This is a genomic window from Erwinia sp. PsM31 (assembly GCF_030433775.1).
GTDB lineage: Bacteria > Pseudomonadota > Gammaproteobacteria > Enterobacterales > Enterobacteriaceae > Erwinia > Erwinia aeris.
In genome coordinates this window covers 114,150-227,999 of record NZ_JARUWZ010000001.1, presented here as the reverse complement: position 1 = coordinate 227,999, position 113,850 = coordinate 114,150, and the positions used below count along the sequence as shown (strand labels likewise).

The following is a 113,850-nucleotide window of genomic DNA, read 5'->3' as shown; positions in this document are numbered from 1 at the left end:
CGGGTGCGATAAACAAAAAGCGATTGCCTTCGAACTTCGCCAGCGCCTGCGTCAGTGAATGCACGGTACGGCCATATTTCAGGTCGCCGACCATGGCGACATTCAGATTGCTCAGGCGGCCCTGAGTTTCCTGAATAGTAAAGAGATCCAGCAGCGTTTGCGTTGGATGCTGGTTAGCGCCGTCGCCCGCGTTGAGGATCGGTACGCCGCCGGAAAACTCCGTGCCCAGACGCGCCGCGCCTTCCTGCGGATGCCGCATGACAATGGCATCCACGTAGGTGCTGATAACGGAAAGCGTATCCGCCAGCGTTTCGCCTTTTTTACCCAGCGAGGTATTGCTGCCGTCGGCAAACCCCACCACGGACGCACCCAGACGATGCATGGCGCTTTCAAACGACAGGCGCGTGCGGGTAGAGGCCTCGAAAAAGCAGCTGGCGATAACCTTATGCTTCAGCAGCTCCGGCTGCGGCTTCGCCTTCAGGCTGGCGGCGGTACGCAGCACCAGCTCCAGCTCTTCACGACTGAGATCGTTAATTGAAATGATATGTTTATGATACAGCGGGTTAGCCATGTTCATTCTCCTCTACGCGTGCCGATAAGCGGAAAAACGGGCAAAAAAAAGCCCCTCAATGAGGGGCTTTTTCTACAGATCGGGAAGGAGGAAAAACGGCACTGCCGGCCTGCATTCAGGCGCGTCATTTTTACTCTGTCAGCAGTGGTCAGTTTCATGCATCCTCCAGACAAACGGGGGGCATTATACGCATTCGGTCAGCGGCGGCAAGCAAAAGTAATCGATTGCCTGGCGCTGATTCAGGGTAGCCGGGCCAGCGTGGCCACCATCACCGCCTTGATGGTATGCAGCCGGTTTTCCGCCTGGTCGAACACCACGCTGTGCCTGGATTCAAACACCTCATTGGTGACTTCCATGCCGCCGTGCAGATCGTATTGCTCAGCCATCTGTCGGCCCAGCGTGGTTTGATCGTCGTGAAAAGCGGGCAGGCAATGCAGGAATTTCACCGCAGGATTGCCGGTAAGCGCCAGCATCGCGCTGTTGACCTGGTAATCCCGCAGCAGGGCGATACGCTCTTCCCACACCGCTTTTGGTTCGCCCATCGACACCCAGACGTCAGTATAGATAAAATCCGCACCGTTCACGCCTTCGGCAATATCTTCCGTCAGCGTGATTTTTCCGCCGCTTGCCTGCGCCGCCTGGCGGCACTCGCTTACCAGCGCCTCGTCCGGCCAGCAGCCTTTCGGCGCGACCAGGCGCAGATCCAGGCCCGTCAGCGCGGCGGCCTCCATCATGCTATTACCCATATTATTACGTGCGTCGCCCACGTAGGCGAAAACCATCTCGCTGAAGGGTTTTTCCGGCAGATGTTCTTCCATAGTCAGCAAATCCGCCAGCAGCTGCGTCGGGTGGAACTCGTCGGTCAGGCCGTTCCACACCGGCACGCCCGCATGTTCCGCCAGCGATTCCACCAGCGACTGCCCGTGACCGCGATACTGAATGCCGTCATACATGCGTCCCAGCACGCGCGCGGTATCCTTCATTGATTCTTTATGGCCGATCTGGCTGCCGCTTGGGCCAAGATAAGTGACGTTGGCGCCCTGATCGTAAGCGGCAACTTCGAAAGAGCATCGGGTACGGGTCGAGTCTTTTTCGAAGATGAGCGCGATGTTTTTGCCTTTCAGGTGCTGCACTTCCTCGCCATTTTTCTTATCGGTTTTAAGCCGTGCGGCCAGCGCGAGTAAAGCGGTAATTTCAGCCTGCGTAAAATCAAGCAGCCTGAGAAAGTGGCGTTGATATAACTGACTCATAAAGCGCTCCAGAGGATATTTAATGAATTTAAATTCAACTTAACTGTATCAATATGCATTTTCAACCCTGGCGTGAAGAAACTTTTGTATAAAGGTAGTGGCGCAGAGGACAGTGTGGGAAAATACTTAACAGATATGCCACACACAGAGGAACGGATCATGGCAAATGAAGCATTGCTGGAAGAGCAGCGTGAAGAGACGCGGCTGATTATTGAAGAGCTGTTGGATGATGGCAGCGACCCGGATGCGCTCTACACCATCGAACACCACCTCTCCTGCGACAGCTTCGACGCGCTGGAAAAGGCGGCGGTTGATGCGTTTAAGCTGGGCTACGAAGTTACCGAGCCGGAAGAACTGGAGCTGGAGGACGGCACGAAAGTGATGTGCTGCGATATTCTGAGCGAAGGCGCGTTGAATGCCGAACTGATCGACGCCCAGGTCGAACAGCTGATCGATCTGGCCGCGAAGTACAACGTGGACTACGACGGCTGGGGCACCTACTTTGAGGATCCGGACGCCGAGGACGAAGACGAAGGCGACGACGACGACCTTATCGACGAAGAAGACAACGGCACGCGTCACTGATGCCCGTGGGCGGACGCCGTTCCGCCCGTTTGCGCCGGTCTGCTCCCCGCAGAGCGGCGCAATGTTTTTAACCTGATTTTTACGGATTGTTTGCCCGCATGATCACCGAAGACCTCCTTGCTCCCGTTCACGCTTTTCTGCACTGCCGCACGCCGCAAAAGTGGATCGACGAAGCCCGCAAGCCGGAAAACCTGCCGCTGCTGCTCACCGACCATCTTGTTTGCGAGCTGAAGGCCGCCCAGACCGCCATGTGGCTGATCCGCAAATACGTGGCGGATAAAGAGAGCGGCGACGCGCTGCTGGCCTGGCTGAAACCGTGGGAGCAGTTTGTGCACAGCGAAAACGCGGATTTAGCCTTTCTGGAACAGCATAAAGGGCTGTCGAAAACGATTATCAGCCGTACGGATGTGCCTTACGGTGATACGCTGGTAGACAAAATGGTGCTGCTGATTAAAGAAGAGCTGCATCATTTTTATCAGGTACTGGAAATTATGCAGGCGCGCGCCATTCCCTACGTCAAAATTACCGCCAGCCGCTATGCCAAAGGGTTACTGCGAGAGGTGACCACGCACGAGCCGCAGACGCTGGTGGACAAGCTGATTTGCGGCGCCTATATCGAAGCGCGCTCCTGCGAACGCTTTGCCAGCCTGGCGCCTTATCTGGATAAGGAGCTGGCCGCGTTCTATCTTTCGCTGCTGCGTTCGGAAGCGCGCCATTATCAGGACTATCTGGCGCTGGCAGCCGAGATATCAGCCACGGATATTACTTCCCGCGTGCGTAAAATAGGCGAAACGGAAGCAAAGCTAATTAGCGAACCGGATAGCGAGCTGCGTTTTCACAGCGGGCTGCCTGCCTGGTGATAATATTGACAGCTTTATTCTGGCGTTATTATTTCAGGAAGCCGTTTATTAGCGTTGCCACCTTTAATAAATAATATTAATGGCGCTAATGGTTTAAAGGGAATAATAACGCCTACGAGTAACCTGTTTTTTCGCAATCTCCCCTCTTTTTTATTTTGCGGAGCGCTTCACATAACCTGATTTTTATTATGGCTGAAAAGATTTTCAGGCGTATATTCCTGCCATTATCAGGATTGTTACCAACCGGCAAAACCTGATCCCACTTGCGATATTATTACCGCAACGGGATCGGGTTTTTTTGTTTCTTTTAGATGGAGTCATTTATTTAACGGCTGACAAGGAAGGCTATAATGAAAAACAGGAACGTTTTTTTACTGGCGCTGCTCGCCGCCGTGGCCGCCCATGCTGAAGAAAGCGGCGGCGATTTCCAGCGATTTTTAAAGGAGACGCAGCTCGATCTTACGTTGCGCAGCCACTGGAAATACCTGAAAGAGAATGAGGCGCAGCCCAAAGCGGTGCACAACGCCTGGGGGGCCGCAACCACGCTGGATTTCCGCTCCGGCTGGCTGGGTGATACCCTGGGCTTCGACGCCAGCTACACCAGAGCCGCTAAGCTGGCGGCCAGCGACTACTTCGCCACGCGCGGCATCCTTTACAATCACGGCGCAGGCTTCGATAAAAGCAACGCCGGCGGCTTCAGCCGCTTCGGGCAGCGCTACCTTAAGCTAAAGCTGGGTGACGACGCGTTCGGGCTGAAAGCAAAAGGCGGCTGGCACCAGTTGAAAAACGTGGGCGTGCTGACCAACACTTACCGCCTGTCGCGCAACAGCTATCAGGGCTACAGCGGCTCGCTGCGCTGGCAGAACCTGCAGTTGGATATGGCCTGGGTAACGCGCTCCATCATGTATGATTCACCCGATAGCGTGCATTTTCTTACCCTTGATGGCAAAGAGATCGACAGTATCCTGACCGGCGGCCTGAGCTGGGAAAAACAAAATGCTGTGTTCTCCTGGGCATGGGGCGAGTCGAAGGATTATCTGCGCCGTCACCTGGTGGAAATTACGTATCCGCTGACGCCGAAATGGGCGCTGGCGTCACAGATTTACGGCAGCCAGGCGTTGGAAAAATATAAAGCGATGCCGCAAAGTAAAAAACAGTTTAACGACAGCGCCTGGCACTATGCCGGAGAAGTACGCTGGCAGGATGACAGCTGGATACAGAAAGTCGGTGTTGCCTGGACACGGGCAGAAAAGCGCAACGGGGTGGGCTATTACGATCGCTATATAGGGAAAAATACCCGTGGCCGGTTTAATGCCTTAACCTCCGCCGGAAAAGATTATCTGCGCGACGGCGAACTGGCGCTGACCTCTTTTACCGAATATCAGTTTACTGAAAGTTTAGCCAGCGGTATTCAGGTTAACTACGGCCAGTTTTCTTATAAAAATAATAAAATCCGCACCGGGGAAATTACCTGGCTGAACCGCTGGCAGCCACGTGAGGGTCAGCTAAAAGATTTAACGCTGGCCGCACAGTTAGGCTATGGCTGGTCATATAAAAATATTAACGCCACGCCGATCCTTAATTCTGCGGGCGAGTATCAGCGCTCGCCGAGCCTTTCTGCTGAAGTCGGTGTGACCTGGAAGTTCGGTCTTTTATAATCAGGGGGAAATATGAAAGGAATAACACAGGCGATGCTCTTTGCTTTTTTACTGTTAAGCAGCTGGGCCAGCTTTGCTGCTGACGTTGAGCTCTATGTGGTGCGCCACGGCAAAACCTTGTTTAACACCGTGCATCGCGCGCAGGGCTGGAGCGATACGCCCTTAACGGCGGAAGGCGTGGAGGTAGCCAAAAAAGCGGGGCGCGGGCTGAAGCCGGTAGACTTTATTGCCGCATGGAGCAGCGATTCGGGCCGGGCCAGGGAAACCGCAAAGCTGATTCTGGCAGAGCGTGATAAGTCGTTACCTCTTCAGGAGCGTGAGGCGTTAAGAGAAGTCTTTTTTGGCTCTTTTGAAGGCGACACCAATGAAAATATGCTGACGGTGGCGGGGAAAAAGAGCGGTTACGCCTCGTCAGCCCAGCTGATGGCGGCTTTCAACAGCAAGAAAGTCGACATTGTGGAGATCGTGCAGATGATCCATGCGGCCGATCCTTCCGGTCAGGCAGAAAGCTATCAGCAGGTGGCGCAGCGGGTTAACAAGGTAATTAAGGAAATTGCCCGACAGGCGCAGCAGCAGGGCGGCGGCAACGTGCTGATCGTCACGCACGGCATGACCATCATGACGCTGCTGCACGAGCTGGGCGATAAAGCGAAGACGCACTCGCTCAGCAATGCCAGCGTCACACGTATCCGCTATACCGATGCCGGGAAGTTTATTATTGAAGCGATCGACGACCTAAGCTACGTGAAAAAAGGCTCGCAGCTGGCCGTGACGCAGTAGCCTGCGTCCGCTGTGCTACAGCGAACGAATAGCCTACATCTGGTGTGATACAGCGATGCAGCGAACGAATAGCCTACATCTGGTGTGATACAGCGATACAGCGAACGAATAGCTTACATCCACTATGCTACAGCGAACGCAGCATAGTAACTTCGCAGTCCACGTGGCCGGTGTTGCCCATCGGCCCGTCAATATGCTGAAAGCCCAGGTGCTCATAAAGGCGCACGGCGCGGGTCAGCGACGCGGTAGTCTCCAGGTAGCAGCGCTTAAAGCCCAGCTCACGCGCATGTTCCATGGCCCGCAGCGCCAACGCTTTCGCCACGCCCAGACCGCGCAGCTCGGGCATAAAATACATTTTTTGCAGCTCGCAAACGTCCGCTTCGCTACCCTGGAGGGGAGCCACGCCGCCGCCGCCCATAATTTTTCCGTCCAGCTCAATCACCCAGTAGGCGCTGTTGGGCTGGCGATAGAGTTCGCAAAGCTGGTCAAGATTGGGATCGGCGACCGTAAAGCCTTTGTCGGCGGTCAGGCCAAATTCCGCCGAAACCTGACGGATAACGTGAGCGATATGCGGATTATCAGCGGGTTGAATAAGCCGAACCCGGATATCGGCTGAAGAGGTGCTGGTCATAACCTGGGGCCGTTTTTTAGATAGTTTGGCAGTGTAATACCATCCGTTGGCCGAGGATGCAATCTTCCGCTTCCATGCAAAAGGGAAACCTGGCCGGGAAAATAAGAGTGGGAAAGCAGGCGGTGATGGCGGCAGCACAGGCCAAAGCCGCCTTTACGGCTTTGTGGCGCGCCGCGCGGGCATCATGCGCGCCAGCGTATTATCTTTCAGAAAATAGTGATGGAAGAGGGCGGCCAGCGCGTGCAGGCCAATTAGCCAGTAGCCAAGCGGCGCCAGCGTCTCGTGCCAGTGGATAAGCGTTCGCGCCAGCGCCGGATCGGGATTTGCAGATACCGGCATAGTCGCGCCAAACAGCCACCACTGCCGTCCGGAGAGATAGCGCGAAGAGAGGCCCAGCAGCGGCAGCACGATAAACAAGGCGTACAGCGTGGCGTGCACCAGGTGTGAAAGCCCTTTTTGCCAGCTCGCTATCGGCGGCGCAATAGCCGGGCTGCGATGGCGAAAGCGCAGAAAGATACGTGCCAGCATCACCAGCAGTACGCCAAACCCTGCGCTGAAGTGCGTAATAATCATGGCGAACCCTTGCCAGGAACCGCGCTGGGCAAAGCCCCGCAGTTCAATGGTGGCGTAGGCAACGGTGAGCAGGAGCACGGTCAGCCAGTGGAGCGCGATCTGCGGCCTGGCGTAGTTGTCAGACATGGTTTTATCCGTAAAAAATAACAGACCGTTAATGTATCACCGCTTTCTTAAAGATTTGTTTGGCTGCGTTTTTTAACGCATAAAAAAACGCTCCGCAAACAGGTTACGGAGCGTTCAGTATTAACGGCGCGGTTAACGCCGTCCGGCTGGCATGGTTACAGCGCGGCGATAACGGCCTGCTGCTCGATCAGCTTGAGCTTAGCCTGCTCGAACTCGGCCATGCGCTCGCGCTCTTTCGCCACCACGGCTTCCGGCGCGCGCGAGACAAAGCCTTCGTTGGAAAGCTTGCCTTCGATCTTGCCGATTTCCACTTCCAGCTTGCTGACTTCTTTCGCCAGACGCTCCAGCTCGGCGGTTTTATCCACCAGGCCAGCCATTGGGATCAGCAGCTCCGCGCCGTCGATGATCTTGGTGACCGATACCGGGCCTTTCTCGCCGGCGGCCAGGCAGGTCAGGCTGTCCAGACGCGCCAGCGATTTCAGGAAGTTATGGTTGTCGGTCACGCGACGTACCACGTCAGCGCTTGCGCCGCGCAGCAGCACATCCAGCGGTTTGGACGGCGACAGGTTCATCTCGGCGCGAATATTACGCACCGCGACAATCGCCTGCTTCAGCCATTCGGTATCGCTCAGCGCCGCCTCATCCACCTTCGCCTCTTCAAATTCCGGCATCGGTTGCAGCATGATAGTGTCGTCGCTGATGTTCTTCAGCACTTTCACCTGCTGCCAGATGGTTTCGGTAATAAACGGAATAATCGGGTGCGCCAGGCGCAGCAGCGCTTCCAGAACCACCACCAGCGTATTGCGGGTGCCGCGCAGCTGGGCTTCAGAACCGCCGTTCATCACCGGCTTGGTCAGCTCCAGATACCAGTCGCAGAACTGGTTCCAGGTGAACTCATACAGGATGTTGGCGGCGATATCGAAGCGGTAGCTGTCCAGCGCGCTACGGTAAGCCTTCACCGTCTGGTTGAATTCGGCAAGGATCCAGCGATCCGCCAGCGACAGCTCCAGCTCGCCGCCGTTAAAGCCGCAGTCCTGCTCCTGAGTGTTCATCAGCACAAAACGGCTGGCGTTCCACAGCTTGTTACAGAAGTTGCGGTAGCCTTCCAGGCGCTTCATATCCCAGTTGATATCACGACCGGTAGAGGCCAGCGCCGCCAGCGTAAAGCGCAACGCGTCGGTGCCGTGCGGTTCGATACCGTTCGGGAACTGCTTCTCGGTGCGTTTGCGGATTTTCTCCGCCAGCTGCGGCTGCATCATATTGCCGGTGCGTTTCTCCAGCAGATCTTCCAGCGAAATGCCGTCAACCATATCCAGCGGATCGATGACGTTGCCTTTCGACTTGGACATCTTCTGGCCTTCTTCGTCGCGGATCAGACCCGTCATATAAACGGTCTTGAACGGCACCTGCGGCTTGCCGTCTTCATCTTTGATAAAGTGCATGGTCAGCATGATCATGCGGGCAATCCAGAAGAAGATGATGTCGAAGCCGCTGACCAGCACACTGGTCGGATGGAAGGTGCTCAGATCCGGCGTTTTTTCCGGCCAGCCCAGCGTGGAGAACGTCCACAGCCCGGATGAGAACCAGGTATCCAGCACGTCTTCGTCCTGGTTCAGCGCTACATCCGCGCCCAGGTTGTTTTCCACGCGCACTTCTTCTTCGGTGCGGCCGACGTAGACGTTGCCTTCGGCATCGTACCAGGCCGGAATACGGTGTCCCCACCACAGCTGACGGGAAATACACCAGTCCTGAATATCACGCATCCAGGAGAAGTACATGTTCTCGTACTGCTTAGGCACAAACTGAATATCGCCCTGCTCAACGGCTTCCACCGCGACTTTCGCCAGTGGCGCGGTACGCACGTACCACTGGTCGGTCAGCATTGGCTCGATCACCACGCCGCCGCGATCGCCGTAAGGCACGGTCAGGTCGTGCGGTTTGATTTCTTCGAGCAGGCCAAGCGCATCTACGGCGGCAACAATGGCTTTACGCGCGGCAAAACGCTCCAGCTTCTGGAACTCTGCCGGAATGTCGCTGCTGTAAACGTCAGACTCTTCGCCGTTGGTGTCATAAACCTGAGCGGCTTCACGGATGTCGCCATCAAAGGTCAGGATGTTGATCATCGGCAGCTGGTGACGACGGCCCACTTCATAGTCGTTGAAATCGTGCGCTGGCGTGATTTTCACGCAGCCGGTGCCTTTTTCCATGTCGGCGTGCTCGTCGCCCACGATCGGAATGCGGCGGTTGACCAGCGGCAGCACGACAAATTTACCAATCAGATCTTTATAGCGTGGATCTTCCGGGTTAACGGCTACGCCGGTATCGCCCAGCACCGTTTCAGGACGGGTCGTGGCCACCACCAGGTAATCTTTGCCGTCAGCGGTTTTCGCGCCGTCCGCCAGCGGATAGCGGATATGCCACATAGAGCCTTTGGACTCGCGGTTTTCCACTTCCAGATCGGAGATAGCGGTGCGCAGTTTCGGATCCCAGTTCACCAGGCGTTTGCCACGGTAAATCAGGTTCTCTTTGTAGAGGCGCACAAACACTTCTTTGACCGCGTTGGAAAGGCCGTCGTCCATGGTGAAGCGCTCGCGCTCCCAGTCCACGGAGTTGCCCAGACGGCGCATCTGACGGGTAATGGTGCCGCCGGATTCCGCCTTCCACTGCCAGATTTTTTCGATAAAGGCGTCGCGACCGTAGTCTTTACGCGTTTTCCCTTCTTCAGCGGCGATTTTGCGCTCCACTACCATCTGCGTGGCGATGCCCGCGTGGTCCGTGCCCGCCTGCCACAGGGTGTTTTTTCCCTGCATACGCTGGTAGCGGATCATGGTATCCATGATGGTTTGCTGAAACGCATGACCCATATGCAAGCTACCGGTGACGTTCGGCGGCGGGATCATGATGCAGAAGCTTTCCTGGCTGGTGTCGCCGTTTGGCTTAAAGTAGCCCTGCTGTTCCCAGTGCTCGTAGAGCGGCTGTTCGATATCTTGCGGGTTATATGTCTTTTCCATTTCTGCTATGTCGTTGGGGGCACGGGCGGCGTGGCCGTATTCAAGTGGAATCCGACGCTGCGATAGGCTTTATAGCGATCGCGCGCCAGCTGTTTCAATTCTTCTTCGTAAGGCACGAAGTCTATCACTTCCTGGAAAGCGGTGGCAAAATCTGCGAACTGCGGCAGCAGGCTGATCAGCAGATCTCTTGGCGCGTTGCCGCGGCGCTGCGGCCAGGCCAGCTCGACCGGCGCGCCGTATTTCGGCCCTTCGCCCGCCAGATTGTGCGGCACAAAGGCGCTGGCCGGACGGCGCCACAGCGCTTCATCCAGGCGGATCGCCTGCGCTTCATCTTCGCAGGCGACCAGCACGCGCTTTCCCTCGCGCCAGCGCGTTTCCGCCAGCTCGCAGACCAGCGCTTCCAGCGCGCTGAGCCCGTCAACCGGCGTGTCGCTTTCCAGCAAATAGAAGGTGGCGTTTTTCATGATTTAGTCGTCGCCGTTCAGACCGGCGCGGTTCAGCAGGAACTGCGACAGCAGGGCGACCGGACGACCGGTAGCGCCTTTGGCCTTGCCGGAGCGCCACGCCGTACCGGCGATATCCAGATGTGCCCAGTTATATTTGCGCGTAAAGCGAGCCAGGAAGCAGGCTGCGGTGATTGCGCCGCCGGGACGGCCGCCGATGTTTGCCATATCCGCAAAGTTAGAATCCAGCTGCTCCTGATATTCGTCGGCCATCGGCAGACGCCAGGCGCGGTCGCCCGCCTGTTCAGAAGCGCCGATCAGCTCGTGCGCCAGCGGGTTATGGTTCGACAGCAGGCCGCTGACGTGATGGCCCAGCGCAATCACGCAGGCGCCGGTCAGCGTCGCCACGTCGATAACCACGTCCGGATCGAAACGTTCGACGTAGGTCAGCGCGTCGCACAGCACCAGACGGCCTTCCGCATCGGTATTCAGCACTTCAACGGTCTGGCCGGACATAGTGGTCAGCACGTCGCCGGGACGATAGGCGCGGCCGCCAGGCATGTTTTCACAGCCCGCCAGCACGCCAACCACGTTCAGCGGTAGTTTCAGCTCGGCCACCATGCGCATCACGCCGTAAACGGAGGCCGCGCCGCACATATCATATTTCATCTCGTCCATGGCTTCGCCAGGCTTAATCGAGATACCGCCGGAGTCAAAGGTCACGCCTTTGCCGACCAGCACGATAGGACGGCTGTCCGCGTCCGGGTTACCTTTGTATTCGATCACCGACATCAGCGATTCGTTCTGCGAACCGGCGCCGACGGCGAGATAGGCATTCATGCCCAGCTCTTTCATTTGCTGTTCGCCAATCACGCGCGTGGTGACGTTGCTCCAGCCGTCCGCCAGCTGGCGCGCCTGAGAGGCAAGATAGGCGGCGTTGCAGATGTTCGGCGGCATATTGCCGAGATCCTTGGCGGCTTTGACGCCGGCGGCCACGGCCAGGCCGTGCTGGATGGCGCGCTCGCCGCTGGTCAGCTCGCGACGGGTCGGCACATTAAACACCATTTTACGCAGCGGGCGACGCGGTTCGACTTTGTTGCTTTTCAGCTGATCGAAGCTGTAAAGCGTCTCTTTCGAGGTTTCCACCGCCTGGCGGACTTTCCAGTAAGTGTTGCGGCCTTTCACGTGCAGTTCAGTCAGGAAGCAGACCGCTTCCATCGAGCCGGTATCGTTCAGGGTGTTAATTGTCTTCTGGATCACCTGCTTGTACTGACGTTCGTCCAGCTCGCGCTCTTTGCCGCAGCCGATCAGTAAAATGCGCTCGGAGAGAATATTCGGCACATGATGCAGCAGCAGCGTCTGGCCGACTTTTCCTTCCAGCTCGCCGCGACGCAGCAGGGCGCTGATATAGCCGTCGCTGATTTTATCCAGCTGTTCAGCAATGGGTGACAGCCTGCGCGGCTCAAACACGCCTACCACAATGCAGGCACTGCGCTGCTTTTCCGGGCTACCGCTTTTTACACTGAACTCCATGCACTCTCCTGAATCTTAAAGACAACGGCGCTTGCTGCGGCTAGAATATAGCGCTTGTTAACCGCATAATGCCGGGGCAACGCGCCGTGTAGCGTTACGGGCGTCAGATTTTGTTCGGGTGATGCCCCTTAGGAATAATCGGGTAAACGTTTTTTTTTGCATCACCGGAACGCGATTATTGTCATACTAGTTTAGCTACGACCGAGGCCATTGATGAGAAAAAATGGCGTATAAGCGATGAAACTATCGATTTTCCTGCAAAAAGACAAGTTTTCACAGGCGTATTCAGCGTGATTATCATTAGATATCTGGTAAGAGAGACGCTCAAAAGCCAGCTGGCTATCCTCTTTATTCTGCTACTGATCTTCTTTTGTCAGAAGTTAGTCAGGATCCTGGGAGCCGCGGCGGATGGCGAAATTCCCACAAATTTAGTTCTGACACTGTTAGGCCTTGGCGTTTCAGAGATGGCGCAGCTCATTTTGCCGTTAAGCCTCTTTTTAGCCATTTTGATGACGCTTGGCCGTCTGTACACCGAGAGTGAAATCACCGTGATGCACGCCTGCGGCCTGAGCAAGGCCGTATTGGTGAAGGCGGCGATGGTGCTGATGCTGTTTACCGCAGTGGTCGCCGCGGCGAACGTCGCCTGGCTTGGCCCGTGGTCGGCGCGCTATCAGAATGAGGTGACGAAGAACGCTAAGGCTAACCCTGGCGCGGCGGCGCTGGCTGCCGGGCAGTTCCAGCAGTCGGGCGACGGTCAGTCGGTGCTGTTTATCGAAAACGTGAAGGGCAACAATTTCGGTAACGTCTTCCTGGCGCAGCTGCGGCCTAAAGGCAACGCGCGTCCTTCGGTCGTGATGGCGGATAAAGGCCATATGACGCAGCGCGCCGACGGCTCGCAGATAGTGACGCTGGATAAAGGCACGCGCTTTGAAGGCACGGCGCTGCTGCGTGATTTCCGCATTACCGATTTCCAGAACTATCAGGCCATCGTCGGGCATCAGGAAGTGCTGCTGGATCCCAACGACGCCGAGCAGATGAACTTCAGCGCGCTGCGCCATTCCGACAGGCCGGAGTTCCGCAGCGAGCTGCACTGGCGCTTTACGCTGGTGTTCTCGGTGTTGGTGATGGCGCTGATGGTGGTGCCGCTCAGCGTGGTGAACCCGCGCCAGGGCCGCGTGCTTTCTATGCTCCCCGCGATGCTGCTGTATCTGGTGTTCTTCCTGCTGCAAAGCTCGCTGCGCTCCAGCGGCTCGAAAGGACGTCTCGATCCGGCTATCTGGATGTGGGTGGTGAACCTCTCCTATCTGGCGCTGGCGATCCTTCTTAACCTGTGGGATACGGTGCCGATGCGCCGTCTGCGCGCCCGCTTCACCCGGGGAGGATCGGTCTGATGTTTGGCGTTCTCGACAGATATATCGGTAAAACGATTTTCAACACCATTATGGCGACGCTGTTTATGCTGGTGTCGCTCTCCGGCATCATTAAGTTTGTCGATCAGCTGCGCAAAACCGGGCAGGGCGACTACACCGTGGTCGGCGCCGGGCTTTACACTATCCTCAGCGTGCCAAAAGATATTGAGATCTTCTTCCCTATGGCCGCGCTGCTGGGTGCGCTGCTGGGCCTGGGTGCGCTGGCGCAGCGCAGCGAGCTGGTGGTGATGCAGGCTTCCGGCTTTACCCGGATGCAGATTGCCGCTTCGGTGATGAAAACGGCGATCCCGCTGGTGCTGCTGACCATGGCTATCGGCGAGTTCGTGGCGCCGCAGGGCGAGCAGATGGCGCGTAACTATCGTGCGCAGCAGCTGCTGGGCGGTTCACTGCTCTCCACGCAGAACGGGCTGTGGGCGAAGGATGGCGATAACTTTATCTTTATCGAACGCCTGAAGGACAACAGCGAGCTGGGCGGCGTCAGTATCTACAACTTTAACAAGGAGCGCCGTTTACAGACGGTGCGCTATGCGGCTTCTGCCAAATACAACACGGACAAAAAGCAGTGGGATCTGTCGGAGGTGGACGAGTCTAATCTCACCAATCCGCAGCAGGTTACGGGCAGCCAGACGCTGACCGGCGAATGGAAAACCTCGCTGACGCCGGACAAGCTGGGCGTGGTGGCGCTGGATCCGGACGCGTTGTCGATTAGCGGGCTGTATAACTACACCAAATACCTTAAGCAGAGCGGACAGGTTGCGGGCCGCTATCAGCTGAATATGTGGAGCAAGATCTTCCAGCCGCTGTCGGTGGCGGTGATGATGCTGATGGCGCTGTCGTTTATTTTTGGGCCGCTGCGCAGCGTCTCGATGGGGATGCGCGTGGTCACGGGCATCAGCTTCGGCTTCCTGTTTTACGTGCTGGATCAGATCTTCGGGCCGCTCAGCCTGGTATATAACATTCCGCCAGTGCTTGGCGCGCTGCTGCCAAGCGCCGCCTTTATGGCTATCAGCGTCTATATGCTGCTGAAGCGCCGTTAACGCTCCCGGCCGCAGGTGCTCCGCCTGCGGCCACGGTTCAGCCCCGCTTTTATCCGCTTTTCTGCCTGCCAGCCGTCGTAGCTATCCAATGGACTTTTCTTTGCACCAGCCGTCGTAGCCTTTTAGCCTCTTTTATCTGCACGACAGATATCCTGGCTCTTCCGCCGCCTTATCCTTTCTGGCAGCCGTCGTAGCTTTCCTGGCGGTTTTTCTTCACAGCAGCCGTCGTGGCTCTTCGGCCGCTTTATCCTTTCTGTCAGCTGTCGCATCTTTCCTGGCGATTTTTTTCACACCAGCCGTCGTGGCTGTTCAGCCGCTTTTTCAGTGCGTCAGCCGTTGTGGCTTTGTGGCTGTTCTTTCCTTTCAACGGGCGCCGCCGCTGCTCGCTTTCGCTGGCCTTAACGCTTTCCCGGCTGCTTTCTGCCTGCCGTTTTGCGCTTTCCGCTGGCAGCGTGCTGCGCCTTTCGTCAGTTTTGTCATCTCTGCGCGGCCCGTGGTCCATAAACATTGCCCGGACAGCGGCGTGCAGCAGCCTTCAGTGCCGGCACCGCAAAAGAGAGGCGTACGTATTATTTACCAGTATTTTTATGCTGTTAGAAAGAAGTGGCAACCACTTATATAAGTAGCGTGCGCGCAAGGCAATATAAAGCAGAAAAAGTTCAATCAATATTTAAAAATAGTTAATGTATATATAATTAAATCGCTTACAAAATCTGTTACATTTTGCCGCTTAATTGGGGAGGCAGTCTCGAAACAGTCTACTACTATTAATGGCGTGTGCAACAAAACGTGGCGCCGGATAAAAAGATTTTTTAGTCTGTGGGGCTTTAAATCTCAGGAGTTAATTTTATGGGAAATAAAAACGCGCCGCTTACTGGAAAAGTCAAAGAGGCCGTCTCGATGCCGCTTGCTGAAGAGCAGGCTACCATCTCTAAGCAGCGCAAGGTTCACAGGCGGATTAGTCTGACGCGCTCTACGCAACAGGTAGAGAAATTACTGGAAACCGAGCTAACGCATGAGCATGTTGAAATCGAGCACGTTCCTATGAATTATCAGGTTGCCGATGATTATTCTGCTGAGATCCGTCAGGAAGGGGATGTTTTTATTATTCCCGTGATTGAAGAGCAGGTAGAAATAATCACTAAGCGGGTGCTTAAGGAAGAAATTCATATTCATAAGCATACCAGTAAAGAAGAGTTTCAGCAGAAAGTCACTCTGCGTAACCAGGAAGTAAAAATTACGAAGCAGAAACTTTAAACCTATTAACGAGGATCTATTTATGTCACATGAAAAAATCGTCACCGCATTTAATGAAGTTTCACAGGCGGAAGCGGCAAAACAGAAATTGATCGTCGAAGGTATTGCAGAGAAAAACATCGATATCATCTCCGGGGAAAGATTACGCGTAGAAGATAAAGAAATCCGTCATCCAAGCTTCTGGCAGCGCCTGTTTGGCGATGACGTTGATGATGATTACGCAAGCGAATACAGCAAGGCTATCCGTTCAGGCGGTGTGCTGCTGACGGTTCGCGCTCCGAAAGATGAAGCTGACCACATTGAACAGGAGTTGAGCGCCTTTGCCGCCGACTACTCTTCACTGAGCCATACGGATCGCGACCCGGTTAACCGTAACTATGCGGGTGAAACCAACGATCGCGGCCTGCTTACCGGTGACCAGACGGGTGCGCTGAATACCACCACCGCGCCGCTGTCCAATACCGGCACCACCGGCACGCTGGCAGACGATACGCTGCTTAACGAACGCGATTCGCTGCGTAATGAACAGGATTCACTGCTTAACCGTGACCGTACCGACCTTGCCGTTTCTGAAACCGACCGCGATTCGCTGAAGCTGGCGGAAGAGCAGGTGGATATCGGCAAACGCCAGATTAATGATGGTTCCGTACGCCTGCGTCGTTTCACCGTAGAAGATGAAGTCTCGGAAGATGTTTCGCTGTACGACCAGCATGCAGAAGTCTTCCGTCACGCGGTGGATGAGCCAGCCTATCTGAACGACGTGGACTGGTCAGAAAAAACCATCGAAGTTGAGGAATCTCATGAGATCCCAACCGTTGCGAAAACCGCGCGTATTAAAGAAGAAGTGGGCCTGCGCGGCGAAGAAACCGCTCGCGTCGAAACCGTGAAAGACAGCGTGCGTCGTCAGGAAGTGGAGGTTGAGCATACCAATGAAAATCGTACGCACAACACCAACGCCCTTAAAAACGACGTAACCCGCACCGAGACCAACCTGCGGGAAAACGAGCTGACCGACGACAAGCTGGCACCGAATAAACTGACCGATGCCGACAAGAAGTACTAATCGCTAAACTGACAACGTTTTAGTGAAAGGCATGTAAGCCCGCGTTGAAAGACGCGGGCTTTGTCGTTATAGCAGCGCCGGAAGCTGCGACAGCAGCCACAGCAGCAGGCCAATTACGCCGCCCACCACCGTGCCGTTGATACGGATGCGCTGCAGATCCTTGCCGATATTTAACTCCACCTGGTGCGACATATCCTTCGCATCCCAGCTTTTCACCGTATCGCTGATATGACGGCTTAAAAAGTCCGAGAACTCTGGTGCAACGCTTATCGCCGCCTCTTCCATATGCTGATTCAGCGACGCCCGCAGCTGCGCATCCTGGGTTAAGGTTTCGCCCAGCCACTGTGCGGAAGCGCTGACTTTGCCGTGCAGCACGGAGTCTTCTTTATCCAGATCCTGCTTCAGCCAGCTGCGTAAATCGCCCCATAGCTGCGCGATATAGCTGTTCAGCGTCTCGTCCTGCTTCAGATAAGTTTTGATCTCTTCCGCTTTCAGCTGCATCTCTGGATCGCTGCGCAACCGCTCGATCAGACGCTGTACCGCACGATTGAAGCCCTGACGCAGCTCGTGCGCGCCGTCCTGCTCTATATCGTTAAGGATCGATTTCACCGCGTTGGCCGCCAGCTCGGCGCTTTTTTCACCTACCCATTCTGTCGGCAGCATCTTCTCTTTAATAGGATGCTCGCGCTTCAGCCAGCGCATCACCTGCTGCGCAATAAACTCGTGCGTGCCTGGCTTGTTGATCAGATGCAGCAGCTGGCTGATGGCGTCGTCCAGCAGTGCCTGATGACGATTGTTTTTGGTCAGGCTCTCCAGCACCAGCGCCGCCGACTGCGTCAGATCGACCTTATCAATAGCCTTGTGGATAGCGCGCCGCATAAACGCCTGGATACGCGAGTCGTCAGCCAGATCGAGAAAGCCGCGCACGACTTTCAGCAAATAGCCGCTGATGCGGGCGGCGTTAGCCGGTTCGCTCAGCCAGCGGGCGATGATCTGCGCCGGATCGTGACGGCGGATTAACGTCAACAGCGAATCGGTGTTCAGGAACTTATCCTGCACGAACAGCGCCAGGTTATCGGCAATGCGATCCTTGTTGCGCGGCACAATCGCGGTATGGCGGCCAACCAGCGGGATCGGCACGCGCCTGAACAGCGCACTGACCGCGAACCAGTCCGCCAGCGCGCCGACCATCGCCGCTTCCGACACGGCTTTTAAAGCGCCGATCCACAGGTTCGTCGGTCGCCAGAGGGGATAAAGCACGGTGGCGATAAACAGCAGCGCCGCGAAGCATAACAGCAGCAGCGGCAGACGTTTGGCTTGCGCCAGTTCGGTTTCTTTATTCATAAAAGCTTGCCTGCTCCCGGGCGGATTTAGCAAAAATTAAACGAGGCGGTTCTGGTCGGGCCTCAGTATAGCTCTTCAATGGGATCGGTTTTCCAGGTGTAGTTGCTTAACTGCCAGCTGTTAAAATCGACGAGGAAATGCGCCTGTTCGCCGTTGACGATATCGGTGACGATGCCTTCGTGTACGCTGCCGGTTTTCTCCCGCCAGCTGGCAATCAGCGCCGGCTGGCCCGCTTTTTCCTCCACGCGCAGCCAGACGCGATCCAGAATCTCATCACCCTGCGCTTTGCGGCCGTCGGCGAGGGTCAGTTGGGTGGTGGCCGCTGGCGTCATCATCAGCGTGGTTACCCACAGGCCGCGATCGGTTGTCTGGAAAAAATCACTGACTTTTTGCAGGCGGCCGGCGGTCAGCGGCTGCGCTTTGACGATGGCGTCCACCAGCGCAGCGTTGCCGAACAGATTTTCCGGCTGCTTAACGGCACTGCTGGTTTTATCCAGAGAGAAGTGGAGATAGGGTTTGCCGTTGCTAAAATCGGAAAGGGCCAGCTGCAAACCCTTATCCATTTGCGTGGAGATAAATCGCGCCAGCGCGGGAACATCCGGCGCGGCAGCTTTCAGCCCGTGTTCGATGCGGGCGAAAATGAGCTCCTGATAATAGCCGTTCCAGACAAAATTTTTGTACTGCTGTGCCTGCTGCTGCCGACGCAGCTCGGCGATCAGCTTATCGATCTCAGGGCCGTCGGCACCGATATCAATGAGGTAGCTGGCCAGCTCAACACGGTTACGAGGTGACTTAAAGGTGTTCAGGTTCGCTTCGGCAAACTGGCGCGCGCGTTGCTCGTCAAACTGCCGCACGTTGGTGAAAGCATCGGTCAGAATACTTTCGTCATAGCGGTCACTGCGATCGTCCAGCATTTGCAGCGTCAACGGATAAAGCGAGCGTTCCGCTTTCATCGCCTCCAGCACGGCCACTTTTTTATCATTGTTGAATGCATTGTTACCGAGGATATCGGCAATCTTTTTGCCCGTGTCATCCGCCATTACCCGACCAAATATGCCCCGGCTGGCGATAATCAGATGCAACGCGTCTCTGAACTGATAGTCGTCGGAGGCGGGATTGAGGATGATGGCCATCAGGCGCTGTGTTTCAGCCGCGTTAAGATGGGGCTGGCTGCCGCCGCCACGGGCATTGTCTCTGGCAAAGCGCAGCGTCAGCGAGTCGAGCAGGGCGCTGGTGCGCAGCTCATCCATAACCCGATAACCGCCGCTGTTTTCATCGTCAAAGCGCAGCCAGCCGTTCACCTTATCGGTAACGATAGCCGTCATTTTGCTGCTTACGCCGGAGATACCGACAAAGCCCGCCAGCGTCAGCACGGTAGCGAAAACGGCGAACATGCCCAAAATCCATTTGCGGGTGTTATCCAGCACCGACAGGGTTTTGTTGATGGCACTTTCGGTGATTTTTGCTTCAGCGTTATCAATTTTGTCGCTGACCTGTTGCAGCAGGCGAAGGTTTTCTTCGCGCAGCTTTTCCAGCTCGGCCTTGTGCTGCTGCGTATCCCGCTCTATCAGCAGCTTCGTTAGATCATGCATCGTTTTCTCACTACAGAAAAAGTTAACTGTTGGCGGTTAACGATAATGCAGGCTGGTGCCCGGAGATGCAAACCGTCGCGCTGTGGAGAAAAGTACATAGCGAAGGTGGCAGCCGCAGCAAACTTCTGTAATTTATTAATTTTGCGGCGAGGAAAAAAGATGGATGCGAACATTATTGCAGTAGCCACGATTGGCGGCGCGCTGGCGCTGGGTGCCATGAGCCCTGGCCCGAGTTTTATTATGGTGGCACGTACGGCGGTGGCGTCTTCGCGACGTGCAGGCATGGGCGCGGCGCTGGGAATGGGCACCGGCTCGATAGTGATTTCATTAATTGCGCTAATGGGCCTGCATACGCTGCTGGCGGCGGTGCCGTGGCTGTGGCTGGTGCTGAAAACTGGCGGTGGGCTTTATCTGCTGTGGATGGCGTTCAAGATGTTCCGCCACGCGCGTGAGCCGCTGCATATGGAAAACAGCGGCAACATGGGGAAAAGCTTTCGCCGTGCCTTTTTAACTGCTTTTATTACGCAAATCAGTAACCCTAAAACGGCGGTGGTGTTTGCCGGGATTTTTGCCGCGCTGCTGCCGAGCCACATTACGCCAGCGATGTACGTGGCGCTGCCGGTGGTGTCGATGCTGGTGGATGGCCTGTGGTATGCCTTTGTGGCCTGGGCGCTGTCCTCCAGCGGGCCGCGTAATACCTATTTGCGCTATAAGGCGACGTTCGACCGTATCGGCGGCAGCGTGATGGCCGCGCTGGGCATTAAGCTGATAGTGAAATAGGCAAGGCGGGGACTTCGAAGGCCGGAGGCGTGTATGGAAGAAGTGGTTTGCTGTGAGCCGCGTTTTTGTGTGAGGAGTTTGTGTGGGGAGCGTGTTTAGAAACGGAGGCAGGGCGAATTTTTGTGGCGCGGAGAGTGCGTCAGGGAAAGGGGCAGATTTCTGTGGTGCACGGAGCGCTCTGTAAGAAAAGGGCCTGCTTTCTGTGGAGCCTGGAGCGCTCTGTAAGAAAAGGGCCTGCTTTCTGCGGTGTATGGAGCGCTCTGTAAGAAAAGGACCTGCTTTCTGTGGAGCCTGGAGCGCTCTGTAAGAAAAGGGCCTGCTTTCTGTGGTGCCTGGAGCGCTCTGTAAGAAAAGGGCCTGCTTTCTGCGAAATCGGGGCATGTGTTGGGAACCCGATCGGATCGTAAAGACGCAAAAAGCGTCGTCCCTGACAGCTCGGCCTGCGCCGTCCATGGCGCAGGACGCTTTACTAACCCGCTCGGGTTCCCGCCACTTCAAGGTTTGGCGTGGCCTGTAGGATTGATCGGGGGACGGCTGTGGCTTTGGTGTGGTTTATAAGTTTGGTCAGTGGGCTGTTGTGGCTTTGACGTGGTTTATAAGCCTGGTCTTTGGGCTATTGTGACTTTGACGCGGCCTGAAAGTCTGGCTGGTGAACGGTTGTGGGTTTGATGTGGTTTATAAGTGAGGCCGCTTTGGCTTTTGGCATTGTCTGCAAGCGGGAACGTTCGGCATTGTCTGCAAGGGTAGCTAGTGTTCTGCTGTAGCTTCGGTCTGGTTTACGAGCGTAACCAGGGGACGGCTGTGATTGTGGCGTGGTGAATGAGTCGCTGTAGCTTTTGGGCTGAAGTAAGGAGCAGCTTCTGTTTTGAGCACGACAGGACGCTTTCGCTAATCGGTTGATCTGTCTGTGCAGAGAGTGGAGGCGTCTGCGCCGTCCTTGGCGCAGGAGACTTGGTGATAATGGCCTAGGAGATAAACTGCTTGCTTTGTTTCAACACCAGATCGCAGGCTTTGGTTTTCACCTTCTTGCCCAATTCGGTGTTGCCCAGGCTTTTCAGGTTCACCTGCTGATCGCTGCCGGTATTCAGCAGGCCCATCAGACCTTGTTTATAGTCGGTGGTTTCCTGTGCTTTCGCCGTGTCGGTCAGGCCCAGCTTGCTCAGCAGCTGATCCTTTACGGAACTCACATTGTTATTTACTACGTTGTTCTGCACGCAGTACTGCAACACGCCTGCGGCATTGGTCATGCTGTTAGCGCTGAGCTGCTGATTGCCGCCGTTCAGCAGGCCAGCCAGCGCACCCAGCGACATGCCGTTATTCTGCGTGGTAGTTGATGCAGAGTTAGCATTGTTCTGGCTCAGCGTATTGGCAGCATTGCTGAGCTGATCCTGCCAGCTTGCGGCTGAAGCCACGCCAGCGAACAGGGAAGATGAAACCGTTAATGCCAACGCTATCTTGGTTGTTGCTTTCATTTTTATACCTTCTTTAAATTGTCCGGCACGACCTGTTCCCGGCGCGCGCCGATCTCCACAGTGGGACTGCGGGATTAGCCCGGAGTTCCGTATCGATCGACAGCCCGGCTCGGCAAACCCGGCTTTAAGAGTAGTCCTGGAACTGCTTATTCAGTAAGGCGTTTCATCTTTATGTTGAAACTGCGGTTTGCCATCTTCTGTCATGACTAACTGTAGGTCGTCATCAGGATAGCTGACGCTGTCGCCAGCGGTACGATTGCCAACTTCAAAATAATGTGCCTCCTCGCTGCCCGGATTCATCAGCTGATGCACATTGCCCGTTCCCACTTTCACACCCGCACACATGCCGGGTGCCAGTTTCGTTTCGCCAGCGATCGGCACCGGGTGCCCGGAAAGGATATAGATAAACTCATCCTGCTTTGTATGCGAATGCCGCAGCGCCGACAGCCGCCAGGCAAAATGCGCGTAAGGTTAACGCCAAAGTTGCTAAGGCCAATCGCCAGGGCGATGCTTGATGTGTTGGTCGGCAAGTGCTGCAAAAGAGTGAAGGGCTGGTTACGAGAGTGGCTTCTGCGGCGGTGACGGCTGTGGAGTAGGCTAAGAAAGGAGGAGTCGGGAAGTTGGAATATTTGGGAGCGGCGGTCATAAGGTTTCTTTGTGGCTGATGATAAAGGTCAGGGTAGACGTTAAGAACGACAAGCCGCTTTCAGAAAGGTGAGGATGTCAGATAAATAGTAGTCGAGTAGCTGGCCGCGTTAGTGAAATGATAGACGTCTCCCTTAACGGAGAGATGGATGGCGCTGCTGTTTATCTGCATTTTGACGTTTTCGTCAGAGGTAGACAAAAATGACTTATATTTATCGCCCGCTCCCTCTAAGAAATCGCTTTCCGCTACCTCAGAAGGAACGAGATAATATTGATAAACGTTCTTTGTAGTAGCGCCTGCGCTGCCTTCCGTTACGTACAGTGTAGTAGAGGAGTTGATCTGTTGTCGCTGTATAACCGACTCTTCGAAAGGCGAAAAATTCGCTACCTTCAGAATGCCGTATGCGACGATCGCCAGTAGTAATACCGCTATAACATACCGCTTCTTAAAATCCCGTGCGCTTCGCATAGTCTATCCCTGCTCTTATCCATGTTTGATCCTGGGGCTTCGCCGTATAGGGCGGGGCGGGTAGTCCCGTTTCCTTGTATGAACGTGCGGTTAAAATCATAAGGAGAGTGTATTTATTGTGCCGTGGTGAGTAAATGAGCAGTTGTGGCAAAATACGTGATATAGCCTGAACGTTGCTTGAACGGCAAGGAAAGGGTAGCGCGACGTTTTTTTAAGCAGTTGCGCATTTGCCTGCTGATAGGGGTTGCGGAAACAGGGGGTAAAGGTATAATCCACAACGTTTTCCGCATACCCTTCAGTGCCGAAGTGGCGAAATCGGTAGACGCAGTTGATTCAAAATCAACCGCCGCAAGGCGTGCCGGTTCGATTCCGGCCTTCGGCACCAGTATCCTGTCCATCCTCGTCCGAGAAAGTCCAAAAAACCCTTTAAAATCAATGTTTGGCCTGATTTTATCATCCGGCATCGTCCGAGCACATCCATTGCAATCCAGACCCCGCTGGGGGCATAATTGGGGGCATCCCCACTTCGATAAGAAATGTGCCCCCAAAATGAAGCTGAATGCCCGCCAGGTCGACACTGCAAAGCCTAAAGAAAAAACTTATAAAATGGCTGACGGTGGCGGTCTGTACCTTGAGGTCACGACCAAAGGATCAAAGTACTGGCGTATGAAGTACCGACGGCCAGCTGACAAAAAAGAAGACCGGCTTGCTTTTGGCGTTTGGCCGACAGTCACGCTTGCTGAGGCACGAGCTAAGCGTGACGAAGCTAAAAAGATGTTAGGGCAGGGGATTGACCCCAAAGCTGAACAGAAAGAAGCCCAGGCTGAAAACGCCGGGGCTTATACTTTTGAAACGATCGCCCGCGAATGGCATGCCAGTAACAAGCGATGGAGTGATGATCACCGCTCACGCATTCTTCGCTACCTTGAGCTATATATTTTTCCTCATATTGGTTTGGCCGATGTACGTAAGCTGAAAACCAGCCAGCTGTTAGCACCCATTAAGGCCGTAGATGCCAGTGGCAGGCATGACGTCGCTCAGCGTCTTCAGCAGCGTGTTACGGCGATAATGCGCTATGCAGTGCAGAACGATTACATTGAATCTAACCCCGCTATTGATATGGCCGGGGCACTTTCTACCGTCAAGGCTCGCCATTACCCCGCATTACCCTTCAGCCGTTTTCCTGAATTTCTTGAGCGCCTGGCCGCATACCGTGGGCGTATCATGACCCGTATTGCTGTAGAGCTTTCATTACTAACTTTCGTCCGTTCCAGTGAGTTGCGTTTTGCCCGTTGGGATGAGTTCGATTTCAAAAGGGCTTTATGGAAAGTTCCTGCTCAGCGTAAAGAGATAGAAGGAGTTCGTTACTCCCATCGTGGCATGAAGATGAAAGAGGAGCATCTTGTACCGCTAAGCCGTCAGGTTTTAGCCCTGCTGGAAAAGTTGAAGCAGTTAAGCGGTAATAACGAGAGGCTCTTTCCCGGCGATCACGATCCTAAAAAAGTTATGAGCGAAAACACGGTTAACAATGCTCTGCGCGCTATGGGGTATGACACAAAAACCGAAGTTTGCGGGCATGGCTTCAGGACAATGGCACGGGGTGCGCTGGGTGAGTCGGGATTATGGAGTGATGATGCGATAGAGCGGCAGTTGAGCCACTCCGAGCGTAACAATGTGCGTGCTGCTTACATTCACACTTCTGAGCACCTGGATGAACGTAGATTGATGGTGCAATGGTGGGCGGATTTTCTTTATGCAAACAGTAGTGAGTACGTCTCTCCTTACGATTATGCAAAACATAAGTGAGGCATTGCGATGCGCAATTTAGCCACTCCAAAACAAAAGCGCGTTTGGCACTAAGCTATATTGCTTTTCCCCTCAGCGCGCAATGCTACCCCCGCCTCGCCTGCCCGCTTTATGCATCGTTTTTTATGCGGTTGCATGAACCGGCCGAAGCCGCGGCGGGCTTGGGCTGACGAGGTATTTGGTGCGCTGCATTCTGCATGCAAATCCATGCACCTTATGCATGCATCGCTCTTTACAAACCGGGCTGGCCAGAAAAAGGGCGTTGAAAGGACAAAAAGCGGAGACAAAAAAGCCGCTGATCTCAGCGGCCGTTGTGGTCAGTGGAGGGTGCTAAAGGCTGAGCCGTAACGTCCGAGCGTCTGCCGTTCTTTCACCGGCTCCGGCGTGATGACGGGAACCGGTTCGGGCTGCGGCGGCGCGGTAATGACCCTCGTGATGCTCTCGCTGGTTTTGAACGTGCAGGAGCAGTCAAGGTTAGTGCACTGGTGATAGCGCTCCTTCACCTGCTCCGACATATAGCGGCTCGATTTGGCGTGCGCCGGGCTTTTGCAGTACGGGCAGTGCATCATTTCTTTTTACCTTCCCTTATCCACGGACGGTGTACGTGGATGGCATCCCACGCCCTGCTGCGCTTAATCGGATTGGCATACAGCACCATATCCACGCCGGTGAGCGCCGGACGCCACAGGCCGATATTCTCCAGCACCGGCGCTTCGGTCAGCACCTTCTCCGGCAGCGCGGCCGCCGCGCGGGTCAGCGCGTTACCAATCAGCTCCGCCACAACCTGCATATCGCTGCGCTCGTCGTCATCGCGTGGATTGACCTTCTCACGCTGGAGCCGCAGGCGGATGGCCCATAACAGCGAAGGGCTGACGTTGCGCAGCGCCGACTGCCAGGTCGCGTCGGCAAACTCGTTGAACGCCAGCTGGTGCGCACAGACGTATTCTTTACCCGTTACACAGGCGTTAAGCATGAAGACCTGCTTGTCCAGCTCCAGCTCGGCAATCAGCCCGGTAAACTCTTCCGCCAGCTCCCGGCTGGCAATGCGCTGGCTGTGCTCCGCCTTCAGCTCGTCGGTCAGGTTGCCGCGCAGGTTGCGAAAGCGGGTGCGCCAGTTCGTTTCGGCTTCCTTTCCCGCCTCAATGGCCGCCTCACGCTCCTTCTCGCAGCGGGTAATGTCGGCGCAGGTGTTGTTGTACTGTTTCATCTTCTCAAGATGCGCGGTGCGGGCCTGTTCAAAGTTTTTCAGGGCGGTGCTCTTTTCCAGGGTGCTCATAGCTTTTCTCTCTCTGTAAAGGATGTCGCTATTCTGCTGTTCACCACCGGACAAATCATTTCATTGCTGCCTGCCTGTCGCTGAGCAAACACGGCCAAATCTTCACCGCAAATCTGCTCTGAGCTTTTAGTTTTATATAAAACTGTTCACTACTCTTCACCTTAAGAAAAAAGATAATAAATACAGTAAGTAAAGGGGTGAACACTTGAGAATGAACTGTTCACCGGGTGTTCACCACTGTTCACCCACTTTTAAATGAGCCTTTTTCTGGCAAGCCTTCTTTAATGTTATTTCCGGTTAATTATTCAGTATTAATAGGTACAGTTTTTCGATATTAACATTTTGTTACTCTGCTCACCTATATTCACCTATATTCCCCTATATTCAACACAAGCTCATTTTTTATACTGTTTTACTCACCGTTCCGCGGACAGGGGCTTGTTTACACGGGCAAAAATATTCTCACAATAGGGGGTTACCAGCACAACACGACCGGAACCGGCCAGCGCCGCCCGGATACAAAATGAGGTAACACCATGCTCTCCACCGCTTCACCATCCGCCCCGGCCGCGCCGTCCGTAAACGACCTGCCGTACCCCCGCGACCGCTTTATGCGTCTGCCGGAGGTTATCAGCACCTGCGGCCTGTCCCGCTCCACTATTTACGACTTAATCTGCCGCGAGCAGTTTCCCTCGCAGATTTCATTAGGGGGCAAGAACGTCGCCTGGCTGGCGTCGGAGATTGACGACTGGATGCAGGCCCGCATCGCGCAGCGTGCCGGAGGTGCGGCATGATTAAGCTCAACTTCGGCACCCGCAGCTACCCGCTCAGTCAGGAAGAGGCCGTGTACGTGGCCGAAAGCCTGCTTTCCGCCGTTGCTGGCAAAAAATCCACGCTGCCCGCGTTTAACAGCGGCCGCCACGGCCATATTTCCGTGCTCGCCGAAAAGCCGAAGCCTGCAAAGGGGAGCAAGGGGGAGAAAAGCGAGAACTTCCGATCAAATCCGCCGCAATCCGATCACGTCCTGACCGATTGCTGAGGAAAAAGGCCCGATGTTTAAAAAAAGGCTTTTTTCTGGCGAGCCGCCGGTGTACTGTTTTCCCGCTGCCGCAAAATCGGCAGCCGGGCGTAGGAACCCGAGCTTAACCTTGGCGACACAGCACGCGCCACGCGTGTTTTTTTACGTCGTTGCCTCAGTGCGCCATTTTTTAGCGCAGCGGTTCTTATGCCGTTGCGCCTGTAAAACAATGGTGGCTCAGGCGGGGCAGCCTTCGGGCTGGCCGGTTTCCAAGGTTGCCGGTATTCCTACCCCCGTCTGGGCTACCACCCCCGAGTGTAGGAACTCTGGTGGTAGCTTTCTTAAGCTAACCCTGGAGAAAGCCATCATGGCCGCAACCCTCATTTCTGCACGCATGCAGTTCACCTTTCTTTTTGCCGCCGTGCGCCGCGCCGATACCGCCGCCCGTCCCTGCATGCTGCGCACCACTGCCGAAACTGAATCCGCTGCCCGCCGCCTGCTGGCCCGCGATTACGTGCTGTCCTTTGCGGGTCGCCTGCCGCTCTGCGAGGTGGCCGCATGAATACCCTTTCTGCCCGACTCAACAACCACGACAGCTATCCGATTCCCCACGCCGATTTCCTGCGCCTTCAGCATGCCCACAGCGTCGGCGTGACCGTGCTCGACATGCTGAACGTGATTGAATGCTCCGGTAACCGCCACAGCGGCCCGGACGGCGACGCGCTGGCGTCCGTGGTGGCGCTGCTGACCGACCAGCTGGGCAAGGTGGTCAGCACCTGTGAATCCGTCATGCTCAACGATATGGAGGTCTCCCGTGACAACTAACAACTCTAATAATCAGTCCTGCCTGCCCGTTGAGGTGCGCACCGCCGTTTACCGCCGCGCCGTTGCCCAGGGCTATCTTTCTGCCTGCGAGCATTACGGCCTCGACGTCTCCGCCTCGCTGGACGAGGTGCAGATGACCATCGCGCTGGAGCTGGAAGGCTATTACGTGCGGAAGTACGGCCCGGAAAACGGCATGGACATGGCCTGCACCATGCTCAGCGAAATGGTGCAGCCCGACGTGCTGGTCGCCGCGCCGCGGCTGACGCGCATGGGTGAAACCATGATGGACGAACTGCTGTGCGGCCGCCTGGCCGCCTCAAAAGCCACGCTGCATTAAGGAGGCCGCATGAAACATATCGTCACCGACACCGTGCGCGCCGCCGCCGGTCACTGGCCTCAGCTCTTACCCGCGCTGGGCATCAGCATCAACGCCGCCGGTCAGCATTCGCCGTGCCCGGTCTGCGGCGGCAAAGACCGCTTCCGCTTTGACAATCAGGCCGGGCGCGGCACGTGGGTGTGCAACCAGTGCGGCGCGGGCGATGGGCTGGCGCTGGTTGAAAAGGCGCTGGACGTGAACACTAAGGAGGCCGCCTGTCGGGTGGCCGGGCTGATTGGCGCGCTGCCCGTCACGCTTTCGGCAGTTACGTCAGAAAAAAACGATGAAGAGAGGGCGCAGGCGCGCCTCAGGGCGGCAAAGGAAGCCGCCCGGCTTGTTGCCGGAGCGACAGTACAGGCAGGTAACGCCTACCTGAGCGGCAAGGGGCTGGCTGACGTCACCGCCCTGACGCTGACCACCTCAAAGCGTATCAGCGACACCACGTATCAGCCCGGCGACCTGCTTGTCCCGCTGACGGACTTTACCGGGAACACGGTCAACGCCCAGCTGATTAACGCCGACGGCGTGAAGCGCACGCTGGCGGGCGGTCAGGTGAAGGAGGCATTCCACCGCCTGGGCGAACCCGGCGACACGCTCTGGCTGACCGAGGGCTATGCCACCGGCCTGACCGTGCACCGGCTTACCGGCCAGGCGGTTTTTGTGGCCTTAAGTGCCAACAACCTGCCCGCGCTGGCGGAGCGCCTGCACGCGGAATACCCGGAGGCGCTGATACTGATTGCCGCCGATAACGACGAGAACGGCACCGGCCAGCTGCGCGCCGAGGCGGCGGCAAAGCGCTGCAACGGCAAACCCACACTGCCGCCCGTGACCGGCGACTGGAACGACGTCTTCCAGGCAGAAGGCGAAATAGCTGCTCAGGCAATGCTGACCGCCTTTACCCAGCCGAAAGCGCTCAGCCCGTTTGAGTCGGTCAGCGAGGCCGACCTGAAGGCCATGAGCGCCAGCCAGAAGGCGGAGCTGCTGGCCGCGCATTACCTCAACACGCTGGCCGTGCCGGTTGTCGGCGAAGACCTGTGCCGCTACGAGGGCGGCGCGTGGCAGGTGCTGCCATACCGGGTGCTGAGCCGCGAGATTGCCGCGCTGTTTCAGAAGGTGCGCGCGCCGTTCTCGGCAACCGGTATCGGCGGCATCGTGGACACCCTGAAGCTGATGGTGCCGCAGATGGGCGCACCGGCCCGCCGGCTTATAGGCTTTCGCAACGGCGTGTTTGACACCGCGACCGGCACCTTTGGCCCGCACAAAAAAGAGCACTGGCTCCGCACCGTTAACAGCGTCAACTACACAACGCCGAAGAAAGGCGAGAATCTGGCGGACGATGCGCCGCACTTCTGGCAGTGGCTGTCGCGGGCGGCCGGGCGTAATGAGGCAAAGCAGGAGCGCATCCTCGCGGCGTTATTTATGGTGCTGGCAAACCGCTACGACTGGCAGCTGTTTCTCGAAGTGACCGGCCCCGGCGGCAGCGGTAAAAGCGTGATGGCGTCCATTGCCCGCCTGCTGGCAGGAGAGGACAACACCACGGCCGCCACCATCGACACGCTGGAGTCATCACGGGAACGCGCCAGCGTGGTTGGCTACTCGCTGATTATTCTGCCCGACCAGGAGAAGTGGAGCGGCGACGGTGCGGGCATTAAGGCGATTACCGGCGGCGACGCCGTGGCGATTGACCCGAAGTACCGCGACGCCTACTCCACGCATATCCCGGCGGTAATACTGGCCGTGAACAACAACCCCATGCGCTTCAGCGACCGCAGCGGCGGCGTGTCGCGCCGCCGGGTTATCCTGCCGCTCCCGGACGTGATACCGGCAAACGAGCGCGACCCGCAGCTGCTGGAGAAGATTGCCGGTGAGCTGGCGGTTATCGTGCGCCACCTGATGCAGCGCTTCAGCCACCCGGACGACGCCCGCGAATTACTCCAGGCGCAGCAGTCGTCGGAAGAAGCGCTGGAAATCAAGCGCAGCGCCGACCCGCTGGTCGACTTCTGTGGCTATCTGACGCCGCTGAGCACGCCAACCGGGCTGTTTATCGGCAACGCCAATATCCGACCGATGAATCCACGTCGCTACCTGTATCACGCCTATCTGTCGTTTATGGAGGCCAGAGGCCATCAGCATCCCATGAGTCTGACCGCGTTCGGCCAGGCGGTGCCGCAGACGCTGAAGGAGTATGAGATAGAGCTGCTGAAGCGCAAGACGAAGAACGGCATCCAGACCAGCCTGGAGCTGAGCGAGGACTGCGAGGCTGACTGGCTACCGCGCTGTGATGCATAAGCTAGACGACTGGCACAAACCGGTTCCGGCCGGTTTGTGCCAATAGCGGAAATTGATGACCAAGTTTAAGTACCTCATCGGGTTGAATGAAAATGGAAATTATCTGGCTGCCGGTGACCGTGATCATTTCATAGAAATCCCGCTGCATTCAGGGGGGAGGAAAACTCTACTTATGCCTGCATTTTTTTTCGGGAGGATTACCCCCTGCACCAGAAAATTAACAAATATAGCTAATTCAATCGGTGGCAGGATAATGCCCTCCCTCTGTATTTCCTAACAATTAATAAACTTACAATCGGTTTTTATGTTCAGCAAGTCTAAAAAATCTTCCTCTGATATTTTTCGTTTCAATCCAATTTTAAAAGTAGAATTGCTACCATAAAATAAGTCGTAGTGATGCAAGGGATGTATGTCTTTTTTACCATGTTTTTCATAGTTAACCCTATCATAGTCATACCTTAAATATCCATCTTCCATCATGAGTAACTCTCTCAAAAAACTCCAATAATTCTCATTACAACTATCCTCTTGATATAATGATATTTTCTCAACAAACTCCAAGCTACAATCACTATAAAAACTCGGCTCATTTATTAATGATATAACCTCAGATGTAATTCGATTATCAACTTCCATCTCGTTTCTAAAATTGAATGAGTAGCCTTCATTTTTCTTAATGTAAAATGGGAACATTATTGAAAAATATTTATCAGATTTCACAAAAAATATTCTACTCATTTTATCAATTCTAACAATAATCTTACCCTTAGCGTTGCTTTCTTTAATTGTCGGATTGATAAGCATATATTTAATACTATTCATCAATAGTTCTATTATCTGGATTTTATTTTTAATCGGCTTAAAAAATCTATCCATGTAAGATTCATCTATATCAAATGTGTACTCAATCATCTGCAGTAGTACTTTTTGTTATCGTTAATAAATTCAACAATCCCATCCTCATCAAAATCGTCTTTATAGCTTTCAGGTAAAGACTGGATGAATTTCTTCCAATATTTCTTTTCAATCCCTTCTTTTGTTAAAATATCATTAATAAAATCATAGAAGGAGACGTTAGATTGACTTTTAACCTTAACAATACGCTTCTGTATTCTTTCTTTTTCTTCCCTGCTTGGCTCTTTAGTTTTAATTACATCTTGTGTATTAATTATATCTAAACCATCAAGTTGGCATTGGATTTTTTCATACTTTTCAATCAACAAGTAAGACTGAAGAAATGAACGGGTTAACATTGTGTAAAGACTATTCCTATATGTATAATTATCTTTAATTTCTTTTGTTACACAAATAACAAAAGGGAATTCCAATCCTTTGACATTATTAACGTTTGAAATAAATAATTGATTTGGTATTTTTTTCTTAGTCTCTACTGCCTTATTAACATCCCATTTAAGCTCAGTTCTAATTTTAAACTCTAAACGATCTATATAATCATAGATGTAATTATCTTTATCTAACATGATTATAGCAATATCATTTGATTCTACTGTCGGATTATCATTTTTAATACGCTTTAAAATATCAATAATTTGTGACTCATTTATATGTTTCATGATATTCATATTCGATATTTTTGTCTCTTCCAAATCCTCAAACCTCCGAATAGAATCACGAGAGAGTGTCACTTCTTTGTTTGCTTTATTGATAGTATAACCACTACTTTCCCACTCACTATCTTCTAACCAATTGAGTTTGTTTTTTTCAAAAAGCCCCATTCCAATAGCATGTGCAAACATTAAAATCCGAGGTGCCGTTCGGTAACATTTGTTAAGTACATAGTCGACATTTTCAACTTCTTTCTTGATGTTATTTTCAAAAATATCCTGGAAAATATCACCAGCTACGTATACCTTGTGTCTAGTAATCTTTTCACACAACTCAAAAAATACTTCAGGGAAGTCTTGTTTTTCATCAATTAAAATATAATCAAATGCATATTCTAAATCTTCAATTTTATTAATTTCAATTAATGCCTTAGAAAATATCTCATGGTAACTAGTGTTTTTGCTCCACCTTGAAAAAGAAATGCCATAAAAATCACAGATATAACTATATAACCCAGAGTCTTTATCTTGCTTAGAACCCCATGCCCTATCAACCCACAACTCATTATTCCATTTGATTTGTTTTTCGACTTTCATAAAGTCAAAAAACGTTGGAATCCTATCTTTCAGTGTATGAGATAATGCTTTATTATGACACGTAAAGAAAATTTTAATCTTATCTTCCGATGCATATATTTCTTTTAGTTTATGCATTAAAAGCTCGGTTTTACCAGTGCCAGACAAACCTTGGATTGATATTCTTTTATTTGGTAGTTGCTTGTATATAAATCGAGTTTGCTCACCATCAAATAAAATTATATTATGTTTCACTTTTTCAAGAAGCGTTGTTGGAGTTTCAACTCCGACCTTGTCTATATTATTTATACTACCCGTAATTAATGATATCAAAAGCTCACACTTTCTATAGTCAGCCTCATTAAGTTGATTCTCTTTCAAAATTTCTGAGCAATCAAAGTCGTTATCTAGCGTAACCCGGCTCGTGAAACCTTCTTTTAATTTTCGAGCTCTTCCTATATGTTTTTGATATCTATATTTATCAGATATAGAGTTAACATCCTCCATAAAATCTTCGTAATATTCATCAAACTCATCTTCATCATTTTTTAAATCAATGAATATTATTTTGTGCTTTGGTGAAAGTATTACTATAGTGTTTTCTGAATAAGAGTAGCTATATTTGTTTTCACCTAATGGAGCTGTTATTAAGTATAACTGTTCAGTTGGGTTTTGTTCAGCATACTCCTCGATATTTTGAATAACATTTGTATTCAACTCACTCTTTTCTATATGATTATAAAATAAACTATTTGGCATGCTGCTAGTCACCTGATAATGTTAATAGTAACCACCGTAAGTGGTGGATAAACCTACAAGTTATTATCTAACATTTTTAGGGAACTTCCAACCAAGTGTATGCAATTAGTGAGCTCGTTACAGCTTGGCGTTTTGACCTGCTCCCTGCTGATTCGCACAGAATGCTGTTAGCAGTGTCCGCTCTTCGCTCATAGCAGTCTTTCACTTTAGACGATGAGCGATAAGTGAATTAGTAACGTCCAGCCATAATCTTCAGGATGACTTCGATTTGCCAAGCCGTGAAACTAGTTAATGGCTTCAGTGCGATAGAAACCTATCTGAAAAATCTAAGCCGACCAGACCGGATTTTTACGCCTGAAAGTGAATAGTGTTCACCCTCGGGTGAAGAGTAATGAATAGTACAAATTTAAGTGATCACCACTTAAATATATGATAATAATCAATAAAAATGAAAGGTGAACAGGGTGAACACTTTTACTTAAAATCTTTTTTTTCTGGGTTAATGCTAAAAATTTACGGTCAGCAGCACCGGTAAGGGTCACATCACGGAACCAAACCGAGAGAAAAATTTCATCAAAAATTGATGAATGATTTTTGCACGATTTCATAACTATCTGTTTTTAAGATGATAGCCACAAATTATTGTGGGGGCATAAATGGGGGCACTCCTAGGTTTTTCTTATTAAAAAATAAACAAAAACAATACTTTGTATGATTGTTTGAGTCCGGCCTTCGCACCAGTATCCTGTCCGTCCTCGTCCGGGGAAGTCCAAAAAAGCTTTAAAATCAACGATAAGAGTTTTTCTTCTGTCCATATACGTCCGAGGTCATCCATTGACATCCAGCAAGTTTGGGGGTCAGAATGGGGGTCACTTCGCTTCGATAAACTTTTGCCCCCCAAATTATGCCTTTAACTGATGTCGCGGCCCGTACCGCAAAGCCTCGTGAGAAAGAGTACAAACTCACGGATGGCCATGGGCTACACCTTCTTATCAAACCAAGCGGATCCAAACGCTGGTATCTTAAATATCGCTATGCAGGCAAAGAGAGCAGAACTGCGTTCAACGCATATCGCCGTTTAATTTTGCCAGAATACACGGCATAGGGCAGGTGCAGCCATGAGATGTGCCGGGCTCTGGCATATGTGCCAGCGCATTATCCTGTCACCACGCTGGCGTTTACAAACAGAGGAAAGCGCTATGAGCCTGTTAGAAGCGTTTTATTACACGTTCGCGTCGGGTGCCTCCGCACTGGATAAAAGGCTGGCCGAAAGCGAGAAAAAGCGGAGCAGCTTAAAAATACGGTAACCGGCGTTGATGTGCAGACGGAGAAGTTAAGAACTAAAAATTACGGGCAGGATTACTGCATGATTTACATTTCCGCCAGTCTCCGCATATTATTCCCTGTGAAGGTCTCCACGGACGATTACACAAGGAATGTATCAAAATGACCGCACTACAGTTTCCCTGTACTATTTTTCAAACGCAAAATCGAATGGACGACTACAGCGCTAAAGATATGCGCTGCGGCGATTTATCAGAATCACAGTTAAAAACGCATTTTCATTTGCTGGATGTCTCCACCAGAGCCAATCCTTATACCATGACCAGAATCACGCCATTTAATCAGCCGCAGTCCATGTTTTACGGCTCCCGTGGGGAAGGGGAAAAGATAACACGACAGCAATGTACCAATATCTTGTTTGATGAATTCCGCGATTTATCGCGCCTGTTCTCGATTTATGGCCCATACCAACACCTGATCGAAAAGATGATCACCCATATGCAGTACGGTAATGGCAAACCGTTCACTAGTATGCACCTGGACAGTGCTTTGAAAGCGGAAATTCTCAATGACAGGACTGAGAACAGTACGTTGTCAAAAATAAAAAACGCTTTAATCGAGAACATTGATTGGACAAGCCATGCCTATCCCACAGATAACAAAGGGAAACTAAGAGGGGCGATACTTGACGGTAAATTGCCTAAATTCGACCGATTCCAGGATAACATTAATGGGATGGGTATTACAGTTCACGATACATGGGCAACCCACATCATCCTAAAATCACTGCATATTAGTAATGATAGCTATCGGGCAGTGGTGCATTACAAGGTACAGGATCATTTCGGCTTAGATGTTGAGGATATTGCCAAACTAAAATTTAACGTCTTTCGTTTTTTCCGTATCTGGTTTGTGTTGCAACGATGCAACACGTTTGCTTTTAAACCCTTTATGACTAATATGGAAGCCACCGTAGAAATTACAGGAAATCGTAATGACAGCAAAAATTAAAAAAATGCGTTACGCGCTGTTATTAATTGCGCTGGTTTTTTTTGGTTATTGTCTTTGGTTGTCAATACGTCCGGTTAATATTATCGCAGCTCATCATAGAGAGTATGGATTCAGTTCTGTTTTAGTAAGAAACTTCCCTTTTACCGATAAGGGTAAAATCGATTGGTGGCTAAAAAATAAGGATATGTTGAAAGAAAAATATGATATTCCCAAGCCTGATAAAGATGGTTCTTTTACTGTTACTTTCTGGCTATTTGGTGAGGGGTATAAAGAAGGTGATGGTTATGACAGGCTATGCTTTAATGATATGCCGCCACCGCTAAACTGTATTGATAAAGATGCTGCTTTCTCTGTCAGTAATAGCAAGAATTTGGGTGCGATCTTTACAACATATGATGGGAAGTATCAGCTACAAAAAAACGGCAATATAGTTAAGTTTACAGATGAGTTCGAGTTTAAATAAAACACCTGAACATCATGTAGTAAAATGACCAAGATGCTATCTCTAATTTGATTCGATTGTAGTTGATAAAATCAATGGAACAGGCATCTGCGTTCATGATGTATATGCAACCAGGATAGATATAATCAGTGTCAATGTAGATAAGCACGGATGGAAAGCACGGGTGAAATTTACAGGCCAGGATCATTTTGGCCTGGATACTAATGATATACTTAAGAAAAAGTTTAACCAGTTTCAATTTTTTAGGATTTGGTTTGTTCTGCAACGGTATGATAAGTTTGGATTTCGGCCTTTTTTAACCAATATGGATGCCGTAATTGATATAGAGGGAAATCGCTGATGCGGATGTTTATCATTGCAGCACTCACAATAGTATCAGGCCTTTTTTACTGTCTGTTTATCAGAGGAGAGGCTGTTTGTGTTATGGATGCACATTATGATGGAAGCACTGCTCAGGTCATTGTTAACAAGCTGCCTTTCACTGACTCAGAAAAGATTGAATGGTGGCTGCGCAATGAAGTTAAGGTTAGAGATAAATATCATATTCCTTCCGGTAATGCGGGGCCATTCCTGATAACCGTATATGCATTCGGAGAGGGCTACAAAGAAGAGGGAAAAGAAGATCGGCTGTGTTTTCGTGATGTAAAATCTCCCCAAAACTGCATCGACAAAAAAGTGCTTATGATGATTTGGCGGACTCGTGAAGGTGGCGTCAAATATGAGTTTTAATCGAACCGGAAGGGCAGGAATATCCCACTACTACCTGTAGTACGGATGCAGGGAACCGCTGCTGCTATGGCAGCCTAAACCTCAAAAGCAGGTGCTGGCCTACACAGTTCCGAGTAGCCAGCACACTAGCTAGTGTGATTTTCCCGGATATACGAACGCCCCTAAGGTCTGCGACATACCTGAATCATTACGCCAGCTTGTGGGGTGTATATCATCAGCGTAACGACCTCTCTTAATGGATTGGCTTACCCGAAATCACCTCAATAAATTCCTGCACCTGGCGTTGTTTCCTCGCAGAAAACTTACACACCTTACGCAGTGACTGCATCAGTTCCGGTTCCTGCGGTTCTGGCTCGCGGGCCGTCACTACCAGGCAGCCCGGCATTACCCTTACATCAACCGGTGTGCCGGTTGCGAACCCTGCCGCATCCAGCCATTTGCCCTTAAAGGCGAGTAACGGGATACGCTCGTAATCCGGAAAGGTGCTCGCATAACTCACCGTATAGTGGCGCAGCGTGGTTTCCGTCACTTCTTTTGCAGCCGCAACTGCATTACAATCCTGTTCAGCCATAATAACTAGTCCTGTTAGTTGTTGTGGTCAGCAGGCTGAATGTGTTCCCGCACATTCAGCCTGCGCTAAATAACCCTGTTATTATATCTCTTTACTGATTGCTTTCCTGAAAAATTAGCAGTGAAAAGTTAAAAGTGGAACGAGCTTCTAATAATTAATGTAATTTGTAGAGCATTTTCATTACCGCTTATGGATTGTTATATTTTTTAAGCTGTTTACAGAGAGAGGTTATATTTCGCATACTTTCCGGCATCGGCAAGCACATCGCTGGTAAAATATTCAGCCAGGTGCTGGACTGAAAAGCAGAATAATCAGAATCAGCTTACTAATTTAATTTTTTCTGATAATTGCATTGAGCCATACCTCATCGCCACGTCCGATACGGAAATCACCGGTCTGCCATATTTTTTTCGTTTCAAGAACGAAATCACTTCCCTTTTTGTTCTTAGAACCTGCCTGTCTTTTTATATCCGCCTTATTATTAGCCAAACTTACACTAATAGCTTCATTAACCTCATCTACCAATTTCTGTAACCCAGCCGCATCCAGATCGGTAAATCTGCGCCCATCCTTTTCCCGTTCGCCGCGGCCATATTTAAAAGAGAGATACCATACGCCGCCAGGCTTCAGCGCTATCGCCAGCTTCGTCATGACTTCAGGTAGTTCCGCTTCGGAAACATGCAGCAGCGACGCGCAGCACCAGATACCATCATATTTTTCAACCGCAGCAACATCCTGAAAACGCATCCGAGCAACAGGTTTGCCGGAGAGCTGACGAGCCAGCGCAACCAGCTCCGCCGATGCATCAAAGGCTTCGACCGTAAAACCCATTTCGCTAAAGGCTTTGGCATCACGGCCTGAACCGCAGCCGGCATCAAGGATGCGCGCACCTGACCGCAGGCAGGTAATAAAAGGTTGGTAAAGCGCAGACATATCCACACTTACCGTATCGGTAAAAAACCGTTGGGCGTTCTGCCGGTAATAGTGTTCGTTTATCAAAAGAGACTGCCTCCCTGTGATGCTGGTTGCCACTCATGGAGCAGAGCGAATTTTGCCGTACTCCAGTTTTTTTGCAGAAAGCTGTGCCGCAGCTGCGGCGTATTGCCGGTCTGGCGAATTAAAGTCTCTCGCAAAGGTAAATGGCTGTTAATAAAGTATTCGTTACGATCGTGCAGGCGCTGCAACAGCGTTATCGCAGGGATACGCGCAAACTTACCCTGAGCGCCACGATTACAGGTCTGGCAGGCCAGCACCAGATTCCAGACGCCGTTGAGGTTGCCGATTTGTTCGCTGAGCATCAGCGGCAGAAAGTGATCGACATCAGCCAGGTTCTCCTCGCCACCGGCCACGCCAATCGGCCGGAAGCAATAAAAGCACAGGCCTTTCTGGTAGCCATTCAGGCTGCTGCGGCAGCTGGTAATGGTGACGCGGCGACCGCTCTGGCGGCTGAAAAGCATCTTGTCATTATCGTCGTAATCCACTGCAATCAGGTTGCGTGAAACGTTCATCGCCCAGGCTTCTTCAACCAGCCGCCATCTTGCATCCGTTTCCTCTACCAGGCTGGCAAAGTGTTCGTTTTCCGTCAGCTGATAAAAATTATCCGTAAGCCGAATGCCTTTATGGCTTCGGCGTTCATCCAGGAAAAAGCGTTTGTCGATCTCGGCGTAATTCACATTATGAAAAGCATCAATTACGTTAGCGAAGCCGCGCTTGACGGTAATGGCAATCAACAGTTCTTCGTTGATCTCGCCTGCGTTAAACTGCCTGCACGCCTCCAAAAATTCGCTACTTTTGCTGGTGATCTGCTTTGGCGCATGGCGCAGGTGGGCGCATAAATGCCGCACAAAGGGCACGGCGAGTGCTTCCAGCGTAATCAGATCGTTGTCCTGCTGCTTCAGGTCGTACAACGCATGGGCGAGCGCGAATTTATAGGAGGCGACGTTTTTGCCAAAAAGAATAACGCCGCGCCAGTAGTTTTCAAGGCGGGGATCGGCCTGGTAAAAGCGCATACAGGATCCTGTTTTGCGAGACAGCTCGAAAAATTCACGTAACAGGATCACATAACAAAAGCCGATGAATGTAAACCGTAAAGTCCGATGGCCGGCTCGATCTTTCTTAAGGCGAAATGCTTATCGTCAGCAGAGGTCACGATAACAAAATATTTACGCCGGATAATGGCCGCCAGGTGTTGGGCGACGCTGAAGAGATAACCAGCGTAAGAGGAAGGTAGGGACAGCGCAGGATAAAGCGTTACTCGCTTATCTGTTTGGCCGTTAGCGATTTCATTTATGCGAGTTGCTTATAGTAAGAAGTAATGCCAAACATTATAAAATTCACGCTGGTGTCAATTCTTCGCAGCCATTATCATTAACCAGCTATCACACGGATCCGTGAACTATGGAAATTCAGAACGGTTTAGAGGATTATTGGCGTATGGAGAATAAAACGGCTATACGAGAAAAAATACTGAGTAATAATTTTACCCGTAAGGATTACTTTGTCTTTAAGAACAATGTGCAGCTTATAAAACAGATTTATCATCCGGACTTAACGACGGGTATAGATCTGCCGGAAGCCATTACGCAGATGGCGGAAGACAGCACCAAACTCAGAAATATCGCTGTCATATATGTTGTGCTGTTTCTTATCCTGTTATTCAGGGATGATAAAGTTCCGGTCTTAATCAATATCACGGTTGTGACCATAGTGTTGTTAATTGTGCTATGGACAAATGCTTGTCAGCGTCATTTACCCGTCAGTACCGAACTGCGTCTGATGAAGCTGGCTATTCGTATGCGAAAAATCCTCAAGGCACGTGCCCGTGAGGAAAAAGCCAGGATCAAAGCGGAAAAAAAACGACAGCGTGCAGGATAACCGCCGCCGTGTTTTATCGCCTCCGCGCCGTTAAGCCCTGGCGCACTCTTACGCCTTACCCGATGCAGTACTCTAACTACGAAAGCCAACAGGCGTTTTACCCTTTAACCTCCTCCCAGTTCAGCCCAAACCGCGCCAGATACTTACGCAGGCGATCGGCGTCGTTGGGCTGTTTCTTCCCCTGGCGGGAGACGGCAAACAGGCGTCGTCCCGCTTCGGAAAGCGAATCCGTCGCGCGGCAGACGCTCAGCACCGTCTGTAGCTGGCACTCGTCAAAGAGATCGTACTGCGCCCCGGAGCGCTCAGGCAGGGCAGCTTGCGATGCCGTAGTACGCCAGCTGGCGCGCAGCCGGGCGATCTCTTCTTCCGCCAGCTCCAGCGAAATTCTTCCCTGTTCCGCCAGCGTTGCCATCCGCGTGACGGCAGCACCCAGCTCGCGGAAATTGCCTCGCCAGCTGGCTTCTGTCGAGCAGGCGAAGCGCAGAAAATGGCTTCTCGCTTCTTTATCAAAGCGCACCTGGGTCTGCTGTTCCCGGGCGTAACGTTCCAGCTCAAAATCCAGGTTGGGTTCGATATCCTCGCGGCGTTCGGCCAGGCCCGGCAGCTGAAACGTCCACATATTGATGCGGGCAAACAGATCTTCGCGAAAGCGGCCTTCGGCAACCCACTGCGGCATATCCCGGTGCGTGCCGGCAATCAGCTGAAAATCGCTGCTGACCTCTTTATCAGAGCCGTACGGGAAGAAGCGTTTCTCCTCGATGGCGCGCAGCAGCATCGCTTGCTCATCCAGCCCCAGCTCGGCTATCTCGTCCAGAAACAGCATGCCGCCGTCGGCTTCCCGCAGCAGCCCGCCGCGCGCCTGCTGTGCGCCGGTAAAAGCGCCCTTAACGTGGCCGAATAGCGTGGACATCGCGTTGTCGCCGCGCAGCGTGGCGCAGTTAACCGCCACGAATTTACCGGCCAGCCGATGGCGAGCATGGCGCAGCTGATAGATGCGCTCCGCAAGAAAAGATTTACCCGCGCCGGTGGGGCCGGTCAGCAGCATCGGGGCGTCCGAGCGCAGCGCCACGCGCTCAATCTGCTCGATCAGGCTGTTAAAGGTGGGATTGCGCGTCTCGATGCCGGATTTTAAAAACGAGGTAGAGTGCTGCTGCTCGCGCTGAAAACGGCTGGTCAGCGTGGCGTATCGGTTCAGATCGAGATCGATAATGGAATAGTGGCCGAGCGCGGTTGGCGTCTCCGATCCCTTGCTGGCTGGCGAGGTCTGCAAAATGCGCGCGGGCAGATAGCGGGCTTCGGTCAGCAAAAACCAGCAGATTTGCGCCACGTGCGTGCCGGTAGTGATATGCACCAGATACTCTTCGGCGTCGGTATTAAAAGGATAGCGGCTGACAAAATCCAGCAAACTGCCGTAGACCTCTTCAAAGTCCCAGGGATCTTCCAGCTTCACGCTGTGCAGCACCACCTGGGTGGCGGGCGAGGCCTGAAGGATATCTTCCGCCACCTGCTGCGCCATACTGATATCACGCGGCTGATGCAGCAGCTCCAGCCTGTCGATCTGTAAGCCTTCCTGCTGGCAGAGCGCGACGGTTGGCCGCCATTTGCTCCAGCGATTTGCCCGCTTGCCGCGTTTATCCAGCACCGTGCCCAGCACGCCGATGACTACGTTAGCTTTCATGCTTATCTCACAGGATAAATAACTTATCCGCTAAGATAAATTGCTCTCTCGCTAATGGCAATGCGCAGGTGCGAGGTGATAATAAATTATATTAATAATCAAAAAGATAAATTTTATTATGCAGCGTGGCGGTCTTCTGGCACGGCATTCGCAATAGTCAGGTCACAGCAATGAGGAAAACGATTATGAAAAACAGCTATCAGACTCTGCAGCAGGCGAAAGGCGTGCCGATAAAAATGTGGACCAACGGGGTGCCGGTTGAGCCAGAAGCGCGCGAGCAGCTACTGAACACGGCGAAAATGCCGTTTATCTTTCGCCATCTGGCGGTGATGCCGGACGTGCATCTGGGCAAAGGCTCTACCATCGGCAGCGTGATCCCGACCAAAGGCGCAATTATCCCGGCAGCGGTCGGCGTCGATATCGGCTGCGGCATGATTGCGGTGCGCACCTCGCTGATGGCCCGCGATCTGCCGGACAATCTGTCGGGCGTGCGCAGCGCCATCGAACAGGCGGTGCCGCACGGCCGCACCAATAACCGTTCCGGTCGCGATAAGGGCGCCTGGCAGACGCCGCCGCAGGAGGTGGATCGCCACTGGGCCAAACTGGCGCCGCGCTTCAAGACGCTGACGCAAAAACATCCGGCGCTGTTCAAAACCAACAACTATCAGCATCTGGGAACGTTGGGAACGGGCAACCACTTTATTGAAGTCTGCCTGGACGAAAGCCAACAGGTCTGGGTCATGCTGCACAGCGGGTCGCGTGGCGTAGGGAACGCTATCGGTAACCTGTTTATCGCGCTGGCGCAAAAGGATATGCAGCGGCATATCGCCAATTTGCCGGATCGCAACCTCGCTTATTTTGAAGAGGGCAGCAGGCATTTTAACGACTACGTGGAAGCGGTGAGCTGGGCGCAGGATTACGCTCGTCACAATCGCGAAGCCATGATGGAGCGGGTACTGGCGGCGATGTCGCGCGTTATCAGCAAGCCTTTTACCACGCATCTGGAAGCGGTGAACTGCCACCACAACTACGTGGAGCGGGAAACGCACTTTGGCGAGTCGGTGCTGGTGACGCGCAAAGGCGCGGTCTCGGCGCAAAAAGGGCAGATGGGCATTATTCCCGGTTCGATGGGCGCGAAGAGCTTTATCGTGCGCGGCCTGGGTAACGAAGAGAGCTTCTGCTCCTGTAGCCACGGCGCGGGGCGCACCATGAGCCGCACGGCGGCGAAAGCCCGCTTTACCGTGGAAGATCAGCGACGCGCGACGGCGCACGTGGAGTGCCGAAAAGATAAAGAGGTCATCGACGAAATCCCGATGGCTTATAAAGATATTGATGCCGTCATGGCCGCCCAGTCTTCGCTGGTGGAAGTGGTGCATACGCTGTCGCAGGTTGTTTGCGTAAAAGGATAAAAAAATGAGAACAGGATTGCATGGTGTGGATAGCGCAATGCGCGAGCGCGTACGGGGCGTGCTGCGCCAGATAGAAGAAGAGCACTCGGTAAAAGTGCTGTATGCCTGCGAGTCGGGCAGCCGCGGCTGGGGTTTTGCCTCGCCGGACAGCGATTACGATGTGCGTTTTCTCTATGTACATCAACCTGAGTGGTATCTGCGTGTCGAGCCGCCGCGCGACGTTATCGAGCTGCCGATCGACGATACGCTGGACGTCTGCGGCTGGGAGTGGCGAAAAGCGTTGGGCCTGTTGAAGCGAGCCAATCCAACGCTGATCGAATGGCTGGATTCGCCGGTGATCTATCAGCAGGAAGCGGCCATCGTCGCCGATTTACGGGAAAGGATACCGGACTGGTTTTCGCCGTTACGGGCGCGCTGGCACTATCTCTCCATGGCAAGAAAGAACTTTCGTGGTTATCTGCAGGGCGACAGCGTGCGGCTGAAAAAGTACTTCTACGTATTGCGTCCGCTGCTGGCGGTGCAGTGGATAGAGGCCGGAAAAGGCGTGCCGCCGATGCGTTTTGAAGAGCTGCTGGCAGGAACGGTGACGGATCCCTTGCTGCTGGCTGAAATCGAACAGCTGCTGGCGCGCAAGCAGCGTGCAGGCGAAGCGGAATATGGCGAGCGTCTGGAGCGCATCCATGCGTTTATCCGCCAGCAGCTGGACGAGAACCGCGTCAGCGAAGAGCTGCCGGATAGCGAGCGGCGCGACTGCCGCGATCTGGATGCATTGCTGATGAAAACCGTGCTGAGTGTATAGCTTATTACTGGTCTGGCATTGTGCATAAGTAGCTCAGGGTGACAGCATTATTCAACAGAACTTTCAGACACAGCGTCTGTTCGATCCCAGGATTGGGGGGCCGGCGGCGGTTTAACAGCGTATCTATGCTTTATTTTAATGTTCCAGGTGAGGGGAATTAGTCGCGGACAGTGATTGCTATTAAAAGCCCGGGATATGCCGGGTTATAATTTTGTCTGGCCTGGATTAAGCCGCTGTGTGCGTATCGACTGTTGCAATACGCGAAATTGGATTATGGAGCGACAGCTTGGATCATCTTTATAAATTGGCTTTTACCGCACTGACTATGTTTGCCGCCCCGGTTATCGCCCAGGAAAGCGGCGTATCCTTTTATCATAAGGCGTGGTCGGTGGCCTGTGATAACACCTTAACCTGCCGTATCGGCGGCCATAGCGTACAGGAGAATGTGGGCGGCGTGCTGCTGACGCGGGCACCTGGCGAGCATACGGCTACCGCTGGCGAAATTATCCTGCCGGAAGACAGGGAAAACGAGGCGCCGGTAAAAAAACTGACGCTGTGGCTGAACGGCCAGCCTGCGGGCGAAGCGACGCAGAAGGCTAACCGCTGGTGGTTGTCAGAAGCGCAAGCGCTGGCGCTGATCGATGCCGTTAAAGGCAGCGGCACGGTCGGGTTCAAAAGCGATCGCGAAAGCTTTCAGCTTTCCGGCGAGGGCGCCTATGCGGCGCTGCTGAAAGTGGATGACGTGCAGGGCCGTATCGGTACGCCAGGCGCCTGGGTTAAAAAAGGCGACAGGCCCGAAAGCGGTGTCGCTAAGGCCGTGGCTATGCCGGTGATCCAGGCGGTAAAAGTCAGCCCCGCTCAATCCTCTGTATTAACCAAAAAAGAGGCTGAAGCGCTCAGGCCGCAGCTGCTTGCCGTCTTAACCAGCGAGCAGCAGTGCGATTATCTGACCTCGGTTGGGGAAAAGGACGTCAACGGCAATATTATCAGCGGCGATATTACCGCCACGCCGCTGGATGATACGCACACGCTGCTTTCCACCCAGTGCTGGGGCGCGGCCTATAACCAGGGATACGGTTACTGGGTCACCGACAGCCAGCTAAAAGCGAAGCCTGTTGCCGTGACCACTGACGCGCAAACCTGGCACGATGGCGTGATTACCAATGTCTTTATGGGAAGCAGTGCCGGCAGCTGCGCGTCTAAGGAAGAATGGATCTGGGATGGCGCAGCGTTTCGTCAAAGCCTGGCAACCATCAACGATGGCTGCTGGTTTCCCCGCACCCTGGGCAACAGAGAGATACCTGGGCTGGTATCAGAAATAAAACGTGAGGGAATAAAGTGAATCGTAAACTGATGTTTTTTGCGCTGGCGACGCTCTCCCTGTCGGCACTGGCCAGTCATAGCGGCGTAACCTTTGAACACAAAGCCTGGGAAGTAGCCTGCGACAACACGCTGACCTGCCGCGTTGCGGGCTATGCCAAAGAAGACGATCCGTCCGGTTCCGTCTTGCTTACCCGTACCGCCGGCCCCGGAACGGTGCCGACGGGCGAAGTGACGCTGGCCGACAGCGCAGAAGACAGCGCGCCGGTACAAAAGCTGACGCTGTGGATCGACGGGAAATCCGCGGGCGATCTCGTGGCGGCTGACGACAACTGGCGGCTGTCGGCTGGCCAGACGGCAGCGTTACTCAACGCCGTCAAAGGCAGCGGTAAAGTGGAATTTAAAGGCGGCGCGACGCCTTTTCTGCTTTCCGGCGAGGGCGCTTATGCCGCGCTGCTGAAAGCTGACGACGTGCAGGGCCGCATCGGCACGCCTGGCGCGCTCACCAAAAAGGGCGATAAGCCGGAAAGTGGCGTAGCTCAGGCGGTGCCCGTGCCGGTTATTCACGCAGCAAAAACCCGCAGCGGCGAACCTCGTTCGCTGACCGCGCCAGAAATCGCCGCGCTGAAAACCCGACTGCTTGCAACGGTCAATCAAAATGACGATGACATGTGCGACAGCCTGGTTTCACCGGCAGAAAATGCTATTCCGGAAAACGACGGGCTGACCCTTACGCCACTGGATGACGGCCACGCTTTGCTTTCGGCGCTCTGCTGGCGCGCGGCTTATAACGAAGGGTATGGCTACTGGGTTATCGATAACCAACTAAAAGGTAAGCCGGTGCTGGTGACCATTTCCGGCTCGGATTATGAAAAAGGCGTGATTACCGATGTGCAGAAAGGCCGGGGTATCGCAGACTGCATGAGCCTGAAAAGCTGGGTGTGGGATGGCCAGGCTTTCCGCAAAAGCCGCGACGCCATGACCGGCATGTGTCGTTATATCCATGCGGGCGGCACCTGGGATCTGCCCACGCTGGTAACGGACGTGAAGCCTTTTTCGGGTTAGATCCTTTGTTAAACCACTTAAGATCGAACGTATCTGCTTATTATCCCTTTTAGTGACATCCATATCATTACGCATATAATGTATATAACGAATATATCTTAGTGTAATGAGGTGGAGCATGAGAACTAAAGCGAATGCTTTACAGCGAACCAGGCAGGATTTTGAAGTCAAAACGCTGAGTGGAGAGCAGCTGCACAGGCTGCAACCCCATGCAGGATCGGACTATCTGGTTATCAATTTAGGACAGGCTGAGAAACGCACCCCTGCTTTTAACGAGACGGTGCGTATAGCCATAAGCGCTGCGATGACGGCCGTGCTGGCGTCTCTTAAACAGCAGGCATCCGTGCCTGAAGCCGTAGTTACTACCCCTTCTATAACAGCTCGCCCGGATGCAGCCCGCACGGAGCGTAACGCACAGCGTCGTGAAGCGTTGAATGCTCGCATTTTTGCCGATGCTATATGGCTGCTGGCTCGGGAACTGTCAGAAAAGGCGAACTTCAAAAGTTCCAACCCCAGCGCAGGGCCTAATCGCTGGAAGCTTGCCGGGAAAATCTTTGCTATTCAGCATAATGGCAAAGACTACTTTCCCGAATATGCGCTGGACGAGGGCTACCGACCTTTACCTGTCGTAAAGGAGGTGATGGCTTTATTTGGCGGCAGCAAAACGCCCTGGGGTCTGGCGATCTGGTTTGGGTCAGAAAACAGCTGGCTGGGCGGGAGAAAGCCCAGGGACGTGCTGGCTACCCAGCCTGAACAGGTTCTGTTGGCCGCGCAGGCAGAAAAAGAGGGCGGCATTCATGGCTGACAGGGAAGCTATCACACGGAAGCTAAAACCACCAAAAAGCGATCTGGCGGTAAACCTCACGGTATGGGAAGCCGGTAAACGTATTTACAGAATACATTCCGCCGCTTTTCGCGCCGCTCAATTCAACCCTGGTAAGGGCAGCGCACGTTTCAGTCCGATGATTAACGGCGTGGCAACGCTGTATGGTGGTGTGAGTACAGCTGTTGCCGTAATGGAAACGCTCTTCCATGATTTACCGCCGGATTCATCCGGGGCACCCTATGATTTAGCCAGGTTATATGGAAAAGTGCATTCGGTTATAGAGCCCCGCGTTGATTTAAACCTTGTCGATCTTAACCCGAAAACGCTGCGCAAAATGGGCGTAAACCGGGCAAGCCTGCTGGATTCAACCGCCGATCAATATATCTATACCCGAGAATATTCTTTAGCTATTTATCAGGCATGCCCGCAAGCGCACGGTCTGCAATGGTCTTCCAGGCAGCATGGAGACACGGCGCTGATGCTGTTTAACGATCGCGTCAAAGCCGAGCAGTTGTACACAGAGGTTGAGTCGGAACGGATACTGGATTCGGACTCTGTTATGACGGTGATAGAGCTGGAAGCCGACCAGCTCGGTATCGTGCTTCTTGAGAGCGGCGGTTAAAAATAGCGCTGCTGTTTCAACGGGTTTTAATAAATGATAAATATTTCCTCTGCCATCCCCCAATCTGCTGCTTCCGCTTCTCCGCAAAAATTTCCCGTATCCGGACAAACTAATCCAGAGCCGCTCAGCCGCCGTCGTTGCTAATCTGTCGCCCTTAAATGGCGGACGTTTTGTTAAGGATAAGGGCGTGGCGAAGATTTTCTCTGTCCCGAATATTTACCATGGTGAAAATGCGCTGGCAGCGCTGAGTCAGCTTGGGCTGAAAAAAGTCGCCATCGTCACCGACGAATTTATGCTCTCATCCGGCAAAGTAAATCAGCTGATCGCCTTGATGCCCCAGGCTTCGATCATCATCTATAGCGAGGTCAAAGCCGATCCCACTACCACGCTGCTACAGGCAGGCGCGGAAAAATGTAAAGTCTTCAGGCCGGATACGATTATCGCGCTTGGCGGCGGTTCCGCGTTGGATGCGGCCAAAGGCATTAAGGCCACCCTTGAAGAGTACGATCCTCTTTATCACATCAGGCTGATTGCCGTTCCCACGACCAGCGGCTCCGGGTCAGAGGCGACAACCTACGCCGTTTTTTCCGACCCATACAGCGGCAGCAAATATCCGTTGGTCGCTGACGCGCTGCTGCCGGATATCACCCTTCTCGACGCCCGGCTGGTGGCCAGCGTCCCCGCGAGCGTCACGGCGGATACCGGTATGGACGTGCTGACCCACGCGATTGAAGCGCTGGTTTCCACAGAAGCAAACGACTTCAGCGATGCGCTGGCGGAAAAAGCCATTGCGCTGACCGCCCGCTATTTACCCCAGGCTTACCGTGAACCGCACGACCTCAGCGCGCGGACGCATATGCATCACGCTTCCTGCATGGCGGGCATGGCGTTCAACTCGGCGGGGCTGGGGCTGGTTCACGGCATGGCCCATGCCGTCGGCGGCAGGCTGCATCTTGCGCATGGCAGGATCAACGCCATGCTGCTGCCATTAGTGATTGAATTTAATAGCGAAATGCAAGGGGCGCAGGCTCGCTACCAGCAGTGCGCGCGGTTGATGGCTGCCGACAGCCTGGCGCAGGCCGTTCGCACGCTTAACCAGCAGTTCGCCATTCCGGCAACGCTAAAAGAGATGGGCGCAGATCTCGCTCGGTTTGCCACCTTGCGCGGCGAACTGATCCAGGCGGCGCTGGCCGATGGCTGTACCGCAACCAATCCTCGCCGTGCCAGCGAGCAGGATATCGATCGCCTGCTGTCGCGCCTGGCGGGCGAGTAAACAGCAAGGAAGAGAGGATGAAGACGGATACGCAACGGCAGGCCAGAAGTATCACGCAGCAGATTTTACAGGAGCTGGCGGCAGGACGAAAAAGCCAGCCGCTGACTATTGCCGTCGGCGTCTCCAACCGGCACGTGCACCTGAGCCGTAAAGAGATGGACATGCTGTTCGGCTACGGTTCGTCGCTGACCCGGATGAAAGCGTTAAAGCAGCCCGGTCAGTTCGCCGCACAGGAAACCGTCACGCTGCGCGGGCCGAAAGGCGAGCTACAGCGCGTGCGGGTGCTGGGGCCGCTGCGTAACGTCACGCAGGTTGAGATTTCAGTGGCGGACGGCTTTGTCCTTGGCATCGGCGCGCCGGTAAGAATGTCCGGCGAGCTGCAGGGATCCCCTGGCATCACGCTGGTAGGGCCGCATGGCGAAGTGGCGATACCGGAGGGCGTTATCGTCGCATGGCGGCATCTCCATATTTCGCCTGAGGAAGCGGCGCGGCACGGCCTGACGGACGGCGCGGAAATAGCGGTGGAAACCCAGGGGCCGCGTGCGGGCGTATTGCGCCATGTGAAGGTGCGTGTCAGTGCAGAAGCGCTGGCGGAGATCCACCTGGATCAGGAAGAGGCCAACGCGCTTGGGCTGCGTAATGGCGATCGGGTGCAGATCAAAAGCAACGGGCCGAAGGTGGCGTGATCGTGCAGCCGGATCTTTCCAACCGGCTCGATAGCATTATCGATCGTCTGTTGGTGCGGCAAAGGCAGGGCATGGTCAGAGTGGTGATTACGGGAATGGATCCGCGCGTCCTGCCGGAAACGCTGGCTGCGCTGGAGGCGCTGAGTCAGGCCGGATACGGCCTGCGGGTCACGCTTTCCCACAGCGCCAGCCTGTCTGCCGTTTACGGGGCATTTCAATGCTGGCGGGAAAGGTTCGCGCCTGAACTGCTTTACGACACGCGAATGCCGCAGGCGGAAGAAGAGTACAGCGAGCTGTTTCTCCCGGCGATCTCAGGCAACAGCCTGGCAAAAATCGCGTTATGCCTTAGCGACAACGTTGCCAGCGCCTGGGCTTTTCATGCGCTGTGCCACGGCCGGAAAATCATCGTCACGCTGGGCGACGAGTTTACCCACGCGGCGTTGCCGGAGGCGATGCGGGAGCAGCTGCATCGCTATATCGCCACGCTGAAAAGCTGGGGGATCGTTTTTCCCGGTGTAACAACACAGAGCAAGGGTAAGCAACTTATTTCACTGGCGGATATCCGTCAGCAGCCCGCAGGCACGGCGCTGCGGCCAGGCCGAAACGCGCTGATCACGCCAGCCGCTCAGGACGAGATACGGCGGCGGCACATCATTTTATACAAGGACTGATTATGTATCTGGCTAAAGTCACGGGCGCGCTGGTATCGACCAGCAAGCATCCCTCGCTGAACGGCGCCAAGCTGCTGATCGTGGCCCGCCTGAACGAGCATCATCAGCCCACGGGCAGCGCCCAGGTCGCGGTTGACTGTGTGGGGGCCGGAAATGGGGAAACGGTTATCGTCAGCTCGGGAAGCTCGGCACGCATGGGTAATGGCGAGCATTCGGTGATCGATGCGGCAGTGGTTGGCATTGTCGATGCGCTGGATCTCAATGGATAGCAAAAGGAAGCGCACTTATGTCGGTAAGGGAGAGTCTGGACAGCCTGATCCAGCAGGCCATTAATTCGCATCCGTCGCGGCATCACTCGCTGAGCCTCTCTGCGGCAGCGGCGCTGGCGGCGATTGCCTGTGAGGTCGCGCAGGAATATGAAGTGCCAATCGTATTCAGCCTGGTAGATACGGCCGGACAGCAGCGCTGGTTTTTCAGCATGGATGATGCGCTGCTGGTCAGCCACCGCCTGGCGACGGAAAAGGCCTGGACCGCCGTGGCGCTGAGGATGGCGACGCACGAGCTGGCGCAGCAGGTACGGCCGGGCGCGAGCCTGGAGGGCTTACCACAGCAGGGGATCTGCTGTCTTGGCGGCGGTTTACCCTGCTGGTCGCAGACGCGGCTGCTGGGCGGAATAGGCATCAGCGGCGGCAGCGTCGCACAGGATATCGCCATCGCCCGCGAGTCGCTTGCCCGCTTCAGTCAGGCGCACTTTTTACTCACGCCTTCCCGACCCTAAAACGGATTTCAGAGGTCATTATGTCTACAACAACGGTTTTGGTTATCAACTGCGGATCTTCTTCGCTGAAATTTTCTGTGCTGCCGCTGGAGAGCGAAACGCCGCTGCTTTCCGGGCTGGCGGAAAGGCTGGGGTTGGATAACGCCGCTATCACCTTTAAGGATGAGGCGGGAAAAACTACCAGGCTTCTGGCGCAGCCAACGCACCATTGCGCGCTGCAAACGCTGTTTGCCGTGCTGGCAGAGAAAGCGCTGCTCTCCTCGCTGTGCGCCATCGGGCATCGCGTCGCGCACGGCGGCAGCGAGTTTCAACGCTCGGTTCTGCTGACGCCAGCGGTTATCGACCAGATCCGCCAGCTGGCGCCGCTGGCGCCTCTGCACAATCCCGCCAACCTTATCGGCATCGATACCGCGCTGGCTTTGCTGCCCGCGCTGCCGCAGGTGGCGGTGTTTGACACGGCTTTTCACCAGACGCTGCCGCCGGAAGCCTTTACCTATGCCATTCCGCTGGAATACCGCGAACGCTACAAAATCCGACGCTACGGTTTTCACGGCACGTCGCACCGCTTTGTCGCCGCCGAAGCGGTCAGGCTGCTGGATCTCGATCCGCAGGATCACGGCCTGGTGATTGCCCATCTGGGCAACGGATCTTCGCTCTGCGCGGTACGCAACGGGCAAAGCGTGGATACCACAATGGGCATGACGCCGCTGGAAGGGCTGGTGATGGGCACGCGCTGCGGCGACGTCGATTTTGGCGCGATGGCTTACCTGGCGACATGCAGCGGGCAGCCCATCGAGGCGCTGGGCGAGATGGCTAATAACCGTTCAGGCCTGCTGGGGCTTTCCGGGCTGTCCAGCGACTGTCGCACCTTGCAGGAAGCACGCGCCAAAGGCGATGCGCGGGCGACGCTGGCGATTGACGTCATGGTGCACCGGCTGGCGCGGCATCTGGGCGGCCAGTTTGCCGCGCTGCACCGGCTGGACGCGCTGATCTTTACCGGCGGCATTGGCGAAAACTCGGCGCTGGTGCGCGAGCTGACTCTGGCCAGGCTGGAGATCTTCGGCTTCCGCCTGGATCGTAACAGGAATCAGGCGATAGCGGGCGGCGCCGCGGGCACGATTTCCGCCGACGATTCGCCGACCGTGATGGTCATTCCCACCAATGAAGAAAAAATGATTGCGCAGGATGCGGCCAGGCTTGCCGCCGCGCCCGAACGATAACGCGCAAAATAATCTTACTGGCGGACAAAATATTTTTTCGCGTCCGCCTTAACATCGCAATCGGGCGTGGCCCCAGAGGCGCGTCTTTTTATCAGTCAAACAAACGAGGTCATTATGCAGCAGGAAGCGCTGGGCATGGTTGAAACAAAGGGGCTGGTTTCCGCCATTGAAGCGGCAGATACCATGGTGAAATCGGCCAATGTGACGCTGGTCGGCTACGAGAAAATCGGTTCCGGGCTGGTCACGGTGATGGTACGCGGCGACGTGGGCGCGGTAAAAGCGGCGACCGATGCCGGTTCCGTGGCGGCGGCCAAGGTCGGCGAGCTGGTCTCGGTTCACGTGATCCCACGCCCGCATGTTGAAGTAGAAAAAATATTAAAAACGGCCACGGAGTAACGGCCTGAGGACAAGCCATGCAGGACAATCTTGTCGAACAGATTATTTCCAGGGCTATCGGCCAGCCAGAGAAGCGTAGCGGCTGCGGCCTGACCGAGTTTGTCGGTACCGCGCTCGGCCATACCATTGGCCTGGTGATCGCCAATGTCGATAGCCAGCTTCATGAGGTGATGGCTATCGACGGCCGGTTCCGCTCGCTGGGCATTATCGGCGCCAGAACCGGCGCGGGCCCGCATATTTTCGCTGCGGATGAAGCCGTTAAGGCCACCAACAGCGAGATCGTCGCCATTGAGCTGGCGCGCGATACGGAAGGCGGCGGCGGACACGGCTGCCTGATCCTGTTCGGCGCGGCAGACGTCTCGGATGTGCGTCGGGCGGTGGAGGTCACGCTGGGTGAAATCGAACGGACGATGGGCGACGTTTACGGCTCGCCAGCCGGTCATCTGGAATTTCAGTACACCGCCCGCGCCAGCCACGCGCTGAATAAAGCCTTCGGCGCGCCGGTTGGCAAAGCGTTCGGCATGACCTGCGCTTCGCCAGCGGCGATAGGCATCGTTATCGCCGACGTGGCGGCCAAGGCGGCGGTTATTGAACCTGTCGGCTACGCCAGCCCGGCCAAAGGCACCAGCTTCAGCAACGAGGCGATCTTTACTTTCGCTGGCGATTCCGGCGCGGTGCGCCAGGCGGTCACGGCCGCGCGCGAAGTGGGATTACAGCTGTTGGCCACGCTCGATCCGGCGCCCATCCACTCAACTACCACACCCTATATCTGATCGCGCGGTAAGGAAGGGAAGCATGAATGACAGCGAGATCGCTCAGGCGGTGGAAAACGTCCTGAGCAAATTTACCCGCACCACGCCCGTTGCCGATGCCGAAAATCCGGCGCTGGCGGCCATGGTCGCCCGGGCGCTGGCGCAGAGCAGCGCAAACCCGGAAGACGTGAAAAGATCCGCCGTCACGGAGACGGAGGAAGCAGGCGTTTTCGCCACGATGGACGAGGCGATCGGCGCGGCCGTGCTGGCCCAGGTGCAGTATCGCCATTGCTCTATGCAGGATCGCACGACCTTTATCAACGGCATCCGCGAGGCGTTTTTACAGGAGGAGGTGCTGCAAACGCTCTCCCGCATGGCGGTTGAAGAAACCGGCATGGGCAACGTGGCGGATAAGGTGATTAAAAACCGCCTTGCCGCGCTGAAAACGCCCGGCCCGGAAGACCTGCCGACCTGCGCGCAAAGCGGCGATGGCGGCCTGACGCTGACGGAATATTCGGCCTATGGCGTTATCGGCGCTATCACGCCGACTACCAATCCGACCGAGACGCTAATCAATAACAGCATCAGTATGCTGGCCGCCGGCAATGCGGTGGTCTTCAGTCCGCATCCTCGCTCCCGCAAAGTGTCGCTGTATACGGTGGCGCTTATCAATAACAAACTCGCCGCGCTGGGCGCGCCGGATAATCTGGTAGTAACGGTTGCGCAGCCCTCTGTAGAAAATACCAACGCGCTGATTAAGGATCCGCGCATCGCTATGCTGGTGGCGACCGGCGGCCCGGCCATTGTGAAAACGGTGATGTCCTCCGGTAAAAAAGCCGTTGGCGCAGGCGCGGGCAATCCGCCTGCCGTCGTGGATGAAACGGCCGATATCGAACAGGCCGCCCGCGATATCATCAACGGCTGTAGCTTTGACAACAACCTGCCGTGCACGGCGGAAAAAGAGGTGATTGTAGTCAGCCAGGCGGCGGATTATCTGATCCACTGCATGAAGAAAAGCGGCGCTTACCTGCTGAGCGACAAAAAGCTTATTCAGCAGCTGCAAACGCTGGTGCTGAACGACAAAGGCAGCGGCCCGAATACGGCGTTTGTCGGCAAAGACGCGCGCTATATCCTGCAACAGCTGGGCATTGATGCGCCGGCGGAAACCAGAGTCATCCTGATTGAAACCGAAGCGACGCATCCTTTTGTCGTGCATGAATTAATGATGCCGGTGCTGCCGCTGGTGCGCGTGGATAACGTTGACGAAGCCATCGAGCTGGCCGTTTGCGTGGAGCAGGGCAACCGTCATACGGCGGTGATGCACTCTACCAACGTAGAGAAGCTGACCCGCATGGCGCGGCAGATCCAAACCACCATCTTTGTGAAAAACGGGCCGTCTTACGCCGGGCTGGGCGTCGGCGGCGAAGGCCACACCACCTTTACTATCGCCGGGCCAACGGGTGAAGGGCTGACCTCGGCGCGCACCTTCGCCAGAAGGCGCCGCTGCGTCATGGTCGAGGCGCTGAATATCCGCTGATGAAAACGCGCATTATCAACGCCCCCACGCCGGAAACGCTGGCGATGCTCAGGCGCCGGATGCCGTCGGAATTCAGAACGCGGCTGGATCTGCTGCGTGTGGACGCCGTCGCGCTGTTAATGCTGCCGGTGCCCGATCTCTATTTCTGTGCCGACCTGGCCAGTAAAGGCGCCGACGTCATGGTTTCGGAGATTTTCGGCAGCTGCCCGCAGCATATCACTTCGCTGGCGATCTTCGGCGAGGTGGCGGCGGTGGCGGAGGCGATGCGGCTGATTGAACAGCACCTCGGCGCTTAAGCCCCAGGGCCATAAACAAAACGCTTTTTCGGGAGTTATCACTATGTTGGAAAAAGGCTTTTCCAGTCCGACCGATCGTATCCTCAGGCTTAAAAACACGCTCCTGCAGGTGAAGCCGTACGTGGAATCGGAGCGCGCCACGCTGGCGACGCTGGCTTATCAGCAGTATGAGCATCTGCCCGCCATCATGCGGCGCGCCAGAGTTATTGAAAAAATCTTTCACGAGCTGCCGATCACCATCCGCGCGGATGAGCTGATTGTCGGCGCAGTCACCATCCATCCGCGCTCTACCGAAATCTGCCCGGAATTTTCCTTTGAATGGGTGGAAAAAGAGTTCGAAACGATGGAGCACCGTCTGGCCGATCCCTTTATTATCGAAAAGGAAACTGCGCAGGCGCTGAGCGAAGCCTTTAAATACTGGCCGGGCAAAACCACCAGCTCGCTGGCCGCGTCCTATATGTCTGACGCCACCAAAGAGAGCATGGCGGGCGGCGTCTTTACCGTCGGCAACTACTTTTATGGCGGCGTGGGGCACGTCAGCGTGGATTACGGCAAGGTGTTGAAGATCGGTTTTCGCGGCATTATCGCAGAGGTAAACGAGGCGCTGGCGAAGCTGGATCGCAGCCGCCCCGACTACCTGAAAAAAGAGCAGTTTTATCAGGCGGTGATTATCAGCTATCAGGCCGCTATCGCTTTTGCCCATCGCTATGCGCAGGAAGCGGCGCGGCTGGCGCAGGCGGAAAACAATCCACAGCGCAAACGCGAGCTGGAGCAGATTGCGCAAAATTGCCGACAGGTGCCGGAGCAGGGCGCGACCACTTTCTGGCAGGCCTGTCAGACCTTCTGGTTTATTCAGAGCATGTTGCAGATTGAATCCAGCGGCCACTCGATTTCGCCAGGCCGCTTCGATCAGTATATGTATCCTTATCTGGCGGCGGACAGCAGCATTACGCCGGAGTTTGCTCAGGAGCTGGTGGACTGCTGCTGGATCAAGCTTAACGACATCAATAAAACCCGCGACGAAGTCTCCGCGCAGGCTTTCGCCGGTTATGCTGTGTTCCAGAATCTTTGCGTCGGCGGCCAGACGGAAGAGGGGCGCGACGCGACAAATCCGCTGAGCTATATGTGCATGGAGGCCACCGCGCACGTTCGCCTGCCGCAGCCTTCTTTCTCCATTCGCGTCTGGCAGGGTACGCCCGACGAGTTTTTATTCCGCGCCTGCGAGGTGGTGCGTCTGGGGCTGGGCGTTCCGGCCATTTATAACGACGAGGTGATTATCCCGGCGCTGCAAAATCGCGGCGTTTCGCTGCAGGATGCCAGAGATTACTGCATTATCGGCTGCGTGGAGCCGCAGGCGCCGCACCGTACCGAAGGCTGGCACGACGCGGCCTTCTTTAACGTGGCTAAGGTGCTGGAAATCACGCTGAACAACGGACGGGCAGGCGGCAAGCAGCTGGGGCCGATAACCGGCGAGATGACCAGCTGGCGCGGCATGGACGACTTTTACCAGGCTTTTCAGCAGCAGATGACGCATTTCGTCCATCAGCTGGTAGAGGCCTGCAACAGCGTCGACCTTGCGCACGGCGAACGCTGCCCGCTGCCGTTTCTCTCTGCGCTGGTGGATGACTGTATCGGGCGGGGCAAATCCTTGCAGGAAGGCGGCGCTATCTATAACTTTACCGGCCCGCAGGCGTTTGGCGTGGCCGATACCGGCGACTCCGTTTACGCCATCCAGAAGCAGGTGTTTGAAGAGGGCAAGCTGACGCTTGCTGAACTGAAAAGCGCGCTGGAAAGCAATTTTGGTCACGCAGCCGACAGCTCGCCTCAGGCATCGCTGAGCGAAAACGACCTCTGCGCCATGGTACAGCAAATTATCGATCGGGACGGATCGCTGGACGCGGCGGCGATCAAAGAAGAAGTTTATCGTCGGCTCTCCTCCACGGCGGCCCCGCAAGGCAGCCAGCGTTTTGCTGAGATCCGCCGCATTCTGGAAAATACGCCCTGCTTCGGCAATGATATTGACGAGGTAGACCTGGTGGCCCGGCGCTGCGCGCTGATCTACTGTCGCGAAGTGGAAAAATACCGCAATCCGCGCGGTGGCCAGTTTCAGGCCGGCATCTATCCCGTCTCGGCCAACGTGCTGTTTGGCAAGGACGTGGGCGCGCTGCCCGACGGTCGCCTGGCAAAAGCGCCGCTGGCAGACGGCGTGTCGCCACGGCAGGGCAAAGACGGCTCAGGGCCGACCGCCGCCGCCAGCTCGGTAGCCAAGCTGGATCACTTTATCGCCTCTAACGGCACCCTCTACAATCAGAAGTTTTTGCCTTCCGCGCTGGCGGGGGAGAAAGGGCTGCGCAACTTCGGCAGCCTGGTACGCAACTATTTTGATAAAAAAGGGATGCACGTGCAGTTCAACGTGGTGGATCGCGACACGCTGCTGCGTGCGCAAAAAGATCCGCAGCAGCATCAGGATCTGGTGGTGCGCGTGGCGGGCTACAGCGCGCAGTTTGTGGTGCTGGCCAAAGAGGTTCAGGACGACATTATCAGCCGTACCGAACAGCACTTTTGATGCGGCCGGCGTGGTTGCCAGCCAGCAGGACACAGGATGAAAGTCGACTACGAAACGGAAGGCGTGCTGTTTAATATTCAGCGCTATTCGCTGCATGACGGGCCGGGCATTCGCACTATCCCGTTTTTTAAAGGCTGCCCGCTGGCCTGTAAATGGTGCTGCAACCCAGAGTCGCAGCGCCCCGGGCCAGAGCTGCTTTTTAAAAACCGTGACTGCATCCGCTGCGGGAAGTGCCTGAGCGTGTGTCCCACGCAGGCGCTGTCGCCGGACAATCCTTTCTTTGTGGATCGCACGCGCTGCACGCAGTGCGGCGACTGTACGCAGGTTTGTCCGACCGGCGCGCTGGAGATGAAAGGAAAGCGCATGACGGTCGGCCAGGTAATGCGCGAGCTACAGAAAGAGGAAAATTTGTTCCGACGATCCGGCGGCGGCATCACGCTCTCGGGCGGCGAGCCGCTGGCGCAGCCTGAGTTCGCTCGCGAATTGCTGAAAGCCTGTAAGGCGAAGGGCTGGCATACCGCAATAGAAACCACCGGTTTAACCAGTAAAGAGGTGATTGATGAGGTATTTCCGTGGGTCGATCTGGCGCTGACGGATATCAAAGCTATTCATCCGACGGTGCACCGGGAAAATACCGGCGTGGATAACCGACGTATTCTGGAAAATCTGCTGCGCATCTCTTTTATTACCAAAACGGTGGTGCGTGTGCCGGTGATCCCCGGCGTTAACGACAGCCCCGAAGAGGTTCGGCGCATCGCGGAATTCGCCCGACTGATGATGAACGTCACCGAGATCCATTTGCTGCCCTACCATAATTTTGGCGAAAACAAATATGCTCTGCTGGGCCGTGACTATCCGCTGCGGGAAAGCGCCGTTAAGGTCGACATCGGGCCGCTGAAAGCGGTAGTGGAAGGGCTGGGATTTACCTGCCATACCGGCGGCTAGCGATGGTGATTGGGCGATCGCAACAAACGGACAGCGTTGGCCGACGGCCAGGGCGCGTGGTCGCCGGTGATCAAAGCAGAGGGGCAATCGGGGTAAAGGAGATGACACGGTTGGCCGGAGGTAAAACACAGGGTCAATTTGGGTAAAGGAAAGCTGGTGATAAAGAGACGGGATCGACTGCGGTAAAGGAAAGGTATACGGTTTGGCTGGTGATAAAGACACGGGAGCGACCGCGGTAAAGGAAAGGTATACGGTTTGGCTGGTGGTAAAGATATGAGATCGGCTGCGGTAAAGGAAAGACGCACGGTTGGCTGGTGATAAGGAAAAGTGCGGCGCCACCACCGCCTATTTTTTGCGTTGACCGGAACGACGTGCCGACTTATTACCTTTAGTTACAGCATCCTGAACAGGGGATATCGCATCGGAAGACGGCTCGTTGGCGTTGATATCCGCTCCGTTATTGACCGGATCTGTCTCTGCTTCGGACCCGGGTTGTACTGGTGCATCACCAGGCGAAACCGGCTGCGTTAAGGTGACGTCAGGCACAACAGCTTTCGTCGTTACGTCGTCAGGTAAAACCGGCATTGATGTATCGTCAGGCATAACAGCTTTCGCCGTTACGTCGTCAGGTAAAACCGACTGTATTGATATATCATCAGGCACAACAGCTTTCGCCGTTACGTCGTCATGCAAAGCAGTCTTCGCGCCTGTGTCGGCAGGCAAAGCAGGCCGCGTTGGGGCTACCGATTTACAGGTAATTTGCGTCATCGCCTCAATGCCCTCTGCCGCTCTGGCTATGACCCGATGGGCGTAAAGCTTGCCCATGCGGCTGGCTGCCACCGCGCCTGCTTCGACGGCAGCATTCACCGCCGACACCTCTCCCATTAATTTCACCAGTATCAGGCCGTTTCCTTTGGTCTGCTCGCAGCCTGCCAGCGTCACGTTGGCCGATTTCAGGGCCGCATCGGCGGCTTCCACCGCGGCGGCCAGCCCCACGGTTTCAATCAGCCCAAGGCTTTTTCCGGGCATAGCATTCTCCTTAATGTTATCCCACTATTTTACCGACCTCCCTGACGGAGCCAGGGAAACTATTTTGCCCGTTACAGAGATTTTCTTGTCTGATCTTTATTGTTTCCGGTCGCCGTCATCTGACGACAGTAGTCTGACGGCGCCATGCCCGTTTCCTTTTTAAAAATGCGGCAGAAATAGTTGGCATCCTGCCAGCCAAGCTCCAGTGCAACGGTATGAATATTCAGATCGCTGAACTGTAACAGGGCACAGGCAAACTGCATTTTGCGATGGGTAACGTAAGCGGAAAAACCTGTGCCCGTCTCTTTTTTAAATTTTCGGCTCAGGTAGCAGGCGCTGATAAAAGATTTGGCGGCAATACCATCCAGCGTAACGTTTTCCGTTATGCCTCGTTCAATATGAAATTTTGCCCGGGCGACAAAGGACTGCGTGCTTGTTTTCAGGGCTGCATCAAATATTTCCCGGCTTGCCTGCAACAGCAGCAGAACCAGACGCCGGTAGCGCGCCTTGCTCACACCGTCCTGCCCGACCTGTAGCGCCAGCATGCCGATCTTTTCCCGCATCGGCGGCCTTAATGACGCCTGCCGACATATCAGTTCCAGCAGCAGAACCAGCTCGCGGCTTGCCTGGTTGTCCCCAAAAAAGGCGCGTCTGTGTACGTCCAACAGCAGGTCATGCCATTGCGGATAGTCACACCGGGCAATAAGCGTCTGAAGCCGCCGCTTCAGCGCTTCGCCATGGGCGGTTCCGTGCGCATCAGCGTTCAGGCTACCGTTAACCTTATCAATGATGGCCTGCTTTTTTATCGGTTTCAGCAGATAATCTTCAATCTGCAAAGGCAGCATACTGCGGAGAAGATCAAAGTCGTCGCTGGCGCTGGTGACGATAACACGGGTAGCGCTGCTTTTGGTGCGCAGATACTGAATAACCTGCCTGCCGTCGGGGCGGGGAATGGTCAGGTCGACAAAAATCAGGTCGATATGCGGCAGTTCATCAATCAGCTGCATGGCTTTTCTACCGGTCGGAGCGTCATAAATCAGCACGCCTTGCTGACTGGCCGCTACAATGCGGCGCAGGCTTTCCGCTTCCATCGGTTCATCTTCAACTATCACCACGGTGGACATAACCGGCTCCTGTTTTACGACTGAGGCTGAAGAGGAAAACGAAGTTTGATGGTGGTGCCCATCATGGGACGGTGGGCGCTAAAGATCTCCAGCCCGTAAGCGTCGCCAAACAGCAGCTGCAGGCGCTGCATAATATTCCTTATGCCTATTCCCTGCTTATTGTCCTGCGGCCCGCTTAAAATTTGCGTTATCGTCTGTTGTGCGATGCCATCGCCGTTATCGCTGACCTCAATAATAAGATCGCGACCATCGTCGGTTGCGCGAATATGGAGTACGGCAGGTATTTCCCGCGGTTCAACAACGTAATTAAAGAAATTTTCCGCCAGCGGTTGCAGCGTTAAAAAAGGGCAGGCGACGCCATAATATTTTTCCGGAATAGCGCAAAGATAAGTGAAACGGTCCGGCATTCTGACTTTCTGCACTGCCATATAGCTGTTGACGTAGTGGATCTCTTGTTCAAGCGTGATAACGGCATGATTATTTTTGCGTAGCAGATAGCGCATCATATCGGAGAAATCATGCACCATGGCTTCCGTCCGCGGCGCTTCTTCCAGAAAGGCCAGTCGGCCAATGGTATTCAGCACGTTAAATAAAAAATGCGGATTAAGCTGGTAGCTCAGCGCTTTAAATTCCGCCTCGTGCAGCAGTTTTTCCGTTTCCACTCGCCTGCGCAATTCACGGGTCAGCTGCCGTTCTTTTTTATGCAGTTCGCGCTGTATGGTGGTGGCCCAGGCCTGTTCCACCAGGCAGGAAGCCATATGCAGCAGGGTTTCAGCCAGTAGCTCAAAGCGGCGATAGGGGGTAATCGGTATTGCCTGATGAAAGCGCTTCAGAGAGGGGGTGATTTTTCGACGCGGGCGATTGGGCAGAATGCAGGGGATCGTTTTTGCCTTTTCCGCTTCAACTCTGGCCTGACCCGCAATAAAAGCGCCCAGATAATGCTCGTTAATAACCACAGGTACGGCAAACTCAACCATGCCGCAGCAGCAGCGGTAGATGACCGGTTTCCGCGCCTGCATGGCCGCCCGACCGCCGGCATTGTCGCAGGCGTGGCAGCGTTCCGCCTGGTCCGGGTTTTGGCGGTAGCGGGCGCAAAAGTCAGAAAAGCCGCTTGGCCTGGTGACGGGGAGACCAGCGGCGTCCACCACTACCAGCGCAATTCTCATTGTCTGGCTGAAGTTGTCCTGTAGCTTTTGCAGCCTGTGCGTATCCAGAAACTCCGCGATCTTATATTCAGCTTCCATGCTAAATACCTTATGCAAGTCGATATCAGGGTAATGTAACGTAAGCAATACGCTTTAATAGTGCACGGCTTCACAGCTGACAAATATTTTTTATACAGATGGAATGCCGCCGCGCTGCCTGAGCCTGCTTTGGTCGTGCGGCGATATTCAGATCGGCGATCGTCTCCTTTTTGGCGCTTCCTGACCCTGGCCGATGTTTGATAAATAGCAAAAGCTGCTGCCGGTAGAAGATAATTACAGTGTGCTGGCAGAGATGACGAGATTTGGCTGAGCGGAGAGGCCGACGGAATAATAAAGCCCGGTTTTAATTTTTTTAGTCTGCAGCGTATATGTCTGTCTGATATTTACGCTGCAAAATTGCCTGTAGCTACAGTCAGAGCTGTCCGGCTTGCTATTCAAAGGCATTACTACCTAAAACCTTACGCCGCCGCTAATGGCTGAGTAAATAAAGCGATTCGCGGCGGTGCCCGCCTTACGCTTCCTTTCTCCCCAGCCAGCGCTCTTTCAGCAGCGAGCCAGCAATGGCCGCATCCAGCAGCGGGGAGGGCGGCAGGTAATTTGCTTCGCCCAGCGCCAGCATCGTGGCCGTCAGCGGATTATCATAGCCTAGCGCATAATCCGCCAGCAGCGATCCCGCGATAGTCTGCTTAGAGATCCCCGCCCCGTTGCAGCCGCTGGCGGTGTAAACAGCGCCGCTCAGTGCACCCCAGACCGGTGCGCCGTTGCGGGTTACGCTGATGGTTCCCGACCAGCTGTGGGTCAGGCTGACGTCCGTGAGCTGGGGGAAAATTTTGTTGAACGTGGCTCTGTGCAGCCGCGTGGCGGCATAAGTTTGCGTAGCAGTTACGCGGCCGTGCAGGGCCGGCACCACGTGTTGACGAATTAAAATGCGGCGATCGGCGGTGTAGCGCAGCGTGGCGCCCGCGATGGCGTTAACCGGCGTCAGGCCCCAGCTCTTCATGATCGGCAGCCGCTGGCGCTGTTCATCGGTTAGCGGCGCGGTCAGGCTGGCGAAAGTCGCCATGGCCGCCTGCTTGCTGATGCCCGGTGCCAGTTCGCGGGAAAGGGCAGCGGTTGCCAGCATCACTTTCGGCGCACAAAGCGTGCCGAAAGGCATGACAAGGCGATTTATTTTGCCGTAGTGAATGGCCATCACCGGCGTCATATCATAAAGAGTGACGTTTTCCGGCAGCGTTGCGGCCAGCCCGATCGCCAGGCTTGCCGGGTTGAGCAGCACCGCGCCCGGCGTATAGATGCCCTTGTGATAAAAATGCGTGCCCAGCTTTTGCGACAGCGTCTCGCGGTCTAGCACCTCATAAGCCTCGTCCATCAGCTCAAGGTTATCGCGATACTCCTGCAACACGCTTTCGCTGCGTGCATCGGCCTGGCAGTGATACTTCCCGGCCTTCTCCCATTCGCAATCGATCCCTCGATCCGTCACGATCGTTTTTAATTCGTCGATCCCGGCCTGTAATAAGGATCGATAATCCTGCGCCTTTTTCAGCTCCGCCGTCGAGCTGCCAATATTATGCGGCAGGCCGATCGCAAAGCCGGAGTTTCTGGCTGAAGAGCTTTCCGCCGCGCTGGCGGCATCAACCACCACAATTTTCAGGTTCGGATTGTGACTGGCCAGCCGACGAGCGAAAGCCAGACCGGCAAAGCCTGCGCCGACGATCGCCCAGTCCGCTTCGCAGTCGCCGCGCAGCGCAGGACGGCTTGCAGGCGTCTCGCGCAGCCAGCCATTGTGATTCTGGTTAAAAGGTATTGAGGCGTATTTCACTGTAACCATCCCTGAACGAGCCGTTCGTTAGCAAAGCAGCAAGGGGCACACCGCATCTGCTTACTCTTTTTTGTCATGTATCAAGCCATGACGCCGCCATCAGCTATCTTGTGCCTGGCCGATTGCGGCATCAATCATTCAGCAGCGTTCCGGCAGGCGGCTTCACTGCCTGCGCAACATGCAGGCGCAGCGGCCTGCATAGCGTGCGATCAATAGATTTTGCGGTAGAGGCTGGCGATATCGTCCAGCGTTGCTTCTCGTGGATTGCCGCCGGTGCAAACATCGTCCAGGGCGGCCTGCGCCAGCGCCGGAATATCTTCTTCTTTCATGCCCACATCGCGCAGGCGGGCAGGAATGCCGACGTCGACAGAAAGCTGTCGGACGGCTTCCACGGCGGCTTCTCTTGCCTCGCCCAGACTCATGCTGCACACCCTGGTGACGCCCATCGCACGGGCGATATCACGGTACTTCTCGCCGGTGAAATCGGCGTTCCACGCCATAACGTGCGGCAGGATAATGGCGTTGGCGACGCCGTGCGGCACGTTGTAGAACGCGCCCAACGGGTGAGCCATACCGTGCACCAGGCCCAGCCCGACGTTGGAAAAGCCCATGCCTGCCACGTACTGGCCCAGCGCCATATCCTCTACGCCCTGTTTGTCGCCAGCTACGGAAGCGCGCAGCGAACGGTTGATAATCTGAATCGCCTTCAGATGCAGCGCGTCGGTCAGCTCCCAGGCGCCCTTAGTGGTGAAGCCTTCGATAGCGTGGGTCAGCGCATCGATCCCCGTGGCGGCCTTGAGCGAAGGCGGCATACTCGCCATCATGTCCGCATCGATAATAGCGACGACCGGAATGTCGTGCGGATCGATGCAGACAAATTTACGGCGATTTTCCTCATCCGTAATCACGTAGTTAATGGTGACTTCCGCCGCCGTGCCTGCCGTGGTCGGAATGGCGATAATCGGTACGCAGGGATTTTTGGTTTTGGCAAAGCCTTCCAGACTGCGAACATCGGCGAATTCAGGGTTGTTGATAATGATGCCGATAGCTTTTGCCGTATCCTGCGGCGAGCCGCCGCCGATGGCGATCAGATAGTCCGCCTGTGCGGCTTTAAATGCCGCTACGCCCTGGGTAACGACGGCGATAGTCGGGTTCGGCACCACCTCGTCATAAATGACGTAAGGAAGATGATGCCGATCCAGCAGTGCGGTGACCTTTTCAATTACGCCCGCTTTAAGCAGTGTTTTATCCGTAACCAGCAGCGCTTTTTTAAGGCTGCGCTGGCTGACTTCATGGACGATTTGCGAGATAGCGCCGGGACCGAACCAGGAGGCCTCGTTCAGAATCATTCTTTGTAGCATCATCTTCTCCACTCGTTTCAAATTTTTTAAAATCACAAACGTTATTATCACTGGCTGGAAATATGCGGAGGAATGCCCGGACGAGTATTGATTAAGATCAGGTCACGGCGAGTCTTCAGGATGGAGTAATGACTATCAGGGCTTATCTTTACGGTAGGGTTTGTTAAGCTGCGGGTCCGTTAATTTTATAAGGTAGAGCTATGTTACGTGCAATCACGGCCGGAGTTTTGATGGTTTCCCCAATGATGGCCTTTGCCGATGCGGATCACCCTGAAATCGACTGTATGAAAATTAAGAACTATGCCGCAGCAGGCGATAAAGCTTATAAAGCAAAGCAGTATGAAAAGGCACGCTACAGCTATACAGAACAGGTAGCCTGGAGTGAGAGTTGCCAGCTTCCAGATAGCGCTATTGCGGTAGCTTATAATAATGTGGCGCTCACCTGGATACGTCAGGGAGATTATCGTAAGGCAAAAGCCTGGCTGCTGATTGATGAGAAAGACGCCAAATCGCAATATAATCTGGGGTTAATAAAAGAGAAACTTGCTGCCTTACCGCAGCCTGCTTCGCCCGCTGGTGAATACTGGGAATACGCAGGAAAAGGGATGTGGAATAGCTACAGCATCTCGGCAGAACAGGACCACTACAAAATTAACTTTGATGGCGTCTCGCCAGGGCTGATGGCGATGTACTACGGCCCGAATATCGGCAGCCTTGAAGGAAAGGCCACCATCCAGAACGGCAGAGGCGTACTGCAACAACGTGAGGAAGGTGACTGGGGCAACTGTGATGTCACGCTGCTCTTTACCCCAATGGATTTAACGACTCAGGTTAACGGTGACTGCGGGTTTGGTCATAACGTTTCTGCGGCTGGCCATTACATTCGCGTTGAATAGCATCGTTGGGCTGAACGCTCGGCAGCCCGGCCGAAATAAAGAATAAGGAATCCTGGCGGCCGATGGCTTATAAACCCGGACGCGACGATATTCTCTGCCTGATTTTATTTATGCCTGACGTAATCCGCTTTTTTGCGCTGGTCCATCCGCTTTTTTCAGAGCAAGGCGTGGCGTCAGCTTTGGTCTGACGGGGCTCGTGCGGTTCTTCTGATGGGCGAGGTTCTCGCGGTGTACAGGTCTTTTCTGGCATGCGAGGCTCTTCTGATTCGCACAGCCCCTGTAGTGCACGAGACTCTTTTGGCGTGCAAGCCTCTGCTGATGGGCACAGCTCCCATAGTACGCTAGTGTCTCCTGGCGTATGCGACTCTCCTGACGTGTGCCGTTCTTCTGGCAAGCGTGACTGCCGTGGTGCGCGCGGTTCTCGGGGTTTACGCGGTTCTCGCGGCGTTCGCGGTTCCCGTGGCTCTCTTGGTTCACGCGGTTCCAGCGTTTCTCTGGGCGTGCGCGGCTGTCGCGGTGTACGAGGTTCGCGCGGTTTTTTCCCTGCCGGTTCTGTTTTTTCCTGCACGCTGGCTCCTGATAAATGAACTTTAAAGCCCAGCTTAACAAACGCCGGGGCGCTCAGGAAATGTCGGTGGAAAAGAGCGGGTTTCCCCGCTCAGACGAATACCGCCGCCACGTTTTCAATACGCTTATGCGGCAGGGCGGCGATAACCCAGCAAGACCATCGCCGTCGACAGCTACTCGCTTTCCATTATGGAGGCGGCCAGCTGCGCGCTGTCCGGCGTGTTGCCGATAAGCTCCGTCAGCAGGTTGTTCACCCCATCGCTCATTGGCGTGAAGCGGGTCTGCGGCGAGCGCGTCACCACGATAAACACGCCGACGCTATAGCGCGGCACCATCGCCATATAGGTAATAAAGCCGCCGCCGCCGCCGGTTTTCTGGATAATGCCCGGACGGCCGCCCTGCGGCGCCATATAAACCCAGCCCATACCCAACGCGGAGGCTTTGCCCGGCACGTCCATTCCCTCGACGTTGGTCAGCTGGCCTCGCTGATAAATCATGGTCTGAATGCGATCGGCCTGAGGCGAACGCGCCTGCAGATCGGAAGACAGGAATTGCTGCATCCAGCGTCCCATATCGTCAGGCGTCGAATAGACGCCGCCGCTGCCGATAGCGGCCAGCGTATTGGTGCAGGGGCTGGCGCCTTTTTCCGCGATCATCAGACGCGAACACTGCTCGGGCGAGGGGGTAAAAGTCGTATCCTTCATGCCTAAAGGGCGCGTAATTTCACGCTGTAGCAACGCCGGATAGGAGGTGCCTGCGGCGCGAGCCAGCGCATCGCCCAGCAGATCGAAAGCCAGATTGGAATAGGCGGCGCGGGTGCCCGGCGCGGCTTTCAGCTGCGCATGTTTCATCCAGTTCCAGCGCTGGCTGGCGGTTGGCCAGACGAAAACAGGCCGGTTCGGCTTGCCGCCGGGCTGCTCGCGGGGCAAACCGCTGGTATGCGTAGCCAGATTAATCAGGCGGATCGTCTGGCCTGCATAGGCCGGTACCGCGCTGCCCGGCGGCGCATATTTGCTTAGCGGATCGTCAAGCCGCACCACGCCTTTCTCCGCGAGCTTAACCAGCAGCTCGCTGGTCATCAGCTTGGTCAGCGAAGCAATACGGATAACGGACGTTTTCTGCGGCCTGACGCTGCTGCCGGGACGCACCGAGCCAAGACTGGTAAAGACGCGCTGGTTGGCGTCAATCGCCACCATCGCCATGCCGGTCGCTTTGGTGTTATAGAAGATATTCTGCGCGTAGCGATCGACAATCTGCGAGGCCAGTAAAGGATCGGGAGAGGTTCTTGCGGCCAGCGCGCCGAGCGGAAAAAGGACGCAGAGCGCCAGCAGGTGGAGTGGTTTCAACGTGCGTATATCCATCGGGAGCGGAAAAGTGCCCTTATACTAATCTTTTTCCTGGAGAGGAAAAAAGAGCGGCGGCCCTCTTTTTTACGGGCCGCCGTTAGCCGTCAGGCCGCGTTGTGGCTTACTTTGAAGATGCCGATGGCGCGGGAAAGCTGTTCAGCCTGTTCCTGCAGCGATTGCGCGGCGGCGGCGGATTCATTCACCAGCGAGGCGTTCTGCTGCGTAACCTGATCCATCTGGGTAATCGCCATATTGATCTCATCAATGCCGGTGCTCTGCTCGTGGCTGGCGATAGAGATTTCGCCCATGATTTCCGTCACGCTTTTCACGCTGGCCAGCACTTCTTCCATCGTGGTGCCCGCTTTGGCGACCTGCTTGCCGCCTTCGTCCACTTTATTCACGGAATCCTGGATCAGCTGCGCAATTTCTTTAGCGGCGGAGGCCGAACGCTGCGCCAGGTTGCGGACTTCTGAGGCGACAACGGCGAAGCCGCGACCCTGCTCGCCCGCGCGGGCGGCTTCCACGGCGGCGTTAAGCGCCAGGATATTGGTCTGGAAGGCGATGCCGTCAATCACGCTGATAATGTCGACAATTTTCTTCGACGAGGTGTTGATCATTTCCATGGTGCTGACGACCTGATTCACCGCCGAGCCGCTCTGCACGGCTACTTTCGAGGCCAGCGCGGCCAGCTCGTTAGCCTGACGAGCATTGTCGGCGTTTTGCTTCACGGTAGAGGTCATCTGCTCCATTGCGGAGGCGGTCTCCTCCAGCGAGCTGGCCTGCTGCTCGGTACGGGAAGAAAGATCCATATTGCCCAGTGAAATTTCGCCGGAGGCGGTAGCGATTAGCTCGGTGCCGGAGCGAACTTCGGTCACGATACGCAGCAGGTTTTCATTCATGGTTTTCAACGCCTGCATCAGCTGACCGGTTTCATCAGTTGAATTTACACGGATCTGCGTACGCAGATCGCCCGCCGCCACGTTTTCAGCAATACGTACTGCTTCGCGCAGCGGGGCAACGATAGAGCGGGTCAGGAAATAGCCCAGCACGACCGCCAGCAACGCCGCCAGCGTGGAGAAAATCAGCGTAATGCGGATTGCGGTAGCGCCATCGGCAACGGCGTTAGCGCCTTCCGCCTGCAGCTGTCCGGACTGTGAGTCGGCAAAACGCTTTACGATATCCAGATAGGCGGTTTGGGCAGGCGTCATTTTCATCAGAGCATAGTCGGCGGCGGCATCCTGATTACCGGCGCGCACTAAAGTAAGCAGCTCGCTTTTGGCCGCTTCAAACTGCTGCGCCGCCTCTTTTACTGCCTGGATTTTCTTGATGCCGACTTCGGTTGTTTGCAGTTTGGCAATCTTGTCTATCGTCTGGTTGGTTTGCTGCGTCACGCTGTCCAGCTGGCCGTAACGCTTCTGGTTTTTCTCCGGATGCGAAGTCTCAATAACCATCCCGCGCAGATATTTAATCTGATCGTTAACCCCGTCGCGCGCGTCAAAAGCCAGCCTCACCTTGATATAGCGATCGTTAACAATGCGATCCACCGCGCCGTTAATGCTGCCGATTTTTACAATAGCCGTTACGCTGACCACGATTAATAACAGTATTACCAGGGCAAACGCCGCGCCGAGGCGCACGCCGACTTTCAAGTTTTTTACAGAAATCATCCGGATTGTTCCTTGCTGTTTAAAAAAGAGTCACTGAGGAAACCTTTAGCATTACAGGGGCATTAAATCGGCAGCAGGCGTGAAAACTTGATGGCATTGTGAGCGAAAGCGCGCATAAGGTATGGACGGAAAAGAAAAAATGCGGCGGGATTCCCCGGCCAGGGCGGCCGGGGAGAGGACAATTTACTGAACAGGCACGACTTTTAGACTAACCAGTCCGATGCCAAGCTGACGGGCGGTGAAACCGGCCACCGCGCCTTCGGCAGTGGTTTCCGGCACCGGCGCTCTGATAACCAGCGTGCGTTCCCGTGTCGGGTTGGACAGGCGAATGCTGACCGTACTGTCGCTATGGCTCAGGCGGAACGTCTGCTCGCTATCGCCAATTTTCACAACGAAAGGCCACTGGCTGTTGGCGCCAAACGCGCGGGCCGTCAGCAGCAGATCGAAGGTTTCCGGCAGCGGCTCCAGCCAGGTAAGGGTGACTTCAGGCAGCAGTCCGGCATCCGACCAGCGTCCGCCCCAGGGTTCGATATAGGAAAGGCCGGTGATCTTCTGCACCTGTTTGGGCAGGCCGGGTAAGGCAAACAGCAACGTGTCGGAGGCATAGCGTAAATCCTCATCGGCAATGCGCAGCCGGGTCACGGTTTGCTGATAGCGTTCCTCGCTTTGATCACCAATCTGGCGGAAGCCCACGCGGCCCTGAGTCACGCCGGGGTTGATCTCGCGGATAGTTGGCGGTGAATTCAGCGTGCCGTCGGCAATGCACAGCTGCCTGTTAAGCGCCAGTTTCTCATCCCAGACGTTGCCCATTTTAAAGCAGCTATCGATCCAGACGAACTTCTCATCCGGCGCAAAATTAGCCAGCTGCTGTTTTAACGGCGGCGCCAGATAGACGTCGAACTTCGGCTCGATTTTGCCCGGTTTAACGGAGAGCAGCAGCGGCAGTTTGAAATGCACGCCGGCAAAGCTGAAGGTGTTATTCACCGTGTCCGTTTTATAATCGGCAATCGCCTTCGGAAAATTCCACAGTTTAATCACGTCCGGCTTCCACTCGTTGATCTTCTCTTTGATATTCAGGTAAGTCGCGGCAAGAGAAGAGGACGAAAGGCTGCTGCGCCCCAGGCCGATAAAGTTATCGCCGCCCAGCGCGTCCAGCACCGTCGCGCCGTTGTCCAGCGTGCTGCGCTTAACCGCAATGACTTTACCGTCGTCGTTATCGCCACGCAGCATAAAGAAGAGATTGCTGCGGTCGTGCTGGTTAAGGAATTTCCAGGCGGTATTGTTCATTGCCAGATGATCGGAGCTGACCACGATAATCGTATTTTTAAACCACGGCGTGGCGCGGATCCGCTCTATCAGATGCGCAATATGCTGCTGGCTGCAGGCGACAGCGGCGAAAGATTTGTTTTGTTTGCCTTCCCACAGATAGCTGTTGCGCTGGCAGCTGCGCGAAATAAAACCGTCAGGGTGGTGCGTATCCACCGTCAGAGCAAACAGCGAGAAAGGCTGACCCTGCTGCGCCAGCTCGACATATTTATCGTAAACGCTATCCAGCACCGTATCGTCATACCAGCCCCAGTCGTTACGGTAGCTCGGATCTTTCACCACGCTTTTCAGTTCGTTAAATCCATACAGATGGTCGAACCCGTGCGAGGAGAGGAACAGATCTTTACCGGCAAAGCTCAGGCTGGCGCCCTGGTAGAAGTAGTTTTGATAACCCGCCGCTTTCAGAATGTCGCCCAGGCAGACATTCTGCGGATAGAAAGTTGAAAGCGAGCTGGAGGCGTTGCCGTCGAAAGGCGCGAACAGCGGGATACCGCACTGCGAGGCGACCATTCCCGCAATCGTATATTCGGTGCCGGGCAGCTGCTGGGTGTTGCTGAAATCCAGCGAACCCGCTTTGACGGCGTTAAGTTCCGGCGCAAGATGGGGAAAGGCTGCTTCGTCAAAGTAGGTGCGCTCCAGGCTCTCGGCATAGATATAAACCAGATTCGGTTTATCGCCGCGTATCTGCGTGCCGGGCACCTTATAGTGCGCGTAAAAATCGGAGTCGCCTTTGCCCAGCTGCGATTTCAGCAGATCGGCCACCTGCTGATAAGCGGGCGTGGTTTTGATCGAGGCCAGCGCCAGCACAATCGCCAGCAGGCCGCAAAGCTTGCTGCCGCTACGCTTTTGACCGCGTCGTAAGATCCAGGCAAGCAGGGCAAACAGTACCAGCAGCGCCAGCACCATGCCTGCGGCCGGCAGCAAATATTTACCGATGCCCGCGCCGCTCAGGCTGTTGGTGAGGGTATAGATAACCGCGTCATTAATGCCTTCGCCCGTAAAGTAGTTGCTGGCAAGCAGCGAAGCATTCAGCACGATATAAATACCCAGAAGTAAAACAATCGCGGAAAAGCCCAGCCTGTTTTTTCCAGCTTTCCAGCTGTACAGCGCGGCCGAGGCGATAAAAAGAAGCAGTGAAAGTGATTCAGATCCCATTATTTTTTATATTCCCCGAAAAAGGCAGTCCCTGCCGGTATTCATCACCAATTTGTAGCGAATCTTCCAATTTAACGCAGCCGGTTAAGGCTGGCAATAAGCGGCCAGACGAGAAAAATGACCGCCGTCACGGGGATAAACTTTCGTTGAGGTTCTGTTTAACTTCGCGTTTAACGAGGCTCAGGGACGCTGGCAAATCGTCAGAGCGAAAAATAAATTAATTAAAGATTAAGGCCTTCGCTGCCGAAAACCTGGTCAGGCTCTCCAGCGTTATCGGGAAACAGGGGCACAACGTGGACAGGGAAGGAGAAACGTGTCGCCTCGGGCGTTTATTGGCAGGGGCTTTTAGCAATTTTAAAACAAAAATAGATAAGAGATTTTACAAAAGCCTTTTTTATCCGCTGTACTGCCGCGCTTAATCCCTATAATCGCGCGCAAAATCGGCTTTATGTGACGTTTTTTTGCTTTTTCGTTCTCTCTTTTTTAGCAATGCTTTACAGGGCTACATAATGTTAACAAAAATGCGCGTGTTAAGTCAGGCTGTCGGCCTGGCGCTGGTGATGGGCGGAGCGTCTTTTGCCGCAAACGCTGAAGTAACGTTGATCAAACAGGATCCGCAGGCGGGCGATCCGCTGAGCCGTCTGAATTTCACCGTTGGCGGCAGTATCCGTCCCCAGTTCAATAACCTGACCGGCGACGACGGTAAAAATGCCTATAAGCGTAACGGCTTTGATGGCGGCACTCGTTTCCGTTTCCTGGCCGATTACTACCTGTTTGACGACGTCAGCTGGGTAGGGTATTACGAGCTGGGCGTAAATATTCCGGCGCTGTTCGACTGGGACAACCATTATGCGGCCAAAGCGCATGACACCAGCCGCCGTATGCTTTACACCGGTTTCCAGAGCAAGACCTGGGGTAAACTGACCTTCGGTCAGCAGAACAGCGTGTATTACGATGTGGTCGGCGCGAAAACCGATATCTGGGACTACGACATGCTGGCGCAGGCGCCAGGCAACGGCATCAACGGCGACTACGACGGTTCTTACCGTTCACGCAAGATGCTGAAGTATAAAAACACCTTCGGTAATGCGGACGTGCTGGCTTCTTATCTGTTTGCCGATAACGAATATTTGCCGGGTGATGGCCTGCGCTACAAGCGTCAGGGCGGCGGCTCGCTGGGCGTGGATTACCATCTGAGCAAAGAGCTGACCTGGGGCGCGGCGTGGAACTATACCCGTGCTGATATGCGTAATCCGGGCACCGGCGACGATAAAACCTGGAACCAGAACATTTACGGGACTTCCCTTAGCTGGAAGCCAGACAGCTGGACCTTCTCGCTTGGCGGCGGCTATTACCAGAACTATCTGCTGAGCAAGAAAAAAGGCGTGGATAACTACTTTGCTGGCGATGCGTGGGGTATTGAGTACCTCGCGGGCTACACCATCCCGGTTGGCAACTACGGCCTGAAAACCTTTATGCCGTATGTGATGGGCGACCGTCTGGAATACGTTAACGATCGCGACTATCAGCGTATCGATAACGGCGTGGGGATCACCTTCCAGCTCGACTACGGTTTCCGCGTGGATTATGAACACGTCTTTACCTCAAGCAGCGATAACCTGGGCGATATGAACCTGGTGCGTCTGCGTTACGACTTCTGATGCTCGCTTTCCCCGGCTTCGGCCGGGGATTGTTTCACTGCCCATGCCTTAAAGCTCGCCTGTCATATACTGCGCCACGCCGTTACCGAAGCTCCAGTCGCCCTTGCTGTTAGTGATAAAGCTGATCATCACGTCGGCCGGTGAAATACCGCAGCTTTCTTGTAGTTCACGACACAGTTCCGCCATAAAAAATTGCTTCTGCTCATCGCTGCGTGGACTGGTAAACACCCGTACCATCACCAGGTTATCGGTGCGCGTCAGCCCCAGGCCGGTATCCTCAAACACCATCTGATAAGGCTTGTTTTCGTGAACAATCTGGTAGCGATCGCGCGCCGGTACTTTAAAAGCGGCCAGCACGGCGCGGTGCGCGGCATCCAGCAGCGTTTTCAGTTCCGATTCCGAGCGACCCTGAATGACGTCAAATTGCAGTAATGGCATGGTTTTCCCCTTAAAATATAGTGTAATGGCACCTGAGCGGCAGAAGTTACTTTAGGGACATTAGCGCGCGGGAAAAAGCGCTATAGTTGAAATGATTATTTATTATAGTGAACAATGACGATGGCTATAAAAACCGATGCGTTATGGCTACATCTTCACTGGCTGACCGTGCTGGCTGAGCAGGGCAGCTTTACCCGCGCGGCCGAAAGGCTGGAAGTCAGCAAGGCCGCCATGAGCCAGAAAATCAAAGAGCTGGAGCAGCAGGCGGGCGTGCCATTGGTAACCAGAACCACCCGTACCCTGCGGCTGACCAGCGCGGGCGAAAAACTGGTTGAGGAGCTGCGTGCGCCTTTCGCTCAGATAGAACAGAGTTTTTTCAGTGTGCGCGATTCGGCCGGGCCGCTGCGGGGATTGATCCGCGTAACCGCGCCGGTCGCTTTTGCCCGGCAGCAGCTGGTGCCGCATATCACCGCTTTCCTGAAAGAACATCCCCAGGTTCGTGTACAGCTGGAAGTGTCCGATCGGCTGGTTTCTCTGGCCAGTGAAGGGTTCGATCTTGCCATTCGCCACAGCGATACGCTGCCCGATACGCATGTAGCGCTACCGCTATGCGCCACGCGCGCGCTGGTTGTGGCATCACCGGTTTATCTGCGCCAGTACGGCCAGCCGCAAACGCCGCAGGCGCTAAGCGAACATCAGTGCCTCTACTATCCGCGCGGCACGGAAACGCCGCAGTGGACTTTTTGCCGGGAAAACAGCAGCGAAAAAGTCGTGGTTAATGTCAGCGGCCCCTTCGCGACCAATAATAGCGAATCGATAAGGGATGCCGCGCTGGAAGGATTGGGCATCGCGCTGCTGCCTGATTTCAGCGCGCAGGGTGCCCTTGCCGACGGAAGACTGGTCGAGGTTTTGCCGCAGTGGCGAACGCCGGGCGCTTTTGCCGAACATCTTTACGTCGTCCGTCCCTGGGCTGCTCAGGTCCCACGGGCCGTAAGCGGATTCGTACACTGGCTGCGCGATGCTTTCGAGCGCCAAAGCAAAAGCGCCATGGCGCCGTAAGCTACCTTTAAAGCTATTGATCACGAAGATGAAGACACGCAGGGCGGCCGCCCTGAAAGTGATTGCCGCTTTGTCAGCAGGAAGAGGCTGTGAAGCGCTGAGCTATTTTACTCTTCCCTGAACGACAGGAGAAAACGTATGGAAGCCGAGATACATGGCATCAACGATATTCTTGCGCCCGACCTTAGCGTGATTTTTTGCGGCATTAACCCGGGGAAATCTTCTGCGCATACCGGGTTTCATTTTGCGCATCCCGGAAACCGCTTCTGGAAAACCATCTGGCAGGCGGGTTTCACCAAGCGTCAGCTAAAGCCGGAAGAGGAAAAGCTGCTGCTGACCACGCGCTGCGGTATCACCATGCTGGTGGAAAGGCCCACCCGTGAGGCTACGGAGCTTTCTGCTACGGAGCTACGCGAAGGCGGCAAACTGTTAGTCGATAAGATCATGCGCTATCAGCCCGAGGCGCTGGCGGTATTAGGCAAGCAGGCCTATAAGCAGGCTTTCGGTGTCGGTAAGGTGGCATGGGGCAGGCAGCCGCATAAGCTGGGTGAAACGGAAGTCTGGGTGCTACCCAATCCCAGCGGGCTGAACCGTGCTTCGCAAGAGGAGCTGGTGGCGGCCTATAAAGAATTGGTAATGGCTTTAGCTGCTCGTTGAGACGATTTACATCGGCGTTGCAGGAAAATCAGAGCCAGCGTCAGCTTTAGTAAATTGCATCAGCGCGGGGAGAGGAAGGGCGTTACACTGCGCGACGGGTGCTCAGGATCTTTTTGTTCCGGGCAGCCGGGACAGAAAGAGAAAAGCCCCACCCGACGTCAGTCAAAGTGAGGCTACTTTCTACATCCAACAGTGTAAAGGTAGCCTTTTACCCGCTGTAAAGCAATGGAAAAGGAGGCCTGGGATGGCGCAAAAATTGTTCGCGCTCTGTTTAATAGTGGTCTGTGTAACGGTGATAGCCGTTATCTGGATCACCCGCGGCTCGCTCTGCGAGCTGCACGTTAAGCAGGGAGGTACAGAGGTTGTGGCCAGCTTAGCCTGCAACGCCGCAGGGTAGGGCAAACCGCCGGCGGACAGGACGTCTGCCGGCGCATTGTTGGGAGGATCCTTGAGCACCCTTCTTAAGGCACCTTAAAAACGCCTTCATTCAATCCGCTACATATTCCCTGGTACGATCACCACGGTAGACGGCCTTAGGCCCTGCCGTTTTCACGCTTGTTGCAGGAAAATCAGATCCAGTATCAGGTTTAGTAAATTGCGCCAGCGGAGGGAGATAAAGCGCGCTACACTGCGCGACGGGTGCTCAGGATCTTTTTGTTCCGGGCAGCCGGGACGGAAAGAGAAAAGCCCCACCCGACGTCAGTCAAAGTGAGGCTACTTTCTACATCCCACAATGTAAAGGTAGCCTTTTACCCGCTGTAAAGCAATGGAAAAGGAGGCCTGGGATGGCGCAAAAATTGTTCGCGCTCTGTTTAATAGTGGTTTGTGTAACGGTAATAGCCGTTATCTGGATCACGCGCGGCTCGCTCTGCGAGCTGCACGTTAAGCAGGGAGGTACAGAGGTTGTGGCCAGCTTAGCCTGCAACACCGCAGGGTAGGGCAAATCGCCGGTGGACAGGACGTCTGCCGGCGCATTGTTGGGAGGATCCTTGAGCACCCTTCTTCAGATAGAAAAAAGCCCCGGCCTGGGCCGGGGCTTCTTGTCACACAGGCTGGATTAATCGTCCAGGAAGCTGCGCAGTACTTCGGAGCGGCTTGGATGACGCAGCTTACGCAGCGCCTTGGCTTCAATCTGACGAATACGCTCACGGGTAACGTCAAACTGCTTGCCGACTTCTTCCAGCGTATGGTCGGTGTTCATATCGATACCAAAACGCATACGCAGCACTTTCGCTTCACGCGCCGTCAGGCCGGCCAGCACGTCGTGAGTCGCTGAACGCAGGCTCTCGGAGGTGGCGGAGTCCAGCGGCAGCTCCAGCGTAGTGTCTTCGATAAAATCGCCCAGATGCGAATCTTCATCATCACCGATCGGCGTCTCCATGGAGATTGGCTCTTTGGCGATCTTCAGCACCTTGCGGATTTTATCTTCCGGCATCAGCATCCGCTCGGCCAGCTCTTCCGGCGTAGGTTCGCGGCCCATTTCCTGCAGCATCTGGCGGGAGATACGGTTGAGCTTGTTGATAGTCTCAATCATATGCACCGGGATACGGATGGTGCGCGCCTGGTCAGCGATAGAGCGGGTGATAGCCTGACGGATCCACCAGGTAGCATAGGTCGAAAACTTATAGCCACGGCGATATTCAAACTTATCTACGGCCTTCATCAGGCCGATGTTGCCTTCCTGGATCAAATCCAGGAACTGCAGGCCGCGGTTGGTGTACTTTTTAGCAATAGAGATAACCAGACGCAGGTTAGCCTCAACCATCTCTTTTTTCGCACGACGCGCTTTCGCTTCGCCGATGGACATCCGGCGGTTGATATCTTTTACCTGTTCAATCGTCAGGCCGGTCTCTTCTTCAATCTGCGCCAGCTTCATCAGGCTGCGCTGAACGTCTTCCGACACGTCCTTGAGCTTCTCGGACCACGGTTTGTTCATTGCCAGCGCGGCGTTGAACCAGGTTTCGCTGGTTTCATTGCCGGTGAACAGCGTGATGAAGTTCTTTTTCGGCATCTTACAGATTTCAACACACAGTTTCATGATGAGGCGTTCCTGAGTACGGACGCGATCCATCATGGTACGCATGTTGTTCACCAGGTAGTCAAACTGCTTCGGCACCAGGCGGAACTGTTTAAAGACGTCGGACAGGTTTTGGATCTCGCTGACGGCGTCGGCATGGCTGCGGCCTTTGGCCTTGATCACCGTACGCGTTTTCTCGTACTGCGTGCGCAGCTCGGTGAATTTCTCACGCGCCAGTTCCGGGTCGATGCTGTTGTCATCGTCAGCGGTGTCGTCGTCGGACTCTTCGTCTTCGTCTTCGTCGTCGTCGCGCTCTTCTTCAGAGAGTTCAGAACCTACATGCGTTGCCGTAGGCGCAATCTCTTCTGCCGCGTTCGGATCGACAAAGCCGGTGATCATATCGGAAAGACGAGCTTCGCCAGCCTCGACGCGATCGTACTGCTCCAGCAGGTAGGTGATAGCCTCCGGGTATTCGGCAACGGAACACTGCACCTGGTTGATGCCGTCTTCGATACGCTTGGCGATGTCGATTTCGCCTTCGCGCGTCAGCAGTTCGACGGTGCCCATTTCGCGCATGTACATACGGACCGGATCGGTAGTCCGCCCGATTTCAGATTCAACGCTGGAGAGTACCTGAGCAGCCGCTTCGGCAGCATCTTCGTCCGTATCGCTGCTGTTTTCATTCAGCATCAGATCGTCGGCATCAGGCGCTTCTTCCACAACCTGTATGCCCATGTCGTTGATCATCTGGATGATGTCTTCGATCTGATCGGAGTCGACGATATCTTCCGGCAGATGGTCATTGACCTCGGCATAGGTCAGATAGCCTTGCTCCTTACCACGGGTGACAAGCAGCTTCAGCTGTGACTGCGGGTTTTGCTCCATAAGACGGTATCCACACTTCTGTTAAATTAGATTGGTGTTGGTCGGCTAAGTTTAAGCAGCCAACAATAACAGTGAGGGCGTTGGTTTATTGCCGCTGCCCATCGTGGCGGCTGCCAGGCTCAACCTGGCGGATAGTCGGCACTTAAGCCGCGGATATGCTGACAGAAGCTTTTTTCCTGCCGGTCTATTGCTGATAGCGTTTAAACCGGCTGCGACGATATGCGCTTCATCATGTTTCCATCGCCGCTGTTAATTCGTTTGTTACTGTTTTTTCAGGGCCTGGCTGAGCGTCCAAAATTCACGACGCTCTTCGGCATTCAGGCCGTGCGTGCGGTCGCGCGCAATTAACTCTTCCAGCCTGCGCTCCAGCGCCGCATCATACATGCTGGCCAGCGAGTCCTTGAACATGGTTTCCACTTCATCCTCAACTATCATGTGGTTCCATGTTGCCAGCGTTTCAAGGCTTTGGCTAAATTTTGTGCCGCGATAAAGTTCCAGTAACTGGCCCGTCGTCAGGCCAGGATGCGCCACGCAAGTACTCACTAACTCTACGAATAGCGGGAACCCGGGAAGCTCCGAATTATTCAGCCCTTCCAACGAAGGAACCATCGTCGCCAGCGCCGGATTCTGGATCAGCAATCCAATCAGTATACGCATGGTTGTGCGTTTTAGCTGGGGCTGCTGGGGCAACTTCGCGCCTTCGCTTTGTTTTGGCAGCAGTTTTTCCAGCTGGCTATCGTCCAGAATGCCCAACTTGTTGCCCAGTTCCTGACGCAGATAGATACGCAGCGTTTCCCCTGGTACCTGGCTAATCAGCGGCAGCGCCAGCGTACTCAGCTGGGCTCTGCCGTCCGGGGAACGCAGATCAACCTGCGGCATCAGCGTATCGAACAGGAAAGCGGAGAGCGGCATCGCCTGCTCCATCCGCGCCTCGAACGCGTCTTTTCCCTCTTTCCGCACCAGCGTATCGGGATCTTCGCCGTCCGGCAGAAACATAAAGCGTAGCTGACGTCCGTCATTCATGTAAGGCAATGCGGTTTCCAGCGCACGCCATGCTGCTTCCCGACCCGCTCTGTCGCCGTCGTAGCAGCAAATTACCGTATCGGTCGTGCGAAAAAGCAGTTGGATATGATCGGGCGTAGTGGAAGTGCCGAGCGATGCAACGGCATAATCAATGCCGAACTGCGCCAGCGCCACCACGTCCATGTAGCCTTCCACCACCAGAAGCTTAGCGGGTTCTGGATGTTTCTTTTGCGCTTCATACAGGCCGTACAGCTGGCGGCCTTTATGGAATATTTCGGTTTCCGGCGAGTTAAGGTATTTAGGGAGTGCATCGCCGACAACGCGGCCGCCAAACCCGATAACTCGTCCACGCTTATCGTGGATAGGAAACATAATGCGTTCACGAAAACGATCGTAGCTGCGTCCCTGATCGTTGGTGACCAGCATACCGGCATCGCTCAGAGACTGGCGGTCTTCCTGGCTGCGACCAAAACGTTTTAGCGCGTTATCCCAACCCGCAGGCGCAAAGCCAATCGAAAAATGCCGGATAACATCGTCGCTAAGACCGCGTTTGGTAAGATAATCGCGCGCGCCAGCCGCCTGGTTCTGCGTAAGCGACTGCTGGTAGAAATCATTCAGGCTGCCCATCAGCTGATAAAGACTCTGGCGCTGATGACGCTCTAACTGACTGGGGCCGGAACCGCTCTCATACGGCACTTCGAGGCCGTAAAGCGTTGCCAGTTCTTCAATGCTTTCGACGAACTCCAGCCGATCGTAATTCATTAAGAAATCGATCGCGTTGCCGTGCGCGCCGCAGCCGAAGCAGTGGTAAAACTGTTTTTCACCGTTGACGGTAAAAGAGGGCGTCTTTTCGTTATGAAAGGGACAGCACGCGTGATAGTTCTTGCCCTGCTTCTTTAGCTTTACGCGCGCATCGATAAGATCCACGATGTCCGTGCGAGCCAGCAAGTCATTGATAAATACGCGTGGAATTCGTCCAGCCATAGGCCTATCAGCTCATAAACGAGAACAAGCCGCGCATTCCTTTCGGAAAGCACGGCCTTGTATACTACTACTGGTCTGTGAAGCCTGAGGGCAAGCCCTCAATAATTAGTACAGACGAGTGCGGCGTGCGTTTTCGCGAGCCAGTTTCTTCGCGTGGCGTTTCACAGCAGAAGCTTTAGCGCGCTTACGTTCGGTTGTAGGTTTTTCATAAAACTCACGACGACGAACTTCAGCCAGAACGCCTGCTTTCTCGCAAGAACGCTTGAAGCGACGCAGTGCTACGTCAAATGGCTCGTTTTCACGTACTTTAATTACCGGCATGTAACTCTCACCTCGATAAATTCGGTTTTGTTGCTGACGTCAGTGCCAGCTTGTTTCAAAATGGTGCGGAATTTTACTCCAACACAGGCTGCGTTGTAAAGCACCATAGCATAATGTCTCACCAACAGATGCGCCTGTGCGGCTGCCGGTTTTTTCAGGGCAAGGATTATACCGCACTCGAAGAGGCGAGGCGATGAAATTTTCCTCTTATCGATCATGGCGATCGGTGGATAACGCGGAAATTTGCCGCAGCGCGAAGCGGCTTCATGTTACACTGCGCGCCGCAAGAATGAGGTAAATGCCATGCGTGTGCTCGGAATAGAAACTTCCTGCGATGAAACCGGTATCGCGATTTACGACGATAATGCCGGATTGCTCGCTAACCAACTTTACAGCCAGGTCAAACTGCACGCCGACTACGGCGGCGTGGTGCCGGAACTGGCTTCGCGCGATCACGTGCGTAAAACCGTGCCTTTAATTCAGGCTGCCCTAAAAGAGGCGGGCCTGCAGGCGCAAGATATAGATGCCGTAGCCTATACCGCAGGACCTGGCCTTGTTGGCGCGCTGCTGGTCGGGGCCACCATCGGTCGTTCGCTGGCTTTTGCCTGGAACGTGCCGGCGGTGCCGGTACACCACATGGAAGGGCATTTGCTGGCGCCGATGCTGGAAGACAATCCGCCTGCGTTTCCCTTTGTCGCGCTGCTGGTTTCCGGCGGTCATACGCAGCTGATTAGCGTCACCGGCATCGGTGAATACCAGCTGCTTGGCGAATCCGTGGATGATGCGGCCGGCGAAGCCTTCGATAAAACGGCCAAGCTGCTGGGTCTGGACTATCCGGGCGGGCCGATGCTGTCGAAAATGGCGCAGCAGGGCGTGGAAAAGCGCTTTATCTTTCCGCGTCCTATGACCGACAGGCCTGGGCTGGATTTCAGCTTTTCCGGTTTGAAAACATTCGCAGCGAATACCATTCGTGAAAACGCCGGTGACGATCAGACGCGCGCGGACGTGGCTCGTGCCTTTGAAGATGCCGTTGTCGATACGCTGATCATCAAATGCAAACGCGCGCTGGAGCAAACCGGCTTTACGCGGCTGGTGATTGCAGGCGGCGTCAGCGCTAACCGTACGCTGCGGGCAAGAATGGCCGACGTGATGCGAGCGCGGGGCGGAGAGGTGTTTTACGCCAGGCCGGAGTTCTGCACCGATAACGGCGCGATGATCGCCTATGCGGGGATGGTCAGACTTAAGGGCGGAACAAGCAGCGATCTGAGCGTTAGCGTGCGGCCGCGCTGGCCGCTGTCGGAGCTTTCACCGCTGGAAAGCCGCTGAGATAAAAGCGCCATTGCTCATGGCAATGGCGCGGTCTGTTAGAGACTAGTTGCCCAGCAGGCCATTCAGCCAGCCGCCGATCAGCGGAATACCGGCGATAAGGCTTTCGATCATACCGCCAGCCTGACTACCCAACGTTGAACCGATATCTTTGCCCAAATCGGGATAGAAAGAGCCTATGCTGACCTTACCGATTAGCGGCAGCTCCACGCCTGTATTAGCGACCAGACCGTACAGGCCGTTGCCGACATAGCTACCTATGCTGCTCAGCGCTTCCTGAATATAGCCAGCGCCGCTGACCTGCATCACTTCATGCTGTGTTAATTCTTTCATCACGTTTCCTTGTAATAAAAAATAAACCCGCATCTTATGTGCGGGTTAACGATTTTATTGGATTAACGCGAAGGCCGCAAACCTGTTTTTTTAGAATTAACAGGGTCTTAAATAAATTTATTTGCGCTTTTTCTTCCAGATTTTAGTTTCCTGGCCGCGCCAAAGGCGCTGGATATTGTCGTGATGGCGCAACAGCACCAGACAGGAAAGCATCGCTACCGGAAAAGTCAGCTGCGGTTTAAACCACCAGACGTAAAACGGCGCGATCAGCGCGCTGATAATGGCGCCTAACGACGAATAGCCGCTCAACAGAACGGTCAGCAGCCAGGTGCCGGTCATCAGGCCGGTGAGATCCCAGCCGATCGGCGCGATGGCGCCAAACGCCGTCGCCACGCCTTTACCGCCTTTAAACTGGAAAAAGATCGGATAGATATGACCCAGACAGGCCGCGATAGCGATCAGGCCAAGCCAGAAGGGCGAGAGCCCGAAATGATAAGCCAGCCAGACCGGCAGCATACCTTTCAGGATATCAAACAGCAGGACGAGCAGCGCAGGCGCTTTACCGCCGAGACGCAACACGTTAGTGGCACCGGGATTGCCGGATCCATTCTGTCGCGGGTCGGGTAATCTGAACAGTCGGCATACCAGGATTGCGCTGGAAATAGAACCGCACAGATACGCGAAAATAATCATACCGGGCGCGAATATGCTCATAACACCGTTCCGTCTTCAGGGGGTCGTTTTGTTCTCGTCATCCGTGGATAATACGCATAATCCGTCGGAAGTGGTATCCGGCAACCGCAAAAACAGAGACTCGCATCATGGATATTGTATTTATTGAACAGCTGTCGGTTATCACGACTATTGGCGTTTACGACTGGGAACAGACGATTTCGCAGAAGCTGGTGTTCGATGTCGAAATGGCCTGGGATAACCGCGTCGCGGCGGCCAGCGACGACGTCAACGACTGCCTGAGCTATGCGGACGTTTCCGAAGCGATTATTAACCATGTCGCAGGCGGCCGCTTCGCGCTGGTCGAGCGCGTGGCAGAAGAGGTTGCCACCCTGCTGCTGACGCGTTTCGGGTCGCCGTGGGTGCGGATCAAACTGAGCAAGCCGGGCGCGGTAGCGCAGGCGCTTCAGGTTGGCGTAATCATCGAACGAGGGACTATTCCGAAATAAGCGCAATGTGATTGCCATCACGATGAAACCAAACCACATTATGGGCTGTCTGAGGATTGGCCCGCCTTTCTGCGGGCACAATTTTGGCGGTGGCGTACAGCGACCGCCTTTTTAATGGCTTTGATACGGATAGGGGTAGATTTGATGGCAGATATTCATCAGCTATGGGTGGCAGCAATCCTTGGGATTGTTGAGGGGTTAACGGAGTTTCTCCCCGTCTCTTCCACCGGGCACATGATCATTGTCGGTCATCTGTTGGGCTTTGAAGGTGATAAAGCCGATACGTTTGAAGTAGTTATTCAGCTGGGATCGATCCTGGCGGTGGTAGTGATGTTCTGGCGTCGTCTGTTTGGCCTGATTGGCATCCACTTTGGCAAAGTGCCGCACGAAGGCACAGGCAAAGGGCATCTGACGCTGATCCACATCCTGCTGGGTATGATGCCGGCCGTGGTGATTGGCCTGATTTTTCACGATAAAATTAAAACGCTTTTCAATCCCATTAACGTGATGTACGCGCTGGTTGTCGGCGGCGTTCTGCTGCTGGCGGCGGAATATCTCAAACCCAAACAGCCTAAAGCCGTAGGGATTGACGATATGACTTACCGTCAGGCCTTTATGATTGGCTGTTTCCAGTGTCTGGCGCTGTGGCCGGGCTTTTCTCGCTCCGGCGCGACCATTTCCGGCGGCATGCTGATGGGCGTGAGTCGTTATGCGGCCTCCGAGTTCTCATTCCTTCTGGCTGTGCCGATGATGATGGGCGCGACGGTGCTGGATCTGTATAAGAGCCTGGTCTTCCTGACGATGGCTGATATGCCAATGTTCGCCGTAGGTTTCCTCACGGCCTTCGTGGTGGCGCTGATTGCTATCAAGGTCTTCCTGAAGCTGATCCAGCGTATCTCCTTCGTTCCTTTCGCTATCTACCGCTTTATTGTGGCCGCTGCGGTCTACATGATTTTCGTCTAGTCAAAAAAAGCCGGACGTTTGTCCGGCTTCTTTTTAAAGCGGCTCTGCCCGCCAGGCTGCCAGTGCGGCAATACGCCTTCGCGTTAGCTCTTCCCTGACCTCCACGCCTTTGTAACCCGCCGCGACCACGTCTTTGGTCGACACGTTCTGCACAATCTCAAACGCCTTGCGCAGATAGTCGCCCTGCGGGTAAGCATTGTTCTCAAATCCGGTGCGGCCGCGCGCGTCCGCTTCGCTGGTCAGCGCAATTTGCTCCACGCGATGGGGCTTGCGCCAGGCGTCAATGCGATCGAAGAGGGCGACCAGCGTTTCCGGACTTTGCCGCTCGACGGTATGCACTAAATCGTGAAATTCCGTCACCAGCAGCGCCAGATCGCGAATGGCGTTCGGCACGCGCAGGCGCTGGCAAAGCTGCTCCACCAGCGGCACGCCCGCCGGGCCGTGACCATGATGGCTCGGCCATTTTTCCGGCGGCGTCAGCGCTTTGCCGACGTCATGAAACAGCGTGGCGAAACGCACGTCTACTTCATCGCTCAGCTCAGCGGCAATCGCCAGCGTCATCAGCGTATGCACGCCGGTATCGATTTCCGGATGCCATTTGGCCGGTGCCGGCACGCCGTAAAGATTGTCCAGCTCGGGAAAAAGCACGGCGAGGGCGCCGCAGTCGCGCAGCACCTGAAAATAGACCTGAGGCGTGCGGGTTTCCAGCGCCTTTTCGGTCTCTTTCCAGACGCGCTCGGGCGTCAGCGCGCTCAGTTCGCCGCTTTCCGCCATCGAGCGCATCAACGCCAGCGTTTCCCCGGCAATCACGAAACCAAGGTGAGCAAAACGCGCGGCAAAGCGCGCCACGCGCAGCACGCGCAGCGGATCTTCGTTAAAGGCGGCGGAAACATGGCGTAGCTGACGCTGTTCGATATCGGCACGGCCATTGTAGGGATCGTAATAGCGGCCCTCGTCATCCTGAGCGATGGCGTTAATAGTCAGATCGCGGCGCTGCAAATCCTGCTCCAGCGTCACGTCTGGCGCGGCATAGCAGACAAAACCGGTATAGCCGCTGCCGTTTTTGCGCTCGGTGCGCGCCAGCGCGTATTCCTGCTGCGTGTCAGGATGCAGGAACACGGGAAAATCACGGCCGACCTGCTGAAAGCCGAGCGCCAGCATCTCGGCAGGCGAAGCGCCTACCACCACCCAATCTTTGTCTTTGACCGGCAAATTTAACAGGGCATCGCGTACCGCGCCACCGACAAGATAACTCTTCACTACAGGCTCCCGAACTAAATTTTTCTGGCATCATACGTGAAGTGTAGAAGCTCTCCTACCGTTGTGAAGCGCCTGGCCGGTGGACAAAAAGAGGAGAAGGGCACCGAAAGATGCCCGAAAAAGCGTCAGCTCATCCAGCGATCTTTTTTCTTGCGGCTGGGGATCATATGCGGCAACAGCAGGCCCAGCAGGAGACCGACACCGGCTACGCCGCCGCCATACATAAACCACTGCATAATGATGGTGCGCTGCTTGTCATCAAGCTGCACGTTAGCGGCGCTGACTTTTTTCTGCGCCACGATTAGCTCGTTTTTCAGTTTCTGATTTTCCGCTTTCAGGCCGTTGATCACGTCATCACTGCCCGCGACTTTCTTCTGCATTTCCGCCGTGCGCTGATTCCAGCTGCCGTCGATATTGGCCAGCTTATCGGTCAAATCCTTTACCTGCTGTTCCAGCTGTGGAACGCGAGTGCGTAGGCTTGGCTGCTGACTCAGCTGCGCCAGCGGGATCCATGACGTCCGGCCGTTAGCATCCCGGATCTGGGCATAATGCGTATCATTGTTGGTCTGTACCAGCGCTACTTCTTCCCCCGCGTTCAGCGTGCCCGTCAGGCGGTAGCTGTCGCTGGGGCCGCTGCGTACCCAGGTGGAAAGTTCGTCTGAAATATAGCGCTTCTCTTCGGCATGAAGCGAGGCGGCAACGCTGAAAGTCAGTAAAGTGAGGCCAAGTAAATGCGTTTTTTTCATTCGGTATCTTTTTTGTGAGTGCGGAAAAAAAAGTAATGGCACAGTCTGGAGATGGCTCGCATAAAGCTGAATGAGAACTATCCTGGACTCGACCTGACGCGCAAAGCGCCAGGAAAAGCGGGACAACCAGGGCGATTGTGCATTACTCTTTTCGTCATCTCTGGCTTGCCCGTTACCCGCGGTTTTCGACTTCGCACTGCATAAAAGCCGAGGCCGCAAGGTATAATCTGGCCTTTGTTGACCGTGCCGCTAATCTGATTAAGAAAATATGACCATAGAAATTGAATTAAAGTTCATTACCACGCCTGAAGGCGCCGAAAAGCTGCCGGCTCGTCTCGCTGCCTGGCCAAACGTGCACAGCGCGCCGCAGAAACTGACCAACATCTATTTTGAAACGCCGGATCGCCAGCTGCGCCGCTGGGATATGGGGCTGCGTATTCGCGGCTTTGGCGACAGCTATGAAATGACGCTGAAAACGGCGGGGAAAACCGTCGGCGGTCTGCATCAGCGCCCGGAATACAATGTAGCGTTGGAAAAGCCCGAGCTGGCCATCGCGCAGCTGCCGGCGGAAATCTGGCCGCAGGACTGTGATGTAGCGGCGTTACAGGCGCAGCTGCAGCCGCTGTTCAGCACCCACTTCGTGCGGGAAAAGTGGGTGGTTACTTACCTGAACAGCGAGATTGAAGTGGCTTTTGACCACGGCGAAGTGCAGGCGGGCGAGCTAAGCGAGCCGCTGAACGAAATCGAGCTGGAGCTGAAAACCGGCGAGCGTGCCGACCTGATGGCTTTTGCGGCTGAACTGGCGGACATGGGCGGACTGCGTTTGGGCAGCCTGAGCAAAGCCGCGCGCGGTTACGGCCTGGCGCAGGGTCAGAGCCAGCGCGAGCTGCGCCCGTTGCCGATCCTGAAAGTGAAGCCGAAAGCCACGGTTGAAGAGGGGATGCTGGGCGCTTTTACGCTGGCGCTAAGTCAGTGGCAGTATCATGAAGAGCTGTGGCTACGCGGCACCCCGTCTGCGCTGCGTGGCATCAACGAAGCGCTGGAAACGCTGCGTCAGGCTTTTGCTCTGTTCGGCACGCTGGTGCCGCGTAAGGCCAGCAGCGAACTGCGCCAAAAGCTGAACGAGCTGGAAGAGGCGCTGGCGGAGCAAAAGCCGCAGCCGTCGCTCTGCTTTACGCCGCTCTGGCTACAAACCCAGTTGGCGCTTACTAACTGGATAGCCAGCGAAGGCTGGCGTCCGTTTATCGACAGCAAAACCGACAGCAAGCTGCAAGGCTCCTTCAAGCGCTTCTGCGACATCATGCTGGGCCGCGTCTCTGCCGACCTGAAAGAGACGTTTGCCCACGTGCGTCAGACCAATGAATATCAGGACAAGCTGACCCGTTTGCAGCGTCAACTGCTCGCCGCGCGTCTGCTGGCCGGCGCCTATGACGAAACCGCCGTGGCGGCCTGGCTGGGCGCATGGGAACAGCTGGCCCACGCGATTAAAACGCATCAGGAAGCCTGGCTGGAGTCGTATCGCCATCAGGCGCTGAAGCAGTCGGTTTTCTGGAAAAACGGCGGCGCCTGATTTCGACCGCCCTCACAGGGAGTTACCTATGTCGCCTTTAACTTTACCGCCTCTGCCGCCGCTGCTTGCCGCGCTACCGGTTACCGCTGACGATCCCGCGCTGCGTGCCGCTATGGCCTTCAGCGATTTCATCAGCGAAAACCTGACGCGCTATCCTGAATGGCAGCAGGAACTGCAGCAAAGGGCGCCGGAGCCGGAAGAGTGGCGACATTATGCCGACTGGCTGGCGGAAGAAATGGCGCAGGTTTCGGACGAAGCCGCGCTTATGCGCGAGCTACGCCTGTTTCGTCGCCATATGCTGACGCGTATCGCCTGGATGCAGGCGCTGTCGCTCAGCAGCACGCAGGCAACATTACGGCAGCTGAGCGTGCTGGCGGAAACGCTGATCGTGGCGGCGCGCGACTGGCTGTGGCAGGCCTGCTGCCGCGAGCTGGGCACGCCGGTTAACGCGCAGGGCGAACCGCAGCCGCTGCTGATCCTGGGGATGGGCAAGCTCGGCGGTGGCGAGCTGAACTTCTCTTCGGATATCGATTTAATCTTTACCTGGCCGGAAAACGGCGTCACCCAGGGCGGGCGCCGCGAGCTGGATAACGCGCAGTTTTTTACTCGTCTGGGCCAGCGGCTGATCAAAGTGCTCGATCAGCCGACCATCGACGGCTTCGTTTATCGGGTAGATATGCGCCTGCGTCCTTTTGGCGACAGCGGCCCGCTGGTGCTGAGCTTTGCCGCGCTGGAGGATTACTATCAGGAGCAGGGACGCGACTGGGAGCGCTACGCGATGGTGAAAGCGCGGCTGATGGGCGGCGCGGACGATCGCTGGAGCCAGGAGCTGGAGCAGATGCTGCGGCCCTTTGTCTATCGCCGCTATATCGATTTCAGCGTGATCCAGTCGCTGCGCAATATGAAAAGCATGATTGCCAGAGAAGTGCGTCGGCGCGGGCTGAAAGACAATATCAAGCTGGGCGCGGGCGGCATCCGCGAAACGGAATTTATCGTGCAGGTTTTTCAGCTGATCCGTGGCGGACGTGAGCGCTCGCTACAGCTGCGGGCCTTTTTACCCACGCTTCAGGCCATCAGCGATCTGCATCTGCTGCCCGCAGAGCAGGCGCTACGGCTACAGGAAGCGTACCTGTTTTTACGCCGCCTGGAGAATCTGCTGCAAAGCATCAATGACGAACAGACGCAAACGCTGCCCTCGGACGATCTTAATCGTGCACGGCTGGCGTGGGCGATGGGCACCACGGGCTGGGCGGAGATGTACGGCCAGCTGGAACAGCATATGGCCGCCGTACGCGCTATTTTCGACGAGCTAATCGGCGATGACGCGCCGGAGGCGGGCGACAGCAAAGACACGGACGACTATGGCATCCTGTGGCAGGATCGCCTGGAGGAACCGGAGCTGGCGGCGCTGGTGCCTCATCTTACCGCCGAAGCGCAGCAGCGGCTGCTGCGCGCGATCGGCGATTTTCGCCAGGACGTGGATAAACGCACCATTGGCCCGCGTGGTCGCCAGGCGCTGGATCTGCTGATGCCGGGCCTGCTGGCCGAGGTTTGCCCGCGTGAAGATGCCGACGTCACGCTCGGTCGTCTGACGCCGCTGCTGCTGGGCATAGTGACGCGCACTACCTACCTGGAGCTGCTGACGGAATATCCGGGCGCGCTTAAGCATCTGATCCGGCTCTGTGCGGCCTCGCCGATGGTGGCCGATCAGCTGGCGCGCTATCCGCTGCTGCTGGACGAGCTGCTGGATCCCGCCACGCTTTACCAGCCCACGGCCACGGATGCCTATCGCGACGAGCTGCGGCAGTATCTGTTGCGCATCCCGGAAGAGGACGAAGAGCAGCAGCTGGAAGCGCTGCGTCAGTTCAAGCAGGCGCAGCATTTGCGCATCGCCGCGGCCGATATTGCGGGCACGCTGCCGGTTATGAAGGTCAGCGATCATCTTACCTGGCTGGCGGAAGCCATTGTGGAGCAGGTGGTGCAGCAGGCCTGGCAGATGATGGTGCAGCGCTACGGGCGGCCTTCGCACCTTAACGAGCCGCAGGCGCGCGGCTTCGCGGTCATCGGCTACGGCAAGCTGGGCGGCTGGGAGCTGGGCTACAGTTCGGATCTTGACCTGGTGTTCCTGCACGACTGTCCGGCAGAAGCGGTGACGGACGGCGAGCGCAGCATTGATGGCCGCCAGTTTTATCTGCGGCTTGCGCAGCGCATCATGCACCTGTTCAGCACCCGCACGTCGTCCGGCATTTTATACGAGGTGGACGCCAGGCTGCGTCCTTCCGGCGCGGCGGGCATGCTGGTCAGCACCTTCGCGGCTTTTGATGATTATCAGCGTCATGAAGCCTGGACCTGGGAACATCAGGCGCTGGTACGGGCGCGCATCGTTTTTGGCGACGCGGCGTTAAGCCAGCGCTTTACCGGGATCCGCCGGGGCATTCTGTGTTTACCGCGCGAGCCGGAAAAGCTGAAAACGGAAGTCCGGGAAATGCGCGAGAAGATGCGCGCGCATCTGGGCAACCGACAAAAAGGGCGTTGGGATATCAAAGCGGATCGCGGCGGCATTACCGATATTGAATTCATTACGCAATATCTGGTCTTACGCTATGCCGCGACGGAGCCAGAGCTGACGAGCTGGTCGGATAACGTACGCATCCTGGCGCTGTTGGCGCGCCACGGCAGAATGAGCGAGGAAGAGGCGCATTCGCTGACCCACGCTTACGTTACGCTGCGTAACGAGCTGCACAGGCTGGCGCTCCAGGCTTTACCGGGCCAGCTTGCGCCGGAGGCGTTCAGCGCGGAGCAATCCGTGGTCAACGCCAGCTGGCAGCGCTGGCTGGAGGCGTGATCGTGGCGCAATGGGCGCAATTGACGGCATGTGCTATCATCGCGCGCACTATTTTTTGACTGACTGCAGCCTGGAGTATCTGGAATGAAAATGACGCTGCCCGATTTTAACCGTGCGGGTGTTCTGGTTGTTGGCGACGTGATGCTGGATCGCTACTGGTATGGCCCAACCAGCCGTATTTCCCCTGAAGCGCCGGTGCCGGTGGTTAAGGTGGACAACGTGGAGGAGCGTCCCGGCGGGGCGGCCAACGTGGCGATGAATATCGCTTCGCTCGGCGCCAGTTCCCGTCTGGTCGGCCTGACTGGCGTGGATGATGCGGCGCGCGCGCTGAACGACGCGCTCACCGGCGTTAACGTGCAGTGTGATTTTGTTACCGTCGCCACGCATCCTACCATCACCAAGCTGCGCGTGCTGTCGCGCAACCAGCAGCTGATCCGTCTGGATTTTGAAGAAGGTTTTGGGGGGATCGACGTTGAGCCGCTGCACCAGCGGATCCGCGAGGCGCTGCCGTCCGCAGGCGCGCTGGTGCTTTCCGATTACGCCAAAGGCGCGCTGGACAGCGTGGAAAGCATTATTGCCATCGCCCGCGAGGCGAAGGTACCGGTGCTGGTCGATCCGAAAGGGACCGATTTCGAGCGCTATCGCGGTGCGACCATCCTGACGCCAAACCTTTCCGAATTTGAAGCCGTCGTCGGCAAGTGCAAAGACGAAGCGGAGATTGTCGAGCGCGGCATGGCGCTGATGCAGCAGTTCGAGCTGTCGGCGCTGCTGGTGACGCGTTCTGAAAACGGCATGACACTGTTGCAGCCGGGCAAAGAGCCGGTGCATCTGCCAACCCAGGCGCAGGAAGTCTATGACGTGACCGGCGCGGGCGATACGGTGATCGGCGTACTGGCCGCCGCGCTGGCCGCAGGCAATACGCTGGAAGAGAGCTGCTTCCTGGCTAACGCCGCCGCAGGCGTGGTGGTGGGCAAGCTGGGAACGTCAACGGTTTCGCCAGTCGAGCTGGAAAACGCCATTCGCGCACGGCCCGAGGCCGGTTTCGGCGTGATGAGCGAGGCGCAGCTGAAAGAGGCGGTGGCGCTGGCGCGTCGTCGCGGCGAGAAAGTGGTGATGACCAACGGCTGCTTCGATATTCTTCATGCCGGCCACGTCTCCTATCTGGCCAACGCGCGCAAGCTTGGCGATCGCCTGATTGTCGCGGTCAACAGCGATGCATCCACCAAACGGCTGAAAGGCGAGAGTCGTCCGGTCAATCCGCTGGAAAACCGGATGATCGTGCTGGGCGCGCTGGAAGCGGTCGACTGGGTGGTGGCCTTTGAAGAAGATACGCCGCAGCGGGTTATTGCCGATATCCTGCCTGATCTGCTGGTAAAAGGCGGCGATTACAAGCCGGAAGAGATCGCGGGCAGCAAAGAGGTGTGGGCAAACGGCGGCGAAGTGCGCGTGCTGAACTTTGAAGATGGGATCTCCACCAGCAATATCATCAAGGCCATTCAGGCGAAAAGCTGATGAGGACGCGGGCAAAAAAGGCCCGCCCTTAAACGACAAAAGGCGCCGGTTGAACACGGCGCCTTTTTTTAAACGGTTTCGCCTTCGGCGTTACTGCATATCTTCCGTTTTCAGCACTTCTTTCGGCATATCCGCTTTCGGCGCATCCACGCCACGGCTTTCCAGCTCGGCGATACGGGCTTCCAGCGCGGCCAGCTTTTCACGAGTACGCAGCAGCACCTGCGTCTGCACGTCAAATTCTTCGCGGTTAACCAGGTCCAGCCGGGTCAGCTGTGACTGCAGGGTCTGGCGGATTTTCTTTTCGACATCATCGCCAAACTCACGGATCCCTTTTGGCATAGAGTCATGAACCTGACGAGCAAGTTGTTCAATTTTTTTCGGGTCAATCATGGCGGCTTCCTGATAGCGGCAAAGTTTCGTTAAGTGTAATGCCATAACCACAAAGGTTAAACCCAAAAACGTGAAAGCGGCAAAATGGCTAACGATTTGCTTATTTTGTTCGTTGCCCTGCTTTTTTTTCGGCGCTATAGTAATCAGGCTTATTCTCAGGGCGGGGCGAAATTCCCCACCGGCGGTAAATCGGCTACGGCTGAAAGCCCGCGAGCGCTTCAGATCTTCCTGGTCTGAAGGTCAGCAGATCCGGTGTAATTCCGGGGCCGACGGTTAAAGTCCGGATGGGAGAGAGTAACGTATCCTGTCGGGTCTACGCCCGCCACGCCGTTATTTTTTGTCGCTGCAAGACACTCCTAAGCTCGCCCTGGTTCTGGTAACCCATATTACACAAAGGATTATTTACCATGAATCAGACGCTTCTTTCTGAATTTGGCACGCCTGAACAGCGTGTGGAACGCGCTATCGACGCGCTGCGCAATGGCCGTGGCGTCATGGTGCTGGATGATGAAGATCGTGAAAACGAAGGCGATATGATTTTCGCCGCAGAAACCATGACCGTCGAACAAATGGCGCTGACCATTCGTCACGGCAGCGGCATTGTCTGCCTGTGCCTGAACGAAGAACGTCTCCGCCAGCTGGAACTGCCGATGATGGTAGAGAACAACACCAGCTCTTTTGGCACCGGCTTTACCGTTACCATTGAGGCGGCGGAAGGCGTGACCACCGGTGTTTCCGCTGCGGATCGCATCACCACCATTCGTGCGGCCGTGGCCGATAATGCTAAACCGAGCGATCTGCACCGTCCGGGCCACGTGTTTCCTCTGCGCGCTCGTGAAGGCGGCGTGCTGACGCGCGGCGGCCATACCGAAGCCTCTATTGATTTAGTGACGCTGGCCGGTTTCAAACCTGCAGGCGTATTGTGCGAGCTGACCAACGACGACGGCACGATGGCCCATGCGCCTGAAGCCATCGCCTTTGCGAAACAGCACGCGATGCCGGTGGTGACCATTGAAGATCTGGTCGCTTACCGCCGCAGCCGTGAAACGCGTCAGGCAAGCTAAGCGCATTGCCGCGCTTCTGTACGCATAGCTAACGTCGTGCAGGCGCGCGGCGCGAGAGTTTTCGCGCTGCGGTTTTTTGCGCATCAGCTTCTCCGTTCCACTGGCCTGACAGCGCCCGCCTGGCCCGATAGCGTCTGCTTTTCGCCTAACAGGCCCAATGGGCGCTGGTTTCCACGTGAGGCAAAATTTGCCTCACCGTTCGTCTTTAGCTCAGGCCGGCGCTTTCCAACAGCGTCAGGCTCAGCCCCATTACCGTCATACCGCAGAGTACGCCATAGCTGGGATTCACATCCGGCGCGATATCGCGCGCCAGCGGCATCAGTTCGTCAACGGACAGCGCCACCATGATCCCGGCGACGGCGGCCATAACCGCGCCCATTACCAGCGGTGACAGCCATGGCCCCATCAGCATGAAAGCTATAAGGCCGCCGGCGATCTCCGCCATGCCGGAAATCCCTGCCCAGAACAGCGCCTTCTTTTTCGATCCTGTTGCGGCGTACATCGGCCCGGCGACGGCCAGCCCTTCGGGAATATTATGAATGGCTACCGCCAGCGCAATGCCCATCCCCAGCTCCAGATCGCTGCTGGCGGTCACAAAGGTTGCGATACCTTCCGGGAAATTGTGCAGGCTGATGCCAAGCGTCAGCAGCAGCGCGGTACGACGTAGATTCTGCGGCGATTTACCGCCCATCAGATCCTGGGGATGGTGGTGCGGCAACAGCTTGTCCAGCGCAAAATAACCGAGCAGGCCAACGATAAACATGCCATAGCCCAACAGCGGCGACATTCCCTCCGCCTTCAGCGCGGCGGGCAGCATCTCCATCAGCGAAATCAACAGCATAATACCGGCGGCAAAGCCCAGCGCAAAAGCCAGCGCTCGCGCCGACGGCTTTTGGCCGATAACGCCCAGGAAGGCCCCGATAAAAGTGGCGCCGCCGGCCAGCAGAGTCAGCAGTAAAGGTATGGACACAAACGTCTCTCCTGTTCCCGAAAAAGTATAGCCTTTGCTATACATTAGCAGAGAAAAAGTACGCGTAACGTCAGGAAATGTCATTTCCGATCCATCAAAATTCCTGACGATCTTCATCATGCTTATCCGGCTTTCCCGGTGCTAAAAAGAGCGTAACGTATTCGGTATCGCTTTAATGTCCGGAGAGAGTTATGAAATCACTGATGCCCGCGCTTTTTCTGGGCCACGGCAGCCCGATGAACGTGCTGGAAGAAAATGCCTATACGCAAAGCTGGCGCGAGCTGGGGCAGAACTTGCCGCGTCCGAAGGGAATTATTGCTGTCTCCGCCCATTGGTATACGCGCGGAACGGCGGTGACCGCGATGGAAAAGCCGCGCACCATCCACGATTTTGGCGGTTTCCCGCAGGCGCTGTTTGATACGCGTTACCCTGCGCCCGGTTCGCCTGCGCTGGCGAAAGAAATAGCGGACGCGCTGGCACCGGTCGAGGTGGTGCAGGATCAGGCGTGGGGGCTGGATCACGGCGCCTGGGGCGTGCTGATAAAAATGTATCCGCGGGCCGATATCCCGGTGGTGCAGCTTAGCGTGGACGGCACCAAACCCGCCGCTTACCACTTTGCGCTGGGCCGCAGGCTGACCGCGCTGCGCGAACGCGGCTATATGATTGTCGCCAGCGGCAACGTGGTGCATAACCTGCGGATGGCAAGCCGGGACGACAGTGCGAAACCGCACGGCTGGGCTGTCTCATTTAATCACTACGTGCGTGAGCATCTGGCGTGGGAAGGGCCAGTGGAAGATCATCCACTGGTTAATTTTATGCAGCATGAAGGCGCGGCGCTTGCTAACCCAACGCCGGAGCATTATCTGCCGCTGCTTTACGTTCTGGGCGCGCGGGAGCCGGGCGAAACCATTTCCGTGCCCGCAGACGGGCTGGAAATGGCAGCAATCAGTATGCTTTCGGTACGGGTAGGATAAGATCCGCCAGAACCTATTCGATAAAGGTATGCGGGTAAAATCGGGAGAGATCCTGGGTGATCAGGTCACGATCTTCGCGCAGGCCAATACCGGCTGGTTGATCGTCAATCAGCCAGCTGCCGATCAGCGTATAGCTGTCGCCAAACTTCGGCAGCGGATGGAACTGCTGCACGATCATGCCTTCTTCGCCATAAGGGCCGTCCACGCGGGCAATCTCTTTGCCGTTTTCCACGATGCGGATGTTAGCGCCCTCGCGTGAAAACAGCGGTTTGACCACATATTTATCCATCGCCGGCACGTTATCTTCTGCAAAATAAGCGGGCAGCAGATTAGGATGATTGGGAAACATTTTCCACAGCATCGGCAGCAGCGCCTTATTGGAAATAATGCTTTTCCACGCCGGCTCCAGCCAGCGCACGCCGGCATCGGCCAGCTTGGTGGAAAACGTCTCGCGCAGCATGAACTCCCAGGGATAAAGCTTGAAAAGGTTGCCGATTACCTGGTCATGCACGTCGGTAAACTGGCCTTTTTCGCCCAGGCCGATTTCGTCGATATAGAGGAACTCGCTTGGCAGCCCTGCCTCCGTCGCGCAATCCTGAAGATACTGCACGGTGCCGCGATCTTCATCCGTATCGCGGCAGCAGGCAAAGTGCAGCCAGCTAAAGCCGTGCTGCTGATGCAGCGCCGCAAAGCGGTCGATCAGCTTCTCCTGCAGGCTGTTGAACTGATCGCTACCGGCCGGCAGATTGCCAGCGCTAAGCTGATCTTCCAGCCAGATCCACTGAAAGAAAGCGGCTTCGTACAAGGAGGTCGGCGTGTCGGCGTTGTTTTCCAGCAGTTTGGCATCCGTCTGCCCATCCCAGGCCAGATCCAGCCGGGAGTAGAGCGAAGGCTGGCTGGTTTTCCACGAGGTGCGAACAAAATCCCAGGTATGTTTCGGGATGCGGAATTTCGCCAGCAGCTCCTCGCTGTTGACCACTTTGTCCACCACCTGCAGGCACATCTGATGCAGCTCGGCGGTTACCGCCTCCAGCTTCTCGATTTGCGCCAGCGTAAACTGATAATAAGCGTCCTCGCACCAGTAAGGCTCGCCGTGCATGGTGTGGAAGCGAAAGCCATATTCGGTGGCTTTTTCACGCCAGTTGGGACGTTCTGCAATCGCCAGACGCTGCACGCTTAACCTCCGAAAGACCGGCTGGAGCCGGACGTTGCGCTGCTGCGCTGCATAGTGGACTGCTTCGCCACGCTTTCGCCAAAGCCGCCGCGCGTCACGGTGCTGGTGGTGGCCGGTTTCGGCGCCAGCGCGGTTTTCGGCACGGTCATGGTGCGGCCCGGCGTCGCGGTGCCAAAGCTTTTTCCGCTGGCGTCAACAAACTGGCCTCTGGCCGGGCTGTTTGGCGAGCGCGAGGTAAACAGCGGCTGCTGGGCAAAGCCTGCGCCCCCGCCCATCAGGCGACCCATCATATAACCGGCCATCAGCGGCATCCAGAAGCTGCCGCTCTGCTGGGATTCGGCGTTGGTGGTGCCGACGCCGGCCTGCGCGGGCGCCTGCTGGCACTGGCCTTCGCCGAACTCCGCCACGCAGTCTTCACGAGTCGCGTATTTCGGCGCGGTTTTTTCCGCCTCTTTTTTGGCGTTGTTGTAGGCCGTGGTGCACTGTTCGCTTTTGCCAGGATTGGCGCTGGAGCAGTCGTCCGCATTTTGATAAAGCGAGACGGTTTCGTCCGATTGTTCGCAACCGGCCAGCATAAATACGGCGGTTACCGCCAGCGCTACCGGAGTGAGGTGGCGTGCGCTCCAGCTTTTGCGAAAGGAGGCATGATTAATTTTTTTTGTCCGTTTCATGACATTCTGTCCTGAGCCCAAAGGTAATGCTTAGAATAGGGGAACGGCGGTGGAAATTGAAGCAACGAGCGGCAATGTGAAGGGGATCTTTACTTAGCTATACGTTTGAAAGTAAAAGGGGCAGCCAGGCTGCCCCAAAATGCTTAATGGCGGAACGGATTACCGCTGGCCGGCGCGGATGCCTGAGCCGCCGCCGGTGCCGCAGCACGCTGCACGGCAGGCGAGGCCGCCGTTTGCGCGCCGTTTGCCGCTGCATCCTGCTGGGTGTTTTCCGGCGCTACCGCTTCTGGTGAAGTTGGGACTTCTTTACCCAGGCGGCTGTTCAGCATCTGCAGATCCTGCTCGTTCAGCGTACCCAGAGCCGATTTAATATTCAGCTCGTTGATCATGTAGCTGTAGCGCGCGTTGGAAAGCTGCTGCTTGGCGTTATATAATGTGGTGGTCGCATCCAGCACGTCAACGATGGTGCGCGTACCTACCTGATAACCCGCTTCCATTGCATCCAGCGAGCTTTGCGCCGAAACCACGGCCTGCTTGTAAGCATTGATGCTGCTGATGGACGCATTCACGTTGTTAAAGGATGAACGCACGGTCTGTACCGCGGTACGGTGTGCGCTTTCGAGCTGCTCGCTGGCGGAAACAAAAGCGTACTGCGACTGTTTCACCTGCGAGGTGACCGAGCCGCCGCTATACAACGGCAGCGTGAAGCTCAGGCCCACCTGGTTGTTGCCGCTGATGCTGTCCTGATAGGCTGCGCTGTTGGCGCGGCTGCCGCCATATTTGTTGTTCGACAGGCCGCTTTGCGCAGTCAGATCCAGCGTTGGCATATGGCCGGTTTCCGACAGGCGGATCTGCTCACGCGCCAGATCCTGGTTCAGACGAGCGGAAAGCAGGCTAAGGTTGCGGCTTTCGGCTTCCTTCAGCAGCGCGTTGACCGGCTGCGGTTTTTCCGTCTGGAAGCTGTCGACGTTCAGCGAAGCCAGGCTCAGATAGTAGTTGCCCGTGACCTGACGCAGCGTTTCCAGATTATTATCCAGATTGTTGCGGGCCGTCACTTCGTTGGCCAGCACGCTGTCGTACTGCGCACGCGCGTTTTGCACATCCGTAATCGCCACCAGGCCGACGTTGAAACGCTGCGTGGTTTGATCCAGCTGACGGTAGATCGACTGTTTCTGCGCTTCGGTATAAGAAAGCGTGTCGATGGCGTTTAATACGTTAAAATAAGCGGTAGCGGTGTTGAGGATCAGATTCTGCTGTGCGACCTGGTAGGTAACATCCTGTACGCCTGCCGTTTTTTCCTGCAGCGTCAGCGCGCGCCATTTCGACATATCGAAAATGGTTTGCGTCAGCTGCAGTGTGCCGCTGGTCGTGGTGCTGTGCAGACCGCTGCTGTCGCGATAGCCGTTGCTGTAGGTATAATCCGCACCCAAACCTAACTGAGGCAGTAAAGGGCTGCGCGCTTCGTTGATTTTCTCAAACGCGGCATCGCGATCGGCTGCAGAACTGCGAAGATCGGGGTTAGACAACCGGGCCTGCTGGTAGATCTGCAACAGGTTTTCCGCCTGGCTGGCGACGCTGAAGCCGCCCAGGCCCAGGCCGATAAGTAAAGGGAGCAGTTTCTTCATTTGCATTCCTTGTTATGCAGCAATATTGCTATGGTAGCGCTGTCGTAAGCCAAAAAAATTATCGCCGATTCTACCAGAGTAAATGAAAGAGATAAGTTGGCTGAAAGTGCCATGTTGCCACAATTTACTCAATTTAATCATTAAGAACTACACTCTGGGCGGATTTCAGCACTCTTTTCCCGCTTTCGCCACCACCCTTACAGGAGCGTAAACCGTGAGCAGCGACAAAAAATACCCGGTGACTTTCACAAAAAACGATGTAGAAATTATTGCACGTGAGCCGTGTTATAAAGGTTTTTTTTCACTCACTCGTTATCGCTTTCGCCATCGGCTGTTTAACGGCGGCATGAGCAAAGAAGTCACCAGAGAGGTTTTTGAGCGCGGCCATGCCGCCGTCCTGCTGCCTTACGATCCGGTGAGCGATCGGGTGGTATTGATTGAACAAATCCGCATTCCCGCTTTTGACAGCAGCCCAACGCCCTGGCTGTTAGAATTGGTGGCCGGTATTATAGAGCCGGGCGAAACGCCGGAAGACGTTGTCCGGCGCGAAGCGGTAGAAGAAGCCGGGATCAAACCCGCCCGCGTGAAGCCGGTGCTCAGCTACTTAGCCAGCCCCGGCGGCACCAGCGAGCGGCTGGAGATTCTGGTAGGCGAAGTGGATGCCAGCGTGGCGCAGGGAAACCACGGTCTGGAGGAAGAGAATGAGGATATTCTTGTGCATGTGGTCAGCCGCGAACAGGCTTACCGCTGGGTGGAAGAGGGGAAAATAGACAACGCGGCCTCCGTCATCGCTTTGCAATGGCTGGAGCTGCATCATAAAAAACTAAGAGACGAGTGGAAAAACGAATGATAAAGCGCTACGTGCCTGATTTCCCTGAAATGATGCGGCTGTGCGAGACCAATTTCGCGCAGCTGCGTCGGCTGCTGCCGAAAGAAGATCGGGCGGGCGAGTCAGTCACCTGGCAGGTCAACGATGCAAGTTATACGGTGACTATCCAGGAATCGACGCGTTACACTACGCTGGTGGAAATCAAACAGACCGCGCCCGCCGTCAGCTACTGGAGCCTGCCCGCCATGTCCGTGCGGCTCTACCATGACGCAATGGTGGCGGAAGTGTGTTCGACACAGCAGATCTATCGCTTCAAAGCGCGCTATGATTATCCGAATAAAAAGCTGCATCAGCGTGACGAAAAGCATCAGATAAACCAGTTTCTTGCAGACTGGCTGCGCTACTGTTTAGCGCATGGCGCAATGGCCGTTCCGGTGTGGTGAGCCTCTGCCGTGACGGCATTAACCCTAAGGATTGTGATTGGATAGCCTGTTAAAACTTCCTGTGGCGAATGGTCGGGCAAGGGTATTACAGATAACGGACACCCATCTTTTCGCCGGTAAACATGAAACGCTGCTGGGCGTGAACACCTGGGCCAGTTTCGATGCGGTGCTGCAGGCGATTTCCGCCTGTGAAGAGCCGTTTGATCTGATCGTCGCGACCGGCGATCTGGCGCAGGATCACAGCGTGGAAGCCTATCAGCATTTCGCTGAGGGCATCGCGCGTCTGCCCGCGCCATGCGTCTGGCTGCCGGGCAACCACGATTTTCAGCCTGCGATGTTCAACACACTGGCCGAAGCGAAAATCGCTGACGAAAAGCATGTGCTGCTGGGCGAGGAGTGGCAGATCGTGTTGCTGGACAGCCAGGTTTTCGGCGTGCCGCACGGCGAGCTGAGCGACTATCAGCTGGAATGGCTGGACAAAGCGCTGGCGAAGGCGCCGGAGCGCCATACGCTGGTGCTGCTGCATCACCATCCGCTGCCGTCGGGCTGCACCTGGCTCGATCAGCACAGCCTGCGCAATTCGCATATGCTGGAGGCCGTGCTGCAGCGCTATCCGCTGGCGTCGACGCTGCTCTGCGGGCATATTCATCAGGATCTGGATTTGAACTGGAACGGACGCCGCCTGCTGGCGACGCCGTCGACCTGCGTGCAGTTCCGACCGCACTGCACCAACTTTACTATCGATTCCGAAGCGCCGGGCTGGCGCTGGCTGGATCTGTATGCGGATGGCCGGGTGGAAACCCGCGTTGAGCGCCTGACGACGCGCGCCTTCAGCCCCGATCCCGACTCCGAAGGATACTGAGATGGCCACGCTGATCTACCTGCACGGTTTCAACAGCTCGCCGCAGTCGGCTAAAGCGACGCAGTTCCGGCAGTGGCTGGCCACGCGGCATCCGGAAATCCAGGTTATTGTGCCGCAGCTGCCGCCTTACCCGGCGGACGCGGCGCTGATGCTGGAAAGCCTGATCATGGGATTATCGGGCGAAGCCGTGGGGCTCGTCGGCTCGTCGCTGGGCGGCTACTATGCGACGTGGCTCTCGCAATGCTTCATGCTGCCAGCGGTGGTGGTCAATCCTGCGGTGCGGCCTTTTGAGCTGTTGGTGGATTATTTGGGTCTGAATCAGAACCCGTACACCGGGCAGCAATATGTGTTAGAGTCACGCCACATTTACGATCTGAAAGTGATGCAGATTGACCCGTTAGAGTCGCCGGATTTGCTCTGGCTGCTGCAGCAAACGGGCGATGAAGTGCTCGATTACCGCCAGGCTGTAGGCTACTACAGCGCCTGCCGTCAGACGGTTGAAGAGGGCGGAAATCATGCTTTTATCGGATTCGAACGCCATTTCTCCCCGATCCTGGACTTTTTAGGCCTCGCTGCCTGAAGCGGGACGTGGGGCTCACTCATTTACAGCCATCAAGATTGATACAATGACTCAGTCCAGCTATAACGCTGATTCCATTGAGGTACTCAGCGGCCTTGAACCCGTTCGCCGCCGTCCGGGCATGTATACCGATACGTCGCGTCCTAACCATTTAGGTCAGGAAGTGATCGACAACAGCGTGGATGAAGCGCTGGCGGGCCATGCCAAACGCGTCGAAGTGATCCTGCACGCCGATCAGTCGCTGGAAGTGATTGACGACGGTCGCGGTATGCCGGTCGATATCCATCCCGAAGAAGGCGTACCGGCCGTTGAACTGATCTTCTGTCGCCTGCATGCGGGCGGCAAATTTTCTAACAAGAACTACCAGTTTTCCGGCGGCCTGCACGGCGTGGGCATCTCGGTGGTAAACGCGCTGTCGACGCGCGTGGAAGTCACCGTGCGCCGTAATGCCGAAGTGTATGAAATGGCGTTTGAAAACGGCGACAAAGTGCAGGATCTGCACGTCACCGGCACGGTCGGCAAACGCAACACCGGTACGCGCGTACGCTTCTGGCCGGACCCGTCGTTCTTCGACAGCCCGCGCTTTTCGGTATCGCGCCTCAGCCATCTGCTGAAGGCGAAAGCGGTGCTTTGTCCGGGCGTGGAAATCGTCTTTAAAGACAAAGTGAACAATACCGAGCAAAGTTGGTGCTACGCCGACGGCCTGACGGACTATCTGGCGGAAGCGGTTAACGGCCTGCCGACGCTGCCGGAAAAACCTTTTGTCGGCTCTTTTGCCGGCGATATCGAAGCGGTGGACTGGGCGCTGCTGTGGCTGCCGGAAGGCGGCGAGCTGCTGACGGAAAGCTACGTCAACCTGATCCCGACCATGCAGGGCGGCACGCACGTCAACGGCCTGCGTCAGGGCCTGCTGGATGCGATGCGCGAGTTCTGCGAATACCGCAATATTCTGCCGCGCGGCGTGAAGCTGTCGGCGGAAGATATCTGGGATCGCTGCGCCTACGTGCTGTCGGTGAAAATGCAGGATCCGCAGTTTGCCGGTCAGACCAAAGAGCGACTCTCTTCCCGCCAGTGCGCGGCCTTCGTCTCTGGCGTGGTGAAAGATGCCTTCAGCCTGTGGCTGAACCAGAACGTGCAGGCGGCGGAAATGCTGGCCGAGCTGGCGATTTCCAGCGCCCAGCGCCGGATGCGTGCGGCGAAAAAGGTGGTGCGTAAAAAGCTCACCAGCGGCCCGGCGCTGCCCGGCAAGCTGGCGGACTGTAGCGCGCAGGATCTGAACCGCACGGAACTCTTCCTGGTGGAAGGGGACTCCGCAGGCGGATCGGCCAAGCAGGCGCGCGATCGTGAATACCAGGCGATCATGCCGCTGAAAGGCAAGATCCTCAACACCTGGGAAGTCTCTTCGGACGAGGTGCTGGCATCGCAGGAAGTACATGATATTTCCGTCGCTATCGGTATCGATCCCGACAGCGAAGATATGAGCCAGCTGCGCTACGGCAAAGTCTGTATCCTGGCCGATGCGGACTCCGACGGTCTGCATATCGCTACGCTGCTTTGTGCGCTTTTCGTGAAGCACTTCCGCACGCTGGTGAAAAACGGGCACGTCTACGTGGCGATGCCGCCGCTTTACCGCATCGATTTGGGTAAAGAGGTTTACTACGCGCTGGATGAGGAAGAGAAAGCGGGCATTCTGGATCAGCTGAAGCGTAAAAAGGGCAAGCCGGGCGTGCAGCGCTTTAAAGGCCTGGGCGAGATGAACCCGCTACAGCTGCGTGAAACCACGCTGGATCCCAATACCCGTCGCCTGGTGCAGCTGACCATTGACGACGACGACGTGGAACAGACGCTGGCGGTGATGGATATGCTGCTGGCGAAGAAACGCTCGGAAGATCGCCGCAACTGGCTGCAGGAAAAAGGCCATATGGCGGAAATCGAGGTTTAATCCTGCCTGAACTCGGCCCCGAAGCGCAACGCTTCGGGGCTTTCCGTTACCCTTCCAGCCAGCTTGTAATCTGCGTAACCATCGCCGCCGTCGAAATACCGTAGCGATCGTGCAGCGTCGGCAGCGCGCCCGCCGCCAGAAAAGCGTCCGGCAGGGCAATCTGTCTGAATTGCGGCGTCACGCCGTGCCGCATCAGCGTCGCCGCTATCGCTTCGCCCAGCCCGCCGGTAATGGAGTGGTTTTCCGCCGTGATCACCAGCCGGTTCTCGTTCACCGCTTCGCCCGCCTCGCGCAGGATGGTGGCCTCGTCCAGCGGCTTGATCATCGGCGAATGCACCACGCCAACCTCGATGCCTCTTTTCTCCAGCGCTTCTGCGGCTTCCAGCGCGCGCATGGTCATCAGCCCGCTGCTGATAATCACCGCATGTTTGCCGCTGCGCAGCCGTTGCGCCTTGCCGTGGCGATACTGATAGCCATATTTATCCAGCACCAGCGGCACTTTGCCGCGCAGCAGGCGCATATAGACCGGTCCGCTATGCTCGGCTATGGCGGGCACCGCCTGGCTGATTTCCAGCGCGTCGCAGGGATCGATAATGGTCAGATTCGGCATCCCGCGAAAAATAGCCAAATCCTCGGTCGCCTGATGGCTCGGCCCGTAGCCGGTGGTCAGGCCAGGCAGCGCGCAGGCGATTTTGACGTTCAGGTTCTCTTCCGCTATCGCCATACAGATAAAATCGTAGGCGCGGCGCGAGGCAAACACCGCATAGGTGGTGACAAAAGGCGTAAAGCCTTCCCGCGCCATGCCCGCTGCGGCGCTCATCAACAGCTGCTCCGCCATGCCCATCTGAAAAAAGCGTTCCGGGAAGGCTTCGGCAAACAGATGCAGATCGGTGTATTTGCTCAGATCGGCCGTTAAGCCAACGATATCAGTGCGCTGGCGCGCCAGCTCTACCAGCGCATGGCCGAAAGGGGCCGACTGCACGGGCTGACCTTCTGCGGCGATGGAGGCGATCATAGCGGACGTGGTCAGGCGTTTCTTTGTTGCGGTAGTCATGTTATTCCCCTTGCTCAAGCGCGGTGAGGGCTTTGTCCCATTCGTCGGCATCCACGCGGATAAAGTGCGTTTTTTCGCGCGTTTCCAGGAAAGGCACGCCTTTACCCATTTTGGTATCGCAGATAATTACGCGCGGCTGCGGTTCAGCCCAGGCGCGCGCGGCGTCAAAGGCGGCGGTCAGTGCGGCGATATCGTTGCCGTCCACGCGCTGCACGTGCCAGCCAAAGGCCCGCCAGCGATCGACAATCGGCTCGAACGCCAGAATTTCCGAACTGTGGCCGTCGGCCTGTTGATTGTTGACGTCGATCAGGGCGATCAGGTTATCCAGCCGCCAGTGCGAGGCCGACATCGCCGCTTCCCAGGTCGAGCCTTCATTCAGCTCGCCGTCGGAAAGCAGGTTATAAACAAAGGAAGCGGAGCCTTTGCTTTTCAGCCCCAGGCACGCGCCAACCGCAATGCCTAAGCCGTGCCCAAGCGAGCCGCCGGTGATCTCCATACCGGGCGTATAAGCGGCCATGCCGGACATCGGCAGGCGGCTCTCGTCGCTGCCATAGGTTTCGCGCTCGGCCTCGGGCAGCACGCCCGCTTCCAGCAGCGCGGCGTACAGCGCAATAGCGTAGTGGCCGATAGAAAGGTAAAAACGGTCGCGCGCTTCCCATTCCGGCTCCTCAGGACGAAAATTGAGCGCGTGAAAATAGCTGACGGCCAGCAAATCGGCAGCGCCTAACGCCTGGCCGATATAGCCCTGACCCTGAACCTGTCCCATTAACAGCGCATGACGACGGATATTGTTTGCGCGCTGTTTGAGCGTAAGTGTGGCAGAAACGCTGTTCATCTTATCTCCTGATTAACGGTTAACGTCTGCTGCGCGAATACGCAGCACGCAGAGCGCGCCGAGCAGCAAAACAGCAGCAATAAAGTAGATGCCCGAAGCGGGCGAACCGGTGGCGGTGGTGATAGAACCGATCAGCCACGGTGAAAAGAAGCCCGCCAGATTCGCGATACAGTTCACCGCGGCAATGCCTGCCGCCGCCGAGACGCCGCCGAGCAGGTTGGTCGGCAGCATCCAGAACAGGGAAGAGGCGGAAAGGATGCCGGCGGCGGCCACGCAGAGGAAAAACAGCGAGGCCGGTACGCTGTGACCCAGCGACGTCGCCAGCGTCAGCCCGACCACGCCGATCGCCATGGGCACCATCAGATGCCAGCGCCGCTCGCGATGCCGGTCGCCGCTGCGGCCCGCCATCAGCATAAAAACGATGGCACAGAGATAGGGCAGGCTGGTCAGCAGGCCGATATGCAGCGGCTCGCGGATGCCGGAGTTTCTGACCAGCGTCGGCAGCCAGAAGGTCAGCGCATACTGGCCCATCACCACGCAAAAGTAGATCAGCGCCAGCAGCCACAGCCGCCTGTCGGCCACAAAAGCTTTCACCGTGCCGTGATGCGCTTTTTGCTGGTTATCCTCATCCAAATCGGCACGCACCATGCGCTTTTCGCTCTCGTCCAGCCAGGGCGCCTGCTCAACGCGATCCTTGAGCACCATCAGCACCACAAAGCCCATCAGCATGGTCGGAATCGCTTCCAGTACGAACATCCACTGCCAGCCTGCCCAGCCGTGAAAACCGGCGAAGGCTTCCATAATCCAGCCGGAAAGCGGGCCGCCGATCATGCCGGAAAGCGGGATCGCCACAAACCACAGCACCGTCATGCGGGCGCGGCGATGCGAGGGGAACCAGTAGGTGAGATAGAGCAGCAGGCCGGGCGCCAGACCGGCTTCGGCCACGCCGAGAAAAAAGCGCAGCAGATAAAACTGCCAGGCCGTTTCCACAAAGGCGAACAGGCCGGAAATCAGCCCCCAGGTGATCATGATGCGGGCAATCCAGCGGCGTGCGCCGACGCGATGCAGGATGAGATTGCTGGGTACTTCAAAAAAGAAGTAGCCGATAAAGAAAATACCCGCCCCCAGGCCGTACACCGTTTCGCTCAGGGCCAGATCGTCCATCATTTGCAGCTTGGCGAAGCCGACGTTAACCCGGTCGAGATAGGCGCAAAGATAGCAAAGCATTAAAAACGGCATCAGCCGCCAGGCGATTTTGCGATAGGTCGCATCGCGCGCGACGGTCGTCGCGCTGAGATTAAGCGTTGTCATACTCTTCACTCCCGGAGTGAAAGAAGCCTGCTGGAAGGAGCCGATCAGTGGATCAACATGCCGCCGTTAACGTCCAGCGTGATGCCGGTCAGGTAGCTGGCGAGATCGCTGGCAAGGAACAGCGCGGCGTTAGCCACGTCGTCTGCCGCGCCCAGGCGGCCAAGCGGGATGCCGTCGATAATGGCGTGACGCCGCTCGTCCTGCAGCAGGCCGCCGGTAATATCGGTCTGGATCAGGCCCGGCGTCAGCGCGTTGACGCGGATCTGGTCCGGGCCAAACTCGCGCGCCATCGCTTTGGTTAAGCCCAGCACGCCAGCTTTCGCCGCGCTGTAGTGCGGGCCGCCGAAAATGCCGCCGCCGCGCTGGGCGGAAACGGAAGAGAGGCAAACAATACTGCCGCCGCCTTGCTGCTGCATGGTTGGGATCACCGCCTGTGACATCAGCAGCGTGCCGCGCAGATTGACGTCCAGGATACGGTTATAGTCTTCGATGCTGATTTCCAGCGTTTTTACCGGCTGCGTAATGCCTGCGTTATTTACCAGCACGTCGATGCGGCCAAACTCGCTGACCACGCGGGAAACGGCCTGGCGCACCGCAGCGGGATCGGTGACGTTGGCCGCCAGGCCCAGATGACCGGCACCCAGCTCTTCAGCCGCATGTCGCGCCGCGTTCTCATCCAGATCCAGAATCACGACCTGCGCGCCGTGACGGGCGAAACAGGCGGCGGTGGCACGGCCAATACCGCGTTGAGAGGCGGCGCCCGTAATAATCGCAACTTTATTTTTCAGCAACATAATCCACTCCGTAATAATCTTTTTTAGTGGTTCGGTATCGCTACCGGCAGGGTCACATTCAGAATTGGAAATTACGGCTAAACTGGCAATGCAAAAAAATTCATTCGATGCTGAATAGAAAGATGGATTTGATGCAGTTAACATTTCTCGCGGAAAAAAGCGGGCATCTGTCACAAAATTCATTTAAGGAGCCGCATGGAAAAACACGCAGATTTTTGCCCTTCGATAAAATCGCTCAGGATTTTTGAAGAAGTTGCGCATTACGGCAATGTGGCGCGTGCGGCGGAAGAAGTGAATATTACCGCCTCTGCTGCCAGCCATCAGCTGGCAAAACTGGAAAAAGAGCTGGGCTGCCTGCTGTTCAACCGCTCGCCCAAAGGCATGACGTTAACGCTGGCCGGTGAAAACTATCTGAAAGAAATCAGCCCGTTGCTGCTGGGGCTGACCCAGGCCAGCACCCGTCTCGGTAATGAGAAAGCGCGCAGCGCGCTGCGCATTCACTGCGCGCCCAGTTTTGGTTTGCTCTGGCTGCTGCCGCGTCTGCATAAATTCCGCGAGCGCTATCCTGCAATACAGGTCACGCTTTCCTGTTCCTACGAAAATTTATCTTTCAGCCGTGACAATATTGATATTGCGGTGCGCCACGGCTTTCCCGACTGGAAATCACTGGAAGTTAAAACCATCCGCCATGAAAAAATGTCGGTATTAGCATCGCCCGATTATTTGATAAAGCATCCGGTCGCGACGCCGGCGGAATTAATTAATCATGCGCTAATCCTTTCCGAGTCGCCTTTAATTCAGTGGCCGCAGTGGTTTGCCGCGATGCAATTAGCGCAGCCGACCAAAGACTGGCTGTTTCGCTTCGATCGTTCTTATATGAGCCTGGAGGCGGCAAGGCTGGGGCACGGTGTGGTGTTTGAAAGCGAGCTGCTGGCGGCAGAATATTTGCGTAGCGGCACGCTGGTCAGGGTGTTTGGCGACGAATGCAGCCTGCCGGTGAACGCGCATCATCTGGTTTGGCCGCGCGGCTTTGCCCGCTTTCCCCGCGTAAGCCATTTCCTGCAGTGGAGCAGCGAGCAGCTGGAAGCATCGCCACCGGCGTGACCTTGCCGGGCAGCCCCCGAACGGTATCGATAATAGAGCGGACGGCGCGGCTATCGCTATGACGGCAAGCCACAAAAAAAGGGGGCGAACCCGGTTCGTCCCTTCAGACTGCTGACAAAGCCAGCGGGTTCGTGCGGACTGAATTTTTTTACAGCGAAACGGCAGCTTCGCAGCAGCAGTGGCTGAGCGGATAAGCGGACCGTTTTCGCGCATGGACGCGCGAAACGAGCCCCCACGGATGGGTTTACGGCGTGTCCATGTTCCGATCTGCCTCTGCTGCTTTCCACCGACCCGCACGCGACTTGATGACAGTGGATGAGTTTGTCAGCAACCTCAAGGGACGAACCCGGTTCGTCCCTTCTTACTCTTTACGCCGGTTCCAGCACGAAAATCCTCACGTCCAGCACGTCATCTTTAATGCGGCCGCGGTGCTGCTCCATATGCGCGGCCTGCTGATGCCGTTCCAGATGCCGTAAGGAATCCCACTGCTCGACCATAAACACCGAGTCGGGCGAGTTCTGTTTCCACGGCACCTGCGCCTGGTGATCCACCAGCATCCGGTAGCTGCCGCAGCCTTCTTCCTCTAACACCGTCGGGATTACTTGTTCAATCGCCTGCATGACCGCACGGCGGCGGCCGGGCCTGACACAAATTTCAGCAATCACGGTGAGCATGGTCTTTCCTTTTAAGAGAACGGTCTTAACAGTTAAGCAAAGATCTGGCCCAGATGTGTCCGATAACGCTCGATATCGCGTGGGACATCCGGCTGCTTGATCACATCGTTGCAGATAAAGGTCGGCAGCGCTTCCATTCCCAGGAACTGATTCGCCTTGTGGAAGTGCAGGTAAAGCCCGTCCACGCCCACGCCTTCAAAGAACTGGTCGGGATCGGTAAAGGCTTCCAGCGGCGCGTTCCACGTCAGGGAAAGCATATATTTTTTACCCTGAACCAGCCCGCCGGAACCATACTTCTTCGAGGCGTCGGAGCGCGTGCGGCCGTCGCTGGCGTACAGGGTGCCGTGGCCTTCGGTAAAGACCTCATCGATATATTTTTTCAGGATCCACGGTTCGCCCATCCACCAGCCCGGCATCTGATAGATAACCGTGTCGGCGGCCAGATATTTTTGGATCTCGTCGGCCACCACGTAGCCGTTGTCCACCACGGTAACGTCAACCTGATGACCGGCTTCGCGCAGGTAAGTCGCGGCCACGTCGGTCAGCGTATGGTTCAGCTCGCCTTTGGAATGGGCAAAGGTTTTTCCGGCGTCAATAATAAAAATGCGCATCTTCTTCTCCAGTATTCAAAACTGGCCTCAGTGTACGCGCGAAGGCAGGGGTTAAAAATGAGTTTTTGATCACAATACTTTTGCGCTGTGAGCAATAATCACGCCACGCAGGAAAGCGTATGCCGTCACGGTTATCTGTGACAGAAGCGGCCCGGATAAGGTACTATTCCCGCCAAACGGCCCCGATGTGGCGTGCCCGTGACGCCATGATGTGAGGAACAAAAAGTAATGAGCGATTTGACTCAGGATGGGGCAGAGCGTCGCGCTCTGCATAAGTTTACGGAAGAGGCCTATCTCAACTATTCCATGTACGTCATCATGGATCGTGCGCTTCCGTATATCGGCGATGGCCTGAAGCCGGTGCAGCGCCGTATCGTCTACGCGATGTCGGAGCTGGGCCTGAACAACAGCGCCAAGTTTAAAAAATCGGCCCGTACCGTGGGCGACGTGCTGGGTAAATATCATCCGCACGGCGACAGCGCCTGTTATGAGGCGATGGTGCTGATGGCGCAGCCTTTCTCTTACCGCTATCCGCTGGTGGACGGTCAGGGAAACTGGGGCGCGCCGGACGATCCGAAATCCTTTGCGGCGATGCGTTACACCGAGTCACGCCTGTCAAAATATGCCGAGCTGCTGTTAGGCGAGCTGGGCCAGGGCACCGTGGATTACGTGCCGAACTTTGACGGCACCATGCAGGAGCCGGCAATGCTGCCCGCGCGCCTGCCGAATATCCTGCTTAACGGCACCACGGGGATTGCGGTGGGGATGGCGACGGATATTCCGCCGCACAACCTGCGCGAAGTCGCCAACGCGGCCATCAAGCTAATCGATGCGCCGAAAACCACGCTCGATGAGCTGCTGGATATCGTGCAAGGGCCGGACTATCCGACCGAAGCGGAAATCATCACGCCGCGCGCCGAGATCCGCAAAATCTATCAGAACGGCCGTGGCTCCGTGCGTATGCGCGCGGTGTGGAAGAAAGAAGAGGGCGACGTGGTTATTACCGCGCTGCCGCACCAGGTTTCCGGCGCGCGCGTGCTGGAGCAGATAGCCGCGCAGATGCGCAATAAAAAGCTGCCGATGGTGGAAGACTTGCGCGATGAGTCCGATCACGAAAGCCCGACGCGTCTGGTGATTGTGCCGCGCTCCAACCGGGTGGATATGGAACAGGTAATGAACCATCTGTTCGCCACCACCGATTTGGAAAAAAGCTATCGCATCAACCTGAATATGATCGGGCTGGATAACCGTCCGGCGGTAAAAAACCTGCTTGAAATCATCAGCGAATGGCTGGTTTATCGCCGCGACACCGTGCGTCGCCGCCTGAATTTCCGGCTGGAAAAAGTGCTGAAGCGCCTGCATATTCTGGAAGGCCTGCTGGTCGCCTTCCTCAATATCGATGAGGTGATCCACATTATCCGCAGCGAAGACGAGCCGAAGCAGGTGCTGGTTTCGCGCTTCGGCATCAGCGAAACCCAGGCGGAAGCGATCCTGGAACTGAAGCTGCGTCATCTTGCCAAACTGGAAGAGATGAAGATCCGCGGCGAGCAGGACGAGCTGGGCAAAGAGCGCGACCGTTTACAGGGCATTCTGGCTTCAGAACGTAAAATGAATACGCTGCTGAAAAAAGAGCTACAGGCCGACAGCGAAGCCTATGGCGACGATCGTCGTTCGCCGCTGCGCGAGCGCGAAGAGGCCAAAGCGATCAGCGAAAACGAGCTGGTGCCGTCCGAGCCGGTGACTATTGTGCTGTCGCAGATGGGCTGGGTGCGCAGCGCCAAGGGACACGATATCGATCCGGGCGGCCTGAGCTATAAGGCGGGCGACAGCTATCGCGCGGCGGCGCGCGGCAAGAGCAACCAGCCGGTGGCCTTTATCGACTCCACCGGCCGTAGCTATACGCTCGATCCGGTGACGCTGCCTTCCGCGCGCGGGCAGGGCGAGCCGTTGACCGGCAAGCTGACGCCGCCGCCGGGCGCGGTGGTGGAGCAGGTACTGATGGAGGCGGACGATCAGAAGCTGCTGCTGGCGTCGGATGCGGGCTACGGCTTCGTCTGCACCTTCAGCGATCTGGTGTCGCGCAACCGTGCCGGTAAAGCGCTGCTGACGCTACCGCAGAACGCCAAAGTGATGACGCCGCAGGCGATCCATCACGAGGACGACCTGCTGCTGGCGATCACCGCCGCAGGCAGGATGCTGATGTTCCCGGTGGCCGATCTGCCGCAGCTGTCCAAAGGCAAGGGCAACAAGATTGTCTCGATCCCGGCGGCGGAAGCGGCGGCGGGCGACGACAAAC

107 protein-coding genes, 1 tRNA gene, 2 pseudogenes and 1 riboswitch (2 of these 111 running past the window's edge) are annotated in these 113,850 nt (G+C 55.6%); of the genes and pseudogenes, 62 read left to right on the top strand and 48 right to left on the bottom strand.

The window, feature by feature from the left end; translation table 11 throughout:
- On the bottom strand, positions 1–571 hold the 5' portion of the coding sequence (gene pyrB, locus QCD69_RS01065) for an aspartate carbamoyltransferase (protein ID WP_253457974.1). Its footprint begins 365 nt before the window's first position; the window shows 571 of its 936 coding nt (coding positions 1–571); the start codon lies at positions 569–571; the stop codon falls past the left edge of the window.
- 239 nt (positions 572–810) lie between these two features.
- Complete coding sequence (argF, locus tag QCD69_RS01060; protein ID WP_301250704.1) at positions 811–1,821, bottom strand: ornithine carbamoyltransferase; 1,011 nt, start codon at positions 1,819–1,821, stop codon at positions 811–813.
- A gap of 159 nt (positions 1,822–1,980) precedes the next feature.
- Here argF and rraB point away from each other — a divergent pair, with 159 nt between their 5' ends.
- The 4 genes from rraB to QCD69_RS01040 all read left to right on the top strand — a co-directional run bounded on the left by rraB (position 1,981) and on the right by QCD69_RS01040 (position 5,704).
- Positions 1,981–2,406, top strand: coding sequence for a ribonuclease E inhibitor RraB (rraB, locus tag QCD69_RS01055; RefSeq protein ID WP_253457981.1), 426 nt, complete (start codon positions 1,981–1,983; stop codon positions 2,404–2,406).
- A 98-nt stretch (positions 2,407–2,504) separates the two neighbouring features.
- Positions 2,505–3,266, top strand: coding sequence for a tRNA isopentenyl-2-thiomethyl-A-37 hydroxylase MiaE (gene miaE, locus QCD69_RS01050; protein WP_253457984.1), 762 nt, complete (start codon positions 2,505–2,507; stop codon positions 3,264–3,266).
- 350 nt (positions 3,267–3,616) lie between these two features.
- Positions 3,617–4,924 (top strand): hypothetical protein, encoded by a 1,308-nt coding sequence (locus QCD69_RS01045; RefSeq protein ID WP_301250703.1) that lies wholly within the window; start codon positions 3,617–3,619, stop codon positions 4,922–4,924.
- Between the two features lie 12 nt (positions 4,925–4,936).
- Entirely contained in the window at positions 4,937–5,704 is a 768-nt protein-coding gene (locus QCD69_RS01040) for a histidine phosphatase family protein (protein WP_253457989.1), read from the top strand.
- Between the two features lie 127 nt (positions 5,705–5,831).
- Here the strand turns inward: QCD69_RS01040 and QCD69_RS01035 are convergent, their stop codons facing one another.
- The 5 genes from QCD69_RS01035 to pepA form a co-directional block, all read right to left on the bottom strand.
- A complete protein-coding gene (locus tag QCD69_RS01035; RefSeq protein WP_301250701.1) occupies positions 5,832–6,335 on the bottom strand; it encodes a GNAT family N-acetyltransferase in 504 nt (167 codons plus the stop codon).
- A 153-nt stretch (positions 6,336–6,488) separates the two neighbouring features.
- Positions 6,489–7,034 carry a cytochrome b561 gene (gene cybB / locus QCD69_RS01030; RefSeq protein ID WP_301250700.1) on the bottom strand — a complete coding sequence of 182 codons (546 nt, stop codon included), beginning with the start codon at positions 7,032–7,034 and terminating at the stop codon, positions 6,489–6,491.
- Positions 7,035–7,189: 155 nt separating this feature from the next.
- The gene (locus tag QCD69_RS01025; protein WP_301250699.1) at positions 7,190–10,045 is read right to left on the bottom strand and encodes a valine--tRNA ligase; all 2,856 of its coding nucleotides are present in this window, start codon (positions 10,043–10,045) and stop codon (positions 7,190–7,192) included.
- Positions 10,046–10,050: 5 nt separating this feature from the next.
- Positions 10,051–10,509 carry a DNA polymerase III subunit chi gene (locus QCD69_RS01020; protein WP_253458001.1) on the bottom strand — a complete coding sequence of 153 codons (459 nt, stop codon included), beginning with the start codon at positions 10,507–10,509 and terminating at the stop codon, positions 10,051–10,053.
- 3 nt (positions 10,510–10,512) lie between these two features.
- Positions 10,513–12,021 carry a leucyl aminopeptidase gene (gene pepA, locus QCD69_RS01015; protein WP_253458004.1) on the bottom strand — a complete coding sequence of 503 codons (1,509 nt, stop codon included), beginning with the start codon at positions 12,019–12,021 and terminating at the stop codon, positions 10,513–10,515.
- A gap of 290 nt (positions 12,022–12,311) precedes the next feature.
- Between pepA and lptF the strand changes: the two genes are divergently transcribed.
- The gene (lptF, locus tag QCD69_RS01010) at positions 12,312–13,412 is read left to right on the top strand and encodes an LPS export ABC transporter permease LptF (protein ID WP_253458008.1); all 1,101 of its coding nucleotides are present in this window, start codon (positions 12,312–12,314) and stop codon (positions 13,410–13,412) included.
- Complete coding sequence (lptG, locus tag QCD69_RS01005) at positions 13,412–14,488, top strand: LPS export ABC transporter permease LptG (protein ID WP_253458011.1); 1,077 nt, start codon at positions 13,412–13,414, stop codon at positions 14,486–14,488. The genes lptF and lptG overlap by 1 nt, the downstream gene beginning before the upstream one ends.
- A 256-nt stretch (positions 14,489–14,744) precedes the next feature.
- On the opposite strand, the gene QCD69_RS01000 is transcribed toward lptG, so the two are convergent.
- Positions 14,745–14,990, bottom strand: coding sequence for a hypothetical protein (locus QCD69_RS01000; protein WP_301250698.1), 246 nt, complete (start codon positions 14,988–14,990; stop codon positions 14,745–14,747).
- Positions 14,991–15,337: 347 nt separating this feature from the next.
- Here QCD69_RS01000 and QCD69_RS00995 point away from each other — a divergent pair, with 347 nt between their 5' ends.
- On the top strand, positions 15,338–15,745 hold the full coding sequence (locus QCD69_RS00995; protein WP_301250697.1) for a YsnF/AvaK domain-containing protein: 408 nt from the start codon (positions 15,338–15,340) through the stop codon (positions 15,743–15,745).
- Between the two features lie 22 nt (positions 15,746–15,767).
- The gene (locus QCD69_RS00990; RefSeq protein ID WP_301250696.1) at positions 15,768–16,808 is read left to right on the top strand and encodes a YsnF/AvaK domain-containing protein; all 1,041 of its coding nucleotides are present in this window, start codon (positions 15,768–15,770) and stop codon (positions 16,806–16,808) included.
- Positions 16,809–16,874: 66 nt separating this feature from the next.
- Here QCD69_RS00990 and QCD69_RS00985 read toward each other — a convergent pair whose 3' ends face one another.
- Together QCD69_RS00985 and QCD69_RS00980 are read right to left on the bottom strand one after the other, a co-directional pair.
- The gene (locus QCD69_RS00985; RefSeq protein ID WP_253458035.1) at positions 16,875–18,152 is read right to left on the bottom strand and encodes a DUF445 domain-containing protein; all 1,278 of its coding nucleotides are present in this window, start codon (positions 18,150–18,152) and stop codon (positions 16,875–16,877) included.
- A 62-nt stretch (positions 18,153–18,214) separates the two neighbouring features.
- A complete protein-coding gene (locus tag QCD69_RS00980) occupies positions 18,215–19,744 on the bottom strand; it encodes a hypothetical protein (protein ID WP_301250695.1) in 1,530 nt (509 codons plus the stop codon).
- A gap of 159 nt (positions 19,745–19,903) precedes the next feature.
- On the opposite strand from QCD69_RS00980, the gene QCD69_RS00975 reads away from it, so the two are divergent.
- Positions 19,904–20,524 (top strand): LysE family translocator, encoded by a 621-nt coding sequence (locus QCD69_RS00975; RefSeq protein ID WP_301250694.1) that lies wholly within the window; start codon positions 19,904–19,906, stop codon positions 20,522–20,524.
- A gap of 965 nt (positions 20,525–21,489) precedes the next feature.
- On the opposite strand, the gene QCD69_RS00970 is transcribed toward QCD69_RS00975, so the two are convergent.
- The 3 genes from QCD69_RS00970 to QCD69_RS00960 form a co-directional block, all read right to left on the bottom strand.
- Complete coding sequence (locus tag QCD69_RS00970; RefSeq protein WP_253458044.1) at positions 21,490–21,996, bottom strand: DUF2501 domain-containing protein; 507 nt, start codon at positions 21,994–21,996, stop codon at positions 21,490–21,492.
- A 150-nt stretch (positions 21,997–22,146) separates the two neighbouring features.
- Entirely contained in the window at positions 22,147–22,434 is a 288-nt protein-coding gene (locus tag QCD69_RS00965; protein ID WP_301250761.1) for a cupin domain-containing protein, read from the bottom strand.
- A gap of 268 nt (positions 22,435–22,702) precedes the next feature.
- Positions 22,703–23,110, bottom strand: a complete 408-nt coding sequence (locus QCD69_RS00960) for a hypothetical protein (protein WP_301250693.1) — start codon at positions 23,108–23,110, stop codon at positions 22,703–22,705.
- Between the two features lie 300 nt (positions 23,111–23,410).
- On the opposite strand from QCD69_RS00960, the gene QCD69_RS00955 reads away from it, so the two are divergent.
- Both QCD69_RS00955 and QCD69_RS00950 read left to right on the top strand, forming a co-directional pair.
- Positions 23,411–23,495: transfer RNA gene (locus QCD69_RS00955), tRNA-Leu, on the top strand.
- Positions 23,496–23,659: 164 nt separating this feature from the next.
- On the top strand, positions 23,660–24,916 hold the full coding sequence (locus QCD69_RS00950) for a tyrosine-type recombinase/integrase (protein WP_253458056.1): 1,257 nt from the start codon (positions 23,660–23,662) through the stop codon (positions 24,914–24,916).
- Positions 24,917–25,233: 317 nt separating this feature from the next.
- On the opposite strand, the gene QCD69_RS00945 is transcribed toward QCD69_RS00950, so the two are convergent.
- Complete coding sequence (locus QCD69_RS00945) at positions 25,234–25,485, bottom strand: ogr/Delta-like zinc finger family protein (RefSeq protein WP_301250692.1); 252 nt, start codon at positions 25,483–25,485, stop codon at positions 25,234–25,236.
- Entirely contained in the window at positions 25,482–26,192 is a 711-nt protein-coding gene (locus QCD69_RS00940) for a hypothetical protein (RefSeq protein ID WP_301250691.1), read from the bottom strand. Before QCD69_RS00940 ends, QCD69_RS00945 begins: the two co-directional genes overlap by 4 nt.
- A 536-nt stretch (positions 26,193–26,728) precedes the next feature.
- On the opposite strand from QCD69_RS00940, the gene QCD69_RS00935 reads away from it, so the two are divergent.
- The 6 genes from QCD69_RS00935 to QCD69_RS00910 are packed head-to-tail and all read left to right on the top strand — an operon-like array spanning position 26,729 to position 30,700.
- Positions 26,729–26,986 (top strand): helix-turn-helix transcriptional regulator, encoded by a 258-nt coding sequence (locus QCD69_RS00935; RefSeq protein ID WP_301250690.1) that lies wholly within the window; start codon positions 26,729–26,731, stop codon positions 26,984–26,986.
- Positions 26,983–27,231, top strand: coding sequence for a hypothetical protein (locus tag QCD69_RS00930; RefSeq protein ID WP_301250689.1), 249 nt, complete (start codon positions 26,983–26,985; stop codon positions 27,229–27,231). The genes QCD69_RS00935 and QCD69_RS00930 overlap by 4 nt, the downstream gene beginning before the upstream one ends.
- 13 nt (positions 27,232–27,244) lie before the next feature.
- Positions 27,245–27,772, top strand: a complete 528-nt coding sequence (locus tag QCD69_RS00925; RefSeq protein ID WP_301250688.1) for a host cell division inhibitor Icd-like protein — start codon at positions 27,245–27,247, stop codon at positions 27,770–27,772.
- Positions 27,769–28,035, top strand: coding sequence for a hypothetical protein (locus tag QCD69_RS00920; RefSeq protein WP_137764401.1), 267 nt, complete (start codon positions 27,769–27,771; stop codon positions 28,033–28,035). Before QCD69_RS00925 ends, QCD69_RS00920 begins: the two co-directional genes overlap by 4 nt.
- Positions 28,025–28,372, top strand: coding sequence for a DUF5375 family protein (locus tag QCD69_RS00915; protein ID WP_301250684.1), 348 nt, complete (start codon positions 28,025–28,027; stop codon positions 28,370–28,372). The genes QCD69_RS00920 and QCD69_RS00915 overlap by 11 nt, the downstream gene beginning before the upstream one ends.
- 9 nt (positions 28,373–28,381) lie before the next feature.
- Positions 28,382–30,700 (top strand): primase-helicase zinc-binding domain-containing protein, encoded by a 2,319-nt coding sequence (locus tag QCD69_RS00910; protein ID WP_301250682.1) that lies wholly within the window; start codon positions 28,382–28,384, stop codon positions 30,698–30,700.
- A gap of 273 nt (positions 30,701–30,973) precedes the next feature.
- Here QCD69_RS00910 and QCD69_RS00905 read toward each other — a convergent pair whose 3' ends face one another.
- On the bottom strand, positions 30,974–31,576 hold the full coding sequence (locus QCD69_RS00905) for a hypothetical protein (RefSeq protein ID WP_210494301.1): 603 nt from the start codon (positions 31,574–31,576) through the stop codon (positions 30,974–30,976).
- Between the two features lie 32 nt (positions 31,577–31,608).
- A complete protein-coding gene (locus QCD69_RS00900) occupies positions 31,609–33,600 on the bottom strand; it encodes a DEAD/DEAH box helicase (RefSeq protein WP_105099051.1) in 1,992 nt (663 codons plus the stop codon).
- 904 nt (positions 33,601–34,504) lie between these two features.
- Between QCD69_RS00900 and QCD69_RS00895 the strand changes: the two are divergent.
- The 5 genes and pseudogenes from QCD69_RS00895 to QCD69_RS00875 form a co-directional block, all read left to right on the top strand.
- Positions 34,505–34,672 (top strand): annotated as a pseudogene (locus QCD69_RS00895) (Arm DNA-binding domain-containing protein); the annotation flags it as partial.
- Between the two features lie 374 nt (positions 34,673–35,046).
- On the top strand, positions 35,047–35,895 hold the full coding sequence (locus QCD69_RS00890) for a YPO3983 family protein (RefSeq protein WP_301250678.1): 849 nt from the start codon (positions 35,047–35,049) through the stop codon (positions 35,893–35,895).
- Positions 35,879–36,358, top strand: a complete 480-nt coding sequence (locus QCD69_RS00885) for a DUF943 family protein (protein ID WP_301250677.1) — start codon at positions 35,879–35,881, stop codon at positions 36,356–36,358. The genes QCD69_RS00890 and QCD69_RS00885 overlap by 17 nt, the downstream gene beginning before the upstream one ends.
- Positions 36,359–36,404: 46 nt before the next feature.
- Positions 36,405–36,698: pseudogene (locus tag QCD69_RS00880) on the top strand (DUF3289 family protein); the annotation flags it as partial.
- Positions 36,699–36,703: 5 nt separating this feature from the next.
- Positions 36,704–37,087 carry a DUF943 family protein gene (locus tag QCD69_RS00875; protein WP_301250676.1) on the top strand — a complete coding sequence of 128 codons (384 nt, stop codon included), beginning with the start codon at positions 36,704–36,706 and terminating at the stop codon, positions 37,085–37,087.
- Between the two features lie 232 nt (positions 37,088–37,319).
- On the opposite strand, the gene symE is transcribed toward QCD69_RS00875, so the two are convergent.
- From symE to QCD69_RS00860, 3 genes are all read right to left on the bottom strand, one after another.
- Positions 37,320–37,658: an endoribonuclease SymE gene (symE, locus tag QCD69_RS00870; RefSeq protein ID WP_301250675.1), complete on the bottom strand. Its 339-nt coding sequence runs from the start codon at positions 37,656–37,658 to the stop codon at positions 37,320–37,322.
- A 330-nt stretch (positions 37,659–37,988) separates the two neighbouring features.
- Positions 37,989–38,654, bottom strand: a complete 666-nt coding sequence (locus QCD69_RS00865) for a methyltransferase domain-containing protein (RefSeq protein ID WP_301250760.1) — start codon at positions 38,652–38,654, stop codon at positions 37,989–37,991.
- Positions 38,654–39,667 (bottom strand): HNH endonuclease domain-containing protein, encoded by a 1,014-nt coding sequence (locus tag QCD69_RS00860; protein WP_301250674.1) that lies wholly within the window; start codon positions 39,665–39,667, stop codon positions 38,654–38,656. The genes QCD69_RS00865 and QCD69_RS00860 overlap by 1 nt, the downstream gene beginning before the upstream one ends.
- Positions 39,668–40,055: 388 nt before the next feature.
- Between QCD69_RS00860 and QCD69_RS00855 the strand changes: the two genes are divergently transcribed.
- Entirely contained in the window at positions 40,056–40,532 is a 477-nt protein-coding gene (locus tag QCD69_RS00855) for a hypothetical protein (RefSeq protein WP_301250673.1), read from the top strand.
- Between the two features lie 97 nt (positions 40,533–40,629).
- Here QCD69_RS00855 and rtcR read toward each other — a convergent pair whose 3' ends face one another.
- Positions 40,630–42,210 (bottom strand): RNA repair transcriptional activator RtcR, encoded by a 1,581-nt coding sequence (rtcR, locus tag QCD69_RS00850; RefSeq protein ID WP_301250672.1) that lies wholly within the window; start codon positions 42,208–42,210, stop codon positions 40,630–40,632.
- 182 nt (positions 42,211–42,392) lie between these two features.
- Here rtcR and QCD69_RS00845 point away from each other — a divergent pair, with 182 nt between their 5' ends.
- From QCD69_RS00845 to QCD69_RS00760, 18 genes are all read left to right on the top strand, one after another.
- Positions 42,393–43,619, top strand: coding sequence for an RtcB family protein (locus tag QCD69_RS00845; protein WP_301250759.1), 1,227 nt, complete (start codon positions 42,393–42,395; stop codon positions 43,617–43,619).
- Between the two features lie 4 nt (positions 43,620–43,623).
- Positions 43,624–44,418, top strand: coding sequence for a nucleotidyltransferase domain-containing protein (locus QCD69_RS00840; RefSeq protein WP_301250671.1), 795 nt, complete (start codon positions 43,624–43,626; stop codon positions 44,416–44,418).
- Between the two features lie 286 nt (positions 44,419–44,704).
- Positions 44,705–45,760 (top strand): DUF1176 domain-containing protein, encoded by a 1,056-nt coding sequence (locus QCD69_RS00835; protein WP_301250669.1) that lies wholly within the window; start codon positions 44,705–44,707, stop codon positions 45,758–45,760.
- An 11-nt stretch (positions 45,761–45,771) separates the two neighbouring features.
- Positions 45,772–46,803, top strand: coding sequence for a DUF1176 domain-containing protein (locus QCD69_RS00830; RefSeq protein ID WP_301250758.1), 1,032 nt, complete (start codon positions 45,772–45,774; stop codon positions 46,801–46,803).
- A 118-nt stretch (positions 46,804–46,921) separates the two neighbouring features.
- Entirely contained in the window at positions 46,922–47,608 is a 687-nt protein-coding gene (locus tag QCD69_RS00825; RefSeq protein ID WP_301250668.1) for an integrase, read from the top strand.
- Positions 47,601–48,251 carry an RES family NAD+ phosphorylase gene (locus QCD69_RS00820; RefSeq protein WP_301250667.1) on the top strand — a complete coding sequence of 217 codons (651 nt, stop codon included), beginning with the start codon at positions 47,601–47,603 and terminating at the stop codon, positions 48,249–48,251. Before QCD69_RS00825 ends, QCD69_RS00820 begins: the two co-directional genes overlap by 8 nt.
- Before the next feature lie 187 nt (positions 48,252–48,438).
- A complete protein-coding gene (locus QCD69_RS00815) occupies positions 48,439–49,524 on the top strand; it encodes a 1-propanol dehydrogenase PduQ (protein WP_301250666.1) in 1,086 nt (361 codons plus the stop codon).
- Between the two features lie 17 nt (positions 49,525–49,541).
- Positions 49,542–50,210, top strand: coding sequence for a phosphate propanoyltransferase (gene pduL, locus QCD69_RS00810; protein WP_253458111.1), 669 nt, complete (start codon positions 49,542–49,544; stop codon positions 50,208–50,210).
- The gene (locus QCD69_RS00805) at positions 50,207–50,881 is read left to right on the top strand and encodes a hypothetical protein (RefSeq protein WP_301250665.1); all 675 of its coding nucleotides are present in this window, start codon (positions 50,207–50,209) and stop codon (positions 50,879–50,881) included. Before pduL ends, QCD69_RS00805 begins: the two co-directional genes overlap by 4 nt.
- A gap of 2 nt (positions 50,882–50,883) precedes the next feature.
- Positions 50,884–51,150 carry a EutN/CcmL family microcompartment protein gene (locus QCD69_RS00800; protein ID WP_253458117.1) on the top strand — a complete coding sequence of 89 codons (267 nt, stop codon included), beginning with the start codon at positions 50,884–50,886 and terminating at the stop codon, positions 51,148–51,150.
- Between the two features lie 17 nt (positions 51,151–51,167).
- A complete protein-coding gene (locus tag QCD69_RS00795) occupies positions 51,168–51,659 on the top strand; it encodes a GlcG/HbpS family heme-binding protein (protein ID WP_301250664.1) in 492 nt (163 codons plus the stop codon).
- A 20-nt stretch (positions 51,660–51,679) separates the two neighbouring features.
- Positions 51,680–52,879, top strand: a complete 1,200-nt coding sequence (gene tdcD, locus QCD69_RS00790) for a propionate kinase (RefSeq protein WP_441004969.1) — start codon at positions 51,680–51,682, stop codon at positions 52,877–52,879.
- 114 nt (positions 52,880–52,993) lie between these two features.
- On the top strand, positions 52,994–53,275 hold the full coding sequence (gene grpH, locus QCD69_RS00785) for a propanediol utilization system shell hexameric protein GrpH (RefSeq protein WP_253458125.1): 282 nt from the start codon (positions 52,994–52,996) through the stop codon (positions 53,273–53,275).
- Positions 53,276–53,292: 17 nt separating this feature from the next.
- Positions 53,293–54,048: a propanediol utilization microcompartment protein PduB gene (gene pduB, locus QCD69_RS00780; protein WP_253458128.1), complete on the top strand. Its 756-nt coding sequence runs from the start codon at positions 53,293–53,295 to the stop codon at positions 54,046–54,048.
- Between the two features lie 22 nt (positions 54,049–54,070).
- On the top strand, positions 54,071–55,564 hold the full coding sequence (locus QCD69_RS00775) for an aldehyde dehydrogenase family protein (RefSeq protein WP_301250663.1): 1,494 nt from the start codon (positions 54,071–54,073) through the stop codon (positions 55,562–55,564).
- Positions 55,564–55,860, top strand: coding sequence for a hypothetical protein (locus QCD69_RS00770; RefSeq protein ID WP_253458133.1), 297 nt, complete (start codon positions 55,564–55,566; stop codon positions 55,858–55,860). The genes QCD69_RS00775 and QCD69_RS00770 overlap by 1 nt, the downstream gene beginning before the upstream one ends.
- A gap of 43 nt (positions 55,861–55,903) precedes the next feature.
- Positions 55,904–58,426, top strand: coding sequence for a glycyl radical diol dehydratase GrpM (gene grpM, locus QCD69_RS00765; protein ID WP_301250662.1), 2,523 nt, complete (start codon positions 55,904–55,906; stop codon positions 58,424–58,426).
- Between the two features lie 36 nt (positions 58,427–58,462).
- Complete coding sequence (locus tag QCD69_RS00760; RefSeq protein WP_301250661.1) at positions 58,463–59,371, top strand: glycyl-radical enzyme activating protein; 909 nt, start codon at positions 58,463–58,465, stop codon at positions 59,369–59,371.
- 345 nt (positions 59,372–59,716) lie between these two features.
- Here the strand turns inward: QCD69_RS00760 and QCD69_RS00755 are convergent, their stop codons facing one another.
- From QCD69_RS00755 to fucO, 5 genes are all read right to left on the bottom strand, one after another.
- Entirely contained in the window at positions 59,717–60,400 is a 684-nt protein-coding gene (locus tag QCD69_RS00755) for a BMC domain-containing protein (protein WP_301250659.1), read from the bottom strand.
- A 71-nt stretch (positions 60,401–60,471) separates the two neighbouring features.
- Positions 60,472–61,524, bottom strand: a complete 1,053-nt coding sequence (locus QCD69_RS00750) for a helix-turn-helix domain-containing protein (RefSeq protein WP_301250658.1) — start codon at positions 61,522–61,524, stop codon at positions 60,472–60,474.
- 14 nt (positions 61,525–61,538) lie between these two features.
- The gene (locus QCD69_RS00745) at positions 61,539–62,768 is read right to left on the bottom strand and encodes a sensor histidine kinase (protein ID WP_301250657.1); all 1,230 of its coding nucleotides are present in this window, start codon (positions 62,766–62,768) and stop codon (positions 61,539–61,541) included.
- Positions 62,769–63,240: 472 nt separating this feature from the next.
- A complete protein-coding gene (locus QCD69_RS00740) occupies positions 63,241–64,548 on the bottom strand; it encodes an NAD(P)/FAD-dependent oxidoreductase (protein WP_301250656.1) in 1,308 nt (435 codons plus the stop codon).
- A 209-nt stretch (positions 64,549–64,757) separates the two neighbouring features.
- Positions 64,758–65,909: a lactaldehyde reductase gene (gene fucO, locus QCD69_RS00735; RefSeq protein ID WP_301250756.1), complete on the bottom strand. Its 1,152-nt coding sequence runs from the start codon at positions 65,907–65,909 to the stop codon at positions 64,758–64,760.
- Positions 65,910–66,109: 200 nt separating this feature from the next.
- On the opposite strand from fucO, the gene QCD69_RS00730 reads away from it, so the two are divergent.
- Positions 66,110–66,805, top strand: coding sequence for a tetratricopeptide repeat protein (locus tag QCD69_RS00730; protein ID WP_301250655.1), 696 nt, complete (start codon positions 66,110–66,112; stop codon positions 66,803–66,805).
- Positions 66,806–67,545: 740 nt separating this feature from the next.
- On the opposite strand, the gene ampH is transcribed toward QCD69_RS00730, so the two are convergent.
- From ampH to opgB, 3 genes are all read right to left on the bottom strand, one after another.
- The gene (gene ampH / locus QCD69_RS00725) at positions 67,546–68,733 is read right to left on the bottom strand and encodes a D-alanyl-D-alanine-carboxypeptidase/endopeptidase AmpH (RefSeq protein WP_301250654.1); all 1,188 of its coding nucleotides are present in this window, start codon (positions 68,731–68,733) and stop codon (positions 67,546–67,548) included.
- An 89-nt stretch (positions 68,734–68,822) separates the two neighbouring features.
- Positions 68,823–70,385, bottom strand: coding sequence for a methyl-accepting chemotaxis protein (locus QCD69_RS00720; protein WP_301250653.1), 1,563 nt, complete (start codon positions 70,383–70,385; stop codon positions 68,823–68,825).
- Positions 70,386–70,568: 183 nt separating this feature from the next.
- Positions 70,569–72,866, bottom strand: a complete 2,298-nt coding sequence (opgB, locus tag QCD69_RS00715; protein WP_301250652.1) for a phosphatidylglycerol--membrane-oligosaccharide glycerophosphotransferase — start codon at positions 72,864–72,866, stop codon at positions 70,569–70,571.
- A 509-nt stretch (positions 72,867–73,375) separates the two neighbouring features.
- On the opposite strand from opgB, the gene QCD69_RS00710 reads away from it, so the two are divergent.
- Positions 73,376–74,527, top strand: a complete 1,152-nt coding sequence (locus tag QCD69_RS00710; protein ID WP_253458166.1) for a porin — start codon at positions 73,376–73,378, stop codon at positions 74,525–74,527.
- A 48-nt stretch (positions 74,528–74,575) separates the two neighbouring features.
- Here QCD69_RS00710 and QCD69_RS00705 read toward each other — a convergent pair whose 3' ends face one another.
- Entirely contained in the window at positions 74,576–74,965 is a 390-nt protein-coding gene (locus QCD69_RS00705) for a tautomerase family protein (protein ID WP_253458169.1), read from the bottom strand.
- Between the two features lie 120 nt (positions 74,966–75,085).
- Here QCD69_RS00705 and QCD69_RS00700 point away from each other — a divergent pair, with 120 nt between their 5' ends.
- The 4 genes from QCD69_RS00700 to QCD69_RS00685 all read left to right on the top strand — a co-directional run bounded on the left by QCD69_RS00700 (position 75,086) and on the right by QCD69_RS00685 (position 77,619).
- Positions 75,086–76,024, top strand: coding sequence for a LysR substrate-binding domain-containing protein (locus QCD69_RS00700; RefSeq protein ID WP_253458172.1), 939 nt, complete (start codon positions 75,086–75,088; stop codon positions 76,022–76,024).
- Between the two features lie 138 nt (positions 76,025–76,162).
- The gene (gene mug / locus QCD69_RS00695) at positions 76,163–76,681 is read left to right on the top strand and encodes a G/U mismatch-specific DNA glycosylase (protein ID WP_253458175.1); all 519 of its coding nucleotides are present in this window, start codon (positions 76,163–76,165) and stop codon (positions 76,679–76,681) included.
- Positions 76,682–76,925: 244 nt separating this feature from the next.
- Positions 76,926–77,078 (top strand): Hok/Gef family protein, encoded by a 153-nt coding sequence (locus QCD69_RS00690; RefSeq protein ID WP_253458178.1) that lies wholly within the window; start codon positions 76,926–76,928, stop codon positions 77,076–77,078.
- A 388-nt stretch (positions 77,079–77,466) separates the two neighbouring features.
- Entirely contained in the window at positions 77,467–77,619 is a 153-nt protein-coding gene (locus tag QCD69_RS00685; protein ID WP_253458180.1) for a Hok/Gef family protein, read from the top strand.
- A 119-nt stretch (positions 77,620–77,738) separates the two neighbouring features.
- Here the strand turns inward: QCD69_RS00685 and rpoD are convergent, their stop codons facing one another.
- From rpoD to rpsU, 3 genes are all read right to left on the bottom strand, one after another.
- Positions 77,739–79,583, bottom strand: a complete 1,845-nt coding sequence (gene rpoD / locus QCD69_RS00680) for an RNA polymerase sigma factor RpoD (protein ID WP_125287187.1) — start codon at positions 79,581–79,583, stop codon at positions 77,739–77,741.
- 261 nt (positions 79,584–79,844) lie between these two features.
- Positions 79,845–81,590, bottom strand: coding sequence for a DNA primase (gene dnaG / locus QCD69_RS00675; protein WP_301250648.1), 1,746 nt, complete (start codon positions 81,588–81,590; stop codon positions 79,845–79,847).
- A gap of 105 nt (positions 81,591–81,695) precedes the next feature.
- Positions 81,696–81,911, bottom strand: coding sequence for a 30S ribosomal protein S21 (gene rpsU, locus QCD69_RS00670; protein WP_001144069.1), 216 nt, complete (start codon positions 81,909–81,911; stop codon positions 81,696–81,698).
- A 303-nt stretch (positions 81,912–82,214) separates the two neighbouring features.
- Here rpsU and tsaD point away from each other — a divergent pair, with 303 nt between their 5' ends.
- Entirely contained in the window at positions 82,215–83,237 is a 1,023-nt protein-coding gene (tsaD, locus tag QCD69_RS00665) for a tRNA (adenosine(37)-N6)-threonylcarbamoyltransferase complex transferase subunit TsaD (RefSeq protein ID WP_301250647.1), read from the top strand.
- 45 nt (positions 83,238–83,282) lie between these two features.
- On the opposite strand, the gene QCD69_RS00660 is transcribed toward tsaD, so the two are convergent.
- Together QCD69_RS00660 and plsY are read right to left on the bottom strand one after the other, a co-directional pair.
- Positions 83,283–83,570, bottom strand: a complete 288-nt coding sequence (locus tag QCD69_RS00660) for a hypothetical protein (RefSeq protein WP_253458186.1) — start codon at positions 83,568–83,570, stop codon at positions 83,283–83,285.
- A 117-nt stretch (positions 83,571–83,687) separates the two neighbouring features.
- Entirely contained in the window at positions 83,688–84,284 is a 597-nt protein-coding gene (gene plsY, locus QCD69_RS00655; protein WP_253458189.1) for a glycerol-3-phosphate 1-O-acyltransferase PlsY, read from the bottom strand.
- A 107-nt stretch (positions 84,285–84,391) separates the two neighbouring features.
- Between plsY and folB the strand changes: the two genes are divergently transcribed.
- Entirely contained in the window at positions 84,392–84,751 is a 360-nt protein-coding gene (folB, locus tag QCD69_RS00650) for a bifunctional dihydroneopterin aldolase/7,8-dihydroneopterin epimerase (RefSeq protein ID WP_253458192.1), read from the top strand.
- A 144-nt stretch (positions 84,752–84,895) separates the two neighbouring features.
- Positions 84,896–85,714 carry an undecaprenyl-diphosphate phosphatase gene (gene bacA, locus QCD69_RS00645; protein WP_301250645.1) on the top strand — a complete coding sequence of 273 codons (819 nt, stop codon included), beginning with the start codon at positions 84,896–84,898 and terminating at the stop codon, positions 85,712–85,714.
- 33 nt (positions 85,715–85,747) lie between these two features.
- Here bacA and QCD69_RS00640 read toward each other — a convergent pair whose 3' ends face one another.
- Together QCD69_RS00640 and QCD69_RS00635 are read right to left on the bottom strand one after the other, a co-directional pair.
- Positions 85,748–86,974 carry a multifunctional CCA addition/repair protein gene (locus QCD69_RS00640; RefSeq protein WP_253458195.1) on the bottom strand — a complete coding sequence of 409 codons (1,227 nt, stop codon included), beginning with the start codon at positions 86,972–86,974 and terminating at the stop codon, positions 85,748–85,750.
- 125 nt (positions 86,975–87,099) lie between these two features.
- Positions 87,100–87,720 (bottom strand): TIGR04211 family SH3 domain-containing protein, encoded by a 621-nt coding sequence (locus tag QCD69_RS00635; RefSeq protein WP_253458197.1) that lies wholly within the window; start codon positions 87,718–87,720, stop codon positions 87,100–87,102.
- 268 nt (positions 87,721–87,988) lie between these two features.
- On the opposite strand from QCD69_RS00635, the gene QCD69_RS00630 reads away from it, so the two are divergent.
- The 3 genes from QCD69_RS00630 to hldE all read left to right on the top strand — a co-directional run bounded on the left by QCD69_RS00630 (position 87,989) and on the right by hldE (position 93,647).
- Entirely contained in the window at positions 87,989–89,290 is a 1,302-nt protein-coding gene (locus QCD69_RS00630) for a CYTH domain-containing protein (protein WP_301250643.1), read from the top strand.
- A 28-nt stretch (positions 89,291–89,318) separates the two neighbouring features.
- Entirely contained in the window at positions 89,319–92,135 is a 2,817-nt protein-coding gene (glnE, locus tag QCD69_RS00625) for a bifunctional [glutamate--ammonia ligase]-adenylyl-L-tyrosine phosphorylase/[glutamate--ammonia-ligase] adenylyltransferase (RefSeq protein ID WP_301250641.1), read from the top strand.
- Between the two features lie 84 nt (positions 92,136–92,219).
- Complete coding sequence (gene hldE, locus QCD69_RS00620) at positions 92,220–93,647, top strand: bifunctional D-glycero-beta-D-manno-heptose-7-phosphate kinase/D-glycero-beta-D-manno-heptose 1-phosphate adenylyltransferase HldE (RefSeq protein ID WP_253458203.1); 1,428 nt, start codon at positions 92,220–92,222, stop codon at positions 93,645–93,647.
- Between the two features lie 90 nt (positions 93,648–93,737).
- Here the strand turns inward: hldE and ubiK are convergent, their stop codons facing one another.
- A complete protein-coding gene (gene ubiK / locus QCD69_RS00615; protein ID WP_253458205.1) occupies positions 93,738–94,037 on the bottom strand; it encodes a ubiquinone biosynthesis accessory factor UbiK in 300 nt (99 codons plus the stop codon).
- A 147-nt stretch (positions 94,038–94,184) separates the two neighbouring features.
- A riboswitch (FMN riboswitch) is annotated at positions 94,185–94,337 on the top strand.
- Positions 94,338–94,444: 107 nt separating this feature from the next.
- Here ubiK and ribB point away from each other — a divergent pair.
- Entirely contained in the window at positions 94,445–95,101 is a 657-nt protein-coding gene (ribB, locus tag QCD69_RS00610; RefSeq protein WP_301250638.1) for a 3,4-dihydroxy-2-butanone-4-phosphate synthase, read from the top strand.
- A 205-nt stretch (positions 95,102–95,306) separates the two neighbouring features.
- Here the strand turns inward: ribB and zupT are convergent, their stop codons facing one another.
- Positions 95,307–96,071: a zinc transporter ZupT gene (gene zupT / locus QCD69_RS00605; protein WP_253458209.1), complete on the bottom strand. Its 765-nt coding sequence runs from the start codon at positions 96,069–96,071 to the stop codon at positions 95,307–95,309.
- A 191-nt stretch (positions 96,072–96,262) separates the two neighbouring features.
- On the opposite strand from zupT, the gene ygiD reads away from it, so the two are divergent.
- A complete protein-coding gene (gene ygiD / locus QCD69_RS00600; RefSeq protein ID WP_301250636.1) occupies positions 96,263–97,045 on the top strand; it encodes a 4,5-DOPA dioxygenase extradiol in 783 nt (260 codons plus the stop codon).
- Between the two features lie 13 nt (positions 97,046–97,058).
- Here ygiD and QCD69_RS00595 read toward each other — a convergent pair whose 3' ends face one another.
- The 3 genes from QCD69_RS00595 to tolC all read right to left on the bottom strand — a co-directional run bounded on the left by QCD69_RS00595 (position 97,059) and on the right by tolC (position 100,515).
- Positions 97,059–98,219, bottom strand: coding sequence for a glutathionylspermidine synthase family protein (locus QCD69_RS00595; protein ID WP_301250635.1), 1,161 nt, complete (start codon positions 98,217–98,219; stop codon positions 97,059–97,061).
- A 2-nt stretch (positions 98,220–98,221) separates the two neighbouring features.
- On the bottom strand, positions 98,222–98,890 hold the full coding sequence (locus QCD69_RS00590; protein ID WP_253458220.1) for a DUF1190 family protein: 669 nt from the start codon (positions 98,888–98,890) through the stop codon (positions 98,222–98,224).
- Positions 98,891–99,033: 143 nt separating this feature from the next.
- Positions 99,034–100,515 (bottom strand): outer membrane channel protein TolC, encoded by a 1,482-nt coding sequence (gene tolC / locus QCD69_RS00585; protein ID WP_253458223.1) that lies wholly within the window; start codon positions 100,513–100,515, stop codon positions 99,034–99,036.
- 214 nt (positions 100,516–100,729) lie between these two features.
- Between tolC and nudF the strand changes: the two genes are divergently transcribed.
- From nudF to parE, 5 genes are read left to right on the top strand one after another with little or no spacing between them, the layout of a single operon-like run.
- Positions 100,730–101,365, top strand: coding sequence for an ADP-ribose diphosphatase (gene nudF / locus QCD69_RS00580; RefSeq protein ID WP_253458226.1), 636 nt, complete (start codon positions 100,730–100,732; stop codon positions 101,363–101,365).
- Entirely contained in the window at positions 101,362–101,787 is a 426-nt protein-coding gene (locus tag QCD69_RS00575; protein WP_253458229.1) for a DUF1249 family protein, read from the top strand. Before nudF ends, QCD69_RS00575 begins: the two co-directional genes overlap by 4 nt.
- 37 nt (positions 101,788–101,824) lie before the next feature.
- Positions 101,825–102,649, top strand: a complete 825-nt coding sequence (gene cpdA / locus QCD69_RS00570) for a 3',5'-cyclic-AMP phosphodiesterase (protein ID WP_253458233.1) — start codon at positions 101,825–101,827, stop codon at positions 102,647–102,649.
- Between the two features lies 1 nt (position 102,650).
- Positions 102,651–103,229, top strand: coding sequence for an esterase YqiA (gene yqiA, locus QCD69_RS00565; protein WP_301250634.1), 579 nt, complete (start codon positions 102,651–102,653; stop codon positions 103,227–103,229).
- 46 nt (positions 103,230–103,275) lie between these two features.
- Entirely contained in the window at positions 103,276–105,171 is a 1,896-nt protein-coding gene (parE, locus tag QCD69_RS00560) for a DNA topoisomerase IV subunit B (RefSeq protein ID WP_253458236.1), read from the top strand.
- Between the two features lie 46 nt (positions 105,172–105,217).
- Here the strand turns inward: parE and QCD69_RS00555 are convergent, their stop codons facing one another.
- From QCD69_RS00555 to QCD69_RS00540, 4 genes are read right to left on the bottom strand one after another with little or no spacing between them, the layout of a single operon-like run.
- On the bottom strand, positions 105,218–106,225 hold the full coding sequence (locus tag QCD69_RS00555; RefSeq protein WP_253458239.1) for a transketolase family protein: 1,008 nt from the start codon (positions 106,223–106,225) through the stop codon (positions 105,218–105,220).
- Between the two features lies 1 nt (position 106,226).
- On the bottom strand, positions 106,227–107,060 hold the full coding sequence (locus QCD69_RS00550) for a transketolase (RefSeq protein ID WP_253458242.1): 834 nt from the start codon (positions 107,058–107,060) through the stop codon (positions 106,227–106,229).
- A gap of 12 nt (positions 107,061–107,072) precedes the next feature.
- On the bottom strand, positions 107,073–108,371 hold the full coding sequence (locus QCD69_RS00545; RefSeq protein ID WP_301250632.1) for an MFS transporter: 1,299 nt from the start codon (positions 108,369–108,371) through the stop codon (positions 107,073–107,075).
- 44 nt (positions 108,372–108,415) lie between these two features.
- A complete protein-coding gene (locus QCD69_RS00540) occupies positions 108,416–109,165 on the bottom strand; it encodes an SDR family NAD(P)-dependent oxidoreductase (protein ID WP_253458248.1) in 750 nt (249 codons plus the stop codon).
- A 195-nt stretch (positions 109,166–109,360) separates the two neighbouring features.
- On the opposite strand from QCD69_RS00540, the gene QCD69_RS00535 reads away from it, so the two are divergent.
- Entirely contained in the window at positions 109,361–110,269 is a 909-nt protein-coding gene (locus QCD69_RS00535) for a LysR substrate-binding domain-containing protein (protein ID WP_253458250.1), read from the top strand.
- A gap of 368 nt (positions 110,270–110,637) precedes the next feature.
- On the opposite strand, the gene QCD69_RS00530 is transcribed toward QCD69_RS00535, so the two are convergent.
- Together QCD69_RS00530 and QCD69_RS00525 are read right to left on the bottom strand one after the other, a co-directional pair.
- A complete protein-coding gene (locus QCD69_RS00530; protein WP_253458253.1) occupies positions 110,638–110,943 on the bottom strand; it encodes a putative quinol monooxygenase in 306 nt (101 codons plus the stop codon).
- A gap of 32 nt (positions 110,944–110,975) precedes the next feature.
- The gene (locus tag QCD69_RS00525) at positions 110,976–111,554 is read right to left on the bottom strand and encodes an NAD(P)H-dependent oxidoreductase (protein WP_125287216.1); all 579 of its coding nucleotides are present in this window, start codon (positions 111,552–111,554) and stop codon (positions 110,976–110,978) included.
- 228 nt (positions 111,555–111,782) lie between these two features.
- Here QCD69_RS00525 and parC point away from each other — a divergent pair, with 228 nt between their 5' ends.
- Positions 111,783–113,850, top strand: the 5' portion of a protein-coding gene (gene parC, locus QCD69_RS00520) for a DNA topoisomerase IV subunit A (protein ID WP_253458256.1). It continues 206 nt past the right edge of the window; 2,068 of the gene's 2,274 nt are visible here — the first part of the coding sequence; it begins with the start codon at positions 111,783–111,785; its stop codon lies beyond the right edge, outside the window.

Coding starts and splice junctions, on each gene's coding strand:
- folB (WP_253458192.1), top strand. CDS start 84,392: ATGGATATTGTATTTATTGAACAGCTGTCGGTTATCACGACTATTGGC.
- QCD69_RS00820 (WP_301250667.1), top strand. CDS start 47,601: ATGGCTGACAGGGAAGCTATCACACGGAAGCTAAAACCACCAAAAAGC.
- yqiA (WP_301250634.1), top strand. CDS start 102,651: ATGGCCACGCTGATCTACCTGCACGGTTTCAACAGCTCGCCGCAGTCG.
- QCD69_RS01035 (WP_301250701.1), bottom strand. CDS start 6,335: ATGACCAGCACCTCTTCAGCCGATATCCGGGTTCGGCTTATTCAACCC.
- QCD69_RS00945 (WP_301250692.1), bottom strand. CDS start 25,485: ATGATGCACTGCCCGTACTGCAAAAGCCCGGCGCACGCCAAATCGAGC.
- QCD69_RS00760 (WP_301250661.1), top strand. CDS start 58,463: ATGAAAGTCGACTACGAAACGGAAGGCGTGCTGTTTAATATTCAGCGC.
- QCD69_RS00555 (WP_253458239.1), bottom strand. CDS start 106,225: ATGACTACCGCAACAAAGAAACGCCTGACCACGTCCGCTATGATCGCC.
- argF (WP_301250704.1), bottom strand. CDS start 1,821: ATGAGTCAGTTATATCAACGCCACTTTCTCAGGCTGCTTGATTTTACG.
- QCD69_RS00705 (WP_253458169.1), bottom strand. CDS start 74,965: ATGCCATTACTGCAATTTGACGTCATTCAGGGTCGCTCGGAATCGGAA.
- QCD69_RS00755 (WP_301250659.1), bottom strand. CDS start 60,400: ATGCCCGGAAAAAGCCTTGGGCTGATTGAAACCGTGGGGCTGGCCGCC.
- QCD69_RS00890 (WP_301250678.1), top strand. CDS start 35,047: ATGACCGCACTACAGTTTCCCTGTACTATTTTTCAAACGCAAAATCGA.
- QCD69_RS00975 (WP_301250694.1), top strand. CDS start 19,904: ATGGATGCGAACATTATTGCAGTAGCCACGATTGGCGGCGCGCTGGCG.
- ampH (WP_301250654.1), bottom strand. CDS start 68,733: ATGGATATACGCACGTTGAAACCACTCCACCTGCTGGCGCTCTGCGTC.
- QCD69_RS00590 (WP_253458220.1), bottom strand. CDS start 98,890: ATGAAACGGACAAAAAAAATTAATCATGCCTCCTTTCGCAAAAGCTGG.
- fucO (WP_301250756.1), bottom strand. CDS start 65,909: ATGCTACAAAGAATGATTCTGAACGAGGCCTCCTGGTTCGGTCCCGGC.
- QCD69_RS00985 (WP_253458035.1), bottom strand. CDS start 18,152: ATGAATAAAGAAACCGAACTGGCGCAAGCCAAACGTCTGCCGCTGCTG.
- QCD69_RS00545 (WP_301250632.1), bottom strand. CDS start 108,371: ATGACAACGCTTAATCTCAGCGCGACGACCGTCGCGCGCGATGCGACC.
- QCD69_RS01000 (WP_301250698.1), bottom strand. CDS start 14,990: ATGGACCACGGGCCGCGCAGAGATGACAAAACTGACGAAAGGCGCAGC.
- ribB (WP_301250638.1), top strand. CDS start 94,445: ATGAATCAGACGCTTCTTTCTGAATTTGGCACGCCTGAACAGCGTGTG.
- glnE (WP_301250641.1), top strand. CDS start 89,319: ATGTCGCCTTTAACTTTACCGCCTCTGCCGCCGCTGCTTGCCGCGCTA.
- symE (WP_301250675.1), bottom strand. CDS start 37,658: ATGGCTGAACAGGATTGTAATGCAGTTGCGGCTGCAAAAGAAGTGACG.
- QCD69_RS00940 (WP_301250691.1), bottom strand. CDS start 26,192: ATGAGCACCCTGGAAAAGAGCACCGCCCTGAAAAACTTTGAACAGGCC.
- ygiD (WP_301250636.1), top strand. CDS start 96,263: ATGAAATCACTGATGCCCGCGCTTTTTCTGGGCCACGGCAGCCCGATG.
- QCD69_RS00685 (WP_253458180.1), top strand. CDS start 77,467: ATGGCGCAAAAATTGTTCGCGCTCTGTTTAATAGTGGTTTGTGTAACG.
- QCD69_RS00950 (WP_253458056.1), top strand. CDS start 23,660: ATGAAGCTGAATGCCCGCCAGGTCGACACTGCAAAGCCTAAAGAAAAA.
- QCD69_RS00630 (WP_301250643.1), top strand. CDS start 87,989: ATGACCATAGAAATTGAATTAAAGTTCATTACCACGCCTGAAGGCGCC.
- QCD69_RS00540 (WP_253458248.1), bottom strand. CDS start 109,165: ATGTTGCTGAAAAATAAAGTTGCGATTATTACGGGCGCCGCCTCTCAA.
- QCD69_RS00550 (WP_253458242.1), bottom strand. CDS start 107,060: ATGAACAGCGTTTCTGCCACACTTACGCTCAAACAGCGCGCAAACAAT.
- hldE (WP_253458203.1), top strand. CDS start 92,220: ATGAAAATGACGCTGCCCGATTTTAACCGTGCGGGTGTTCTGGTTGTT.
- QCD69_RS01040 (WP_253457989.1), top strand. CDS start 4,937: ATGAAAGGAATAACACAGGCGATGCTCTTTGCTTTTTTACTGTTAAGC.
- QCD69_RS00575 (WP_253458229.1), top strand. CDS start 101,362: ATGATAAAGCGCTACGTGCCTGATTTCCCTGAAATGATGCGGCTGTGC.
- ubiK (WP_253458205.1), bottom strand. CDS start 94,037: ATGATTGACCCGAAAAAAATTGAACAACTTGCTCGTCAGGTTCATGAC.
- QCD69_RS00910 (WP_301250682.1), top strand. CDS start 28,382: ATGAAACATATCGTCACCGACACCGTGCGCGCCGCCGCCGGTCACTGG.
- tsaD (WP_301250647.1), top strand. CDS start 82,215: ATGCGTGTGCTCGGAATAGAAACTTCCTGCGATGAAACCGGTATCGCG.
- QCD69_RS00900 (WP_105099051.1), bottom strand. CDS start 33,600: ATGCCAAATAGTTTATTTTATAATCATATAGAAAAGAGTGAGTTGAAT.
- QCD69_RS00935 (WP_301250690.1), top strand. CDS start 26,729: ATGCTCTCCACCGCTTCACCATCCGCCCCGGCCGCGCCGTCCGTAAAC.
- QCD69_RS00960 (WP_301250693.1), bottom strand. CDS start 23,110: ATGCGAAGCGCACGGGATTTTAAGAAGCGGTATGTTATAGCGGTATTA.
- QCD69_RS00990 (WP_301250696.1), top strand. CDS start 15,768: ATGTCACATGAAAAAATCGTCACCGCATTTAATGAAGTTTCACAGGCG.
- pepA (WP_253458004.1), bottom strand. CDS start 12,021: ATGGAGTTCAGTGTAAAAAGCGGTAGCCCGGAAAAGCAGCGCAGTGCC.
- QCD69_RS00840 (WP_301250671.1), top strand. CDS start 43,624: ATGAGAACAGGATTGCATGGTGTGGATAGCGCAATGCGCGAGCGCGTA.
- QCD69_RS00830 (WP_301250758.1), top strand. CDS start 45,772: ATGTTTTTTGCGCTGGCGACGCTCTCCCTGTCGGCACTGGCCAGTCAT.
- miaE (WP_253457984.1), top strand. CDS start 2,505: ATGATCACCGAAGACCTCCTTGCTCCCGTTCACGCTTTTCTGCACTGC.
- QCD69_RS00875 (WP_301250676.1), top strand. CDS start 36,704: ATGTTTATCATTGCAGCACTCACAATAGTATCAGGCCTTTTTTACTGT.
- QCD69_RS00730 (WP_301250655.1), top strand. CDS start 66,110: ATGTTACGTGCAATCACGGCCGGAGTTTTGATGGTTTCCCCAATGATG.
- QCD69_RS00750 (WP_301250658.1), bottom strand. CDS start 61,524: ATGTCCACCGTGGTGATAGTTGAAGATGAACCGATGGAAGCGGAAAGC.
- QCD69_RS00795 (WP_301250664.1), top strand. CDS start 51,168: ATGTCGGTAAGGGAGAGTCTGGACAGCCTGATCCAGCAGGCCATTAAT.
- QCD69_RS00920 (WP_137764401.1), top strand. CDS start 27,769: ATGAATACCCTTTCTGCCCGACTCAACAACCACGACAGCTATCCGATT.
- cybB (WP_301250700.1), bottom strand. CDS start 7,034: ATGTCTGACAACTACGCCAGGCCGCAGATCGCGCTCCACTGGCTGACC.
- QCD69_RS00660 (WP_253458186.1), bottom strand. CDS start 83,570: ATGAAAGAATTAACACAGCATGAAGTGATGCAGGTCAGCGGCGCTGGC.
- QCD69_RS00905 (WP_210494301.1), bottom strand. CDS start 31,576: ATGGATAGATTTTTTAAGCCGATTAAAAATAAAATCCAGATAATAGAA.
- QCD69_RS00745 (WP_301250657.1), bottom strand. CDS start 62,768: ATGGAAGCTGAATATAAGATCGCGGAGTTTCTGGATACGCACAGGCTG.
- QCD69_RS00535 (WP_253458250.1), top strand. CDS start 109,361: ATGGAAAAACACGCAGATTTTTGCCCTTCGATAAAATCGCTCAGGATT.
- opgB (WP_301250652.1), bottom strand. CDS start 72,866: ATGGGATCTGAATCACTTTCACTGCTTCTTTTTATCGCCTCGGCCGCG.
- QCD69_RS01045 (WP_301250703.1), top strand. CDS start 3,617: ATGAAAAACAGGAACGTTTTTTTACTGGCGCTGCTCGCCGCCGTGGCC.
- lptG (WP_253458011.1), top strand. CDS start 13,412: ATGTTTGGCGTTCTCGACAGATATATCGGTAAAACGATTTTCAACACC.
- rtcR (WP_301250672.1), bottom strand. CDS start 42,210: ATGAAAGCTAACGTAGTCATCGGCGTGCTGGGCACGGTGCTGGATAAA.
- QCD69_RS00930 (WP_301250689.1), top strand. CDS start 26,983: ATGATTAAGCTCAACTTCGGCACCCGCAGCTACCCGCTCAGTCAGGAA.
- tdcD (WP_441004969.1), top strand. CDS start 51,680: ATGTCTACAACAACGGTTTTGGTTATCAACTGCGGATCTTCTTCGCTG.
- rpsU (WP_001144069.1), bottom strand. CDS start 81,911: ATGCCGGTAATTAAAGTACGTGAAAACGAGCCATTTGACGTAGCACTG.
- QCD69_RS00980 (WP_301250695.1), bottom strand. CDS start 19,744: ATGCATGATCTAACGAAGCTGCTGATAGAGCGGGATACGCAGCAGCAC.
- plsY (WP_253458189.1), bottom strand. CDS start 84,284: ATGAGCATATTCGCGCCCGGTATGATTATTTTCGCGTATCTGTGCGGT.
- grpH (WP_253458125.1), top strand. CDS start 52,994: ATGCAGCAGGAAGCGCTGGGCATGGTTGAAACAAAGGGGCTGGTTTCC.
- dnaG (WP_301250648.1), bottom strand. CDS start 81,590: ATGGCTGGACGAATTCCACGCGTATTTATCAATGACTTGCTGGCTCGC.
- bacA (WP_301250645.1), top strand. CDS start 84,896: ATGGCAGATATTCATCAGCTATGGGTGGCAGCAATCCTTGGGATTGTT.
- QCD69_RS00635 (WP_253458197.1), bottom strand. CDS start 87,720: ATGAAAAAAACGCATTTACTTGGCCTCACTTTACTGACTTTCAGCGTT.
- QCD69_RS00995 (WP_301250697.1), top strand. CDS start 15,338: ATGGGAAATAAAAACGCGCCGCTTACTGGAAAAGTCAAAGAGGCCGTC.
- QCD69_RS00925 (WP_301250688.1), top strand. CDS start 27,245: ATGTTTAAAAAAAGGCTTTTTTCTGGCGAGCCGCCGGTGTACTGTTTT.
- QCD69_RS00530 (WP_253458253.1), bottom strand. CDS start 110,943: ATGCTCACCGTGATTGCTGAAATTTGTGTCAGGCCCGGCCGCCGCCGT.
- QCD69_RS00700 (WP_253458172.1), top strand. CDS start 75,086: ATGGCTATAAAAACCGATGCGTTATGGCTACATCTTCACTGGCTGACC.
- QCD69_RS00690 (WP_253458178.1), top strand. CDS start 76,926: ATGGCGCAAAAATTGTTCGCGCTCTGTTTAATAGTGGTCTGTGTAACG.
- QCD69_RS00855 (WP_301250673.1), top strand. CDS start 40,056: ATGGAAATTCAGAACGGTTTAGAGGATTATTGGCGTATGGAGAATAAA.
- rpoD (WP_125287187.1), bottom strand. CDS start 79,583: ATGGAGCAAAACCCGCAGTCACAGCTGAAGCTGCTTGTCACCCGTGGT.
- rraB (WP_253457981.1), top strand. CDS start 1,981: ATGGCAAATGAAGCATTGCTGGAAGAGCAGCGTGAAGAGACGCGGCTG.
- QCD69_RS01025 (WP_301250699.1), bottom strand. CDS start 10,045: ATGGAAAAGACATATAACCCGCAAGATATCGAACAGCCGCTCTACGAG.
- pduB (WP_253458128.1), top strand. CDS start 53,293: ATGCAGGACAATCTTGTCGAACAGATTATTTCCAGGGCTATCGGCCAG.
- mug (WP_253458175.1), top strand. CDS start 76,163: ATGGAAGCCGAGATACATGGCATCAACGATATTCTTGCGCCCGACCTT.
- QCD69_RS00710 (WP_253458166.1), top strand. CDS start 73,376: ATGTTAACAAAAATGCGCGTGTTAAGTCAGGCTGTCGGCCTGGCGCTG.
- QCD69_RS00860 (WP_301250674.1), bottom strand. CDS start 39,667: ATGCGCTTTTACCAGGCCGATCCCCGCCTTGAAAACTACTGGCGCGGC.
- QCD69_RS00825 (WP_301250668.1), top strand. CDS start 46,922: ATGAGAACTAAAGCGAATGCTTTACAGCGAACCAGGCAGGATTTTGAA.
- tolC (WP_253458223.1), bottom strand. CDS start 100,515: ATGAAGAAACTGCTCCCTTTACTTATCGGCCTGGGCCTGGGCGGCTTC.
- pduL (WP_253458111.1), top strand. CDS start 49,542: ATGAAGACGGATACGCAACGGCAGGCCAGAAGTATCACGCAGCAGATT.
- parE (WP_253458236.1), top strand. CDS start 103,276: ATGACTCAGTCCAGCTATAACGCTGATTCCATTGAGGTACTCAGCGGC.
- grpM (WP_301250662.1), top strand. CDS start 55,904: ATGTTGGAAAAAGGCTTTTCCAGTCCGACCGATCGTATCCTCAGGCTT.
- QCD69_RS01020 (WP_253458001.1), bottom strand. CDS start 10,509: ATGAAAAACGCCACCTTCTATTTGCTGGAAAGCGACACGCCGGTTGAC.
- QCD69_RS00720 (WP_301250653.1), bottom strand. CDS start 70,385: ATGATTTCTGTAAAAAACTTGAAAGTCGGCGTGCGCCTCGGCGCGGCG.
- QCD69_RS00770 (WP_253458133.1), top strand. CDS start 55,564: ATGAAAACGCGCATTATCAACGCCCCCACGCCGGAAACGCTGGCGATG.
- QCD69_RS00885 (WP_301250677.1), top strand. CDS start 35,879: ATGACAGCAAAAATTAAAAAAATGCGTTACGCGCTGTTATTAATTGCG.
- QCD69_RS00525 (WP_125287216.1), bottom strand. CDS start 111,554: ATGCGCATTTTTATTATTGACGCCGGAAAAACCTTTGCCCATTCCAAA.
- QCD69_RS00775 (WP_301250663.1), top strand. CDS start 54,071: ATGAATGACAGCGAGATCGCTCAGGCGGTGGAAAACGTCCTGAGCAAA.
- QCD69_RS00970 (WP_253458044.1), bottom strand. CDS start 21,996: ATGAAAGCAACAACCAAGATAGCGTTGGCATTAACGGTTTCATCTTCC.
- QCD69_RS00800 (WP_253458117.1), top strand. CDS start 50,884: ATGTATCTGGCTAAAGTCACGGGCGCGCTGGTATCGACCAGCAAGCAT.